At 71.5% G+C, this 89953-nt stretch carries 88 protein-coding genes, 1 pseudogene and 1 riboswitch; of the genes and pseudogenes, 44 read left to right on the top strand and 45 right to left on the bottom strand.

The features are described 5' to 3' along the window. On the bottom strand, positions 1-1763 hold a 1763-nt coding region (locus IEY79_RS33540), incomplete at its 3' end, for a type I polyketide synthase (protein ID WP_189111424.1). A gap of 565 nt (positions 1764-2328) precedes the next feature. Then, on the bottom strand, positions 2329-2595 hold the full coding sequence (locus tag IEY79_RS33535) for an acyl-CoA carboxylase epsilon subunit (protein ID WP_189111423.1): 267 nt from the start codon (positions 2593-2595) through the stop codon (positions 2329-2331). Positions 2596-2997: 402 nt separating this feature from the next. On the opposite strand from IEY79_RS33535, the gene IEY79_RS33530 reads away from it, so the two are divergent. Both IEY79_RS33530 and IEY79_RS33525 read left to right on the top strand, forming a co-directional pair. After that, a complete protein-coding gene (locus IEY79_RS33530) occupies positions 2998-3768 on the top strand; it encodes a thioesterase II family protein (RefSeq protein WP_189111422.1) in 771 nt (256 codons plus the stop codon). 142 nt (positions 3769-3910) lie between these two features. Then, positions 3911-4627 (top strand): lysophospholipid acyltransferase family protein, encoded by a 717-nt coding sequence (locus IEY79_RS33525; protein ID WP_189111421.1) that lies wholly within the window; start codon positions 3911-3913, stop codon positions 4625-4627. A gap of 118 nt (positions 4628-4745) precedes the next feature. On the opposite strand, the gene IEY79_RS33520 is transcribed toward IEY79_RS33525, so the two are convergent. The 8 genes from IEY79_RS33520 to IEY79_RS33485 all read right to left on the bottom strand — a co-directional run bounded on the left by IEY79_RS33520 (position 4746) and on the right by IEY79_RS33485 (position 11823). Next, positions 4746-6359, bottom strand: a complete 1614-nt coding sequence (locus IEY79_RS33520) for an alpha/beta hydrolase (protein WP_189111420.1) — start codon at positions 6357-6359, stop codon at positions 4746-4748. A gap of 145 nt (positions 6360-6504) precedes the next feature. Then, positions 6505-7296 carry an urease accessory protein UreD gene (locus IEY79_RS33515; protein ID WP_189111419.1) on the bottom strand — a complete coding sequence of 264 codons (792 nt, stop codon included), beginning with the start codon at positions 7294-7296 and terminating at the stop codon, positions 6505-6507. Further along, positions 7293-7988, bottom strand: a complete 696-nt coding sequence (gene ureG, locus IEY79_RS33510) for an urease accessory protein UreG (protein ID WP_373292677.1) — start codon at positions 7986-7988, stop codon at positions 7293-7295. Before ureG ends, IEY79_RS33515 begins: the two co-directional genes overlap by 4 nt. Positions 7989-8042: 54 nt before the next feature. Next, complete coding sequence (locus tag IEY79_RS33505) at positions 8043-8717, bottom strand: urease accessory protein UreF (RefSeq protein ID WP_189111418.1); 675 nt, start codon at positions 8715-8717, stop codon at positions 8043-8045. Then, positions 8717-10438: an urease subunit alpha gene (locus IEY79_RS33500; protein ID WP_189111417.1), complete on the bottom strand. Its 1722-nt coding sequence runs from the start codon at positions 10436-10438 to the stop codon at positions 8717-8719. The genes IEY79_RS33505 and IEY79_RS33500 overlap by 1 nt, the downstream gene beginning before the upstream one ends. Further along, positions 10431-10742 (bottom strand): urease subunit beta, encoded by a 312-nt coding sequence (locus tag IEY79_RS33495; RefSeq protein WP_189111416.1) that lies wholly within the window; start codon positions 10740-10742, stop codon positions 10431-10433. Before IEY79_RS33495 ends, IEY79_RS33500 begins: the two co-directional genes overlap by 8 nt. 16 nt (positions 10743-10758) lie before the next feature. After that, positions 10759-11061 (bottom strand): urease subunit gamma, encoded by a 303-nt coding sequence (locus tag IEY79_RS33490; RefSeq protein ID WP_189111415.1) that lies wholly within the window; start codon positions 11059-11061, stop codon positions 10759-10761. Positions 11062-11196: 135 nt separating this feature from the next. Further along, positions 11197-11823: a TetR/AcrR family transcriptional regulator gene (locus IEY79_RS33485; protein WP_189111414.1), complete on the bottom strand. Its 627-nt coding sequence runs from the start codon at positions 11821-11823 to the stop codon at positions 11197-11199. A gap of 123 nt (positions 11824-11946) precedes the next feature. Here IEY79_RS33485 and IEY79_RS33480 point away from each other — a divergent pair, with 123 nt between their 5' ends. After that, positions 11947-12942 carry an ABC transporter permease gene (locus tag IEY79_RS33480; protein WP_189111413.1) on the top strand — a complete coding sequence of 332 codons (996 nt, stop codon included), beginning with the start codon at positions 11947-11949 and terminating at the stop codon, positions 12940-12942. Between the two features lie 141 nt (positions 12943-13083). Here the strand turns inward: IEY79_RS33480 and IEY79_RS33475 are convergent, their stop codons facing one another. Next, positions 13084-13368 carry a type II toxin-antitoxin system Phd/YefM family antitoxin gene (locus IEY79_RS33475; RefSeq protein ID WP_189111412.1) on the bottom strand — a complete coding sequence of 95 codons (285 nt, stop codon included), beginning with the start codon at positions 13366-13368 and terminating at the stop codon, positions 13084-13086. Positions 13369-13452: 84 nt separating this feature from the next. Between IEY79_RS33475 and IEY79_RS33470 the strand changes: the two genes are divergently transcribed. From IEY79_RS33470 to IEY79_RS33460, 3 genes are all read left to right on the top strand, one after another. Next, positions 13453-14088 carry an ATP-dependent Clp protease proteolytic subunit gene (locus IEY79_RS33470; RefSeq protein ID WP_189111411.1) on the top strand — a complete coding sequence of 212 codons (636 nt, stop codon included), beginning with the start codon at positions 13453-13455 and terminating at the stop codon, positions 14086-14088. A gap of 7 nt (positions 14089-14095) precedes the next feature. Beyond that, positions 14096-14404, top strand: coding sequence for a hypothetical protein (locus tag IEY79_RS33465; protein ID WP_189111410.1), 309 nt, complete (start codon positions 14096-14098; stop codon positions 14402-14404). 369 nt (positions 14405-14773) lie between these two features. Next, a riboswitch (cyclic di-AMP (ydaO/yuaA leader) is annotated at positions 14774-14945 on the top strand. A 3-nt stretch (positions 14946-14948) separates the two neighbouring features. Further along, complete coding sequence (locus IEY79_RS33460) at positions 14949-15419, top strand: C40 family peptidase (RefSeq protein WP_189111409.1); 471 nt, start codon at positions 14949-14951, stop codon at positions 15417-15419. Positions 15420-15451: 32 nt separating this feature from the next. On the opposite strand, the gene IEY79_RS33455 is transcribed toward IEY79_RS33460, so the two are convergent. Continuing rightward, on the bottom strand, positions 15452-15883 hold the full coding sequence (locus IEY79_RS33455; protein WP_189111408.1) for an ATP-binding protein: 432 nt from the start codon (positions 15881-15883) through the stop codon (positions 15452-15454). Between the two features lie 242 nt (positions 15884-16125). Beyond that, a complete protein-coding gene (locus tag IEY79_RS33450; protein ID WP_229701350.1) occupies positions 16126-17331 on the bottom strand; it encodes an 8-amino-7-oxononanoate synthase in 1206 nt (401 codons plus the stop codon). A gap of 143 nt (positions 17332-17474) precedes the next feature. Between IEY79_RS33450 and bioB the strand changes: the two genes are divergently transcribed. The 4 genes from bioB to IEY79_RS33430 all read left to right on the top strand — a co-directional run bounded on the left by bioB (position 17475) and on the right by IEY79_RS33430 (position 21472). After that, complete coding sequence (gene bioB / locus IEY79_RS33445; RefSeq protein ID WP_189111407.1) at positions 17475-18635, top strand: biotin synthase BioB; 1161 nt, start codon at positions 17475-17477, stop codon at positions 18633-18635. Continuing rightward, the gene (locus tag IEY79_RS33440) at positions 18628-19944 is read left to right on the top strand and encodes an adenosylmethionine--8-amino-7-oxononanoate transaminase (protein WP_189111406.1); all 1317 of its coding nucleotides are present in this window, start codon (positions 18628-18630) and stop codon (positions 19942-19944) included. The genes bioB and IEY79_RS33440 overlap by 8 nt, the downstream gene beginning before the upstream one ends. Before the next feature lies 1 nt (position 19945). Further along, complete coding sequence (gene bioD, locus IEY79_RS33435) at positions 19946-20689, top strand: dethiobiotin synthase (protein ID WP_189111405.1); 744 nt, start codon at positions 19946-19948, stop codon at positions 20687-20689. 102 nt (positions 20690-20791) lie between these two features. Continuing rightward, positions 20792-21472: a class I SAM-dependent methyltransferase gene (locus IEY79_RS33430; RefSeq protein WP_189111429.1), complete on the top strand. Its 681-nt coding sequence runs from the start codon at positions 20792-20794 to the stop codon at positions 21470-21472. A gap of 52 nt (positions 21473-21524) precedes the next feature. Here the strand turns inward: IEY79_RS33430 and IEY79_RS33425 are convergent, their stop codons facing one another. Genes IEY79_RS33425 through IEY79_RS33415 form a run of 3 tightly spaced genes read right to left on the bottom strand, consistent with a single transcriptional unit; the run spans position 21525 to position 23122 of the window. Further along, positions 21525-21938: a fic family toxin-antitoxin system, toxin component gene (locus IEY79_RS33425; RefSeq protein ID WP_189111404.1), complete on the bottom strand. Its 414-nt coding sequence runs from the start codon at positions 21936-21938 to the stop codon at positions 21525-21527. Positions 21939-21987: 49 nt separating this feature from the next. Next, positions 21988-22821 carry a PP2C family protein-serine/threonine phosphatase gene (locus tag IEY79_RS33420; RefSeq protein ID WP_189111403.1) on the bottom strand — a complete coding sequence of 278 codons (834 nt, stop codon included), beginning with the start codon at positions 22819-22821 and terminating at the stop codon, positions 21988-21990. A 52-nt stretch (positions 22822-22873) separates the two neighbouring features. Continuing rightward, a complete protein-coding gene (locus IEY79_RS33415; RefSeq protein WP_189111402.1) occupies positions 22874-23122 on the bottom strand; it encodes a toxin-antitoxin system HicB family antitoxin in 249 nt (82 codons plus the stop codon). Positions 23123-23258: 136 nt separating this feature from the next. On the opposite strand from IEY79_RS33415, the gene IEY79_RS33410 reads away from it, so the two are divergent. The 7 genes from IEY79_RS33410 (at position 23259) to IEY79_RS33380 (ending at position 31085) form a co-directional block, all read left to right on the top strand. Beyond that, a complete protein-coding gene (locus tag IEY79_RS33410; protein ID WP_189111401.1) occupies positions 23259-24137 on the top strand; it encodes a TIGR03621 family F420-dependent LLM class oxidoreductase in 879 nt (292 codons plus the stop codon). Positions 24138-24392: 255 nt separating this feature from the next. Beyond that, positions 24393-25742, top strand: coding sequence for a hemolysin family protein (locus IEY79_RS33405; RefSeq protein ID WP_189111400.1), 1350 nt, complete (start codon positions 24393-24395; stop codon positions 25740-25742). Next, entirely contained in the window at positions 25739-26761 is a 1023-nt protein-coding gene (locus IEY79_RS33400; RefSeq protein WP_189111399.1) for a hemolysin family protein, read from the top strand. The genes IEY79_RS33405 and IEY79_RS33400 overlap by 4 nt, the downstream gene beginning before the upstream one ends. 45 nt (positions 26762-26806) lie before the next feature. Further along, positions 26807-27613 carry an SGNH/GDSL hydrolase family protein gene (locus tag IEY79_RS33395; RefSeq protein ID WP_189111398.1) on the top strand — a complete coding sequence of 269 codons (807 nt, stop codon included), beginning with the start codon at positions 26807-26809 and terminating at the stop codon, positions 27611-27613. A 90-nt stretch (positions 27614-27703) separates the two neighbouring features. Beyond that, positions 27704-29146: an adenylosuccinate lyase gene (gene purB / locus IEY79_RS33390; RefSeq protein ID WP_189111397.1), complete on the top strand. Its 1443-nt coding sequence runs from the start codon at positions 27704-27706 to the stop codon at positions 29144-29146. A 10-nt stretch (positions 29147-29156) separates the two neighbouring features. Next, the gene (gene mug / locus IEY79_RS33385; RefSeq protein ID WP_189111396.1) at positions 29157-29729 is read left to right on the top strand and encodes a G/U mismatch-specific DNA glycosylase; all 573 of its coding nucleotides are present in this window, start codon (positions 29157-29159) and stop codon (positions 29727-29729) included. Between the two features lie 198 nt (positions 29730-29927). Beyond that, positions 29928-31085, top strand: a complete 1158-nt coding sequence (locus IEY79_RS33380; protein WP_189111395.1) for an ROK family transcriptional regulator — start codon at positions 29928-29930, stop codon at positions 31083-31085. Positions 31086-31122: 37 nt separating this feature from the next. Here the strand turns inward: IEY79_RS33380 and IEY79_RS33375 are convergent, their stop codons facing one another. After that, complete coding sequence (locus tag IEY79_RS33375; protein WP_189111394.1) at positions 31123-31887, bottom strand: GntR family transcriptional regulator; 765 nt, start codon at positions 31885-31887, stop codon at positions 31123-31125. A 260-nt stretch (positions 31888-32147) separates the two neighbouring features. On the opposite strand from IEY79_RS33375, the gene pdxR reads away from it, so the two are divergent. The 3 genes from pdxR (at position 32148) to IEY79_RS33360 (ending at position 37128) form a co-directional block, all read left to right on the top strand. Then, positions 32148-33629 carry a MocR-like pyridoxine biosynthesis transcription factor PdxR gene (gene pdxR, locus IEY79_RS33370; RefSeq protein ID WP_189111393.1) on the top strand — a complete coding sequence of 494 codons (1482 nt, stop codon included), beginning with the start codon at positions 32148-32150 and terminating at the stop codon, positions 33627-33629. Between the two features lie 208 nt (positions 33630-33837). Continuing rightward, positions 33838-35442 (top strand): alkaline phosphatase D family protein, encoded by a 1605-nt coding sequence (locus tag IEY79_RS33365; protein WP_189111392.1) that lies wholly within the window; start codon positions 33838-33840, stop codon positions 35440-35442. Between the two features lie 264 nt (positions 35443-35706). Beyond that, positions 35707-37128, top strand: a complete 1422-nt coding sequence (locus IEY79_RS33360; protein WP_229701349.1) for a GNAT family N-acetyltransferase — start codon at positions 35707-35709, stop codon at positions 37126-37128. On the opposite strand, the gene IEY79_RS33355 is transcribed toward IEY79_RS33360, so the two are convergent. After that, positions 37049-38299 (bottom strand): trans-sulfuration enzyme family protein, encoded by a 1251-nt coding sequence (locus IEY79_RS33355; RefSeq protein WP_229701351.1) that lies wholly within the window; start codon positions 38297-38299, stop codon positions 37049-37051. The genes IEY79_RS33360 and IEY79_RS33355 overlap by 80 nt on opposite strands. A gap of 69 nt (positions 38300-38368) precedes the next feature. Between IEY79_RS33355 and IEY79_RS33350 the strand changes: the two genes are divergently transcribed. Both IEY79_RS33350 and IEY79_RS33345 read left to right on the top strand, forming a co-directional pair. After that, positions 38369-38869 carry an Lrp/AsnC family transcriptional regulator gene (locus IEY79_RS33350; RefSeq protein ID WP_189111391.1) on the top strand — a complete coding sequence of 167 codons (501 nt, stop codon included), beginning with the start codon at positions 38369-38371 and terminating at the stop codon, positions 38867-38869. Between the two features lie 43 nt (positions 38870-38912). Continuing rightward, positions 38913-40595, top strand: coding sequence for a DUF885 domain-containing protein (locus IEY79_RS33345; RefSeq protein WP_189111390.1), 1683 nt, complete (start codon positions 38913-38915; stop codon positions 40593-40595). A gap of 345 nt (positions 40596-40940) precedes the next feature. On the opposite strand, the gene IEY79_RS33340 is transcribed toward IEY79_RS33345, so the two are convergent. The 4 genes from IEY79_RS33340 to IEY79_RS33325 form a co-directional block, all read right to left on the bottom strand. Further along, positions 40941-41888: an SDR family oxidoreductase gene (locus tag IEY79_RS33340; protein ID WP_189111389.1), complete on the bottom strand. Its 948-nt coding sequence runs from the start codon at positions 41886-41888 to the stop codon at positions 40941-40943. Positions 41889-41970: 82 nt separating this feature from the next. Then, on the bottom strand, positions 41971-44994 hold the full coding sequence (locus IEY79_RS33335) for an AAA family ATPase (protein WP_189111388.1): 3024 nt from the start codon (positions 44992-44994) through the stop codon (positions 41971-41973). Continuing rightward, on the bottom strand, positions 44991-46157 hold the full coding sequence (locus IEY79_RS33330) for an exonuclease SbcCD subunit D (protein ID WP_189111387.1): 1167 nt from the start codon (positions 46155-46157) through the stop codon (positions 44991-44993). Before IEY79_RS33330 ends, IEY79_RS33335 begins: the two co-directional genes overlap by 4 nt. Positions 46158-46205: 48 nt before the next feature. After that, positions 46206-46832 (bottom strand): YigZ family protein, encoded by a 627-nt coding sequence (locus IEY79_RS33325; protein WP_189111386.1) that lies wholly within the window; start codon positions 46830-46832, stop codon positions 46206-46208. Positions 46833-46910: 78 nt separating this feature from the next. On the opposite strand from IEY79_RS33325, the gene IEY79_RS33320 reads away from it, so the two are divergent. After that, a complete protein-coding gene (locus IEY79_RS33320; RefSeq protein WP_189111385.1) occupies positions 46911-47318 on the top strand; it encodes a CoA-binding protein in 408 nt (135 codons plus the stop codon). Between the two features lie 60 nt (positions 47319-47378). Here IEY79_RS33320 and IEY79_RS33315 read toward each other — a convergent pair whose 3' ends face one another. Together IEY79_RS33315 and IEY79_RS33310 are read right to left on the bottom strand one after the other, a co-directional pair. Continuing rightward, a complete protein-coding gene (locus IEY79_RS33315) occupies positions 47379-47942 on the bottom strand; it encodes a YbaK/EbsC family protein (protein WP_189111384.1) in 564 nt (187 codons plus the stop codon). Positions 47943-48020: 78 nt separating this feature from the next. Further along, complete coding sequence (locus IEY79_RS33310; RefSeq protein ID WP_189111383.1) at positions 48021-48593, bottom strand: helix-turn-helix domain-containing protein; 573 nt, start codon at positions 48591-48593, stop codon at positions 48021-48023. Positions 48594-48688: 95 nt separating this feature from the next. Here IEY79_RS33310 and IEY79_RS33305 point away from each other — a divergent pair, with 95 nt between their 5' ends. Then, positions 48689-49555 (top strand): DMT family transporter, encoded by an 867-nt coding sequence (locus IEY79_RS33305; protein WP_189111382.1) that lies wholly within the window; start codon positions 48689-48691, stop codon positions 49553-49555. 21 nt (positions 49556-49576) lie between these two features. On the opposite strand, the gene IEY79_RS33300 is transcribed toward IEY79_RS33305, so the two are convergent. Further along, positions 49577-50320, bottom strand: a complete 744-nt coding sequence (locus IEY79_RS33300) for an acyltransferase (protein WP_189111381.1) — start codon at positions 50318-50320, stop codon at positions 49577-49579. Positions 50321-50657: 337 nt separating this feature from the next. Here IEY79_RS33300 and IEY79_RS33295 point away from each other — a divergent pair, with 337 nt between their 5' ends. The 5 genes from IEY79_RS33295 (at position 50658) to IEY79_RS33275 (ending at position 55296) form a co-directional block, all read left to right on the top strand. Beyond that, positions 50658-52448 carry a sensor histidine kinase gene (locus IEY79_RS33295; protein ID WP_189111380.1) on the top strand — a complete coding sequence of 597 codons (1791 nt, stop codon included), beginning with the start codon at positions 50658-50660 and terminating at the stop codon, positions 52446-52448. 170 nt (positions 52449-52618) lie between these two features. Next, positions 52619-53050, top strand: a complete 432-nt coding sequence (locus IEY79_RS33290) for a roadblock/LC7 domain-containing protein (protein WP_189111379.1) — start codon at positions 52619-52621, stop codon at positions 53048-53050. Beyond that, positions 53047-53406 carry a DUF742 domain-containing protein gene (locus IEY79_RS33285; RefSeq protein ID WP_189111378.1) on the top strand — a complete coding sequence of 120 codons (360 nt, stop codon included), beginning with the start codon at positions 53047-53049 and terminating at the stop codon, positions 53404-53406. Before IEY79_RS33290 ends, IEY79_RS33285 begins: the two co-directional genes overlap by 4 nt. Beyond that, complete coding sequence (locus IEY79_RS33280) at positions 53387-54001, top strand: GTP-binding protein (protein ID WP_189111377.1); 615 nt, start codon at positions 53387-53389, stop codon at positions 53999-54001. The genes IEY79_RS33285 and IEY79_RS33280 overlap by 20 nt, the downstream gene beginning before the upstream one ends. Then, complete coding sequence (locus tag IEY79_RS33275) at positions 53998-55296, top strand: cytochrome P450 (RefSeq protein ID WP_189111376.1); 1299 nt, start codon at positions 53998-54000, stop codon at positions 55294-55296. Before IEY79_RS33280 ends, IEY79_RS33275 begins: the two co-directional genes overlap by 4 nt. Before the next feature lie 81 nt (positions 55297-55377). Here the strand turns inward: IEY79_RS33275 and IEY79_RS33270 are convergent, their stop codons facing one another. Continuing rightward, entirely contained in the window at positions 55378-56604 is a 1227-nt protein-coding gene (locus IEY79_RS33270) for a cytochrome P450 (protein ID WP_189111375.1), read from the bottom strand. A gap of 204 nt (positions 56605-56808) precedes the next feature. Here IEY79_RS33270 and IEY79_RS33265 point away from each other — a divergent pair, with 204 nt between their 5' ends. Beyond that, positions 56809-57339 carry a gamma carbonic anhydrase family protein gene (locus IEY79_RS33265; protein WP_189111374.1) on the top strand — a complete coding sequence of 177 codons (531 nt, stop codon included), beginning with the start codon at positions 56809-56811 and terminating at the stop codon, positions 57337-57339. Positions 57340-57349: 10 nt separating this feature from the next. Here IEY79_RS33265 and IEY79_RS33260 read toward each other — a convergent pair whose 3' ends face one another. After that, entirely contained in the window at positions 57350-58042 is a 693-nt protein-coding gene (locus tag IEY79_RS33260; RefSeq protein ID WP_189111373.1) for a DedA family protein, read from the bottom strand. A gap of 122 nt (positions 58043-58164) precedes the next feature. Then, the gene (locus IEY79_RS33255) at positions 58165-58602 is read right to left on the bottom strand and encodes a DUF4442 domain-containing protein (protein ID WP_189111426.1); all 438 of its coding nucleotides are present in this window, start codon (positions 58600-58602) and stop codon (positions 58165-58167) included. 108 nt (positions 58603-58710) lie between these two features. Between IEY79_RS33255 and IEY79_RS33250 the strand changes: the two genes are divergently transcribed. Continuing rightward, complete coding sequence (locus IEY79_RS33250; RefSeq protein ID WP_189111372.1) at positions 58711-59766, top strand: DUF8017 domain-containing protein; 1056 nt, start codon at positions 58711-58713, stop codon at positions 59764-59766. Positions 59767-59851: 85 nt separating this feature from the next. Here the strand turns inward: IEY79_RS33250 and IEY79_RS33245 are convergent, their stop codons facing one another. The 3 genes from IEY79_RS33245 to IEY79_RS33235 form a co-directional block, all read right to left on the bottom strand. After that, positions 59852-60697, bottom strand: coding sequence for a spermidine synthase (locus IEY79_RS33245; protein ID WP_189111371.1), 846 nt, complete (start codon positions 60695-60697; stop codon positions 59852-59854). 95 nt (positions 60698-60792) lie between these two features. Continuing rightward, a complete protein-coding gene (tuf, locus tag IEY79_RS33240) occupies positions 60793-61971 on the bottom strand; it encodes an elongation factor Tu (protein WP_189111370.1) in 1179 nt (392 codons plus the stop codon). Positions 61972-62298: 327 nt separating this feature from the next. Continuing rightward, positions 62299-62997, bottom strand: a complete 699-nt coding sequence (locus IEY79_RS33235) for a DNA alkylation repair protein (protein ID WP_189111369.1) — start codon at positions 62995-62997, stop codon at positions 62299-62301. 140 nt (positions 62998-63137) lie between these two features. Here IEY79_RS33235 and IEY79_RS33230 point away from each other — a divergent pair, with 140 nt between their 5' ends. The 5 genes from IEY79_RS33230 (at position 63138) to IEY79_RS33210 (ending at position 68375) form a co-directional block, all read left to right on the top strand. Beyond that, positions 63138-63887 carry a TVP38/TMEM64 family protein gene (locus IEY79_RS33230; RefSeq protein ID WP_189111368.1) on the top strand — a complete coding sequence of 250 codons (750 nt, stop codon included), beginning with the start codon at positions 63138-63140 and terminating at the stop codon, positions 63885-63887. 201 nt (positions 63888-64088) lie between these two features. Next, positions 64089-64865 carry a (5-formylfuran-3-yl)methyl phosphate synthase gene (locus IEY79_RS33225; protein ID WP_189111367.1) on the top strand — a complete coding sequence of 259 codons (777 nt, stop codon included), beginning with the start codon at positions 64089-64091 and terminating at the stop codon, positions 64863-64865. Positions 64866-64873: 8 nt separating this feature from the next. Then, a complete protein-coding gene (locus tag IEY79_RS33220) occupies positions 64874-66277 on the top strand; it encodes an aldehyde dehydrogenase family protein (protein WP_189111366.1) in 1404 nt (467 codons plus the stop codon). Continuing rightward, complete coding sequence (locus IEY79_RS33215) at positions 66274-67383, top strand: NAD(P)-dependent alcohol dehydrogenase (protein WP_189111365.1); 1110 nt, start codon at positions 66274-66276, stop codon at positions 67381-67383. Before IEY79_RS33220 ends, IEY79_RS33215 begins: the two co-directional genes overlap by 4 nt. Before the next feature lie 83 nt (positions 67384-67466). Then, the gene (locus tag IEY79_RS33210; RefSeq protein WP_189111364.1) at positions 67467-68375 is read left to right on the top strand and encodes a class I SAM-dependent methyltransferase; all 909 of its coding nucleotides are present in this window, start codon (positions 67467-67469) and stop codon (positions 68373-68375) included. Between the two features lie 49 nt (positions 68376-68424). Here IEY79_RS33210 and IEY79_RS33205 read toward each other — a convergent pair whose 3' ends face one another. Genes IEY79_RS33205 through IEY79_RS33190 form a run of 4 tightly spaced genes read right to left on the bottom strand, consistent with a single transcriptional unit; the run spans position 68425 to position 74585 of the window. Next, entirely contained in the window at positions 68425-69489 is a 1065-nt protein-coding gene (locus IEY79_RS33205; RefSeq protein ID WP_189111363.1) for an enoyl-CoA hydratase/isomerase family protein, read from the bottom strand. Next, positions 69486-70502 carry a methylmalonyl Co-A mutase-associated GTPase MeaB gene (meaB, locus tag IEY79_RS33200; RefSeq protein ID WP_189111362.1) on the bottom strand — a complete coding sequence of 339 codons (1017 nt, stop codon included), beginning with the start codon at positions 70500-70502 and terminating at the stop codon, positions 69486-69488. Before meaB ends, IEY79_RS33205 begins: the two co-directional genes overlap by 4 nt. A gap of 4 nt (positions 70503-70506) precedes the next feature. Beyond that, positions 70507-72708, bottom strand: a complete 2202-nt coding sequence (gene scpA, locus IEY79_RS33195) for a methylmalonyl-CoA mutase (RefSeq protein WP_189111361.1) — start codon at positions 72706-72708, stop codon at positions 70507-70509. Beyond that, positions 72705-74585 (bottom strand): methylmalonyl-CoA mutase family protein, encoded by a 1881-nt coding sequence (locus IEY79_RS33190; RefSeq protein WP_189111360.1) that lies wholly within the window; start codon positions 74583-74585, stop codon positions 72705-72707. The genes scpA and IEY79_RS33190 overlap by 4 nt, the downstream gene beginning before the upstream one ends. A gap of 380 nt (positions 74586-74965) precedes the next feature. Between IEY79_RS33190 and IEY79_RS33185 the strand changes: the two genes are divergently transcribed. The 4 genes from IEY79_RS33185 (at position 74966) to lnt (ending at position 78687) form a co-directional block, all read left to right on the top strand. Continuing rightward, positions 74966-75838: an undecaprenyl-diphosphate phosphatase gene (locus IEY79_RS33185; protein WP_189111359.1), complete on the top strand. Its 873-nt coding sequence runs from the start codon at positions 74966-74968 to the stop codon at positions 75836-75838. A gap of 242 nt (positions 75839-76080) precedes the next feature. After that, on the top strand, positions 76081-76251 hold the full coding sequence (locus tag IEY79_RS33180) for a hypothetical protein (protein ID WP_189111358.1): 171 nt from the start codon (positions 76081-76083) through the stop codon (positions 76249-76251). A 176-nt stretch (positions 76252-76427) separates the two neighbouring features. Continuing rightward, positions 76428-76877 carry a nuclear transport factor 2 family protein gene (locus IEY79_RS33175; RefSeq protein WP_189111357.1) on the top strand — a complete coding sequence of 150 codons (450 nt, stop codon included), beginning with the start codon at positions 76428-76430 and terminating at the stop codon, positions 76875-76877. A 208-nt stretch (positions 76878-77085) separates the two neighbouring features. Next, entirely contained in the window at positions 77086-78687 is a 1602-nt protein-coding gene (gene lnt, locus IEY79_RS33170) for an apolipoprotein N-acyltransferase (RefSeq protein WP_189111356.1), read from the top strand. Here the strand turns inward: lnt and IEY79_RS33165 are convergent. Beyond that, positions 78611-79516, bottom strand: a complete 906-nt coding sequence (locus IEY79_RS33165; protein WP_189111355.1) for a Gfo/Idh/MocA family protein — start codon at positions 79514-79516, stop codon at positions 78611-78613. The genes lnt and IEY79_RS33165 overlap by 77 nt on opposite strands. Positions 79517-79773: 257 nt before the next feature. Between IEY79_RS33165 and IEY79_RS33160 the strand changes: the two genes are divergently transcribed. Beyond that, positions 79774-80190, top strand: a complete 417-nt coding sequence (locus tag IEY79_RS33160) for a hypothetical protein (protein ID WP_189111354.1) — start codon at positions 79774-79776, stop codon at positions 80188-80190. Positions 80191-80196: 6 nt separating this feature from the next. Here IEY79_RS33160 and IEY79_RS33155 read toward each other — a convergent pair whose 3' ends face one another. The 8 genes from IEY79_RS33155 to IEY79_RS33120 form a co-directional block, all read right to left on the bottom strand. Then, positions 80197-80652, bottom strand: coding sequence for a hypothetical protein (locus tag IEY79_RS33155; RefSeq protein WP_189111353.1), 456 nt, complete (start codon positions 80650-80652; stop codon positions 80197-80199). Positions 80653-80797: 145 nt separating this feature from the next. Continuing rightward, the gene (ung, locus tag IEY79_RS33150; RefSeq protein WP_189111352.1) at positions 80798-81481 is read right to left on the bottom strand and encodes a uracil-DNA glycosylase; all 684 of its coding nucleotides are present in this window, start codon (positions 81479-81481) and stop codon (positions 80798-80800) included. A 69-nt stretch (positions 81482-81550) separates the two neighbouring features. Beyond that, positions 81551-83131 (bottom strand): ABC transporter substrate-binding protein, encoded by a 1581-nt coding sequence (locus IEY79_RS33145; RefSeq protein WP_189111351.1) that lies wholly within the window; start codon positions 83129-83131, stop codon positions 81551-81553. Positions 83132-83238: 107 nt separating this feature from the next. After that, complete coding sequence (locus IEY79_RS33140; RefSeq protein WP_189111350.1) at positions 83239-84015, bottom strand: SDR family oxidoreductase; 777 nt, start codon at positions 84013-84015, stop codon at positions 83239-83241. Between the two features lie 17 nt (positions 84016-84032). Then, positions 84033-84794, bottom strand: coding sequence for a 3-oxoacyl-ACP reductase FabG (gene fabG / locus IEY79_RS33135; RefSeq protein WP_189111349.1), 762 nt, complete (start codon positions 84792-84794; stop codon positions 84033-84035). Between the two features lie 163 nt (positions 84795-84957). Beyond that, positions 84958-85341, bottom strand: a complete 384-nt coding sequence (locus tag IEY79_RS33130) for a DUF3037 domain-containing protein (protein WP_189111348.1) — start codon at positions 85339-85341, stop codon at positions 84958-84960. Next, complete coding sequence (locus IEY79_RS33125) at positions 85338-86189, bottom strand: HipA family kinase (RefSeq protein ID WP_189111347.1); 852 nt, start codon at positions 86187-86189, stop codon at positions 85338-85340. Before IEY79_RS33125 ends, IEY79_RS33130 begins: the two co-directional genes overlap by 4 nt. A gap of 76 nt (positions 86190-86265) precedes the next feature. Next, positions 86266-87141: a tyrosine-type recombinase/integrase gene (locus IEY79_RS33120; RefSeq protein WP_229701348.1), complete on the bottom strand. Its 876-nt coding sequence runs from the start codon at positions 87139-87141 to the stop codon at positions 86266-86268. A 319-nt stretch (positions 87142-87460) separates the two neighbouring features. Here IEY79_RS33120 and IEY79_RS33115 point away from each other — a divergent pair. The 3 genes and pseudogenes from IEY79_RS33115 to IEY79_RS33105 all read left to right on the top strand — a co-directional run. Then, positions 87461-87798 (top strand): annotated as a pseudogene (locus IEY79_RS33115) (Tn3 family transposase); the annotation flags it as partial. Between the two features lie 215 nt (positions 87799-88013). Next, the gene (locus IEY79_RS38500) at positions 88014-88295 is read left to right on the top strand and encodes a nitroreductase/quinone reductase family protein (protein ID WP_189111425.1); all 282 of its coding nucleotides are present in this window, start codon (positions 88014-88016) and stop codon (positions 88293-88295) included. Between the two features lie 74 nt (positions 88296-88369). Beyond that, positions 88370-88645: a DUF6233 domain-containing protein gene (locus IEY79_RS33105; protein WP_189111345.1), complete on the top strand. Its 276-nt coding sequence runs from the start codon at positions 88370-88372 to the stop codon at positions 88643-88645. Between the two features lie 348 nt (positions 88646-88993). Here IEY79_RS33105 and IEY79_RS33100 read toward each other — a convergent pair. Then, a partial coding sequence (locus IEY79_RS33100) for a molybdopterin cofactor-binding domain-containing protein (RefSeq protein WP_229701347.1) occupies positions 88994-89953 on the bottom strand: 960 nt, incomplete at its 5' end.

Raw genomic sequence — 89953 nt, 5'->3', positions numbered from 1 at the left:
GCGAAAATCGCCGGCTGAGTGAACTCCGTACGACTCAACGCCTCCTCATCACCCCACATCACCTCACGGACAACGGGATCAAGAACCCCACACACCTCATCGAACGCGGTCGCGAACACCGGGAACGACTCATACAACTCACGCCCCATCCCCAGACGCTGACTCCCCTGCCCCGTGAACAGAAACGCCACCTTGCCCTCGGTGACCGAGCCGATCACGGTCTCGGAGCCCACCAGCACCGCACGGTGCTCCAGGACCACACGCCCCGTCATGGCCGAGTACGCCAGGTCGAGGGGGTTCCCGTCCTCCATCAGCGGCTTGAACCGCTCGATCTGGGTCTCCAGCGCGGCCGGCGTCTTCGCCGACACGAGCACCGGCGCGACCGGCAACTCCCGCCGCTCGACCGGCTCTTCCTCGACCGGTACGGCTTCCTCGACGATCACGTGCGCGTTCGTTCCGCTGATCCCGAACGACGAGACACCCGCGCGGCGCGGACGGCCCTCGCTCGGCCAGTCCCGTGCCTCCGTCAGCAGCTGGACATCGCCGGTCTCCCAGTCGACCTGGGGCGTCGGCTCGTCCACATGCAGCGTCCGGGGGAGCTTGCCGTGACGCATCGCCTGAACCATCTTGATGATCCCCGCGACACCCGCCGCGGCCTGCGTGTGACCCATGTTCGACTTGATCGACCCCAGCCAGAGCGGCCGGCCCTCCGGGCGCCCCTGCCCGTACGTCTCCAGCAGCGCCTGGGCCTCGATCGGGTCACCCAGCGTCGTACCCGTGCCGTGCGCCTCGACCGCGTCCACATCCGCCGCCGACAGACCCGCGTTCGCCAACGCCTGCTTGATCACACGCCGTTGCGCGGGGCCGTTGGGGGCGGTCAGACCGTTGCTGGCACCGTCCTGGTTCAGCGCACTCCCCCGCACCACCGCGAGCACCGGATGCCCCAGACGACGCGCGTCCGACAACCGCTCCAGTACGAGAACCCCGACACCTTCCGAGCAGCCCATGCCATTGGCGGCGGCGCTGAACGACTTGCAGCGGCCGTCCGTGGCCAGGCCGCGCTGCTCACTGAAGTAGATGAACATCTCGGGGGTGGACATCACCGTGACACCGCCCGCGAGGGCGAGCGAGGTCTCACCGGAACGCAGCGACTGGATCGCCATGTGCAGGGCGACCAGCGACGACGAGCACGCCGTGTCCATGGTCACCGCGGGGCCGACGAGGCCCAGCGTGTAGGACACCCGGCCGGAGACGATGCTGCCTCCGTTACTGCCGCCGGAGTAGTCGTGGTACATCACCCCGGCATAGACGCCGGTCGCGCTGCCCTTGAGCGAGTCGGGAGCGATCCCGGCGCGCTCCAGCGCCTCCCACGACGTCTCAAGCAGCAGCCGCTGCTGCGGGTCGGTGCCGGTCGCCTCGCGCGGGCTGATGCCGAAGAACTCGGCATCGAAGTCGGGGGCGTCGTAAAGGAATCCGCCCATACGGGAGGCGGTCTTCCCGGGTTTGCCGAGTTCGGGGTCGTAGATGTTCTCCACGCCCCAGCCACGGTCCTCCGGGAATTCGGAGACCGCGTCGACACCGTCGTCCACGAGCCGCCACAGATCCTCGGGGGAGTTCACTCCACCCGGGTAGCGACAGGCCATCGAGACAATGGCGATCGGTTCCTGGTCACGCTGCTCAAGCTCGGCGACGCGTCTGCGGGCTGTGCGCAGGTCCGTGGTCGCGCGCTTGAGGTAGTCAAGAAGCTTCTCCTGGTTGCTCACCAAAGCCACCCCGGGTCGAAAGGGCGTCGACACTTACGACGCGCGCTTGCCGGGAACGTTACGCAGGGTGAAAAGACCCCCCAACCCCTGATCGCCCCTAACGTGCCCCGACCCCTTGGCCCGGCCCGACCATCGGCTTCCGCCCCCTGCCGTCCGGACCGGTGTAGGGCGCACACCGGCCGCGACGGGGTGCGCCTGGGTCACTCGGGCGGCAAGTCCCGGCCCCAAGGACCGGGCTCCGCCGCCTTGTTCCGGATACGCCCCCGGTCGACGTCCAGCCCTAGCTCGGAGACGTCATGAACGGGAGTTGCCGAGATTCCGTTTCTCTCCCGTACCCGGTGTCGGCAGGGTGCGGGAGAGCACGCCGGCGCGCAAGCGCGGGGCGGGATTCCGGCCCCCGCGAACGACTGCGCGCCGACTGCGCCGGGCCTCTCGGCCCGGCGTCGGCGCGTTGATCACGGCGGGAGTTGATCTGTCACACGGGGTACGGGGTCGGCCCCGCGCGGCGGTTGGGATCTCGGGCGGCACGCACCGCGCCCCCGGTGTCCCGTAGGGCCGGCGGGGCTCAGTGCCGCCATTCCCTCTCACGGCCGGCGGTCCAGGCGCCCGGGGGTGTGTAACGGATCTCGCCCCAGCCGGACTTACGCCTCTGCCGGGCGGCGGAGTCCGCGACGACCTGTTCCCGGGTTCCGGTCAGGGCGGAGAGCACCGCGAGCAGCGCGGCGAGTTCCATCTCCCCCGGTGCGCCTCTGACGACGCGCACGAGGTGTTCGGCGGACGTCAGGGCGACGGGTTCCTGTACTCGCGTGTCGGCCACGTGGTTGGGCTGCATGATTTCCCTCCGGTGCTCCGAGAACAGCTGCGTCCGTGCTTTCTCCCGTTCGCCGGAGACGGCATTTCCACGGCGATGCGGGTACCGTCGTACGCCTGGCGCGCGACGGCGGGCACCAGGGGCGAGCCAACTGTCGGCTACCGTCACACCTTCATTGAAGGGTCCTCCCGCACCGCCCTTCCAGCGGATCGACCCCCTAATTCCCCTGCCCCTCCCCCTAATCCGATGACCGCCGGGGACGCTCTTCGGCGGAACGAGCGGCCCTTGCGGGCAGCCGGAGCGACCCCCGGAGGGAGGGCGCGATAGGGGCCGGCAGGGGTCGTCAGGCGCCCGCACGCACATGAACGCTGAACGTAGCCTGAGGCAGAGACTTCAGTCGGACCGATCCGAGGAACTTGATTGATGGCCGCCATATCCAGCAACAACGCCTCGAACTGGATTCGAGAGTTTCATCCGTCCGACCGGACGTCGCCCCGGATGATCTGCTTCCCCCACGCGGGCGGTGCGGCGAGCTACTACTTCCCCGTCTCCCGGGCGCTCTCCGGGCAGGTCGAGGTTCTCGCAGTCCAGTACCCGGGGCGTCAGGACCGCTACGCGGAACCGGCCATCGGCAATGTGGAGAACCTCGCGGCGGCGATATTCCGTGAGCTTCCACCGGAGGATCTGGACCGGACGTGGCTCTTCGGCCACAGCATGGGTGCCGCTGTCGCCTTCGAGGTGGCCCGGCTGATGGAACGGGAGCTGGACCGGTCCCCTCTCGGGATCATCCTGTCCGGCCGGCGCGCGCCGTCCCGGTTCCGTGACGAGACCCTCCACCGCCAGGGTGACGCGGCGATCATCGCCAATGTCCAGGCGCTCAGCGGCACCGACGCGGCCGTCTTCGACGATCCCGACACGCACCGCCTGATCATGCCCGCCCTGCGCGCCGACTACCAGGCCATCGAGACCTACCGGCCGTCCGGCACCCCGCGGGTCTCCTGCCCGATCCATGTCTTCGTGGGCGACGCCGACCCGTTGAGCACGCTGGACGAGGCCGGCAGCTGGCGCGACCACACCACGGGCGGGTTCACCATGCGCGTCTTCCAGGGCGACCACTTCTATCTGACGGCGCGCCCCGCCGAGGTCATCGCCGCGATCTCCCAGCTGATCGTGCCCGCGCCGCCCCGCGCCTGATCGCACCGCCGCTGCCGCCGGGGGCGGCGGGACCGTGTCCGAACCGGATACGACCCCCGCCCACGGATCGACTGGACTCCCTCCGTGTGCTGTGATCAGGCGGACACCGACGCAGCCGGTCCGGCAGAGTGGGAGAAACGCCGTGTTCTACTACGTACTGAAGTACGTGCTGTTGGGCCCCCTGCTGCGCCTGCTCTTCCGGCCGCGGATCGAGGGGCTCGAACACATACCGGCGGACGGTGCCGCGATCCTCGCGGGCAACCATCTCTCCTTCTCCGACCATTTCCTGATGCCCGCGATCATCAAGCGTCGGATCACCTTCCTCGCGAAGGCCGAGTACTTCACCGGGCCCGGTATCAAGGGACGTCTCACCGCCTCGTTCTTCCGCGGCGTGGGCCAGATCCCGGTCGACCGGTCCGGCAAGGAAGCCGGCCAGGCGGCGATCCGGGAGGGGCTCGGGGTGCTCGCGAAGGGCGAGTTGCTGGGGATCTACCCGGAGGGCACGCGCTCGCACGACGGGCGGCTCTACAAGGGCAAGGTCGGCGTCGCGGTGATGGCCATCAGGGCGCAGGTCCCGGTGGTGCCGTGCGCGATGGTGGGTACGTTCGAGATCCAGCCGCCCGGTCAGAAGATCCCCAGCATCAAGCGGGTCACGATCCGCTTCGGTGAGCCGCTGGACTTCTCGCGCTACGCGGGCCTGGAGAACCAGAAGGCCGCGGTCCGTGCGGTCACCGACGAGATCATGTACGCGATCCTCGGGCTGTCCGGGCAGGAGTACGTGGACCGGTACGCCGCCGATGTGAAGGCCGAGGAGGCCCAGCGGTCGGCGGGGAGGAAGTTCCCGCGCCTGCGCCGCTGACGCCGCCGCGCCGGAGACGCCGCCGCGCCGGACGTGCGAGAGGGGGCGACGGCCGTCTTCGGCCGTCGCCCCCTCCCTCTCACCGGTGCTTCCCGTGCCCTGCGACCCGACTAGGCCGTCACGGCTTGGGCGTGGCGTGCGGTGCGCACGTCACGTCGCGGCTGTCGAGCTCGCCGCTGAGCAGATACGACTCGACCCGGTCGTTGATGCACGGGTTCGCGAGATTGGTGATGCCGTGCGAACCGGCGTCCCGCTCGGTGATCAGGCGTGAGCCCTTGAACCGCTTGAGCAGCTCGACCGCGCCCCCGTACGGGGTGGCGGCGTCGCGCGTGGACTGCGCGATCAGTACGGGCGGCAGCCCCCGGCCCGTCCGGACCTCGACCGGTGTCTGCTGCTCCACGCCCCAGGTGGCGCAGGGCAGGTTCATCCAGGCGTTGGCCCAGGTGAGGAACGGGTGGTCGCGGTGGAGCCGGGTGTTGTCCCGGTCCCAGGTGCGCCAGCTGGTGGGCCACTTGGCGTCGGCGCACTCGACGGCGGTGTAGACCGCGTTGCTGTTCTCCGCGGCCGCGTTGCCCACCGTGTCCGACAGATCGGGCGCGACGGCGTCGACGAGCGCCTGGGTGTCCCCGGCCAGGTACTTGCTCCAGGTGTCGGCGACCGGCACCCAGCTGGAGTCGTAGTACGGGGCGCTCTGGAAGAGGCCGATGAGTTCGGCCGGTCCCACGACGCCGCCGATCGGCTCCTTCTTGGCGGTGGCGCGAAGCTTGTCCCACTGCTTCTCGACCTTGGCGACGGTGTCGCCGATGTGGAACGTCGCGTCGTTCTCGGCGACCCACTTCTTCCAGTCGTCGAAGCGCGTCTCGAAGGCGACGTCCTGGTCCAGGTTGGCCTGGTACCAGATCTTCTCCTTCGACGGGTTGACCACGCTGTCCAGCACCATGCGCCGTACATGGGACGGGAAGAGCGTGCCGTAGACGGCGCCCAGGTAGGTGCCGTAGGAGACGCCGACGTAGTTGAGCTTCCTGTCGCCGAGCGCGGCCCGCAGGACGTCCAGGTCACGCGCGGTGTTGGGCGTCGTCATGTGCGGCAGCATCCAGCCGCTGCGCTCCTTGCAGCCGTCCGCGTACTCGGCCGCGAGCTTGCGCTGGGCGCGCTTGTCGGCCTCGCTGTCGGGAACGGGGTCGGCCTTGGGAACCTTGACGAATTCCTGCGGGTCGACGCAGGAGATGGGCGTCGAGCGCCCGACCCCGCGCGGGTCGAACCCGACGAAGTCGTACGCCTTCGCGGCATCCGCCCAGATGGCGTTCTTGGTCACGACGCGGCGCGGGAACGCCATGCCGGAACCGCCGGGGCCACCGGGGTTGTAGACGAGCGAGCCCTGACGCTCGCCCTTGGTGCCGGTGTTGCCGATCCGGTCGACGGCGATCTTGATCTGCTTGCCGTTCGGACGGGCGTAGTCGAGCGGGACGCTCACGTAGCCGCACTGGATCGGCTTCTCCAGGGACCAGTCGGCCGGGCAGTCCGCCCAGTCGATCCCCTTCTTGGCCGCGCGTGCCGCGGCCACCTCGGCGCCGGCCGCCTGGGCGTTCCGTGCCTTCTGTTCCTTGCTCTGCGCGGCTCTGCCACTGTCGGCGCGGCCGTCGGCGCTCGCCGACGTGGCGGCGAGCGTGGTCGCTATGAGCGTGCCCGCGAGCAGAGTGCCGGCCGAGCCGAGCACTGCTGTGCGTCTCAAGTGGTACCTCCCCCTGTAAGACGCGCCGCACGACGCGACGCTGTTCGTAGGGTTACCGAGGGGGATCCTTTCGTCTGTGTGCCAGTTGAGAACAGGCCAAACCGGCAATTCTTTGCCGAACCGATAGCCGGGCCGCTGGTTCCGCTCAGCGGTACAGCTCCGCCAGGGCGTCGTCCAGGACCCGGCGCAAGGCACGCGCGTCCGGGGCGAGCGCGGTCACCAGGGCTCCGGGACCGGCGAGCGGGGTGAGCACGGCGGTGTCACCGAGCAGCCGCGGGGCTACTGGCTTCTCCTCGAACTCCGGTCTCACCAGCAGGAGTTGGCCGACGGCCCGGTGGCCGCCGATGACCGCTCCGCCGTCCCATCCGCCGGATGCGCCGGGGCCGAGTGCCAGTTGCTGGTCCAGCAGCGGGCGGCCGGCACGGTGCACGGTGAGCCGGCTGGTGACGGTGCCGGGAGCCTCGCCGTGCCGGCCGAGGATGAGTTCCTCGCGCAGTACCAGCCGGGCGGTGGGGCTGAGTTCCACGCGGGTGTGTGTCCGCAGGTCGCTCCCGGTGACCGAGATGAGCTGTTCGGGCAGCCAGTGCAGTACGCCGCTCTCGCCGACCGTGAGGCGCATGTCGTAGCCCGCGTGGTCGGCGGGCCCGTCGCCGGTCCGGTGGCCGGGCAGCGCGATCATGGCGGCGGCCGCGTCGACGGTGAGCGCGGCCCCGTCCCGTACGACCGCTTCCAGGGCGAGCCGGTCGCCGCCGAGCGGCGCGCTCATCGCGCCGACGACGGTGACGCGGGCGGGCAGGCCGGTACCCGTGCCCGGGACGGCCGCCGCCGCGCGCGTACGGCGCAGGGCGAGTGGTCCGTCGCTCTCCAGCACCGGAAGTGCCGTTCCCCCGCGGCCGTCGGGCGCGGCGGTGATCCGGGCGGTGGCGTGGACGCTCATGCGGTCCAGGCGGCGAATCGGGCACGTACCCACTCGGCCACCGGCGCCACCCCGTCCGGGCCGGTGAGCGAGGTGAACAGGACGGGCAGTTCGCCGCGCTGCTCCTTGGCGTCGGACGCCATGCGCCCGAGGTCGGAGCCGACGTACGGAGCGAGGTCGGTCTTGTTGATCACCAGCAGGTCGGAGGTGGTGACGCCGGGGCCGCCCTTGCGCGGGATGTCGTCGCCGCCGGCGACGTCGATGACGAAGATCTGCGCGTCGACGAGCCCCTTGGAGAAGGTGGCGGTGAGATTGTCGCCGCCGGACTCGACCAGGATCAGATCGAGCGGGCCGACGGAGTCCTCCAGATCCTCGACGGCTTCGAGGTTGGCCGAGATGTCGTCGCGGATCGCCGTGTGCGGGCACGCACCGGTCTCGACGGCCTGGATCCGCTCGGCCGGCAGCACGGCGTTGCGCAGCAGGAACGCCGCGTCCTCCCGGGTGTAGATGTCGTTGGTGACGACGGCGATGGACAACTGGTCCCGCAGCGCCCGGCAGAGGGCCGCGACGGTCGCGGTCTTTCCGGAGCCGACGGGCCCGCCGAGACCGATACGCAGCGCACGCCGGGAGCCGTCGGGGCGCACCGCCCCCGCCCCGTGGCTGTGCGGGTCCAGATACGCGTCGGTGTACGGGTCGGAGTGGTCGAGGTGCACGGTGCGGCTCCTTCGTGGTCCTGCGGCGGGGGCGTGGTGGCCCGTGGTCAGGGGTTACGAGGCGAAGAGACGCACCGCCCAGGCCGCGTGCGCCTCGGCGGTGATGTCGAGCAGCGGCGCCGACGCGGCGGGCAGGGCGCCGGGCCCCTTCCGTACGGCGCGGTGCGCGGTGGCCACGGCGTGCCGCGCGGTCTTGTCGATGTCGGGTGCCAGGCGGGCGAGGACGCCGGTCGCGTCGAAGGGGTCGAGGCTCAGCAGCCGTACGGCGGCGGTGGCGGGGCCGCTGACCGTCTCGTACAGGACGCAGTGGGCGGCGTCCTCGGGTCCGAGACCGGCCGACCGGGCCGCGAGCCCGAGGACGATCGGCTGGTGGGCGCCGCGCGGTCGGGCCGCCGCCAGTGCGTCGAGCCCGGGGCCGGGCCAGGTGGCGCGCGCGGCGCGCATCATCTGGCGGCCGAGCTTGCGGGCGGTGGCGCGCAGGGCGGGCGACGGGGTGCGGGCGTCGGCGGCCTCGTCCAGGGCGAGGGGGTCGACGCCGAGCACGGCCGCCGCGGCGAACGCGGCGGAGGTGAGTCCGGTGGTGTGCAGCCGGCCTCGGCAGAAGGCCGCCAGGTCCCGGGCGTCGGTGAGCCGCCCCGCGCGGACGGCCGCCTCGGCGCCGCCCGAGTGGGCGTGCCCACCGGCCGGAAACCGTCCGTCGGCGAGGACGAGCAGCGCGGCGCGGCTCATCAGAAGAGGAAGTAGCGCTGGGCCATGGGCAGTTCGGCGGCGGGCGCGGGTTCGACCACATCGCCGTCGATCGTCACCGTGAAGGTGTCGGGGTCGACCTCGACCTGCGGCAGGGCGTCGTTCTGCCGCATGTCCGCCTTGCCGACGGAGCGGGTGCTCTCGATCGGTACGAACCGCTTGCCGAGGCCCAGCCGTTCGGGCAGCGCGTCCTCGATCGCCGCCTGTGCGACGAAGTTGACGGAGTTGGACGCCGGGGCCGTGCCGGTCGCGCCGAACATGGGCCGGGGCATGACGGGCTGCGGGGTGGGGATGGACGCGTTGGCGTCGCCCATCTGCGCGTACGCGATCTGGCCGCCCTTGATGACCAGTTGGGGCTTCACACCGAAGAACGCCGGGTCCCACAGGACGAGGTCGGCGAGCTTCCCGGTCTCGACGGAGCCGATCTCGTGGCCGAGTCCCTGTGCGACGGCCGGGTTGACGGTGTACTTGGCGACGTAGCGGCGGACCCGGTGGTTGTCGGCGCGGCCGTCGCCGGGCAGCGCGCCCCGGCGCTTCTTCATGACGTGGGCGGTCTGCCAGGTCCGCAGGATCACCTCGCCGATGCGGCCCATGGCCTGCGAGTCGGAGGAGATGATCGAGATCGCCCCGAGGTCGTGCAGGATGTCCTCGGCCGCGATGGTCGTCGGCCTGATCCGCGACTCGGCGAAGGCCAGGTCCTCGGGGACCGCCGGGTTGAGATGGTGGCAGACCATCAGCATGTCGAGGTGTTCGTCGATGGTGTTGACGGTGTGCGGGCGGGTCGGGTTGGTCGAGCTGGGCAGGACGTACGGCTCCGACACCACCGTGATGATGTCCGGCGCGTGGCCGCCGCCGGCGCCCTCGGAGTGGTACGCGTGCAGGGTCCGCCCGGCGACGGCCGCGAGGGTGTCGGCGACGAATCCGGCCTCGTTGAGCGTGTCGGTGTGGATGGCGAGCTGGACGCCCGTCTCCTCGCAGACACCGAGGCAGGCGTCGATGACGGCCGGGGTCGCGCCCCAGTCCTCGTGGATCTTGAACCCGAGCGCGCCGCCGCGCAGTTGGGAGTGCATGGCGTCGCGGGACATCGTGTTGCCCTTGCCGAGCAGTCCGATGTTGACGGGGTACGACTCCAGGGCGGCGAACATCCGGGCCAGATGCCAGGGGCCGGGTGTGACGGTGGTGGCCTTCGTCCCCTCGGCGGGTCCGGTGCCGCCGCCGACGAGGGTGGTGATGCCGGAGGAGAGCGCCTGGTCGACGAGGGTCGGCGAGATGAAGTGGACGTGGGCGTCGACGGCTCCGGCGGTGAGGATCTTGCCGTTGCCCGCGACGATCTCGGTCTCGGGTCCGATGACGAGGTCGGGGTGGACCCGGTCCATGGTGTCGGGGTTGCCGGCCTTGCCGATGCCGGTGATCCTGCCGTCCCGGATGCCGACGTCCGCCTTGACGACGCCCCAGTGGTCGATGATCACGGCGCCGGTGATCACGGTGTCCGGCGCGCCTTCGGCCCGTGTCGTACGGGACTGGCCCATCGACTCGCGGATCACCTTGCCGCCGCCGAACACGGCTTCGTCCCCGGCGAGTCCGGGGCCGCCGGAGCGGTCCTCCTCGATCTCGACCAGGAGGTCGGTGTCGGCGAGCCGGATCCGGTCGCCGGTGGTGGGGCCGAAGAGGTCGGCGTAGACGGCTCTGCTCAGCTCAGGCATCGAGGGGTCCTCCGGCCTCGCCGCGCAGGCCCGGTACGACACGGTGTCCGGCGAGCGGGACGAGTTCGACGTCGACGGGGATGCCGGGTTCGAACCGTACGGACGTACCCGCGGCCACGTTCAGGCGCAGGCCGCGCGCCGCCGCGCGGTCGAACCGCAGGCCGGGGTTGGCCTCGGCGAAGTGGTAGTGGGAGCCGATCTGGACGGGCCGGTCGGCGGCGTTGAGCACGGTGAGGCGGGTGACGGGGCGGCCCTCGTTGAGGGGGACGGCGCCGTCGGCGTACAGGATCTCGCCGGGAATCATGGGCCGCGCTCCCCCGTCAGACGATCGGGTCGTGGACGGTGACGAGCTTCGTGCCGTCCGGGAAGGTGGCCTCCACCTGGACGTCGTGGAGCATCTCGGGGATGCCCTCCATGACGTCGTCGCGGGTGAGCACCTTGCGTCCGGACGCCATGAGTTCGGCGACGGTACGGCCGTCCCTGGCTCCTTCGAGGAGATGCGAGGTGATCAGGGCGACCGCCTCCGGGTGGTTGAGACGCAGTCCGCGCGCCAGCCGCTTGGTGGCCACGTCCGCGGCCACATGGATGAGCAGCCGTTCCTGTTCGTGCGGGGTCAACTGCACGTTTCCACCTCACTGTCGCGGCCCGGTCCGGCGTGGAGCCTGTTGTTCGCCCACGCCGATTCAACACTCTGTCGAACGCGAACAGGGGCCGCACAGCCAGACGTCGCACGTTACGGCGGAAGTTTTTCCGGCAGGTTAACCGGGCTTCGGCGTACCCATGGACATCAACCCGCGCAGGCCGTCCTGAAGGATCTCCACCGGTGCCTCACCGAACAGTGCCTGCTGGGCGGCGAAGCCCTGCACCGCGGCGATCATCGTCCGCGCGACATGCTCCGCCGGGATGTCGTCGCGCATGAGTCCCGCCGCCTGGTACGCCTCGACGACCTTGACCCAGGCGACGCGCACCGTGTCGTAGCCGGTCCGCAGCAGCGCCGCGAGCGTCTCGTTGCGCAGGGTCTCCGTCCACACCTGGATGAGCAGGCGGGGCACCTCGACGTCGGCGGCGGGGCCCCGGACGTACTCCCCGCGCAGCACGCGTCCCATCACCTCGCCGACCAGGACGTCGGGCGGATCGGGCGGACTCTGGAGCGCGGCTTCCTCGAACGCCTGCCTGACGGTGTCGAGCACCTCGGTGACGATGGCCCCGATCAGCTCCTCCTTGCCGCTGAAGTAGCGGTAGACGGCGCCGGCGGAGAGGTCGGCCTCGCGCAGCACGTCCTGCATCGACGTGGCGTGGAAGCCGTTGCGCGCGAAACACCGCGCGGCGCCGTCGAGGATCTGACGCCTGCGGGCGTCCAGGTGCTGCTGCGATACGCGGGCCATGCGATCAACGTAAAACGAACATTCCCTCTTGACAAGCCTCCGGCTCTCCGGTGACAGTGACAGCACCGCAAAACGAACGATCCTTCTTTTAGAATCTTCCCGTGGACCGAAGCGAGGACACCCATGTCCGCCACTCCCACGCGCCGCATGATCGGCGTGATGCTCCTGATCCCGCTGATCGCCGCGCTGGCACTCGCGGCCTTCGCCTGGCCCGCCGCCCGCGTCGCACCGCACGAGGTGCCGGTCGGGGTCGCCGGACCGGCCTCGGCGACCGCGCCGCTCCAGCAGGGGTTCGAACGCCGGCCGGACGCCTTCGAGGTGCACCGGTACGACGACGAGGCCGCCGCACGCGCGGCGATCGCGGACCGGGACATCTACGGAGCGGTGGTCGCGACCCCCCGGGGGCCGCATCTGCTGACGGCGTCGGCGGCGAGCCCGGCGGTCGCCCAGTTGCTGCGGGACGCCATGACCGCCCAGGCCCCGGAGGGCACCGAGGCCCAGGTGACCGACGTCGTCGCCACCCCCGCCGGGGATCCGCGCGGCAGCGCGCTGGGCGCGAGCATGCTTCCGCTCGCCCTCGCGGGCGTCGCGACCGGCGCGCTGGTGAGCCTGCTCGCGCTGCGCGGGGTCCGCGCGGTGGGCGCGCTCTTCGGCGCCGCGGCCCTGGCGGGCCTCACCGCCACCGCCCTGGCGCACAGCTGGCTGGACGTGATCGCGGGCAACTGGTGGGCGGAGGCAGGGGTGTTCGCCCTCGCGGTACTGGCCGCCGGCTCGACGGTGGCGGGCCTCGCCGCGCTGCTCGGCCGGCCGGGCATCGGGCTCGGCGCGATGCTGATGGTGCTGGTCGGCAACCCGCTCTCGGGGGTGTCGAGCGCGCCCGAACTCCTGCCGGAGTCGGTCGGTCCGCTCGGCCAGTGGCTGCCGCCGGGCGCGAGTGGCTCCCTGCTCCGCTCGGTCGCCTTCTTCGATGGAAACGCGGCACTCGGCCCGGCCCTGGTACTCGGGCTCTGGGCCGCACTGGGCCTGGCGGCGGTGACGGCGGGAGCACGCCGCGCGGTCCCGGCGCCCGAGGGGCCGGAAACCCCGAGCCCGGCGATGCGGCCGGCCCGCGCGGCGTAACGGCCGGCGGACGACACCCACCGTCCGCGAGGCGCCGGGCCCGGCCGGTCCGGCCAACACGCCCCGCGCGCACCGCGGTTCACACCGGAGGCGCGGCCCACTCGGGCCGCGCCTCGCGTCGTCGCCGCCGGACCGCCCGTCTCAGGCGGGCGGCTCGTGCTTCGCCACGATGCCGAAGTCCGCGCGTTCGCCCGGAGCGGACGTCACCGAGCGGATCGCGCTCATCGAGGCGATCACGCGTTCCTCCGCCACGACGGCCTCATCCGCCTTCAGGTTCTCCAGTCGTTCCAGGTCAGCGGCCGACACGAGGGCGACGAGCGGCTTGCCGTGGCGTGTCACGACAACGCGCTCCTCGCCGTAGACGACCCGGTTGATCAGGTCGGCGAGTTCTGCCCGCGCTTGCGTCACCGGAATTTCGTAGGCCATGGTTCCCATCTTACGACCTGTACGTCCTGTACGTTTTTTACAGACGGACGAGAGCCGCGTCCGGCACGCGAGGAGAGGCACACCATGAACCGTCCTTCCGCCCGCTACGTCCTGCCGGAGTTCACCGAGCGGACCTCCGCCGGGACCCGCTCCCTCGACCCGTACTCCAAGCTCTTCGAGGGACGGATCATCTTCCTCGGCACGGCCCTGGACGACACCGCCGCGAACGACGTGATCGCCCAGCTGCTGCAACTCGAATTCGCCGCGCCCGACCAGGACATCGCGCTCTACATCAACTCCCCCGGCGGCCCGCTCAGCTCGATGTCCGCCATCTACGACACGATGCAGGTCGTGGGCTGCGACGTCGCGACCACCTGCCTCGGCCAGGCGGCGTCGACCGCCGCCGTCCTGCTCGCCTCCGGCGCGCCCGGCAAGCGGATGGCACTGCCCGGCGCGCGGGTCGTGCTCCAGCAGCCGGGGATCGAGGAGCCGGTGCGCGGCCAGCCGTCCGATCTCGCCATCCACGCCGAGGAGTTGCTGAGGCTGCGCGCCCTGATGGCCGCCACCCTGGTGCGCCACACCGGGCAGAGCGCCGAGCGGATCGACGCCGACATCGACCGGGACACGATCTTCGACGCGACGGGCGCCAAGGAGTACGGCCTGGTGGACGAGATCGCGCGGGACCGCAGGTCGTCCCTCGGCCACAACGCCCCCCGGTGAAGCGCCGATGCCGCCACCGGAACTGCCGCCGCTGCCCGCGCTGACCCGCGCCGAGGGCGAGTTCGTCGACAGCTACCTCCAGGTCGTCGATCTGGTCGGCCGGATCAACCCGTCCCGCGCCGACGACACGTACAGCGCGCTGCGCGCCGCGCAGGCCCTGGTGTCCAGGGCCGCCGAACTGCGCGACGCGCTGACGCTGATGCATGCGCGAGGCGAGACGGAGCTCCACACGCCGACCCTGGACCGTACGCTCCGGGTGCTCGACGGGGAGCGCAGGGCCGGGCGCGTCACCATGCCGCCGGGCCCGGTGACTTGACAGGGACCCGCGCCCCGAACCCCCTCCCCACGACGGAATTCGGTCGCCGCACTGCCCGTACGGACGCGTCCGTACGGGATTTGGCCGCTCGTTCGGCGTATCGACCCGCCCGTCGCGATCGGGCCGGCGACTTGCGACGCGCGATCGGCCGTCCGGCCGTAACGCGACGCTGCGCCGCAGGTACAGCGCGTGAGCGGTCATATGAGTCGGTCACCGAATCGACCGTACCAACCCAAATGGGTCATACGTGATGAGAGTCACATACCGTCGTTTCGACTCGGATTTCCGCTGATGCCGCGTCAAGATCCCTGGGACGACAAGCCCCCGCCACCTCGGCGGGGCGGTCCGGGTGGACGCCGAGTCCTGCCGCCGCTCCGGATGCCTGGTCGACACGAGTGGATCGGCAGGAGTGGAGGACCCGAGCAGTTCGGGGCGGTCCGACCATGGACCGCTCCTCGGGGTGAAGCCGCATCCGCGGCCGGACATCTTCGCCTGTCCGAACCCGACAGGTCATCCTTCACAGGCGGCTGACGAAGGGTTGCGCATGTCCGCGCAGACGCATGTCCCGTCGCTGCTCTCCCGGGCCGGTACCGCATCGGCCCTCCTCGCCGCCTTCGGCGGCACGATGCTGGCGCCCGGCGCCGTGTCGGAGGCCCAGGCCCAGCCCGCCGCCACGAGGGCGCTGGATGTGGCCGCGTCCAAGAAGGGCGCACCGTACAGATACGGAGCGGCGGGTCCGCACCGGTTCGACTGTTCGGGGCTGACCTCCTTCGCGTTCAAGAAGGTTGGCAAGACGCTGCCCCGCACGGCGCAGCAGCAGTACAACCGCACGCGCCACATCCCCGCCTCCAGCCGCAGACAGGGCGATCTGGTCTTCTTCCATTACGGAAGGAGCGTCTACCACGTCGGGATCTACGCCGGCGGCGGCAAGATCTGGCATTCGCCCAAGAGCGGTCAGGTGGTGCGGCTCCAGCGCATCTGGTCCAAGAAGGTCCTGTACGGCCGGGTCCGCTGACACGCCGCGTACCGGAGACGCACTCGGCCCGCTCAGCCAGGTGCGCGGACCGTCCACGGCAGGGTGATCCAGACCGTCTTGCCGCCGTCCGCGGTGGGTGTGACGGCCAGTCGGCCGCCGTGCTCGGCGGTCAGCGCCCGGATGATGACCATGCCCCGGCCGTTGTCCTGCTGGGCCGCGACCGGGAGCCGCTGCGGCCAGCGCGGGTGGCTGTCCGTGACTCCGACGCGCAGTTCCTCGTCGCGCCGCAGGGTGACGTCGACCGTGAACGTCGGCGATGTGCCCAAGGTGTGCTGCACCGCGTTGGTAGCGAGCTCCGAGATGATCAGGCGAACCGTTTCAGCGGTGCCGGCATCGACTGGCAACCCCCATTCGGTGAGCACACGCGCGACGTATCTGCGTGCCTCGGGCACCGAGGCCGGATCGCTCGGCAGGGTGACGGATGCTTCCTGATGGTCTGCCATGGCGACGCTGTCCCTTTCCCACCGGGACGCAGACCGACCTATGGCTGGTGCCCGCGAGTACGTCCCCGGATTGCGCTCCGCGCCACATTGCCATCAACGGCACCCGGTGCACGGGCGATCCGCCGGGATACGCCCCTGTCTGTCGCTCTAAGCGGTGAACCCTGCTACGCGAGACCGTATTTACGCGGGCTCAAGTTCTGGGCACCGGCGACCGACAGGCGACGGGTGCTCGGCCGGGGTGCTCAGGCGGGACGCGCCTTCGCCCCGGGGGGCGCCGTCGCGATGATCGTCGCCAGGGCGGTCGCGACCTGAGCGTCCGTCAGGTCGGCACGGGCCGTGAGCCTGATCCGGGAGACCCCGTCCGGCACGGACGGCGGCCGGAAGCAGCCCACCACCAGGCCGGCCGCCCGGCAGTCGGCGGCCCACCGCACGGCCGCGTCCGGAGACGGCGCCCGTACGGAGACGACGGCCGCGTCCGGTCGTACGGCGGTGAGCCCCGCGCCGGTCAGCCCGCGGTGCAGCGCGTTCGCCACGGCGCGTGCCCGGACCGCCAGCGACGGGTCCTCGCGCAGCAGCCGCAGGCTCGCGAGCGCGGCGCCGGCGGCGGCCGGGGCGAGGCCGGTGTCGAAAATGAACGAGCGCGCCGTGTTGACGAGTTGGCCGATCACCCGGGCCGGGCCGAGGACCGCGCCGCCCTGACTGCCCAGCGACTTGGAGAGCGTGACGGTGACGACCGTCCCCGGGTCGCCCGCCAGACCCGCCGCGTGGACGGCGCCACGGCCGCCGTCGCCGAGGACGCCGAGACCGTGCGCGTCGTCGACGAGGAGGGCGGCGCCCCGCGTACGGCACACCTCGGCCAGCCGCGCGAGCGGCGCCGCGTCACCGTCCACCGAGAAGACCGAGTCGCTGACGGCCAGGGCCCGGGAACCCCCGTACGTCTCCAGCGTCTTGTCCACCGCCTCCGGATCGGCGTGCGGTACGACCACGGTCTCGGCGCGAGAGAGACGGCAACCGTCCACGATCGAGGCGTGGTTGGCGGCGTCGGAGACGACGAGAGAGCCGCGCGCGGTCAGCGCGGTGAGGGCGGCGAGGTTCGCGGCGTACCCGGACGACAGGACGAGCGCGGCCTCGAAACCGCAGAAGCCGGCCAGCTCACGTTCCAGTTCGGCGTGCAGCGCGGTGCTACCGGTGACCAGCCGCGAGCCGGTGGCACCCGCGCCCCAGCGGCGCGCCGCGTCGGCCGCCGCGCCGGTCGTCACCGGGTGGTGGGTGAGCCCCAGGTAGTCGTTGCTCGCGAGGTCCAGGAGTGTGGAGTACGCGGGGCGGGGGCGTAGCGTACGGACCAGACCCGACCGCTCACGCCGGCGCGCCTCCTCGTCGATCCAGCCGAACGGGTCCGGCGGCGTCGACGGCGACGGCGGGCTCGGCACGGGTGGCTCGGCTGGCACGGCGGAGGTCCTTTTGTAGGCAGCCCACAGACCCTAACCGTGGATCGCTCCGCTCCGGGTGTGGTCATACACACACCTGAATGCACCTGTCTTGTGGGATTCATCCTTGGCCCGGAGGCCCGCCGTAGGTCAGGATCGGCGCCATGGACCTGCTGAACACACTGGTGGAGAAGGGCCTTCGGCGAGAGCTGCCGTCGCGCGAAGAAGCGCTCGCCGTGCTGGCGACCTCCGACGACGAACTGCTCGAAGTGGTGGCCGCGGCCGGGAAGGTGCGCCGCCAGTGGTTCGGGCGGCGGGTCAAGCTCAACTATCTCGTCAACCTCAAGTCCGGGCTCTGTCCCGAGGACTGCTCGTACTGCTCGCAGCGGCTCGGGTCCAAGGCCGAGATCCTCAAGTACACCTGGCTGAAGCCCGACGAGGCGTCCAGGGCCGCCGCCGCCGGAGTGGCCGGCGGCGCCAAGCGTGTCTGTCTGGTGGCGAGCGGCCGGGGGCCGACGGACCGGGACGTCGACCGTGTCTCGCAGACCATCGGCGCGATCAAGGAACAGCACGCCGATGTCGAGGTCTGCGCCTGTCTCGGGCTGCTCTCGGAGGGCCAGGCGGAGCGGCTCAAGGCGGCGGGCGCCGACGCGTACAACCACAACCTCAACACCTCCGAGTCGACGTACGGCGACATCACCACCACCCACACCTACGCGGACCGGGTGGAGACGGTGCGCCACGCGCAGGGCGCCGGCCTGTCGGCCTGTTCCGGGCTGATCGCGGGCATGGGCGAGAGCGACGCCGACCTGGTGGACGTGGTCTTCGGACTGCGTGAGCTGGACCCGGACTCGGTGCCGGTCAACTTCCTCATCCCCGTGGAGGGCACACCGCTGGCCAAGGAGTGGAACCTCACTCCGCAGCGGGCGCTGCGCATTCTGGCGATGGTGCGGTTCGTCTGCCCCGATGTGGAGGTCAGGCTCGCGGGCGGACGTGAGGTGCATCTGCGCACGATGCAGCCGCTCGCGCTGCACCTGGTCAACTCGATCTTCCTCGGGGACTACCTCACCACCGAGGGCCAGGAGGGCAAGGCGGACCTGGACATGATCGCGGACGCCGGTTTCGAGGTCGAGGGCACTGGCACGACGACGCTGCCCGAGCACCGCGCCGGCGGGTGCGCGAGCGCGTGCGGTTCTGCCGCGGACGACGCGACGGCGGACGTCGCGGCACCGGTCGGGAGCCCGGCCGGCGGCGGACCCGCCCGCACCGACCTGGTGACCGTGCGGCGGCGCGGTGCCGGTACCGATCTGGCGCCCAATGCCTGACACGTCCGCCCCGCCCGCGACGGCTCCGGGGGAACTCCTGGCGCTGGACCGGGCCCATGTCTGGCATCCGTACGGCCCGATGCCCGGCCGCACCGACCCGCTGATCGTGGAGTCGGCTTCGGGCGTACGGCTCCGGCTCGCCGAACCGGCCCACGGGCAGCGCGAGTTGGTCGACGGCATGTCGTCCTGGTGGTCGGCGATCCACGGCTACAACCACCCCGTCCTCAACGAGGCGGCGCACAGCCAGCTCGCCCGGATGAGCCACGTCATGTTCGGCGGGCTCACCCATGAGCCCGCCGTGCGGCTGGCGGCCCGGCTGGTGGAGATCACCCCCGAACCGCTCCGGCACGTCTTCCTCGCCGACTCGGGATCGGTGTCGGTCGAGGTCGCCGTCAAGATGTGCCTCCAGTACTGGCGTTCGCTGGGGCGCCCGGAGAAGCGGCGGATGCTGACCTGGCGCGGCGGCTACCACGGCGACACCTGGCAGCCCATGTCGGTGTGCGACCCCGACGGCGGTATGCACGGCCTCTGGTCGGGAGTGCTGCCGCGCCAGATCTTCGCCGACGCGCCGCCCCCGGACTTCGAGGAGTACGACGAGACGTACGCGGACCATCTGCGCGGTCTCGTGGCGCGCCACGCCGACGAACTGGCCGCCGTGATCGTGGAGCCGGTCGTGCAGGGCGCGGGCGGCATGCGCTTCCACTCCCCCGGCTATCTGCGGGTGCTGCGCGAGGCTTGTGACGAGTACGGCGTACTGCTCATCCTCGACGAGATCGCGACCGGCTTCGGCCGCACGGGCGCCCTGTTCGCGGCGGAGCACGCGGGCATCAGCCCCGATGTGATGTGCATGGGCAAGGCGCTGACCGGCGGTTATCTCACCATGGCGGCAACGCTGTGCACGTCGGAGGTGGCGAGAGGTATCTCGCGCGGCGACGTGCCGGTCCTCGCGCACGGGCCCACGTTCATGGGCAACCCGCTGGCCGCGGCCGTGGCGTCCGCCTCGATCGACCTGCTGCTCGGCCAGGACTGGCAGGGCGAGGTCAAGCGGATCGAAGCGGGGCTGCGCGACGGCCTCTCCGAGGTGACGTCACTGCCCGGGGTGAAGGACGTGCGAGTCCTCGGCGCCATCGGCGTCGTACAGCTGGACCACGAGGTGGACATGGCGGCGGCGACACGGGCGGCGGTACGCGAGGGTGTGTGGCTGCGGCCGTTCCGCGACCTCGTCTACACGATGCCGCCGTATGTGACGGACGACGACGACGTCGCGCGGATCTGCCGCGCGGTGGCGGCCGCGGCACGGGAGGCCTGAGATGTCCGTACTGATCGTCTCGGGGACCGGGACGGAGATCGGCAAGACCGTCGTCACGGCGGCCGTGGCCGCGGTGGCGCTGGCCCGGGGCCTTCGCGTCGCGGTGCTGAAGCCCGCGCAGACCGGTGTCGCCCCCGGTAAACCGGGTGACGTGGACGAGGTGATCCGCCTGGCGGGCGGCGTCACGACGGTCGAACTGGCCCGTTTCCCCGAGCCGTTGGCGCCCGCGACGGCGGCCCGGCGCGCCGGCGCGCGGCCCGTACGGCCCGAGGAGGTCGCCGAGAGTGCCGGGAAACTGGCGACCGAACATGATCTGGTGCTGGTCGAGGGCGCGGGCGGACTGCTCGTACGGTTCGACGACGAGGGCGGCACGCTCGCGGACGCCGCCCGGCTGCTCGCCGCCCCGGTGCTGGTGGTGGCTCCCGCCGGGCTCGGCACGCTGAACATGACCGCGCTGACGGCCGAGGCGCTGGACACGCGCGGGCTCACGGCGCTGGGAGTGGTGATCGGCAGCTGGCCCGCCGTGCCGGATCTGGCGGCGCGCTGCAATCTGGCCGATCTCCCGGGTGTCGCCGGCGCCCCCCTGCTCGGGGCGGTGCCGCACGGCGCGGGCGGGCTCGCCGTGCCGCGGTTCCGTGCGAGCGCGGGTGACTGGCTGGCTCCGGCGCTCGGCGGGGACTGGGACGCGGCGCGGTTCACGGCGGACGCCGCGCGGCCGGACATGCCGACGCGTCGTATCGCCTGACACGCGAGGATCCCGTAACGAGTCGCGTCCCGTGAGCCGCTGAGCGGGGCCGTACAGGGAAGAATCATGGTCACGCCCTGTACGCCGGAGGAGATCCGCCCCATGCACCTGCGCAACCGCAAGGCCCCCAAGGACTCCGTGCACCATCCGCTCTTCGCGCGCTTCTACGCGCGGATGAGCGTCGCCGCCGACTCCAGGGGCGGCGTCGCCGCCCACCGCGCCGAGCTGCTGCGCGGTCTGTCGGGGCGGGTCGTGGAGGTCGGCGCGGGCAACGGGCTGAACTTCGCGCACTACCCGGACGAGGTCTCCGAGGTCGTGGCGGTCGAACCGGAGCGCGGGCTGCGGCAGCTGGCGGTAAGGGCCGCGATGCGGGCCAAGGTCTCGGTGGACGTGAGGCAGGGCACGGCGGAGGCGCTGCCCGTCGAGGACGAGGGGTTCGACGCCGCCGTCGCCTCGCTGGTGCTGTGCACCGTACGTGACGTTCCGCGGGCGCTCGCCGAGATCCGCCGGGTCCTGCGCCCCGGCGGTGAGCTGCGGTTCTTCGAGCACGGGCCGGCCCCGGAGCGTGGACTGGCGGCGGTGCAGCGGGTCCTGGACCGGACGGTGTGGCCGAGGCTCTTCGGCGGATGCCACACGGCGCGGGACTCCCTGGCGGCGATCCGTGAGGCGGGCTTCGAGTCCGGCCCGTACCGCTCGCTGCGGGTGCCGGATCCCGGGCCGCGGACGCCGACCTCGGCGTGTGTACTCGGTGTGGCCTACCGGCCGAGGGCGGACCTGGTCTGACGGGGTACCGGCTCCGGCAGGTCCTGGAGGCTCCGGCCCAGGAACTCGGGCCTCAGAGACTCCAGCCGCGCAGTTCCTCGGCGATGCGCCGTATGTCCGCCGTGCCGTCCTTGACCAGCTTGGCCAGATCCCTGACCTGCTCCGGCGAGATGACGACCTTCAGACCGCTCGCGACGAGATAGCCGTACGCGACGGCCGAGGCGTACATGGCGTTGGACCGCTCCAGGGCCGGCACATGGAGCAGGCTCTGGAGGAGGGCCGCCGCGCGGGTGTACGGGTCGGAGTAGACGGGGGTGCCGAATATCTCCGCCTGGTGGCGGCTGACGGCGGCCACGAGGGCGCCCCAGTCGGTGACTTGGGGATCGCCGGGCATCTTGTGCTCGGCGACCATCAGCAGCCAGGAGAGATCGATCCGCAGCGTCGGGTCGGCGCGTGACGGCAGTTCGGGGGAATCGGCGTTTTCCATGGAGGGCAGCTGTCTCGGTAGAAGGCGGGCGTGGGGAGTCCGGCGGTGATCAGTATCCCCGAGCCGGCTGAACGGTGTGGATGAGCAGTGCGGTGATGTTGTCCTGCCCGCCCGCGTCCATGGCGTACCCGATCAGCGCCCGCGCATCCTCAAGGAGGCTGGGACCGGCCGGTGTTGAGCGCCGGTGGCGAGCGAGCACGGCCCTCGGCGCGTCGGCGTCCGGCAGATGGCGCGTCAGTCCGTCGGTGCACAGCAGCAGCAGGCCGGCGCCGCGCGGGCGGTAACTCCGGACCTGGGCGGCCGGTTCGCCCGCGTCGGCGCCCAACCACGCGGTGAGGGCGCCGTGTTGGCCCGAGTCGTCCTCGGTCAGCGCGACGCACGTTCCCTCGTCGGGCAGCCAGTACGCGCGGCTGTCGCCGATCCAGGCGCACCAGAGCCCCTCGGGGCCGACGATGCCCGCGACGTACGTACAGGCCGGGGCCGCGTCCACGGAGGTGGCGAGCGCGCCGACGGCCCGGCCCGCGCGGGCGGCGGCGTCCGTCAGGACGGTCTCGGGCAGAGTCCCGTCGCGCAGCCCCTTCGTCAGATGGGCGGCGCCGACGGAGGTGGCGACCTGTGCGGCCCGCTCCGCGCGGGGCGACATGGAGACCCCGTCGCACACGACGCCGATCGTCCAGTCGCCGGTCGCGGTCAGGGCCATCGCGTCCGCGTTGATGCCGCGCCGCTTGCCCCGGTCGCTGACTCCGGCGGCGCCGGTGCCCAGGGTGGTTTCGAGGTGGGAGCGGTAGGAGGGCTGGAGCTCGCCGCAGTCCCAGCAGAAGCCGTCGGGGGCGACGGTCCCGCCGCACGCGACGCAGTCCGGTGGCGCGGCCTGGTCGGTCACCGGACTCGTGCCCCGCCGGGACCTGGGCGTGGGATCGGACCTGGACGCGGTCTCAGCGCGTGCCCTCGGCGGTCCGGTCCCCGGGGGCCGCGTCCGTGCCGAACTCCTCGGTGAACACGGACTCGTACTGCTTCATGAAGTCGGCGGCGGACTCGACGAAGGTCTTCCCGACCTCGCCCACGTCCTGCCTGACGAGCTCCTCGATGTAGCGGTTCACACTCATGCCGCGCCGGCCCGCCTGCCGCCGGGCGGCGTCCGCGGTGGTCTCGTCCACGCGTACGTTCAGCTGAGTCTTCGCCACCCCAACAAGCTAGCGCGCCATCGCTAGCGTCGGCAAGTGTGCCGATTCGCCGGGGCCCCGGCCGATTACGCCATTAGGGTCACGCCCGTACGCACAGTCCCCCGTTCGCTGTCACACACCCTTACGAGGAGACCTCATGACCAGGCCCTTCCGTTTCGGAGTGAACATGGTGACGCCCGCGTCGGGCACCGAGTGGAGCAAGCGCTGCGAGCGGGCCGAGGAGCTCGGATACGACGTCATCCTGGTGCCCGACCATCTCGGCATGGTCGCCCCCTTCCCTTCCCTGGTGGCGGCGGCCGAGGCGACGGAGCGCCCCCGGCTCGGCACATTCGTCCTCAACACCGGTTTCTGGAACCCGGCGCTGCTGGCGCGCGAGATCACCACGACCGACGCTCTCACCGAGGGCCGGCTGGAGATCGGGCTCGGCGCGGGTTACGTACCGGAGGAGCACGAGCGGGCCGGACTCCCGTTCCTGCCGCCCGGCGAACGTGTCGGCCATCTCGCCCGTACGGTCGAGGCGTTGGAGGGCCTGCTGGGCGACGAGAGCCATGCGCCCCCGGCCACGCGGCGGCCCCGGCCGCCGCTCCTCATCGGCGGCAACGGTGACCGGGTGCTGCGGCTGGCCGCCGAGCACGCCGACATCGTCGCCTTCACCGGCGCCAGGGTCCAGAAGGGCGCGATGATCGCGCTCTCGGCCGAGGAGCTGGACGGACGCGTCGCCGCCTACCGCGGTTTCGCCGCCGGACGCGACACCCCCGCCGAGCTGAACGTGCTGCTCCAGTTCGTGGCCGTGACGACGGACCGGGCGGCGGCGGTGCGGCCCCTGCTGCCGTACTTCCCGGACACGACGGAGGACGAACTGCTGAAGGTTCCGTTGGTGACGGCCGGTACGGTGCGGGAGATAGCGGAGCAGCTGCGCGAACGGCGTGAGCGGTACGGCTTCTCGTATCTCACGGTCCTCGACCCCTACATGGAGGCCCTCGGCCCGGTGATCGAGGAGCTGCGGGGCACCTGAAGGCGGAGCGGGACGGCGGACGGGGCCCAGGTCGCGGCGCGTCCTGGCACGGGCCGTTCGCTCAGGACATGAAAGAGGCCACGCCCCAGGGCGTGTCCACCATTCGCCACCGACCGAGAGGTGTGAGCGTCCGCCCATGGGCGACCCTTCCCCGCACTCCGCCGACCCGCGCCGGGCCGGCCAGCGCCCCACAGACAGCCGCGGATATCGCGCCGCCCTCCGCCCCCTGGCCGACCATGGGACGGAGGTGACCCGATGACCGAAGTGCTCCTGCTTCTCGTGGCGGTGCTGCTCGCGCTTGCCTGTGGGGCCTTCGTCGCCGCCGAGTTCTCCCTGACGACGGTCGAGCGCAGCGAACTCGAACAGGCGGTCGAAGACGGCGAGCGTGGTGCCGCGAGCGCCCTGAAGGCCGTGCGCAGTCTCACCTTCCAGCTCTCCGGCGCCCAGCTGGGCATCACCGTGACCAATCTGGTCGTCGGCATGCTCGCCGAGCCGTCCGTGGCGAAGCTGATCCGCGGCCCGGTGAAGGCGATCGGCTTCTCGTCGTCCGTGGCGTCGTCGCTGGCCCTGGTCATCGGTACGGCCCTGTCGACGGTCGTCCTGATGGTCGTCGGCGAACTCGTCCCCAAGAACTGGGCCATCTCCTCACCGCTCGCCGTCGTCAAGGTGGTCGCCACGCCGCAACGGTTCTTCACCGCGGCCTTCCGCCCGTTCATCGGCCATCTCAACAACACCGCGAACCGGCTCGTGAGGCTGCTGGGCCTGGAGCCCACCGAGGAGCTGGCCTCCGCCCGCAGCCCCAAGGAGCTGGTCGCCCTGGCCCGGCACTCCGCCAAGGAGGGCGCGCTGGAGGCGGACACGGCCGAGCTCTTCGTACGGACCCTCAATCTCGCCGAGCTGACCGCGGAGAACGTGATGACGCCCCGCGTACAGGTCACCGCGCTCGACGTGCTCGCCACGGCCGAGGACGTCGCCAACGCCACCCGCGCCACCGGGCTCTCCCGCTTCCCGGTCTACCGCGACAGCCTCGACACCGTCGTGGGCGTCGCCCACATCAAGGACGTGCTGAGGATCCCCGCCGAGCGCCGCCTCCGTACGAGGGTGTCCGAGGTACTGCGTGAGCCCCTGCTCGTACCGGAGTCGCTGACCGTGGACCGGCTGCTGGACCGGCTCTACGGCAACCGCACGATGGCGGTCGTCATCGACGAGTACGGCGGCACCGCCGGTGTGGTGACCCTGGAGGACATCGTGGAGGAGGTCGTCGGCGAGGTGCGCGACGAGCACGACCCGCACGAGACGTCGGACCTGGTCCGCGCCGGGGAGGACGCCGACGGCCGTGACCTGTGGTCGGCCGACGGCGCCGCGCGCTTCGACCAGCTGTGGGACATCGGGCTACGGGTGCCCGAGGGGCCGTACGAGACGCTGGCCGGGCTCGTCGCGACCGAGCTCGGACGGATCCCCGTCGAGGGCGACCGTGTGGAGCTGGGCGGCTGGCGCATCGACGTGGTCGACGCCTCGGGACGGCGCGCCGCCCGCGTCCTGCTGCACGCGCCCCTCCCCCGGCCCGACGACGAAGAGGACCACGGCAGGGGGGCAGGACGGTGACCGCGATCCAGTTGCTCGTCGGCCTGCTGACGCTGGTCGTCAACGCCTTCTTCGTCGGGGCGGAGTTCGCCATGATCTCGGTGCGCCGCAGCCAGATCGAGCCGGCCGCCGAGGAGGGTGACCGGCGCGCGCGCAGCGTCCTGTGGGGTCTGCGGCACGTGTCGGCGATGCTCGCCGCCGCTCAGCTCGGCATCACCCTGTGCACGCTGGTGCTGGGCATCGTCGCCGAGCCGGCCATCGCGCATCTGCTGGAACCGGCGTTCAACGCCATGGGGCTGCCCGACGGGGTGGTGCACCCGATCTCGTTCGTCATCGCGCTCGTCCTGGCGACGTACCTGCACATGCTGCTCGGCGAAATGGTGCCCAAGAACATCGCCCTGGCCGAACCGGTGCGCACCGTGCTGGTGCTCGGCCCCGCACTGGTGTGGCTGTCCCGCGCACTGCGTCCGGTGATCTTCACGGTCAACGCGTTCGCCAACGGACTGCTGAGACTCCTGCGTGTGGAGACCAAGGACGAGGTCTCCGCGACCTTCTCCGACGACGAACTGGCCCGGATGGTCACGGACGCCGGCGACGCGGGTCTCCTCGACGACCGCGCCGCCGAGCGCCTGCACGACGCGCTGGAGCTGGGACGCAGGCCGGTGCGGGACGTCGTCATGCCGCTGGAGCGGGTGGTGACGGCGGGGGTGGGGACCACCCCGGCGGAGCTGGAGGAGCTGGCGGCCGAGACCAGGTTCTCGCGGTTTCCGGTGGTGGACGGGTCCCGGCGGATCCTCGGCTATCTGCATGTGAAGGACGCCCTGGACGCCATGCCGCGCGACGAACCGTTCCCGGTCTCCGGTATGCGGGCGATCGCCCAGGTGCACGCGGACACCCCGATGGACGACGTCCTGACGGCGATGCGCCGCAGCCGTACGCATCTGGCCGCCGTGCAGGACGAGGAGGGCCGGCTGCAGGGTCTGGTGACGATGGAGGACGTGCTGCGCGAGCTGGTCGGACAGCATACGCGGGGAAGCTGACACCCGTCCGGGAGCGCCCGGGGCGCGCGATACGATCGCTGCGCCATGGAGAAGAACGCCACATACACCAGCTTCGTCGCTCTCGGGGACTCGTTCACCGAGGGCATGTCCGACCTCCAGCCGGACGGCTCGTACCGGGGCTGGGCCGATCTGCTGGCCGCCCGGCTCGCCGCCCGTACGCCCGGCTTCCGGTACGCGAATCTCGCCGTACGCGGCAAGCTCATCGGCCAGATCCTCGACGAGCAGGTGGACACCGCCGTCGCGATGCGCGCGGACGTGGTGACGCTGGTCGGCGGGCTGAACGACACCCTGCGGCCCACGTACGACGCGGGGCGGGTCCTCGGGCAGCTGGAGGAGTCGGTGGAGCGGCTGGCACCGGCCTGCGGACAGCTGGTGCTGATGCGCAGCCCCGCCCGCCGGGGTCCGGTGATGGAACGCTTCCGGCCCCGCTGGGAGAAGCTCTTCTCCTTCGTCGACGAGCTGGGCGCACGCCACGGCGCACTGGTGGTCGACCTGTACGGGGCGCCGGTGCTCGGCGAACAGCGCATGTGGGACGTGGACCGGCTGCATCTGACCGCCGACGGCCACCGCAGGGTCGCCGAGGCGGTGTGGCAGGCGCTGGGCGGGGAGCCCGCGGACGACTGGCGCGCGGAGCTGGCGCCCGATCTGCCCCAGGGCTGGCTGATGCGGCGCACGGGGGACGCGCGGTTCGCGCGGCAGTATCTGGGGCCGTGGATCGGCCGGCGCCTGACGGGCCGCTCGACCGGGGACGGCAGGCCGCCGAAGCGGCCGGAGCTGCTGCCCTACGAGCCGCTGCCGGGTGACGCGGGCGTACGGCCCGAGCAGGCGTAGCGCCTCGTACGCGCCGGGCGTCTGCCGTAGCGGCGTACGAACAAGGGCGCGGCTCGGACCTGCGGGAACGGCCAAGTAGACTCCACCCACGTGACTGCTGCGTCTGTGAAGCCCCGTATCCCCAATGTCCTCGCCGGCCGCTACGCCTCGGCCGAGCTGGCCGTGCTCTGGTCGCCCGAGCAGAAGGTGAGGCTGGAGCGGCAGCTGTGGCTCGCCGTGCTGCGTGCCCAGCGGGATCTCGGCGTCGAGGTGCCCGAGTCCGCCGTCGCCGACTACGAGCGGGTGCTCGACCAGGTCGATCTGGCGTCGATCGCCGAGCGCGAGAAGGTCACCCGCCACGACGTGAAGGCGCGGATCGAGGAGTTCAACGCGCTCGCCGGGCACGAGCAGGTCCACAAGGGCATGACGTCGCGGGATCTGACGGAGAACGTCGAGCAGTTGCAGGTCCGGCTCTCGCTGGAGCTGATGCGGGGCCGTACGGTGGCCGTGCTCGCGCGTCTCGGGAAGCTCGCCGGGGAGTACGCGGAGCTGGTGATGGCGGGCCGCTCGCACAATGTCGCCGCGCAGGCGACCACCCTCGGCAAGCGCTTCGCGACGGCCGCCGACGAACTGCTGGTCGCGTACGGCCGTCTTGAGGACCTGCTCGCCCGCTATCCGCTGCGCGGTATCAAGGGCCCGGTCGGCACGGCCCAGGACATGCTCGACCTGCTCGGCGGTGACACGGCGAAGCTCGCGGACCTGGAGGGCCGGATCGCCGGGCATCTGGGCTTCGGCCACGCCTTCACCTCGGTCGGTCAGGTGTATCCGCGTTCGCTGGACTACGACGTGGTGACCGCGCTGGTGCAGCTGGCCGCCGGCCCCTCGTCGGTGGCGAAGACGATCCGGCTGATGGCCGGGCACGAGCTGGTCACCGAGGGCTTCAAGCCGGGCCAGGTCGGCTCGTCGGCGATGCCCCACAAGATGAACACCCGCTCCTGCGAGCGCGTCAACGGGCTGATGGTGATCCTGCGCGGCTACGCGTCGATGACGGGCGAGCTGGCGGGCGACCAGTGGAACGAGGGCGACGTGTCGTGCTCCGTCGTACGCCGGGTGGCGCTGCCGGACGCGTTCTTCGCGTTCGACGGGCTGCTGGAGACGTTCCTGACGGTCCTCGACGAGTTCGGCGCGTTCCCGGCCGTCGTCGCCCGTGAGCTGGACCGCTATCTGCCGTTCCTCGCGACGACGAAGGTGCTGATGGCCGCCGTACGGGCGGGGGTGGGCCGGGAGGCCGCGCACGAGGTCATCAAGGAGCACGCCGTCGCCTCGGCGCTGGCGATGCGCGAGCGGGGCGCGGAGCGCAACGAGCTGCTGGACAAGCTCGCCGCCGACGAGCGGATGCCCCTGGACCGGGGGCAGTTGGACGCGCTGATGGCGGACAAGCTGTCGTTCACCGGTGCGGCCGGTGACCAGGTCACGGCGGTGGTCGCGCGGATCGAGGAGATCGTGAAGCGGCACCCGGAGGCCGCCGGATACACGCCCGGATCGATCCTCTGAGGCCGGCGGAGTGAAGCCGGAGGAACTGGCCGCCGCCCGCGACCGCGTCATCCCCGATGTGGCCGCGGCCGGTCTGGGCGTGCTCTTCTGCGGGATCAACCCCGGCCTGATGTCGGCGGCGACGGGCCACCACTTCGCCCGGCCGGGCAACCGCTTCTGGCCGGTGCTGCGCCTGTCGGGTTTCACCCCGCGGCAGTTGGCGCCGTCCGAGCAGGACGAGTTGCTCGACTACGGGCTCGGCATCACCAACGTCGTGGCACGGGCGACGGCGCGGGCGGACGAGCTGACCGACGAGGAGTTCCGTGCGGGCGGCCGGCTCCTGGTGGCGAGGGCGGAGCGGCTGCGGCCGCGCTGGCTGGCGGTCGTCGGTATCACCGCGTACCGCACCGCCTTCGGGGAGAAGCGGGCGGTGATCGGCCCCCAGACGCGGACGATAGGCACGACCCGGATCTGGGCGCTGCCCAACCCGAGCGGTCTCAACGCGCACTGGACGGCGGAGACGATGGCCGAGGAGTTCGGCAGACTGCGCGTCGCGGCCCAACTGCCGGACCGGAGGGACGAGGCCGGCCCGTCCGACGCCTGAGGACGACCCGTTCAGCGGATGCGGGAAGCCGTCCGGTGCCCGTCGCGATCGGCCGTTGCGCTCCCGCTTCCCGGCTGTCTCCCGGCCGCGAAAGCCGCGTTACGGCACGCTCCGGATGCCTTTCCGTCGTCCGTTAGCCGCCTCGGCGACCACCGAGTACCATCCGGCAGACACGCGCACGAGCTGGGAGGACATACCGTGGGGCGGCTGACCGGCGGGGACCCTTCCTTGTTGCGGCGGATCAACTCCGCCGTGGTGCTGCACGCCCTGCGGGGGGCCGACTGCCCCACTTTCACGGATCTGACCCGGATCACCGGTCTGTCGCGGCCGACGGTGGAAGGTGTCGTCGAAGGGCTGATGGAGCTCGGGCTGGTCGTGGAGTCGGCGCCGGGCGAGGGTGAGGCCCGCAGACAGGGCCGGCCGGCGCGCAGGTTCCGGTTCCGGGCCGAGGCGGGGCATCTGCTGGGCATAGAGATCGGGCCGCACCGGGTCGCCGCGCTGCTGTCGGGTCTCGACGGCCGGATCATCGGCGCCAGTTCGCGCGAGGCGACGGAGACCGCGTCGGCGGACGAGCGGCTGGACCGGGTGCGGGTCGTCGTCGCCGATGTGCTGCGCCGCGCGGGAGTGGCGCGCAGTTCGCTGCGGGCCGTCGGCGTGGGCTCCCCCGGCATCGTGGAGGCCGACGGGACGGTGCGGCTCGGTACGGCGCTGCCCGAGTGGACGGGCCTGGCGCTCGGCGAGCGGCTGCGGCGCTCGTTCCGATGTCCGGTGCTGGTGGAGAACGACGCCAACGCGGCGGCCGTGGCCGAGCACTGGAAGGGCGCGGCCACCGACTCGGACGACATCGTGTTCGTCCTCGCGGGTCTCAGTCCGGGGGCCGGCTCACTGATCGGCGGCCGGCTGCACCGCGGTTTCGGCGGCGCGGCCGGTGAGATCGGGGCGCTGCATCTGCTGGGCCGCGAGGTGACGCCGGAGACGCTGCTGTCGACGACCGACGAGCCGCTGCATCCGCTCGACGAGCGGGCGGTGGCCCGCGTCTTCGCGCTGGCGAAGCAGGGGGACACCGGGGCGCGGCAGGCGATGGAGCGGTTCATCCAGCGGCTGGTGCACGACGTGGCCGCGCTGGTGCTGGCGCTCGACCCCGAGCTGGTGGTGATCGGCGGCTGGGCGGCCGGTCTCGACGGCGTACTCGACCCGCTGCGCGACGAGTTGTCCCGGTACTGTCTGCGCCCGCCGAAGGTGACGCTGTCGTTGCTCGGCGAGGCCGCGGTGGCGACGGGCGCGCTGCGCCTCGCCCTGGACCATGTCGAGGAGCAGCTGTTCGCCGTCGACGGGACGGTGACGGCCCGCCGCTGAGACAGGCGACGGGCCGAAGGTGTGAAGAGCGGCCGGTTCAGGAGGCCTTGCGCTCGTCGGTGTGGTGGCTTATCTCCACGTCGCCGGTGTCCCCGAAGGTGAGCCGGCAGGTGTCGGCGCGGTAGGTCGCCACCGAGACGGCGGCGGTACGGCCCCCGGCGAGATAGCGGGTGGTGACGACGAGGACGGGCGCGCCGGGCAGCCGGTCGAGCTCCTTGGCGTCGTCCACCCGGGCCGAGCCCAGTTCCACCGCGCGGTCCTGGCCCTCCATGCCGAGCCGCTGGAGCTCACGCAGCACGCTGCGCGCGCGGGCGGGGCCCGAGGGAATGTCTATGGCGGGCAGTTCGGGCACCGACGCCGACGGCACGTAAAGAAGCTCGGCCGCCACGGTCTGCCCGTGCGTCACGCGTGTCCTGCGGACCGTGTGGACCTCGTCGGCCGCGTCCGTCCCGAGCATCTTGGCAACGGCCGCGGGCGGTGCGGCGGAGACCGAGTCGACGGGCTGCCACGCGTCCGGGTCCGCGCCCGGCCACTCCTGCTGGGTGGTCGACACGTCGACACCCATACGCGGCGGCGCGACGGTCGTGCCCACGCCGCGGCGGCGCTGCAACCGGCCTTCGAGTTCGAGCTGTTCGAGTGCCTGGCGGAGCGTGGCGCGCGCGACTCCGAAGCGCGCGGCGAGGTCACGTTCGTTGGGAAGGACCTCCCCGACCGCGAAATCGGTGTCCAGCGCCTCGCCCAGCACGGTCTTGAGGTGCCAGTACTTCGGTTCCGGCACCGTTTCGAGCTGCGTGGTCCCCACCGTGATCCTCCGCAATCGCCGTGTCCCGGCGGCTTTTCCATGCACTTGTTTATTAAAGGTTCCTGCACTAACTCTCCGAGAGTAGGACGGCCGACCGCCTTGGTCAAGACCAATCCTGCGGGCATCCCCGACAGAATCGCACTGTGCCACAGATCGTTCACGCAGAGTTCGCAGCTTTGGCGTGAAACGACAGCATCAGCAGGTGAGAGCGCCGGGGACGGGAACCCGGGGTGTCGGGACAGCCCTTAGGGTCCACTTCCATGACGGTGTCGGGGACCAGTACAGGTGAGAGCGCGGCGGACAGCGGTGCGGCCGGCGAGAACGAGGGTGATGCGGGCGGCCCGCGTTCCTGGGCAGGCGCGTGGGACGCGCTGCTCGCCTCCGCGCCCGCCCGGCGTCGTGGGCGCGTGCTTCAGTCGGCCCTGCGCGAGGCGGTGCGGTCGGGGCGGCTCGCCGCGGGCACGCGGCTGCCGTCGAGCCGTGAACTCGCCGCGGATCTCGGTGTTTCGCGGGGCCTGGTCACGGACGCGTACGAACAGCTCACCGCCGAGGGCTACTTGCGCAGCGGGCGGGGTTCCGGGACCTGGGTGGGCGACGCCGTACGCGCGGCGGCCCGGAAGACCCGCGACCGGGCGCCCCGCACGCCCGGCGCGCGAGCCGACTTCGTACCCGGCACACCGGACCTCGCGCTCTTCCCGCGCGCCGCGTGGGGCGCCACGCACCGGGCCGTGCTGGCGAGACTGCCGCACCGGGCACTCGGCTACCCGGATCCGCGCGGCCTGCCGGAGCTGCGTACGGCGCTGGCGGCGCTCCTGACCCGGCGGCGCGGCGTGGTGGCCGATCCGGAGCGGCTGCTGGTCTGTTCGGGGGTGGCGCAGGCGATGACGCTGCTCGGCTTCGCCCTGCACGGACACGGGGTCCGGTCGGTGGGGCTGGAGGATCCCGGCAGCCCCGAGAACAGCGCGGTGCTCGGCGCGGCCGGTCTGCGTCCGGTCCTGCTTCCGCTGGACTCGCAGGGCCTGGTGCCGGGCGCGGCGGCGCGGTCGGGCGTACGGGTGGTGGTGGCGACCCCCGCCCATCAGTACCCCTCCGGTATCGCGTACTCGGCGGCGCGCAGGACCGAACTCCTCGACTGGGCACGGTCGGTGGACGGCTTCGTCCTGGAGGACGACTACGACGGGGACTTCCGCTACGACCGGGCGCCCGTCGGCGCGCTGCAGGGTCTGGACCCGGAGCGCGTCGCGTACATGGGCTCGGTCAGCAAGTCGATGGCTCCCGGGCTGCGGATCGGCTGGCTGCTGGCGCCGGAGGAGCTGACCGAGCAACTGGTCGAGCGCAAGCGCACCATGGACCTGGGCAATCCCGTGCTGGAGCAGGCACTGCTCGCGGACTTCGTTCAACAGGGCGGCTACGACCGCCACTTGCGCCGTTGCCGAGCCGCGTACCAGCGGCGCAGGGACACGCTGACAGCGGCGCTGGACGAGCACTTCCCCGGCACCGAGGTCAGCGGCATCGCGGCGGGCCTGCACATCATCGCGCTGCTGCCGGAGAGTTACGGCCCCGAGGTGCGCTTCCTCGCGCGGGCCGCGGCGGCCGGAGTCGCGCTGCGCCCGCTGGCGTACCACGGGACCGCTCGGCCGGACGACGGCCGGGTCCGGCTGGTCATGGGGTACGCGCACCAGTCGCCGTCCGACATCACGCGCGGGGTGGGGCTGCTGGCGCGGGCGGTCGGGCGGGGCTGATCGGGGCTGTCCGCACCGCACCCGCGGGCGGGTTGTTCACCCGGGGTTCGTGTACCGGCCGCCGCCGGGCGCTACGTATGGCACGTCACGCCAGGCGCACCACCCCCACACCTGGCCCTCTCCGCGCACCGCCGCCGGCGTTCGCACGGAAGCCGGCACGCGAACCCGTACCGAAGCCCGCACCGATCCCGCCGCAGGAGGCACATCGATGACGAACAGCCCCCGGAATCCCGCCACGGACCGCCGCACCGTACTGCGCGGCTCCCTCGGCGCCTCCGCCGCACTGGCCCTGCCGACGACCGCCGCCGTCGTGGCCGGGACCGTCGCCGGCGCCGCACCCGCCCAGGCGCTCTCCGGCCGGCCGAGCGCCGACTGGGGGGTCCAGGTGGGCGATGTCACCTCGTCCTCCGGTCTGGTGTGGATCCGTTCCGACCGTCCCGCGCGGATGGTGGTGGAGACCTCGGCGACCGGTTCCTTCCGCGACAGCCGCACGTGGCACGGCCCGATCCTCGGCGCCGGCAGCGACTTCACGGGGACGACTGCGCTGCGCGGACTGCCCGCCGGTGAGCAGGTGCACTACCGGGTGACGCTCGCCGATCCGGACAATCCACGGCGTACGGGCGAGCCGGTGCACGGCACGTTCCGTACGGCTCCGGCGCGGCGCCGGCAGGGGGTGCGCTTCCTGTGGTCGGGCGACATCGCCGGCCAGGGCTGGGGCATCAACCCGGACATCGGCGGCTACCGCGCGTACGACGACATGCGCAGGCTCGACCCGGACTTCTTCCTGTGCAGCGGCGACACCGTCTACGCGGACGGTCCGCTGGAGCCGTCGGTGACGCTGCCGGACGGGCGGATCTGGCGCAACATCGTCACGGAGGAGAAGTCGAAGGTCGCCGAGACGCTGAACGAGTACCGGGGGCAGTTCCGTTACAACCTGCTCGACCAGAACGTCCGCCGGTTCAACGCCCAGGTGCCGACGATCGTGCAGTGGGACGACCACGAGGTGCGCAACAACTGGTACCCCGGCCAGATCCTGGACGACGTCCGATACCAGGAGAAGGACGTCGACGTGCTGGCGGCGCGCTCGTTCCAGGCGTTCGGCGAGTACTTCCCCGTGACCACGCTCCGGGCGCGCGGTGAGGACCGGCGGGTGCACCGGGTGGTGCGGTACGGGCCGCTGCTCGACGTGTTCGTCCTGGACATGCGCTCGTTCCGGAACGCCAACTCCCCCGGCCGGCAGGCCGACGACACCACGGGCATCCTGGGCGCCGAGCAACTCGAATGGCTGAAGCGCGAGTTGTCGCGTTCGCGCGCGGTGTGGAAGGTGATCGCCGCCGACATGCCGATCGGTCTCGTCGTACCGGACGGCACGGCGAACATCGAGGCCGTCGCGCAGGGTGACCCGGGCGCGCCGCTGGGGCGGGAGCTCCAGATCGCCGATCTGCTGCGGTTCATAAAGCACCGGCGGATCACCGGCACGGTGTGGCTGACCGCGGACGTGCACTACACGTCGGCGCAGCACTACGAGCCGGAGAAGGCGGCCTTCAAGGACTTCGCGCCGTTCTGGGAGTTCGTGTCGGGCCCGCTGGCGGCAGGCGGTTTCCAGGCGAACGCGCTGGACTCGACGTTCGGGCCGAACCGCGTCTTCGTCCAGGCCCCGGACCGGGCGAACGTCTCGCCTATGGAGTCGTCGCAGTACTTCGGCGAGGTCGACATCGACGGCGGCAGCGGCGAGTTGACGGTGCGCCTGCGGGCGCAGGGGAACAAGGTGCTGTTCACCAAGGTGCTGAAGCCGGGCCGCGTCGGCCAGTAGTTCCCGCCTGGAGAAGCACGGGTACCGCGAGGTGCCCGTGCGTCCGGGAGGGGGTAGCCTCGCCGGTGTGACGGGTGAACAGCCCCCGTCCCCCGACCGTCGCCGGTCGCGCTCTCCCCCGGGCTTCCTCAGCTGCTTCGCGGGGAATGGTCAGCTCGCGTCAAAAATCAGCCAAAAGTAGTTGATAGGGGAACAGAAGCATCTTTTACCCATCAGTCACAGTACGTTCGTGATCGCGCAACACCACTGGGTCACAGTGAGGTCATGACCGATGTGACTTCATCGAAGAGTGCCCGCCGCCCCCACCACTGGCGCCGGGATCTCGTCGAACTGGCCGCCCTGTTCACGGCGGTCGCGGTCGCCGACGCTGTCGCGAACATGATCGTGCACGGACCGGACGGCCCCATCCTGCTTGTCGCCTCGGCGATCGCCCTGGCCATCACGGCCGCGTTCCACACCTGGTGGTCACGCCACCACGGCGGACACCCGGTCGACGCGCGGCCCGCCGACACGCCGTCGGGCAGGTGGGGCGACCCGCGGGCCGGCGCCGAGCCCGGTGCCGGCGCCGAGGCCGGCAGTGCCACCACGCTGTGGCGGATGCGTGCCACGGTGCGCGACGCCCCCGGTTCGCTGGCCGCGCTCTGCACGGTCCTCGCCCGCCGCCGGGTGGACATCCTCACCCTCCAGACCCACCCCCTGGCGACCGGCACCGTGGACGAGTTCCTGCTGCGCGCGCCTGCCTCGCTGCCCGCGCGCCGGCTCACCGACGAGATCTCCCGCGCGGGCGGCAGCGACATCTGGATCGAGCGCGCCGACGCGCACGAGCTCGTCGACGCGCCCACCCGGGTGCTCGGCCTCGCCACCCGTACGGCCCTGGACGCCGCCGAACTGCCCCTCGCCCTGCGCCAGTTGCTCGGCCGCTGCACGATCCACTCGCTTCCCGCAACCACCCTCACCGGCCGCCCGACCGGCGAGAACGCCCCTGTCGAGGGCGTCCTGGAGGGCACCACGATGCGGATGCGCGACCCGAACGGCGGCGTGATCAGCGTCGAGCGCCACCACCTTCCGTTCACCCCGGCCGAGTTCGCCAGGGCCCGCGCCCTGGTCGAGCTCGACGCGCGCCTCGGCCCGCGTGTCCCGCGCGGCCGGGACGTCCTGACGCTGCCCGAGGGCAACGCGATCACCGTGCGCCGCGCGGACCAGAGCGACGTCGACGCGGCGTCGGCGATGCACGAGCGCTGCTCGGACCACACCCTGGGCCTGCGCTACCACGGGCCGGTCGACGACACCGACCGCTATCTCGACCATCTGCTGAGCCCGCGCCACGGGCGGACGCTCAAGGTCCAGACCGCGTCCGGACGGCTCGTCGCGCTCGGCCATCTGCTCTGGGACGGGGACGAGACCGAGGTCGCGCTGATCGTCGAGGACGCCTGGCAGCGCCGCGGTATCGGCTCCGAACTGCTCGGCCGGCTCATCGCGCTCGCCGTCGAGGCGGGTTCCACCAGCGTGTACGCCGTCACGCAGGCGTCCAACACCGGCATGGTCGCCGCCATGCGCGGACTCGGTCTGCCCCTCGACTACCAGATAGAGGGTGGCACGCTCGTCGTCACCGCCCGGTTGAAGGGGACGGACGAGGCACCGTACGGGACTCAGGAGATCGCTCTGCCCGACCAGGCCGGGCGCTGAGCGCCTCGGTCAGATCCCGCCAGAGGTCCTCGACGTCCTCCAGGCCGACCGACATCCGCAGCAGCCGGTCGCTCACCCCGGCCGACCGCCGGTCTCCCTCCGCCACGACACGGTGGCTGATGGAGGCCGGATGCTGGATGAGCGAGTCCACGCTGCCCAGGCTCACCGCCGGGGTGATCAGCCGGACACCGGCGATCACCTCGTGCGGGTCCCCGTACACCTCGAAGGAGACCATCGCACCGCCGATGGCCGGGTAGTGCACCCGGGCGATGCGCGGGTCGGTCGCCAGTCTGCGGGCCAGGTCCGCCGCCGTGGCCGAGGCGGCCCGTACCCGTACCGGCAGCGTGGACAGACCGCGCAGCAGCAGATAACCGGCCATCGGGTGCAGCACACCACCGGTCGCGAACCGCACCTGACGCAGCCCCCGCGCGAACTCCTCGTCGCACGCGACCACACCGCCGAGGACATCGCCATGGCCGCCGAGATACTTCGTCGCGCTGTGCAGGACGAGCCGCGCCCCGTGCTCCACGGGCCGCTGCAGGACGGGCGTCGCGAACGTGTTGTCGACCAGCAGCGGAATCGAGCCGCAGGAGTGTGCGACGGCGGCGATGTCGACCTCCGCGAGCGTCGGGTTCGCGGGGGTCTCCACCAACACCAGCCCGGTGTCCGGGCGGATCGCGTCGGCGATGCCCGCCGGATCGGTCCAGGTGACCTCCGTACCGAGGAGCCCGGCGTTCAGGAGGTGGTCGCTGCATCCGTACAGAGGCCGCACCGCGACGACATGGCGCAGCCCCATGGCGGACCGTACGAGCAGGACGGCCGTCAGCGCCGCCATGCCGCTGGCGAAGGCCACGGCGCTCTCGGCGCCCTCCAGCCGTGCGAGCGCCGTCTCGAACCGGGCCGTCGTCGGGTTGTCGAGGCGCGCGTAGACGGGCGGTCCCTCGGGCCGTGCGCCGGTGGCGGCGAACTCATCTATCCGCGCGGCCTCGGCACGGGTGTCGTAGGAGGGGTAGGTCGTCGACAGATCGATCGGCGCCGCGTGCACACCGAGCCGCGCGAGGTCCTCGCGCCCCGCGTGCACGGCCTCGGTCGCGAGGGCTCGGGGAAGGGTCCGGGGGAACGTACCGGCGAAGGGGGCGGCTACGGCCTCGGCCGTGCCGTCGGCATCCATGGGATTCATGGCCCCCACTCTGAACATCCACCGGGAAGCGCGGGGGATCCTCCGTGCTACGTTCGCCGGATGAGCGAGTCAGTCGTCCTTGACCCGGTCGATCTGCACATTCTTCGCCTGCTGCAGAACGACGCACGGACCACCTACCGGGAGATCGCCGCCGAGGTCGGGGTGGCCGCGTCGACCTGTCTGGACCGGGTGGCGAGGCTGCGGCGGTCCGGGGTGATCCTGGGGCATCAGCTGCGCCTCGATCCGGCCAAAATCGGCCGTGGGCTCCAGGCCCTGCTGTCCGTGCAGGTCCGGCCGCACCGCCGTGAGCTGATCAGACCGTTCGTGGAGCGAATACGCGGCCTGCCCGAGTCCCGCGCGCTGTTCCATCTGACGGGGCCCGACGATTATCTGGTCCATGTGGCGGTGGCGGACACCGCGGACCTCCAGCGGCTCGTGGTGGACGAATTCACCTCACGGCCCGAAGTGGCCCGTGTCGAGACGCGATTGGTCTTCCAGCAGTGGGACTGCGGTCCCCTTATGCCCCCTTCATCAGCCAATCAGCCGACGACGCGGCCCTGAAGCGGGGTGACGGCGCGGTCCTCGCTCGGAGAGGATGTGGCCCATGCCAGACACTTCCAGCAGCGCGCTGCCCCGCCAGGTCGCCGACGCCTATGTCGACGCACTCATCGAACTCGATCCGATCACCGGTACCTTCCTGGGCGTCGCGGCCAGTTCCAGCCGCCTTCCCGACTACTCACCGGCCGGAGCGCGGGCGCTCGCCGACCTCGCCCGCGAGACTCTCGCCGAACTCGACATCGCGACGAAGCTGCCGGGAGCCGACAGCGACCAGGAACGCCGCTGCGCGAGGCTTCTCCGCGAACGGCTGACCGCCGAACTCGCCGTCCACGACGCCCAGGAGCATCTGCGCGCCGTCAGCAACATCCACTCCCCCGCCCACTCCGTCCGCGAGATCTTCACCGTGACGCCCACCGAGACGGACGAGGACTGGGCGGCTGTGGCCCAGCGCCTGCGCGCCGTACCGGCCGCGCTGAACGGGTTCCGCGAGTCGCTGGCCCTCGGCCTGGAGCGGAAGCTGCTGGGCGGGCCCCGGCCGACCGCGACCTTCGTCACCCAGCTCACGGAGTGGGCGGGCGACGGCCGCGGCTGGTTCGAGGAGTTCGCCTCGGCCGGGCCCGAATCGCTGCGTACGGAGCTGGACGCGGCGGCGGTCGCCGCCACCGGCGCCGTCGTCGAACTGCGCGACTGGATGCGCGACGTGTACGCGCCGGCCGTCGAGTCCGCGCCCGACACCGTGGGCCGTGAGCGCTACGCCCGCTGGTCGCGGTATTTCAACGGCACCGACCTCGATCTGGACGAGGCATACGCCTACGGCTGGTCCGAGTACCACCGGCTCTACGCCGAGATGACCGCCGAGGCCGCCAAGATCCTGCCCGGCGCGTCCCCCTGGGAGGCGCTGGCCCATCTCGACGAACACGGAGAGCACATCGAGGGGGTGGACGAGGTACGCGAGTGGCTCCAGTCCCTGATGGACGAGGCCATCGAGGCGCTGGACGGCACGCACTTCGAACTCGCCGACCGGGTAAGGAAGGTGGAGTCCCGCATCGCCCCGCCCGGGGGCGCGGCGGCGCCGTACTACACCGGCCCCTCGGAGGACTTCTCCCGTCCCGGCACCACCTGGCTGCCGACGATGGGTGAGACGCGGTTCCCGGTGTACGACCTGGTCTCGACCTGGTACCACGAGGGCGTCCCCGGCCATCACCTGCAGATCGCGCAGTGGACCCATGTGGCCGACCAGCTCTCCCGCTACCAGGCGTCCGTGGGCGGTGTCAGCGCGAACGCCGAGGGCTGGGCGCTCTACGCGGAGCGGCTGATGGACGAGCTGGGCTTCCTGCCGGACGCGGAGCGCAGGCTCGGCTATCTCGACGCGCAGATGATGCGGGCCTGCCGGGTCATCGTGGACATCGGCATGCATCTGGGGCTGGAGATCCCCGAGGACTCGCCGTTCCATCCGGGTGAGCGCTGGACGCCCGCTCTGGCGCAGGAGTTCTTCGGTATGCACAGCGGCAGGCCGGCGGAGTTCGTGGAGAGCGAGCTGACCCGCTATCTGTCGATGCCCGCCCAGGCGATCGGCTACAAGCTGGGTGAGCGGGCGTGGCTGCTGGGCCGCGCGAACGCGCGCGAGCGGCACGGCGACGCGTTCGACGCGAAGGCGTGGCACATGGCGGCGCTGTCGCAGGGTTCGCTGGGACTGGACGATCTGGTGGACGAGCTGTCCAAGCTCTGAGCCGCGGCGCCCGGCGTCACGGCGCCGGGTGCCCGCTCGTACGACTCCAGACCTGCGGGCGCCCCGGTGGCCTCTCACGACCACGTGCGGCCGAGTCCGAAGGACTTCACGGGACGACGGAGCTGTTCACCGCGCTCGCCCCGGCCACCGGGGCCAGGGGCCCCGGGGTCCCAGGTCGTGTCTTCAAAGTCCCGCCTGGCCCGCGACGCCTGGCACGGCACCTCGCCGCGTTGTCGGAGCCGTCCAAGTACGCCCAGTACGAGGACGATCCTCCGCCTCGCGATGCACCGCACCAGCCGCCGCGGGCCCCGCCCTGCGGGCGGACGGCTACTTCGAAGACACGACCTAGACCGTCCCTCCGTCCGGGAGCGGGCGTGGCAGGTCCGCCGGGCGTCCCCGGGGCCAGGGGCCGCCCGGTACGGGGGTGAAGTTCTCGCCGCTCAGCAGGAAGCCGCCCTCCGAGTTGATGACCTGGCCGGTGATCCACGCGGCCTCGTCCGTGGCGAGCCAGGCGATCAGCCGCGCCGGGTCGTCGGGCATCCCCCACCGCCCGGCCGGGAACATCCCGGCGATCCGGTCGTACGCCTCGCCGGTGAGGTAATCGGTGTCCACGGGGCCCGGGTTGACCGTGTTGACCGTGATCCCGGCGTGGCCGAGCGAGGCGGCCAGGGTATGGGTCGCCGAGGCGAGGGCGCCCTTGGACAGGCTGTAGGCGATCTCCCCGGGCATGCCGCCCCGCAGGTTCTGGCCGGAGGTCATCATCACGACGCGGCTGCCGTGCCTGATCCGCACCGGATGGGCGACGCGGGCCTTGGCGTACTCCTGGACCAGTTGGATCACGGAGCGGGTGTTGGTCGCCCAGTGCGCGTCGAGCATGTCCGCGTCGATCTCCCAGAGGGTGCCGTCGCCGCCGCTGCGGGCGTGGTTGGCCACCAGGATGTCGACCACTCCGCCGAGCGCCTCGCGGGCCGCCGCGAAGACCTCGGCCGGACCCTCGGGGTCGGACAGGTCACCGGGCCCGTGCGCCACGGTGGCGCCCGGAAAGCCGAGGGCTTCGCGGACCCCGGCGGCGACTCCGTCGGGCCCGTCGGGGTCCGCTCCCCAGGGCTGCGTCTCGTCGTGCGGCACATGGTGGTGGAGGTAGACGCTCGCGCCGTACGCGGCGAGCCGCCGGGCCACGGCGTACCCGATGCCGGAGCGCCGGCTGGCGCCGGTGACGAGGGCGGTACGGCCCCGCAGGGGCATGTGCTCACGGCGCAGGGATTCGGCGCCGGGCTGGGGAAGTTGAGGCATGGTCACCCATCATGGTCGGCCGCCGGGGAGCTGTCATACGGATTCCGGCGGGCCCGGCGACGCGGCGCCCCGGTCGGACCCCTCAGCCGTCGGTGCCACCCGTACGGAGACTGACCGTCGAGCCCCGCCGTGACTTCGTCACCTCCAGTTGGGTGGGGATCCGGCGGCGCAGGTCGGCGACATGGCTGACTATCCCGACACTGCGGTCGCGTTCGCGCAGCGAGTCCAGCACGTCCAGGACCTCGTCCAGCGTCTGGTCGTCCAGGCTGCCGAAGCCCTCGTCGATGAAGAGGGTGTCCAGGCGCGCGCCGCCCGCCTCGTCGGTGACGACGTCGGCGAGGCCGAGGGCGAGCGCGAGGGAGACGAAGAACGTCTCGCCTCCCGAGAGGGTCGCCGTGTCCCGCGCACTGCCCGTCCAGGAGTCGACCACATGGAGTCCGAGTCCGGACCGCTTCCCGCCACCGCCTCTCGCGTCCGAGTGGACCAGGGTGTAGCGGCCCGAGGACATGCGCAGCAGCCGCGCGGTGGCCGCCGCGGCGACCTGTTCGAGCCGGGCGGCCAGGACGTACGACTCCAGGCGCATCTTGCGGTCGTTGTCGGTGGACGTGCCGGCGGTGAGCGCGGCGAGGCGGGCCACCCGCTCGTACTCCGTACGGAGGGGGCCGAGGCGCCGTACCTCCTCCTCGGCCTGCCGGGACAGGCCGGTCAGCTGGGCGCTCCGGGCCCGGGCCCCGTCGAGCGCCGAGGACGCGGCGCGCAGCGCCGACTCGGCCGTCTCGTACGACACGAGCGCCGCGTCCAGCCTGGCGGGCGGTCGCTCGGCGGCGTCGCGCGCGTCGGACTCGGCGAGCCGGTCGGCGACGGTGGCCGCCTCGGCCTGCCAGTCGTCCATCCGGTGGGTCAGTCCGCGTTGTTCCACCTCGGGGAGCATGGCCGCCGCCGCCTCGCGCGGGGTGTCGAACCCGGCCCGGAAGGCGGCGTCCGCGAGCCGGTCGTCGCCGTCCTTGAGCCGCTGTGCCGTGGTGTCGAAGTCCCTCACGGCGTCGGCCGCCTCGGCGAGCCGCCGTGCCCTGTCCGCCAGCCGATCGGCGTTCGCGGCCACGCTGCCGGCGTCGCCCCGGGCGCGGACGAGTTCCGATTCGAGGGCGGTCTGTTCGCGATCGAGCGCCTCACGCCGTGAGGTACGGGCCGCGACGCGGTTCTCGGCCGACTGCTGTGCGGTGAGCCGGTCCTCGCGCTCCCGCTCGGCGCGGTCGAGCGCCTCGCGGGCCGCGTGCGTGCCGGCCGCGAGGCGGTGCGCCTCGGCGTGCTCGCGGGACAGGCGCTCGGTGAGCGCGGCCAGTTCGGCGACGGTGGATCCCCCGGCCGTCGACCGGGCGGCCGCGTACTCCTCTCGTACGGAGGCGTGTTCGCGCTCGGCCGCCGCCACCGCCTCCTCGGCGCTCCGCGAGGCGGCGGACGCGGCGTCCTCCGCCGCCTGGTCGACCTGGCCCGCTCCGGGGCGCGCGGGGGCCGGGTGGTCGGCGGAGCCGCAGACCGCGCAGGGCTCTCCGGGCACGAGACCGGCGGCGAGTTCGGCGGCGATGCCGCGCAGCCGGCGCTCCCGCAGGTCGAGCCAGGTCTCCTTGGCCTCGTTGGCGCGCTCGCGGGCGCTGTTGAGGAGGCCCCGCGACGTGGCGGCCCGTGCTTCGAGCGCGTCGCGCGAGCGGGCGGCGGCGAGTTGCCCGCGCGCCGGTTCGATTTGTCCCGCGAGCTGTTCGGCGCGGGTGGCTGCCTCCTGGGCCGTCTCGATCCGTTCCTGGTGTCCCCGGCGGGTGGCGTCCCAGTCGGCGAGCCAACCCGCGGCGTCCGCCAGCAGCTCTTCGTCGGCGCGTGCCTGGCGGTCCAGCTCGGCGCGCTCACGGCCGATCTCGGCGCTGCGCCGCTCGGCGCCCCGGGCGGCGTCGACCCGGCCCAGCTCCTCGATCATCTTCCGCTCCAGGGCGGAGAGATGGTCGGCGCCGGTGTCGGTGAGCTCGGCGGGCAGGCGGGCGCGTGCCCGGTCGAGTGCGGTGGCGGCCGTGCGGTGCGCGCGCTCCGCGTCCTCGCGCAGGGTGAGGGCGGGGGCCACCCGGTCGGCCTTGCGTGCCCGTTCCAGCCGGGCCCGCGCCGCCTCGTACTGAGGACGGCGGGCTTCGAGGGCCTCGGCCCGTCGCTGTCCGTCGGCGAACCGCTGTTGCAGCCTGGCCAGTTCACGTGTCGAGTCGAGCAGCCGGCGCGCCGCCGCCTGCCCGCTCTCGGCGCCCGCGAGGGCCGACTCGGCGATGTCCGCGTGCTCGTACGCCGTGGAGCGGGCGACGGCCGCCCATGCCAGCACGGCGGGGGCGAGGCCCGGGTCGCCGGGATGCTGTGCGGGCAGGGGCTGTTCGCCGCCCGCGCCGGCCGCCTGGGCGATGCGCTGCGCGACGCCGAGCAGCCGCTCGTCCCCGGCCCGTACCTGCTGTTCGGCGCCCCTGCGCAACTCGGCGAGCCGGTCCTCCACGGCGGCGAACCGGCGGGTGTCGAAGAGACGGCCGAGCAACTTGCCGCGCGCCTCGGCGTCGGCGCGCAGGAAGCGCGCGAAGTCGCCCTGCGGCAGGAGGACGACCTGGCAGAACTGCTCCCGGCTCATGCCGAGCAGCTGGCCGATCTCCTCGCCGATCTCCTGGTGGGAGCGGCTCAGCGCGCGCCAGCCGGTGCCCGGGGTGTCGTACTCCCGCAGCAGGCTCTGCGCCTTCTCGGTGGTGACGCCGGTGCCGCGCTTCTTGGGGCGTGTCTGCGCCGGGCGGCGGGTGATCTCCAACCGCCGCTCGCCGAGGGTCAGTTCGAGCTGGACCTCGGTGTAGGTGCCCGCCGGCGCGTGGTCACTGCGCAGCGAGGCGTCCTTGGCGGCGCCGCCCTTGAGCTGGCGCGCGCCCGGCACGGCGTCGTACAGCGCGTAGCAGACGGCGTCGAGAACGGAGGTCTTTCCGGCGCCCGTCGCACCGTGCAGGAGGAAGATCCCCGCGGCGCGGAGGGTGTCGAAGTCGACCTCCTGGGTGTCGGCGAAGGGGCCGAAGGCGGTGATGGTCAGCCGGTGGAGTCTCATCCGGTCACCTCGCGCACGGCGTTCTCGACCCGTACGTGGTCGAAGGCGCCGCGCAGCACGGTCCGCTCCCGGTCGTCGGGCCCGGCCCCGCCCCGTACGTGCGCGACGAAGTCCTCGGCGATCTCCTGGTCGCTGCGGCCTTCGAGGCGCTGCGCGTAGGACGTGACGGTGTCCTCGTCGCCCCGGTCGGGGTCGAAGACGAGGCTGAGGGTGTGCGGGAAGCGCTCGGCGAGGCGTGCCATGGGTTCGGCGGGACGCACGGGGTCGGTGAGTGTCGCCTCGATCCAGGCCTGTTCGTGGCGGGTGAGCGCCGGGTCGTCCAGGAGGTCGGCGAGGGCCCCCCGGAGGCGGGCCAGCGGGCGTGGCACGGGGCAGTCGATCCGTTCGGCCTCGATCTCGCCGCCGGGGCCGAGGTCCACGAGCCACATGGTCTTGCGGTGGTCGGTCTCGGAGAAGGAGTACGCGAGGGGTGAACCGGAGTAGCGGACGCGTTCGGTGAGTGCCTGCGAGCCGTGCAGATGGCCGAGGGCGACGTAGTCCACACCGTCGAACGTGCCGGTGGGCACGGCGGACACGCCGCCGACGGTGATGTCTCGCTCGCTGTCGCTGGCGGCGCCGCCGGCCACGAAGGCGTGCGCGAGGACCACGGAGCGGGTGCCGTGCGGGCGTTGGGCGAGGTCGGCCCGTACGCGGTCGAGCGCCGCTGCGAGCACCGCCTCGTGTCCGGCCTTCGCGGCTTTGAACTCCTCGCGGACCAGGGACGGTTCGAGGTACGGCAGTCCGTAGAAGGCCACGTCGCCATGGACGTCGGGGAGCACGACGGGGGTGGCGCACCGCGCCGGGTCGGTGCGCAGATGGATGCCCGCGTGGTCGATGAGACCGGCGCCGACGCCGAGGCGGCGGGCCGAGTCATGGTTCCCGGAGATCATCACCGTGGGCACGCGCGCCTCGGCGAGCCGGTGCAGGGCCCGGTCGAAGAGCTCAACGGCGGAGAGCGGCGGCACCGCCCGGTCGTACACGTCGCCCGCCACCAGGACCGCGTCCACCTCCCGCGTCAGCGCGGTCGCCACGAGATGGTCGAGGAAGGCCGCCTGTGCGTCGAGAAGGCTGACCCGGTGGAAGGACCGTCCCAGGTGCCAGTCCGACGTGTGCAGGAATCTCATGATCCTTGAGAGTAACGGTGGGGTCGGACATCACGGGTGGCTTCCGGCTCACACGTCGCCGTACGCTTCACCGCCCAGTGCCAGCAAGGCGGTTCCGGCGGTGGTGTCGGCGAGCCAGGCCCGGAAGGCGTCGACGTCGGCGTCCGGCAGTCCGATCCCGATGGTCACTATCTCCGCGTACCGCACGTCGCGTACGGCGCGGCCGGTGGCCCGGAGTTCGTTCTCCAGCTTTCCGGCCCGGTGGTGGTCGACGATGATCGTGGCCAGCCGGTAGCGCTGCCGGGTGACGGTGCCGACCGCGTCGAGGGCTTCGCCGACCGCGCCGCCGTACGCACGGATCAGCCCTCCCGCGCCGAGCTTCACGCCTCCGTAGTAGCGGGTGACGACGGCGACGACATACCGCACGTCCCGGCGCATCAGCATCTGCAGCATGGGCGCACCGGCCGTACCACCGGGCTCCCCGTCGTCGCTCGCCTTCTGTACGGAGGCTTCGGCGCCGATCACGTAGGCGAAGCAGTTGTGTGTGGCGGTGGGGTGTTCCCGGCGTACGGCGGCGACGAAGGCCTGCGCCTCCTCTTCGGTGGTGGCGGGGGCGAGCGCGCAGATGAAGCGCGACCGGTTGACCTCGGTCTCGTGGATACCCCGTCGGGCGACGGTGCGGTACTGCTCATGCATCGCGCCACCCTAGGCTCTCCGGCCCCGGTCCGGGTACGGCGGGGGAATTGCGGGGCCGTACTCCCGGTTGTCAGTTGCATGTATGCAGACGATGAGACGATCCGCAGGATCCTGACCTCCACGGGTGACACCTGGGCGGTGGTGGGCCTCTCCAACAACCGGTCCCGGGCGGCGTACGGCGTGGCGTCGGTGCTCCAGCGCTTCGGCAAGCGGGTCGTCCCCGTCCACCCCAAGGCGGACACGGTCCACGGGGAGAAGGGGTACGCGTCGCTGGCGGAGATCCCGTTCCCGGTGGACGTGGTGGACGTTTTCGTCAACAGCGAGCTGGCGGGCGTTGTCGCGGACGAGGCGGTCGCGATCGGCGCGAAGGCGGTCTGGTTCCAGCTCGGAGTGATCGACGACCAGGCGTACGAGCGTACACAGGCGGCCGGACTCGACATGGTGATGGACCGCTGCCCGGCGATCGAGATCCCACTGCTGGGCTGAGCGTTTCGGAAGAGCTTCGATTGGAGTCGCGACTGCCGGGCCGCCCGGCAGTCGCGACTTTCAGTTCGCGATGACGCCGAGACCGTCGATGATCACGGCCCCCGGCAGGGTGGCGAACGCCTTGCCCGGGACGATCAGCTTGCCCCGGCGGCGGCCGCTGCCGATCAGGACCCATTCGGTGTCCACCACCGCGGCGTCCACGAGGACGGTCCAGCCGGTGGGAAGGCCGATCGGGGTGATGCCGCCGTACTCCATGCCCGTCTCGCCGGTCGCGGTGTCCATCGGGGCGAACGAGGCCTTGCGCGCGCCCAGTTGTTTGCGTACGACTCCGTTGACGTCGACGCGGGTCCTGGAGAGCACGAGACAGGCGGCCAGCGTGGATTCGCCGCCGCGCTTGCCCGCGACGACGACGCAGTTGGCCGAGCTGTCGAGCAGATCGGCGCCGTGGTGCTCCACGAAGGCGGCGGTGTCCGCGATCTCCGGGTCGGTGTCCACGTAGAGCAGTTGGTCGGCGGGCACATCGCCCTGCCAGGCCCGTACGGCGGCGGCGACGGGCTCCGTGAGCAGGTCGAGGCAGTCGGGGGCGGGTCGGGCGTTGTCGAAGTCTCCGATGGGGGCGCGCATGGGCGTCAAGCTAACAGGCGGCCCGACGGCCCGGAACGGCCGGTGGGGCGGGCTACCGGCGGCGGGCGGCGGAAGCGCTCAGCGCGCCGGCGGGATGGAGACGGCCATGGTCATCTCGACCGTCGTCCCGCCGTCGTTGCGGTAGGTGTGCGGCACGTTCGCCTCGAAAACCGCGGACGATCCCTCGGCGACGGGATGTGACACGCCGTCCACCACGAGGGTCAGCTCACCCGCGGTGACGTGCAGGAGTTCGGTCGTGCCCTCCGGGTGCGCGTCGGAGTCGCTGTGTTCGCCCGGCATCAGCTTCCAGGACCACAGTTCGAGCGGGCCCCGGGACTCGGTCCCGACCAGCAGGACGGTGGCGCTGCCCGCCTCGGTGGACCACATACGGACGGTCTGGTCGGCGGGTACGACCCTGACCTGCGGGCCCTGCTCGTAGTCGAGGAGTGTGGTGATGCTGATGCCGAGCGCGTCGGCGAGTTTCACCGTCGTACCGACGCTGGGGTTGGTGCGGGCCTGCTCGATCTGGATGATCATGCCCCGGCTGACGCCCGACCGGGCCGCCAGGGCGTCGAGGGTGAAGGCTCTCTCGCCGCGCCACCGTTTGAGATTGCGGGCGAGCGACTGGGTCAGCTGATCGAGGTCCGACACATTCCGTCCAATATATTCAATGACAGAGTTCAATGGACTGCACTACGGTGTGGTGTACCAACCGTTCACCACACTGTACTGGCGAGGTTCGCGTCATGACCGCACTGTTCGCGCTGGCCACATGCCTGCTCTGGGGTCTGGCCGACTTCGGCGGTGGGGTACTCGCCCGGCGCGTACCCGCCCTGACCGTGGTCGTGGTCTCGCAGGCGATAGCGGTCGTCGTCCTCGGTGCGATCGTCCTCGCGACCGGCGCCTGGTCCGAGGCCGGACCGCTGCTCTGGTACGCGGTCGGGGCCGGAGTCGTCGGGCCCGTCGCCATGCTCGCCTTCTACAAAGCCCTCGCGCTCGGCCCGATGGGCGTGGTGTCGCCGCTCGCCTCGATCGGCGTGGTCGTACCGGTGGGCGTGGGCCTCGTCGTCGGTGAGCGGCCCGGACTGCTCCAGGTCGCCGGGATCGCCGTGGCCGTCGTGGGCATCGTGCTGGCCGGCGGGCCCGAACTGCGCGGAGCGGCCGTCCGGCGCCAGGCGATCGCGCTGACGCTGGTCGCCGCGTTCGGCTTCGGCGCGGTCATGGCGCTGATCTCCGAGGCGTCGACGACGATCACCGGCCTGTTCCTGGCGCTCTTCGTGCAGCGCGTGACCAACGTCGCTGTCGGCGGGGCCGCGCTGTACGTGTCGGTACGGCGGGGTGCGCCCGCGCTGCCCGAGGGCGGCGGGAGCCGGGTGATCCGAACGGCCCTGCCCGCGCTGGCGTTCGTCGGCCTCGCGGACGTGGCCGCCAACGGGACGTACTCGATCGCGGCGCAGAACGGCCCCGTGACCGTGGCGGCCGTCCTCGCCTCCCTGTATCCGGTGATCACGGCCCTGGCCGCACGCGGTGTCCTGAAGGAGAGACTGCGCGCGGTCCAGGCGGCGGGCGCCGGGCTCGCGCTGATCGGCACGGTCCTGCTGGCGGCGGGCTGACCCCCGTCCGCGGCAGTCCGGTCAGGACCGGTCCGGATCCAGCTCGGAGAGCGCCACCAGCTGCTCCGGAGTGACACCCTCCGGGATCGGTACGGGCGCGGGCGTACGCAACGGCGGCTGCCAGCCCCGCTCCTCGTCCCAGCGCCGTACGACCCGCGCGGGGGCCCCCGCCACCACACAGTGGTCGGGCACCTCACCGCGTACGACCGCCCCCGCCGCGACCACCACGTTGCGCCCCAGCCGTGCCCCGGGGAGGATCACCGCGCCGGTGCCCAGCCAGCAGCCCGGCCCCACGGAGACCGGTTCCGTACGGGGCCACTGCTTGCCGACGGGCTCCCGCGGATCGTCGTAACTGTGGTTGGTCGAGGTGATGTAGACGTACGGCCCGCAGTAGGTGTCCGAGCCTATGGTCACGGCCGTGTCGGCGATGACATGGCTGCCGCGGCCGAGGACGACGCCGTCACCGAACCGCAGGATCGGCTCCGCGCCCAGGTCGAGGCCGGGCATCATCCCGGCGGTCAGGGTGACGCGTTCACCTATGACGCAGTGGTCACCCAGCTCGATCCACGCCTCACCGAAGACGGTGCCCTGCGGGAAGGCGAGCCGGGTCCCGGTACCGATCCGGCGGAAGCGCAGCTTTCCCGGATGCTCCGCGCTGACCGCGCCCGCCTCCTGGACCCACCGCCAGCCGCCCTGGACGGCGCGCGAGACAAGGCGGCGGCGCCAGGCGCTCAGCGAGGAGAACGTGTTTCGGCTCTTGGGCACCCGCCCACGGTATCGGGCGGTCGGCGCTCCCTGTTGTGACGTTCACCCCACGGCCAGACTCAACGGCCGCCCCACGCCACCACCGGCCCCGCGCGTCTACCACGACCTCACCGTCCGCGTGGGCGACTTCCCGGCTGACTCCCTCATTGGTGGTCACTCGCCCCCGGCGCCCCTGCCGCGACGCACCGTCTGAGTAGCGTGAACGTCACACACGGCAACGCCACACCCGACCCGGCCTCACCGTTCCGGTCGGTGACCGGCGCCTCCCACCACGGCCGCCGCGCGCCGGTCGGCCGGTCTGTTTCCCCCCCGCACTCGAACACCGAGGGACCGCGGAATGTCAGTGCCTGTCGCACCGAGCCCCCACCGCGTACGAAAAACGCGCCCCCTGTCGCTCGCCGGACCCCCCGCCCTGCTGCTCCTGGCCGGAGCGGCCGCCGGCGCCGCCACCACCGCCCCGGCGGGCGCGCGCGGTTGGGCGGTGACGACGCTCGCCGTCGCCTGGGTGGTCATCGCCTCCGTCGTCGTCGGCGCCGTGCTGACACTGCGGCGTCACCGACGCGGATCGGCGACGGCCGGCGGCGAGATCCAGGCGCTCCACGCGCAACTGGCGAGGAACGGCGCGGAGTCGGCCCATCTGGTGAACGTCACGCTCCCCACCGTGGTCAAACGGCTCCGCGACGGCGCGAGCACCGAGGAGGCGCTGGCCGCCACTCCCCCGCCGGCCGACGCCCAACTGCGTAGCCTACTGGGGACGTTCGCGACAGAGGTGGCGCTCGGCGAGCGACGCGTCGCCGCCGCGGTCGCCGACCACGAGACCGCGGTGGCCAGGCTGGGCCAGGTGGCCGACGATCTGGACCTGCTGTCCACGGTGACCCTGCCCACCGCGCTCGGCGGGCTCCGCGAGGGCCGGGGCGCCGACACCGTACTGTCCGATCTGAAGCGTCCGTCCGATCCGCGCCTCCGGGTCCTGACCGAATCGATCGTCCGGGACTTCGCCGTCAGCGAGCGGCGCGGCGCAGCCGCACAGGCGGCCGGCGCCAAGGCCCTGAGCCGGGTGCAGGCCAAGGCCGTGAGCATGCTCGCCGACCTCCGCGAGATGCAGGAACGTCACGGCGAGGAGGTCTTCGGCGATCTTCTGCGGCTCGACCACAACACCTCCCAACTCGGTCTGATGACCGACCGGCTGGCGCTGCTGATGGGCGGCCGGGCGAGCCGCGCCTGGAACAAACCGATCCGCATGGAGAGCATCCTGCGCGGCGCCGTCGGCCGGATCGCCGCCTATCAGCGCGTACGGCTGCACTGCTCAAGCACCGCGGCCGTCGCGGGATTCGCCGCCGAGGGCGTGATGCACCTGCTCGCCGAACTCATGGACAACGCCGCCAACTTCTCCCCGCCCATCGACGAGGTGCACGTCTACGTCGAGGAACGCTCCGCGGGCATCGTCGTGACCATCGAGGACAGCGGCCTGAAGATGGCCGACGCGGCCATGCGCCGCGCCGAGGAGTCGGTGTCGGGACGGGCCAACGACCTGGCCACGCTCCAGGGCACCCGGCTCGGGCTGGCCGTCGTCGGGCGGCTCGCCGAGAAGTACCACCTGAGCGTCAACTTCCGTCCCTCCTCACGCGGTGGCACCGGAGTGGTCGTCCTCTTCCCGCCGCAGCTCCTCGCCCAGCCGAGGAGCGCGGTGCACCAACTGTCCGGGCGGCACGCGGCGCCCGCACCGGCGCCTACGGTCCCCGAGCCCGCCGTCAGGCGCCCGCCGGCCCAACTGCGTTCCGTGCCACTGCCGTCAGCCGCCGGGCCCGTCGACGGCCCCCGCGTGGCGACGCCCGGCGGGCTGCCCGTACGGCCGCCGGGACGCACCATGGCCGCGGCCGACCGCGACCGGCCTCCCGCGGACGGCACGGGCGAGCGGGGCCGTACGCGCGACGGCGCGGCGCCGCGGGCCGTACCGCCCGGCCGCGACGCCGGAGCGCGGTTCGACGCCTTCCACCGCTCCCGGCTTCCCGCGGACGGCGCTCCAGGCAGGACGGAACCCCGGACGCGGCCCGGACCGGAGTCGGGGCGGGAGCCGCAGCCGCAGCCGCAGCCGCAGCCGCAGCCGCAGCCGGGCGACACCTCATGAGGTGCTCGTCGTTCCCCGTACGGCGCCGGAAGCAGCCCCGCAGACAGACCGGGGATCAGCGGCACGGCCGGCGCCCACCCCGTCAGCGAACGTGAGCAACGCGAGTACGTGAGATTGGAGGCACGGGCCGACGATCCGCTTCCCCCGGCGGATCCCGCCCCACGCAACCCATGCACCCCCTTCCGACGACTGACAACAGCCTGACCTGGCTCCTGGAGAGCCTGCTGGAGCGCACTCCCGGCACCCGGCACGCCCTGGTGCTGTCGCGCGACGGTCTCAAGCTCTGCTGGAGCCGCCATCTGACGCTCGACCAGGCCGACCAACTGGCCGCGATCTGCTCGGGCATCCAGGCCCTCGCGCAGGGCGCCTCCGTCGAGTTCGGCAACGGCACAGGCGGCGTACGCCACTCGATGACGGAGTTCCACGGCGGCCTGCTCTTCATCGTGGAGGCGGGCGACGGCGCGCATCTCGCGGTGGTGGCCGCCGACGGCGCCGATCCGGGCGTGGTCGGCCATCGGATGACGGAGTTCGTCGACCAGATCGGCGAGCATCTGCGCGCCGAGCCCCGGACCCCGGTGGCCTCCGAGGCCGCCCCGTCATGACCCGCGGGCCCGTGGACATCGGCGATCCCGACCGGCTGTACACCGTCACCGGTGGCCGCAGCCGCGCCGACCACGACGTATTCGACCTGGTCACACTGATCGTCAGCGAGTGCGCGCCGACCCGGGGAACGCAGTGGGAACACCACGCGATCCTCGAACTCTGCCGTCGCCCCACGGCGGTCGTGGAGATCTCGGCGGAGCTGGGACTGCCGGTGACCGTCGTACGGATCCTGCTCGGCGACCTCCGGGCGACGGGCCGGATCACCGCCCGCCATCCGCGCGCGGGGCGGTCCGTCTCCGCCCTGCCCGACCCGGCCCTCTTGAAGGAGGTGCTCCATGGACTCCGCAACCTCTGAGCTGCCCGCCCGAACCCCGCTGGCCGACGCGGCGGAGACCGGACTCAAGATCGTGATCGTGGGCGGCTTCGGGGTCGGCAAGACGACCCTCGTCCGGTCGGTGAGCGAGATCCGTCCGCTCAACACCGAGGAGGTGATGACGCAGGCGGGTGTCGGTGTCGACGAGACCGCCGGTCTCACCACGAAGGCCACGACGACGGTCGCCTTCGACTTCGGCCGGATCAGCCTCACCGACCGGGTGGTGCTCTATCTGTTCGGCGCGCCCGGACAGGAGCGGTTCTGGTTCCTGTGGGACAGCCTCTTCTCCGGCACGCTGGGCGCGGTCGTCCTGGTCGACACCCGGCGGATGAGCGAGTCCTGGTACGCGATCGACCGGCTGGAGCATCACAGGACGCCGTTCGTGGTCGCGGTCAACCGGTTCGACGACGACGTCTCCTCGTTCTCGCTCGACGAGATCCGGCAGGCGCTGTCCCTGCCCGACCACGTGCCGCTGATCAACTGCGACGCGCGGGTCCGCTCGTCCGGCAAGAACGTCCTGATCGCTCTCGTGGACCACCTTTACGAACTGGCGATTGCACGGGAGTCGACACCATGACCGATCCGCACGCCCCCTACCCCGAGACCCTCGACGCCCCGGGCGCGCTTCCCGAGGCGCAGCCGCCGCCCGGCTGCCCCGCCGCGCACCCCGAATCGGTGCCGCTGAGCGGTCTTGAGTTCCAGCGGACACCGTCCCAGCTCTACCGCGGCCTGCGCCGCGAGCACGGCCCGGTGGCGCCCGTCCTGCTGGACGGCGGGATCCCGGCCTGGCTGGTCCTCGGGTACTCCGAGGTCACCTATGTCACCGGCCACGACGAGCTGTTCGCGCGGGACTCCCGCCGCTGGAACCAGTGGGCGGCGATCCCCCCGGACTGGCCGCTGCTGCCGTACGTCGGCCACCAGCCGTCCGTGCTGTTCGCCGAGGGCGCCGAGCACCGGCGGCGGGCCGGCGTCATCACCCGGTCGCTGGAGGCGGTCGACCAGTTCGAACTGGCGCATGACTGCCATCAGATCGCCGAGGAGCTGATCGACGTGTTCGCGGGCGTCGGGGAAGCCGAGTTGATGGCCTCCTACGCCCACGCGCTGCCGATGCGGGCCGCCGTCCAGATGTGCGGGATGCCGGCCGGTGGCGCCAACACCGAGGAGCTCGTACGCGATCTGCGGGTGTCGCTGGACGCGGCGGAGGGAGACGACCCGGTGTCCGCGTACACGCGGGTGCAGGAGCGCATCCAGCAGTTGGTGAAGGACAAGCGGGCCCGGCCCGGCTCGGACGTCACCTCGCGGATGCTGGGGCACCCGGCCGGGCTGGCGGACGAGGAGATCGTGCAGGATCTGATCTCCGTCATCGCCGCGGCGCAGCAGCCGACGGCCAACTGGATCTGCAACACGCTGCGTCTGCTGCTGACCGACGACCGGTTCGCGCTCAACGTGTCGGGCGGGCGGCTGAGTGTCGGGCAGGCGCTCAACGAGGTGCTGTGGCTGGACACTCCGACGCAGAACTTCATCGGCCGGTGGGCGGTCCGCGACACCCAGCTGGGCGGGCGGCACATCAGGGCGGGCGACTGTCTGGTCCTCGGGCTCGCGGCGGCCAACACCGATCCGCAGATCTGGCCGGAGGGTCGTATCGGCGCGGAGAACTCGGCGCATCTGTCCTTCAGCAACGGCGAGCACCGGTGCCCGTATCCGGCGCCGCTGCTGGCCGACGTGATCGCCCGTACGGCGGTCGAGACGCTGCTGGAGCGGCTGCCGGACGTCGTACTGGCCGTGGAACCGGACGAGTTGACGTGGCGGCCGTCGATCTGGATGCGCGGTCTGACGGCGCTGCCGGTGGAGTTCACCCCCGTGGTGCGGTGAGTCCCTGTCGCTGTCCTCGGTCGTCGTACGGGGTCGGAGGAGCCCGTACGACGACCGGCAGAGCGTCGAATCGCGGCGCGGTCAGCTCCCGACCGGTGTGAACTCCACCGGCAGCGACCGCGGACCGCGCGTGAACACGCCCTGCTCGACCGGGTCGAACCCCTTGGCCGGCCTCAGATCGGGCATCGCGTCGAGCAGTTGCCCCACCCCCACCCGTACCTCCGCCCTGGCCAGCAGCGCGCCCACGCAGAAGTGCCGTCCGAGCGCGAAGGCCAGATGGTCCGCGGCGGCGGAGAACGCGGTGGTCGTCGTCAGGTCGTCCCGGAAGAGGTTGAAGGTGTCGGGCTCGGCGAAGCGGTCACCGTCCCTGTTGGCGGCGCCTATGAGGCAGGTGACGGTGGCCCCCGCGGGTACGGTGCCGCCGCTGAGCGTGACCTCCTGGGCCGTCTGCCGCATGATCATGTGCACCGGCGGGGTGAACCGCAGCGTCTCCGCGAACGCCCGGTCCATCAGGCTCCGGTCCTCCCTCACGGCGGCGAGCTGTTCCGGGTGGGCCAGCAGATTCGCGAAGATCGAGGCGATGGCCTTGTCGGTGGTCTCGCCGCCGGCCGCGAGCAACAGACTGCAGAACGCCTTGATGTCCTCGTCGCTCATCCGCACCCCGTCGACCTCGGCGGCGCAGAGGGTCGAGAGCAGATCGTCGCCCGGGTTCTCCCGGCGGTCGCGGATGATCGGGATCATGTACTCGGCGAACTCGATCCGGGTCCGTTCGCCCGCCGCGGTCACCTCGGGATCACCGGAGAGATTGCCGAGGAAGGCTATGACGGCGGTGTACCAGCCGTGGAAGCGGGCGTGGTCCGCCTGGTCGAGGCCCAGCATCTCGGCGATGACGTTGACGGGGAAGCGGGTGGCGAAGGCGTCCACCAGGTCGACGCCCCCGGTGTGCCGGAAGGTGTCGATGAGCCGGCGGCTGTTGCTCTCGATGACCGGCAGGAACCTCTCCTCCAGGTCGCTGCCCCGGAACGCGGGTGCGACCAGGGCGCGGCGTACGGCGTGTTCGCGGCCGCTCAGCTGGAGGATCGTCTTCCCGTGCACGGGTTCGAGCTGCCAGTGGTAGTTCTCGGTGGTGAACGCCGACGCCTTGTCCTTGAAGGCCCGTTCCACGTCCTCGTACCGCGAGATGAGGTAGCTCTTCGTGGCCTCGTGCCAGATCAGCGGCGCGCTCTCACGCATCAGCCGGTAGGCGGGATACGGATTCTCGGCGAACTCGGCCGACAGGATGTCGGGTACCTGCTGTGCGGTGGCCATGGAGCTCCCTCGCTCGAAGGGACAGCGACGTTCGACTCCCGCAAGGCTATTGACCGGCCGTCGGACGAGCCAGACGTGAGCCGGCCCGCCTGGTGCCGGAGAGCGCGGGATCGTCGCTTACGGTTCCGGTACGCGCACGGCGCCACCGGTCGTACGGAACAGTGCGACGCGGGGCCGACACCGAACGGCACCGGAGGAGACGGCATGACGGAGCGGCCACTGATCGCGGGTGTGGGCGGCACGGAGCCCGCGATCGATCCGACGGCGTTCGTGGCGCCGACGGCGGTGGTACTGGGCGAGGTCACCATGGCGGCCGGCTCCAGCGTCTGGTACCACACGGTGCTGCGGGCCGACGGCGGCCCGATCGTCGTCGGGGCCGACAGCAACATCCAGGACAACTGCACGGTGCACGTCGACGTCGGCTCCCCCGTCACGATCGGCGAGCGTGTCTCGGTGGGTCACAACGCGGTACTGCACGGCTGCACCGTCGAGGACGACGTGCTGGTCGGCATGGGCGCCGCCGTGCTGAACGGGGCGCACATCGGCGCCGGTTCGCTCGTCGCGGCCCAGGCGCTCGTACCGAAGGGCATGCGCGTACCACCGGGTTCGCTGGTGGCCGGGGTGCCCGCCAAGGTGAAGCGGGAGCTGACCGAGGAGGAGCGCGAGGGGATCAAGCTCAACGCGGCGGCCTATCTGGAGCTGGCCGAGCGCCATCGGGCGGTGTACGAAGGCTGACGGCCGGCGGTCAGTCGGTGGCGGGTACGGGCTCCTGGTCGAGCGGGCCCGGCCCGTCCTTGACCGACGTCGGCGCCGCCGACCGCTCCCGCGCCTGTGCCGACGCCTTCTTGGCCCGGTTCTTGATGACGAGCATCGAGGTGATGCCGATCAGCACGGCGAGTACGAGGCCCAGCCAGGAGAAGCGCTTCAGCCATGCCTCGGCGACGACACCCACGGAGTAGACGACAGCGGTCGTGCCGCCCGCCCAGAGGATTCCGCCCAGGACGTTGGCGACGAGGAACTTCCAGTACGGCATTCGCAGCACACCGGCGAGCGGCCCGGCGAAGATCCGCAGCAGCGCGATGAACCGGCCGAAGAAGACGGCCCACATGCCCCACTTCTGGAACGACCGCTCGGCCATCGCGATCTGCGGCTCGCCGAAGTGACTCGGGAACTTCCTGCCGAGCCGGGCGAGCAGTGGCCGGCCGCCCTTGCGGCCGATGGCGTAGCCGATCGAGTCACCGATGATCGCGCCCGCGGTGGCGCACGCGCCGAGGATGTACGGGTTGATGTCACCGTGCTGCGAGGCCAGCAGCGCCGAGCTGACGAGGACGATCTCACCCGGCAGCGGAATGCCGAGGCTTTCGAGGCCGATCACGACGCCGACCAGGATGTAGACGCTGATCGCGGGTACGGTCTCCAGCCACTCCTGGACGTGCAAGACCGGTTCCTTCCGTGTCGGATGTGCCGCTGCCCGGCGAGCGCCTTCCAGGCGCTCGCCGGGCAGCCTACCTGTGCGCGGCGCCCGCCGATGACCGGCCCCGGTCGCCGGAGCCGGCCCGGTCAGGTGTTGAGACGCAGCGTCCAGACGATGGTCATCTCACCGGTGACGGCGCCGTCCTCGCGGTTGAAGACGACGGTGACGGGGATCTCGGGGCGCCCGCCCCCGTCGAGTTCGGCGACGACCTCCGCCACCGGCCGGTCCACGGTGGCCGTCGCCGTGACGACGCCCATGGCGAGCTTCTTGTAGCCGATCTCCGCCTTGACGACGAGAGGTACGGCGCGGGTGAGCTGGTCGCCGAAGGCGGCGAGCAGCACGGCGCCGCTGACGGTGTCGCCGAGGGTGAACATCGCGCCGGCGTGGGGGCCTCCCACATGGTTGTGGAAGGAGGGCTGGTCCGGCAGCCGTACGACGGCACGCTCGGCGGTGGTTTCGAGGAACTCCATGTTGAGGGTCTTCGCCATGGGCACGGTGGCGGCGAGCATCTCGCCGACGGTCATCCGATCAGAACTCATGCGGCTCGATATTACCCACGGGTAGCCTCAGTTGCCATCCTGCGACAGGGCGGCCGTAGCAAGGCGGGGACGACCCCTCTATCGTTACTCGCCATGTGGCCAGGACAGCAGCCGCCCGGGGGCGAGCCAAACCCGCAGGATCCGAATTCGAACCCGTACCAGCAGCCGGGGTACCAGCAGCCGAATCCCTACCAGCAGCCGGGATACCAGCAGCCTGGTTACCAGCAGCAGCCCGGCTACCCGCAGCAGCCGGGAGCCCAGCAGCCCAACCCGTACCAGCAGCCGACCGTGCCCCAGTACGCGGTGCCGGGGCAGCCGGGCGGGCCGGGCGGTCCCGATCCCTCGCAGGACAAGAAGCGCACGAAGACGGTCGCGATCATCGCCGCGTCGGCGGTCGTCGTGGCGGCCGCCGCCACGGGCTTCTTCGTGATGCAGGGTGACGACGAGAGCTCGAACGTCGCCGAGGACCCCAAGGCGTCGGAGTCGAAGGAGCCGAAGACGAAGCCGTCGGCGCCGGACAACCCGCGCGACGGGTCGACCGCCGGCAAGCCCACGATCGCGGGCTGGAAGGTCGTGACCAACCCCAACCACGGGACGCAGTTCGACGTCCCCGCCGACTGGGTGGTCGAGAAGCCCGACACGTTCTCGGGCTTCGAGGACGTCGAGAAGGGTGACGGCTCGCCCGCCATCACCTTCTCCGCTCCCGCCTTCCTGAAGACCAACTGGTGCGAGCAGGACAGCGACCAGGACGGCGAGATGGAGGACGTCAGTCTCGGCGGCACCGGCACCAAGGGGGGCAAGGGCGCCAAGGACACGGCGACCGGCGCCAGCAACGAGTCCGGCAGCTGGGTCTGGGCCGCGTACGCCCAGGAAGCCACCGAGGAGCAGCAGCAGGCGGCGATCAAGGTCGAGAAGTCCAAGGCCTACACGACGAAGTCCGGCCTCAAGGGGCACTACTCGACGGCCGCGAGCACGGGCCTGCCCAAGAAGGAGAAGTGCGACACCGACGGCAAGTCGATCGCGTTCACCTTCACCAACGCCAAGGGTGACTTCACCACTTGGGTCCTGTACGGGGCCAAGGGTGTGGAGGACGAGATCCCGGACGAGACGCTGATGAAGATCATGAGCACCGTCCGGTTGGCCAAGTAGGCCCGTTCTCCCCTGCCCGAAGTCGCCTCCGGCACCGGAGTCCTGTCCGGCACCCGGCACCGTGCCCCGCGCACAGGCGCGGGGCTCAGCCGATGCTGAACGCGCCCTCGGGCGGCTCGGGCGACGCCACCGCTTCGGCGTCCCGTACGACCGGCGCGGCTCCGGTGAACCGCCGCAGCGAAGCGCCGTGTTCGACGCGCGCGGGGAAGACGTCGGACGCGGTACGCCGGGCCAGGGCCGCCGTGTCGATCGGCGCGTGCGAGGCGAGGAGTACGGCGTTGCCGAACCGGCGTCCGCGCAGCACCGACGGTTCGGCGATCAGCGCCAGCTCCTCGAACACCGAGGCGAAGGTGGCCAGTTGAGACGTCAGAAAGGTGAACGGCGCGCCGTCGGCGAGGTTGGCCGCGTAGAGACCGCCGGCTCGTAGCGCCCGCTCGGCGAGGCGCGCGTACTCCACGGACGTGAGATGGGCGGGCACCCGGGAGCCGCCGAAGACGTCGGCGATGAGCAGATCCACCGAGCCGGCCGGTGTCGCGTCGAGCCAGGCGCGGGCGTCGGCGTCGTGGACGGTGATCCCGGAGCCGTCCGGGAGCGGCAACTCCTCGGCGACCAGGGTGAGCAGGGCCCCGTCGGCGTCGACCACGTCCTGCGCCGAGCCGGGCCGGGTGGCGTGCACGTAGCGGGCCAGGGTGAGGGCCCCGCCGCCGAGGTGGAGCACGGTGAGCGGGGCGCCGTCGTCGGCCGCGCAGTCGATCACATGCCCGAGGCGCCGGGTGTACTCGAATTCGAGATGGGTCGGCTCGTCCAGGTCGACGTACGACTGGGGTGCGCCGTCGACCGTCAGCAGCCACGCCCGTTCGCGGTCCACGTCGGGCAGCAGTCGGGCGGTGCCGTGGTCGACGGTCCGGATGACGGGGATGGCTTCGCTCACCGTCCCATTGTGCGTGCCGTGCCGCGCGGAGCGGACCGCGCCCGTCCCCTCCGGGTGGAGGGGACGGGCGCGGCCGACAGGTCCCGCGGGTCCGGTCAGATCAGCTCGGTGACCGTGCCCGCTCCGACCGTGCGTCCGCCCTCGCGGATCGCGAAGCCGAGCCCGGACTCCAGCGGCACGTCCCTGCCCAGCTCCACGGTCAGGGCGACCGTGTCACCGGGCCGCGCGACGGCGAGCTCACCGAGGTCGATGTCGCCGACCACGTCCGCCGTACGGATGTAGGACTGCGGCCGGTAGCCCGTCGTGACCGGCGTCGTACGCCCTCCCTCACGCGTCGACAGGACGTACACCTGCGCGGTGAAGCGCCGGCTCGGTACGAGGCTGTCCGGCGCGGCCACCACATGGCCCCGGCGGATCGCGTCGCGCGGCATGCCGCGCAGCAGCAGCGCGACGTTGTCGCCGGCCTCGGCGGACTCCATCGGCTTCCCGAAGGTCTCCAGCGAGGTGACCGTACTGAGCTGGGGCCCGGACTCGGCGCCGAGCACCTCGATCCGGTCCCCCACGCGCACCGTGCCGCGCTCGACGGCACCGGTGACGACCGTGCCGCGCCCGGTGATGGTCAGGACGTTCTCGACCGGGAGCAGGAACGGCGCGTCGGTGTACCTGACCGGGATCGGCACGTAGGTGTCGACCGCGTCCAGCAGGGCCACCACCGCCTCGGTCCAGCGCGGGTCGCCCTCCAGCGCCCGGAGTCCGGAGACCCGGACGACGGGGACGCTCTCCCCGCCGTACCCGTGCGCGCTGAGCAGTTCGCGTACTTCGAGCTCGACCAGGTCGGTCAGCTCGTCGTCGCCCGCGTCGGCCTTGTTGAGGGCGACGACGATGTGGTCGACGCCGACCTGGCGGGCGAGCAGTACGTGCTCGGCGGTCTGCGGCATGATCCCGTCGAGCGCGGACACGACGAGGATCGCGCCGTCGAGCTGGGCGGCGCCGGTGACCATGTTTTTGATGTAGTCGGCGTGGCCGGGCATGTCGACGTGCGCGTAGTGCCGGGTGTCCGTCTCGTACTCCACGTGCGAGATGTTGATCGTGATGCCGCGCGCCGCCTCCTCGGGGGCCCGGTCGATCCGGTCGAACGGCACGAACGTGCCGGTCCCGCGCTCGCTGAGGACCTTGGTGATGGCAGCGGTCAGAGTGGTCTTGCCGTGGTCGACATGGCCCATGGTGCCGATGTTGAGGTGTGGTTTGGTGCGCACGTATGCCGTCTTGGGCATGGCTGACGTGTTCCTTCCAGGAACTCGAAGCGTGGTGTGGACCCCGGTGCCTTGCCGACCCTCCCCCTGTGGGGTCCGCCGGACGATCCGGGAAGGGTCAGCTTCGGGCGCCGTCGAGGGGCGCCGCCGCGGCGGCCTCTGCCGCCGCCGCTTCGGCGTGCGCTGCGAGGAATGCGGCAGCCTTCGGCGCGTCCGCGACCGCGGACGACGCTGCGTGGAAGGCGTACCGGAACATGTCGTTGATGATGTCCGACCGGCGGCGGGGCCGTCGACCGGTTTTCTCCGGGGCCGCCGCCCGATGCCACTCAGCAGTTCTTCAGCCGTTCTTCAGAGGTTCTTCAGGGCTTCGCGTACGGAGAGCGGGGAGAGCCGGTCGCGGGCACTGGCCACGAAGCCCTGGACGGCGCCGGGATCCGTCTTCGCGTACTCACGCAGGCACCACCCGATCGCCTTGCGGATGAAGAAGTCGGGGTGTCCGGACTGCCGGAGGCAGTAGCCGAACAGCCGCTCGGTGTCGGTCGCTCGCTTGTAGGTGAGCTGGTGCAGCAGCGCGGTGCGCGCGATCCAGAGGTTCTCGTCCTCGATCCAGGCGTCCATCTCTGTGACGAGAGCGCGGTCGGCTGCCACCAGCCCGCCCGCGAGATGGGCGGCGAGGAGGTCGACTGTGTCCCACCAGGGCACCGTGGAGACCAGATGCCGTACGACCGGGAGGAAGCCGGACGAGAGGCGCCCGACGTGTCGGCGGAGGTAGTCGACCGCGAAGTACTGATACTCCCGCTCGGGCAACTCCCAGCAGCGCAGCGCGATCGCCACGCAGTCGGTCTCCTCGGGACGCGGCAGTGAGTCGAGCACCTGCCGTGACAGCGCGCGGCGTTCGGGCGTCGGGATGCCGAGGAAGGGGGCGACGCCCTTGAGATACGCGGCGGACCGCTCGGCCTGTGCCGGATCGGCGGCTGCCGCGTACCCGACGGTGAGCCGTTCGAGGACGGTGTCGGCAAGCGCGCTGGGCGGCGGAACGAGTGTCATGACGTGCAGGTTATGCGCCGCCACCGACAACGGGCGGGGATCCTGTCACGTCCCCGAAGGGGACCGGGCCGGGTCCCGAGTGGCGCTTGTCTCCCGGCTCTTGACGGCGATCACCACTCCTCGTCGGTTAGTCTCCCCGCATGCTCGACCCTGTTGACAGGTCGTTCGCCGGCCTCACGGTCCGCTGTACGAGGGTGCTGCTCTCACCCTGGTCCAGACTCTCTCTTCTGGTTCTCGTGCTCGCGTGCGCGGGGGCCGCTGTGCTGGTCTACGAGCCGCAGAGACTCGTCTCGGCCGGCTGGCCGGAGCTGAGCGGCGGCGCCGCCGTGGTGCTGTTCTCCCTCGCGTACGGGCTGTGCACGGCCGCCTTCGTACCGCGTCCGCTGCTGAATCTCGCGGCGGGCGCCCTGTTCGGTTCGCAGTTGGGGCTCCCGGCGGCACTGGCGGGCACGGTACTGGGCGGGGGGATCGCCTTCGGGCTCGGCCGTTTCCTCGGTCAGGAGGCGCTGCGGCCGATGCTGCGGGGCCGCTGGCTGACCGCCGCGGACGGGCAGTTGAGCGAGCACGGCTTCCGCTCGATGATGGTGATCCGGCTGTTCCCCGGGGTGCCGTTCCAGGCCGCCAACTACTGCGCGGCGATATCGCGTATGCGCTGGCGGTCGTATCTGCTGGCGACGGCCCTCGGGACGATTCCGAACACGGCCGCGTACGTGGTCGCGGGAAGCGAGGCGGGATCGCCGACGTCGCCTGCGTTCCTGGTGTCCATGGGCTTCATCGTGCTGACGGGAGCCGCGGCGGCGGTGGTCGCCTGGCGCAAACGCCACCGTCTGCGCCCCGCCCCGGCGGCCCAGCCTCCCACGGAGGAACGCGTACCCGAGCCGGTCGCCTAGGGCCGTCCGGCGCGGATCCCGGAACGCCTGTGGTGCCCCCGGTCGCGGCCAGTTCCTGCGCACGCCGGGGGCGTGGGCGGGTGCGGACAATGACCCGTCCGGTACTCCGCGCGCCCTGCCGCGAATCATGGGCCCCGGAAATGATGAGCGAACCGCACGTGATCCAGACGACTCCGCATACCTGCCCTCCGGCAGGTGGACATGCGGTGGAAGGAATCCACGGTGTTGCTTCTCATCTCTCCCGACGGTGTCGAAGAGGCCATCGACTGCGCGAAGGCGGCGGAACACCTCGACATCGTCGATGTCAAAAGACCGGCCGAGGGCTCGCTCGGCGCGAACTTCCCCTGGGTCATCAGGGAGATCCGCGACGCGGTCCCGGCGGACAAGCCGGTCTCCGCCACCGTGGGGGACGTCCCGTACAAGCCCGGCACGGTGGCCCAGGCGGCGCTCGGCGCGGTCGTCTCCGGCGCCACGTACATCAAGGTGGGCCTCTACGGATGCACGACGCCCGAACAGGCCACCGACGTCATGAGCGGGGTCGTCCGGGCCGTGAAGGAGTACCGGCCGGACGCGTTCGTCGTCGCCTCCGGGTACGCGGACGCGCACCGGATCGGCTGCGTCAACCCGCTCTCGCTGCCCGACATCGCCCGCCGGTCCGGCTCGGACGCGGCCATGCTCGACACCGCCGTCAAGGACGGGACCCGGCTGTTCGACCACGTACCGCCCGACGTCTGCGCGGAGTTCGTCAGGCTGGCCCACGAGGCCGATCTGCTGGCCGCCCTCGCGGGCAGCGTCAAGACGGCCGACCTCGAAGCCCTGACGCGCATCGGCACGGACATCGTGGGCGTACGCGGGGCGGTCTGCGAGGGAGGTGACCGCACGACCGGAAGGATCCAGCCGCATCTCGTGGCCGCGTTCCGTGCGGAGATGGACCGGCATGCCGGGGAACAAGCGGCCGCCGTCGCCGCCGCGAGCTGACCGCCGCCATGCCGACAGACCAGTCCGGTCACGCGACGGCGGCAGCCGGTGAGCGGTTCGCCGTCCTCGATCCGGCCACGGGCGAGGCCTTCGACGAGGCTCCCGCCCAGCGGCCGGACGAGTTGGACGCCGTCGTCTGGCGGGCTCATGAGGCCTGGCGCGGCTGGCGGTCCGACGCCGTCGCCCGCTCCAAGGCACTGCTCACGGCCGCCGACGCCGTGGAGGCGGCAGGGGCCGACCTCGCTCCGCTGCTCACCCGCGAACAGGGCAAACCGCTGGCCGAGTCGTACGCGGAGGTCGCCCGCACGGCGGCGCGCCTGCGCTACTTCGCCGAGTTGGTCCCAGGGACCCGGAGGATCACGGACGGACGGCCGGTACACAGCGAGGTCCGCTGGCGACCACTCGGGCCCACCGCCGCGATCGTTCCGTGGAACTTCCCCCTCCAGCTCGCGTCGGCGAAGTTCGCGCCCGCGCTCGCGGCGGGTAACACGGTGGTGCTCAAGCCCTCCCCGTTGACACCCCTCGCCACCCGGCTGCTGGGGTCCGTCGTCGCCGGCGCCCTCCCGGAGGACGTACTGACGGTCGTCACCGGTCAGGAACCTCTCGGCGCCCGCCTCGCGTCCCACCCGGGGATCCGTCATGTGACCTTCACCGGTTCGGTCCCCACCGGGCGGGCCGTCGCGGAAGGCGCGGCGGCCTCGCTCGCCCGGATCACCCTGGAGCTGGGCGGCAACGACGCCGCGGTCCTGCTGGACGATGTCGATGTGGAGCGGATCGCGGAGCGGCTGTTCTGGGCGGCGTTCCGCAACTGCGGGCAGGTCTGCATGGCGGTCAAACGGGTCTACGCCCCGGCCCGGCTCTACTCGCGCGTGGTCGAGGCCCTCGCGCAGCATGCCCGCTCCGTGGTCGTCGGAGCCGGGCTCGACCCGGGCTCACGGCTGGGGCCGGTCAACAACGCGGCCCAACTGGCAAGAGTGGAAAGGTGCGTGGACCAGGCCGTGTCGGCGGGCGCCCGGACCGTGGCCGGTGGCCACCGGCTGGACCGGCCGGGCTACTTCTTCGCCCCGACGATCCTGGCCGATGTGCCGCCCGCCTGTCCCGTGGTGACGGAGGAGCAGTTCGGCCCGGTCCTGCCGGTGCTGCCGTACGGGAACCTGGACGAAGCCGTGGAAGCCGCCAACGGCACGGGCTTCGGGCTGGGCGGCTCCGTATGGGGGACCGACCTCGACCGCGCCGAGGCGGTGGCCGGCCGGCTGGAGTGCGGGACGGCGTGGATCAACCACCATGCCGAACTCTCCCTCGCCCAGCCCTTCGCGGGCATCAAGGACAGCGGTGTCGGCGTCGCGGGCGGGCCGTGGGGGTTCTACGGAAACCTCAGGCCGTTCGTCGTGCACCGTCCGGGGGCGGCGTGAGAAGGAGGTTCGGCGCGGCGGTCCTGCGCTCGTACGAGAACCGTTTCGCCCTTGAGGAGGTGATCCTGAACTCGGGACCGGCCGACGGCGAGATCCTGGTCAGGATCGCGGGCTGCGGGATGTGCCGGACCGATCTCGCGGTCCGTCGCTCGGCGGGCCGCTCACCGCTGCCGGCCGTGCTCGGCCACGAGGGGGCCGGGGTCGTGGTGGAGACGGGCGGCCGGGCCACCGGTCCGAGCGTCGGCGACCATGTCGTGCTGAGCTTCGACTCCTGCGGGCAGTGCGGGAGTTGTACGGGCGCGGCCCCCGCCTACTGCGACTCCTTCGCCGCGCTCAACCTCTTCGGAGGGCGCGCGGAGAACGCGGCACGGTTCACCGACGCGGCCGGGGGCGCACTGGCCCCCCGGTGGTTCGGCCAGTCCTCGTTCGCCGATTACGCGATGGTCCCGGCCCGCAACGCGGTGCGGGTCGATCCCTCGCTGCCCGTCGAACTGCTCGGACCGCTCGGCTGCGGCTTCCTCACCGGTGCGGGGGCGGTCATCAACTCCTTCGGCGCCGGCCCCGGCGACACGATCGCGGTCCTCGGCGCGGGAGCGGTGGGCCTGGCCGCGGTGATGGCGGCCACCGCCGCCGGGGCGGTGACCGTGGCCGTCGACCGGCAGCCCGAACGGCTGGCCCTCGCCGAGCGGCTGGGCGCGATCCCCCTGAACGCCGCGTCGGCGGCTCTGCCCGACCGCATCCGGCGACTGACCGGGGGCGGCGCGCGGTACGCGCTCGACACCACCGGTTCCGCGCGGCTGATCAACGACGCGCTCAGAGCCCTGCGCCCGACCGGCCATCTCGGCCTGGTGGCACGGCTCAACACCGCGCTGCCGCTCGAACCGGGAACGCTGGACCGGGGCCGGAGAATCTCCCACATCTGTGAGGGGGACGCGGTGCCGGGGCTGCTGATCCCGCGGCTGACCGGGCTGTGGCGGGCCGGGCTGTTCCCCTTCGACCAACTGATCCGTACGTACCCGCTCGCCGACATCAACGAGGCCGAACGCGATTGCGAAGCGGGCCGGGTGGTCAAACCGGTCCTCATTCCGCAGGGCACGGGGCGATGAACGCACGGCTGCCCACCTGATCGCCGGCCCCTCGTCCGTACCGCTCGCTTCTGGTGGTCCCTGCTCGTATCCAAGGAGGACGCATGACCGGCACAGTGCCCGAAAGCATCAGTACGGAGGGCGTGAACGGGGGTGTCGGGCTGACCGCCCTGCTGGTCGCGGCGGCGCGGGCGATCGAGACCCATCGCCCCGACAGCCTGGCGCAGGACGTCTACGCGGAGCACTTCGTGCGCGCCGCACCGGCGTCGGCGCGCTGGCCCGTCCATATCCGGCAGGTGCCGGACGGGGACGCGAACCCCCTGTGGGGACGCTTCGCGCGCTACTTCGGCCTGCGGACACGGGTCCTGGACGATTTCCTGCTTCGGTCGGTGCACACGGGAGGTGCCCGCCAAGTCGTTCTGCTCGGGGCCGGGTTGGACGCACGGGCCTTCCGGCTCGACTGGCCTCCGGACTGTGTGATCTACGAGATCGACAGGGAAGGCGTGCTGGCGTTCAAGCACCAGGTGCTCGGCGAGCTGGCGGCCACCCCGAGGGCGGGGCGCGTGCCGATCGCGATGGATCTGCGCGCCGACTGGGTCGGCGCACTGACCGCCGCCGGCTTCGACCCGGCAGCGCCGAGCGTCTGGCTGGCCGAGGGACTGCTGTTCTACCTGCCCGTGACCGCCGAGACCTGTCTCATCGACACGGTGGACCGGCTGAGCGCGGAAGGAAGCGCCCTGGCGTACGAGGTCAAGCTGGAGAAGGACTTGCTGGCGTACCGCGACAGCCCGCTCTACACGGCCACGAGACACCAGATCGGTATCGACCTGCTGAACCTGTTCGACGGGGAGCCCCGGCCCGATTCCGCGGCGGATCTGGCGGGCAAGGGCTGGTCCACGGCGGTCCACACCCCGTTCCACTTCACCCGACGCCACGGACGCGGCCCGCTGCCCGAGCCGAACGACGCGCTGGAGGGCAACCGCTGGGTGTTCGCGGACAAGCCCCGGCGCTGACGGCGCGCCCCATCCTCGCGGGGGCCGTGAACGCGAGGGGCCCCGGGACCTACTCCCGCCCCGCCGGCCCCAGGTCCCCGCCCGGCGGCGCCGCCGAGAAGCGCGCCACGTCCTTCTCGGTGACCAGTTCCAAGTCTCCCGGCTGCCACCGAGGCATCCGGTCCTTGTCGATCACCTGGGCGCGGATGCCCTCCACCAGGTCCGGCGTCCGCAGCGCCGCGCAGGACGCGCGGTACTCCGCCTCCAGCACCTCCTCCAGCGTCGCCGACTCCCGCGCCGTCCGCAGGGCCGCCAGCGTCGCCTTCAGGGCCGTCGGCGACTTCGTGAGGATCGTCTCCGCCGCCTGCTTCGCCGCGTGGTGCCCGCAGGCGAAGAGGCGGTCCACGATCTCCTCCACCGAGTCGGCCGCGTAACACGTGTCGATCCACTCACGGTCGGCGGCCAACTCTCCCTCGGGCGGCGCCGTCGCATGGCGCCGTACGGCCACCGGCGCGTCCGTGGCGGCGAGTTCGGCGGCCAGCACGGGGAGCCGGCCGGAGGGGACGCAGTGGTCCGCGAGCCCGCAGAGGATCGCGTCGGCCGCGCCCACCGCCGCGCCGGTGAGGGCGAGATGCGTACCGAGTTCGCCGGGCGCCCGGGAGAGCAGATACGTACCGCCGACGTCCGGTACGAGTCCGATGCCGGTCTCAGGCATGGCGACCTGGGAGCGTTCGGTGACGATCCGGACGTTCCCGTGCGCGGAGACGCCGACGCCGCCGCCCATCACGATGCCGTCCATGAAGGCGACGTACGGCCCCGGGAGGCGGGCGATCCGCGCGTTGAGACGGTACTCGTCGCGCCAGAAGGCGGGGGACGCCGTGCCGCCCGTACGCGCGTCCTCGTAGATCGCCCGGATGTCGCCGCCGGCGCACAGGCCGCGTTCGCCGGCGCCGTCGATGAGCACCGTCCTGACGGACGGGTCCCCCTCCCACTCGGTGAGCGCGGCGTCGAGACGCGACACCATGGCGTGGGTGAGGGCGTTGAGCGCGCGCGGCCGGTTGAGCGTGAGCCGGCCGACGCGCCCTTCGCGCCGTACGAGAACGGTCTCGTCCTCCTCGGGAAGGCCGTCCGTCATCGCGCCCCTCCCCCCGCGTCCGCCGGCAGCTCCAGTGCTTCCACGATCCGCTCGGCGGCCAGCGTCGCGGTCAACGTGCCTTCCCGCACCGCCTGTTCGAGACCGGGAGCGAGGCGGCGTACGCCCGGATGGCTCCGCAGCCGGTCCAGCAGATGGTCACGGACCATCGACCAGGTCCAGTCGACCTGCTGGTCGCTCCGCTTGCCCTGGAGGCGTCCGCTGGTGTCGAGGACCTTCCTGTGCTGTTCCAGGCGCTCCCAGACGGTGTCGAGCCCCGTCCCCTCACGGGCGCTGCAACTCAGCACCGGCGGCGTCCAGGCCGCGTCGACCGGGTGCATCAGGCGCAGCGCGCCCGCGAGTTCGCGTGCGGCGGACTTGGCGTCCCGCTCGTGCGGCCCGTCGGCCTTGTTGACGGCGATGAGGTCGGCCAGTTCCAGGACGCCCTTCTTGATGCCCTGGAGCTGATCGCCGGTGCGGGCGAGGCTCAGCAGCAGGAAGGAGTCGACCATGTTCGCGACGGCGGTCTCCGACTGGCCGACACCGACGGTCTCGACGAGCACCACGTCGTACCCCGCCGCCTCCATCACGATGATCGTCTCGCGGGTCGCCTTCGCGACACCGCCGAGCGTGCCCGCGGTGGGCGAGGGACGGACGAAGGCCGCCGGGTCGACGGCGAGGCGCTCCATGCGTGTCTTGTCGCCGAGGATGGAGCCGCCCGTCCTGGTGGACGACGGGTCGACGGCGAGGACGGCGACCCGGTGCCCGAGGCCGGTGAGCATGGTGCCGAGGGCGTCGATGAAGGTGGACTTGCCGACGCCGGGCACACCGCTGATGCCGATCCTTCGTGCCGTGCCCGAGTGGGGCAGCAGCGCGGTCAGGAGCCGCTGGGCGAGTTCCCGGTGGTCGGCCCTGGTCGACTCCACCAGGGTGATGGCGCGCGCGACGGCCGAACGGGAGCCGTCGAGCACGCCCTTGGTGTAGGCGTCGATGTCGATGGTGTTCCGAGGAGCCACCGGCTCACCGCTCGTGGCCGAGAGCGGCGGACAGGGTCGTGAGCAGATCCTGGGCGGCGTCGGGGATGACCGTGCCGGGCGGGAAGACGGCCGCGGCGCCCGCGCGGTGCAGCTCGTCGATGTCTCCGGGCGGGATCACACCGCCCACGACGATCATGATGTCCTCGCGGCCCTCCTTGGCGAGTTCCTCGCGCAGGGCGGGCACCAGCGTGAGGTGTCCGGCGGCCAGCGACGACACCCCGACGATGTGCACGTCGGCCTCGACGGCCTGCCGCGCGACCTCGCCGGGCGTCTGGAACAGCGGGCCGACGTCCACGTCGAAGCCCAGGTCGGCGAAGGCGGTGGCGATGACCTTCTGGCCGCGGTCGTGGCCGTCCTGGCCCATCTTGGCGACCAGGATGCGCGGGCGGCGCCCCTCGGCCTCCTCGAACTCCTCGACGGCGACCCGGGTCCGCTCGACCGCCGGTGACGTGCCGGCCTCGTTCCTGTACACACCGGAGATGGTACGGATCTGCCCGGAGTGGCGCCCGTACGCCTTCTCCAGGGCGTCGGAGATCTCGCCGACGGTGGCCTTGGCGCGCGCCGCCTTCACCGCGAGGGCCAGCAGGTTGCCGTCGAGGCCCGGGGTCGAGCCCGCCTCGGCCGCGCCGGTGAGGGCGCGCAGCGCGTCCTGGCAGACGGCCTCGTCGCGCTCGTCGCGGAGCCTGCGCAGTTTGGCGATCTGCTGGGTCCGTACGGAGGAGTTGTCGACCTTGAGGACATCGATCCGCTCGTCGGTCTCGACCAGGTACTTGTTGACTCCGATGACCGGCTGGCGTCCCGAGTCGATCCTGGCCTGCGTGCGGGCCGCCGCCTCCTCGACGCGCAGCTTGGGGATGCCGGCCGCGATGGCCTGCGCCATACCGCCGGCCTCCTCGACCTCCTCGATGTGCTGCCAGGCCCGGCGCGCGAGGTCGTACGTCAGCTTCTCGACGTACGCGCTGCCGCCCCACGGGTCGATGACGCGGCAGGTGCCCGACTCCTGCTGGAGCAGCAGCTGGGTGTTGCGGGCGATGCGCGCGGAGAAGTCGGTCGGCAGGGCCAGCGCCTCGTCGAGCGCGTTGGTGTGCAGCGACTGGGTGTGGCCCTGGGTGGCCGCCATCGCCTCGACACAGGTGCGGGGGACGTTGTTGAAGACGTCCTGCGCGGTGAGCGACCAGCCGGAGGTCTGCGAATGGGTGCGCAGCGACAGGGACTTGGCGTTCTTCGGGTCGAACTTCTTGACGAGCCTGGCCCAGAGCAGCCGGGCCGCGCGCAGTTTCGCGATCTCCATGAAGAAGTTCATGCCGATGGCCCAGAAGAAGGAGAGCCGGGGCGCGAACGCGTCGACGTCGAGGCCCACGTCGAGTCCGGCGCGCAGATACTCGACGCCGTCGGCGAGGGTGTAGGCGAGTTCCAGGTCGGCCGTCGCGCCGGCTTCCTGGATGTGGTAGCCGGAGATGGAGATGGAGTTGTATCGCGGCATGTTCCGCGAGGTGTACGCGAAGATGTCGGAGATGATCCGCATCGAGGGCGCGGGCGGATAGATGTAGGTGTTGCGGACCATGAACTCTTTGAGGATGTCGTTCTGAATGGTCCCGGCCAGCTTCTCCGGCGGTACGCCCTGCTCCTCGGCCGCGACGATGTAGAGCGCGAGCACGGGCAGGACGGCGCCGTTCATCGTCATCGACACGGTCATCCTGTCGAGCGGGATGCCGTCGAAGAGCTGGCGCATGTCGTAGATGGAGTCGATGGCGACGCCCGCCATGCCGACGTCACCGGTCACGCGGGGGTGGTCGCTGTCGTAACCGCGGTGCGTGGGCAGGTCGAAGGCGACGGAGAGGCCCTTCTGCCCGGCGGCGAGGTTGCGCCGGTAGAAGGCGTTGGACTCCTCGGCGGTGGAGAATCCGGCGTACTGACGGATCGTCCACGGCTGGTTGACGTACATCGTCGGGTAGGGGCCGCGGAGATACGGCGCGATGCCGGGGTACGTCCCGAGGAAGTCGAGGCCCGCGAGGTCCCCCGGCGTGTAGAGCGGTTTGACGTCGATGCCCTCGGGGGTGTGCCAGACGAGGTCGGCGTCGCTCCTGCCGGTGCTCTCCTTGACCGCGGAGCGCCAGCGGTCCTCGTTCGCGCCCGTGGCCCCGGCGGGCCCCAGATCGATGCCGGTGAAGTCGGGGACGGTCATCGCGCCACTCCAAGGTGGTCGAGGGCGGCGGAGAGTACGGCGACGGCGTCGTCGCCGGCGGCGACGAACTCGTCGACTCCGGCCCGGGTGAAGGTCTCTCGCTGTTCGCCGGGGCGGCCCGCGAGATACACACGGGTGGCGCCGGCCGATTTCAGTGCCGCGGCGACCTCTTCGGCCTGCTCGGCGTAGAGCGGGTCGCTGGAGCAGAGGCAGGCGATGGCCGCGCCGGAGGCGGTGAGGGCGTCGGCCGCGGTGGTGGCGTCGATGGTGACCGGGTCGTGGACCGGTTCGATGCCGCCGGACTGGAAGAGGTTCGACGCGAAGGTCACGCGCGCCGTGTGCGCGGCCGCGGGGCCGAGCGCGGCCAGCAGGACGCGCGGGCGGGCACCCGTCGACGCGAGGTGCGCGTCGGAGCGGGACCGCAGGGCCTCGAAGGCGTCGTCCCGGTGGACGGTGGGCAGTCCGCCGGCCGGGGCCGGAGGCGGGGTGTCGCGTACGACGGGTACCTCGGCGAGCTGGGGGAACTCGCTGACTCCGGTGACCGGTTCGCGCCGGCGGGCGAGCTTCTCGGAGCGGGCCTCCCAGGTCGCGGCGAGGCGTGTCGCGACCAGGCCGTCGCGCAGCGCGGCGCGCTGGCCGCCGGCCCGCTCGATCTCCTGGAACCAGGCCCAGGCGGCGTGCGCGAGGTCGTCGGTGAGCCGCTCGACGTACCAGGAGCCGCCCGCCGGGTCGATGACCCGTCCGAGGTGGGACTCCTCGATGAGGATGGTCGAGGTGTTGCGGGCGATGCGCCGGGCGAAGCTGTCGGGAAGTCCGAGGGTGTGGTCGAAGGGCAGTACGGTCACGGCGTCCGCGCCGCCGACTCCTGCCGCCAGCGAGGCGACCGTGGTGCGCAGCATGTTCACCCACGGGTCGCGGCGGGTCATCATCACCGAGGAGGTGACGGCGTGCTGGCGCTGTGCGGCGCCGGCCGGTCCCGCTCCGCCGACCTCGGCGACCCGGGCCCACAGCCGGCGCGCGGCGCGCAGCTTGGCGATGGTCAGGAACTGGTCGGCGGTGGCCGCGTACCTGAACTCCAGCTGGGCGCAGGCCGCTTCGAAGGGGAGTCCGGCGGCGTCGAGGTCGCGCAGCGCGGCGACGCCGGCGGCGAGCGAGCAGCCGAGCTCCTGGGCGGCCGAGCCGCCGGCCTCGTGGTAGGGCAGGGCGTCGACGACGAGGGCGCGCAGTCCGGGGTACTCCCGGTGGCACAGCTGGGCGAGTTCCGCGGCGGCGGCCTGAAGGCCTGGGGTCTCGTCGCCGGTGCGGGCGAGGCGGCCGAGCGGGTCGGCGCCGAGGGTGCCGCGCGCGGCGTCCCGCGCGACGTCGCGTTCGTCGAAGAGACGCAGCAACTCGGCTGCGGCGGCCGGGAATTCGTCGCCCGCGTCGAGCGCGACGGGGGCGAGGTCGAGATAGACGCCGTCGAGGGCGTCGCCCAGCGCGGAGACGGGTACGCCCGTCTCTCCCACGGCCAGCCACAGCGAGGTGGTGCCGTTGGCCAGGTCTTCCAGTACGGCCTCGTTGGTGCGCGCCGCGTCGGTCCGCGCGTGGCGCTGACGCACGTCCCAGCCGCTCGGCGTCGGGCCGCTGGGGGTGCCGCCCCGGGTGAACGGCGCGAAGCCCGGCAGGCCGCCGTCCCCGGGGTCGTCGGCGGCGGTGTAGAGGGGACGGGTGGTCAGCCCGTCCTCGATGGTTGTCGAGAGTGCGTCCTCGGCGTCGGTCCCCGAGACGTTCCGACCGGTTTTCCGGAGTACCCCCTCCACCAGACCCTGCCATTGCTCATGGGTCGGCTCGGGGAACTCAGCTGCCAGCGATAGCCCGCTGTCGGGCAGGAGCGTCATGGCCGAGATGTTAGGGCAGGGCGTCTCCAAGCCATCAGGTTGGACTCGTGTGACCTTGCCCTCCCCGTTGCACGCCCCCTGACTGCCCCCCCTATGCGCCCCCTAGCGACCCCCTCAACGACCCCTCCTCGACCCTCCTTTTCACGCCGGCTGTCGCCCTCGGTGCAGCCCTCGTCGCCGTGCGTCCCCCGCCCGCGCAGGGGGTTGGCGCCGTCCCATAATCATCAACGGCTACGCTGCCCCAGACCGGCGCGTGATGGGCCCCTCCATGCACTCGCGCAGACGAGCGATTACGCGCGCCAACTTTTAGTCCGCAACCCGCCACTGCCCCGTGTTCACACCGGCCGGTGCACGATCTTTTCTTGGATGGCGTAGCACCCATGTCTTGGTTCGAATCACTCATCCTCGGACTCGTCCAGGGGCTGACCGAGTTCCTGCCCATCTCCTCCAGCGCGCATCTGCGGCTGACCGCCGCTTTCGCCGGCTGGCACGATCCGGGTGCGGCGTTCACCGCGATCACACAGATCGGTACGGAAGCGGCGGTCCTCATCTACTTCCGCAAGGACATCGCCCGGATCATCTCGGCGTGGTTCCGCTCGCTGACGAACAAGGCGATGCGCTCCGACCACGACGCGCAGATGGGTTGGTTGGTGATCGTGGGGTCGATCCCCATCGGAGTGCTCGGGGTGACGTTCAAGGACCAGATCGAGGGACCCTTCCGTGATCTGCGGCTGATCGCGACGACGTTGATCGTGATGGGTGTCATCCTCGGCATCGCGGACCGGCTGGCGGCGCGCGACGAGACGGGCGGCAAGCACCGCGCCGTCAAGGAGCGCAAGACGCTGAAGGAACTGAACGTCAGGGACGGTCTGATCTTCGGATTCTGCCAGGCCCTGGCGCTGGTTCCGGGTGTCTCCCGGTCGGGTGCGACGATCAGCGGCGGACTGCTGATGGGCTACACCCGTGAGGCGGCGGCGCGTTACTCGTTCCTGCTCGCCATCCCGGCCGTACTGGCCTCGGGCGCCTTCGAGTTGAAGGACGCCGGCGAGGGGCATGTCTCATGGGGGCCGACGATCTTCGCCACGATCATCGCCTTTGTCGTTGGATATGCCGTTATCGCCTGGTTCATGAAGTTCATCACCACGAAGAGCTTCATGCCGTTCGTGATCTACCGGGTCCTGCTCGGCATCGTGCTGTTCGCCCTCGTCGGTACGGACACGCTGAGCCCGCACGCGGGCGAGTCCGCCGGCTGACCGGGCGGCACAGGCTCCTTCTCCTTCTTCCCGTTCCAGTCCGCTTCCGGGCGGTCGTCCGCCCTCCGTGTGCTCAAGGACACGTCCGGCCGTCGCCCGTCCCCGGACGGCCGGGCGACGGCCGGAACCCTTGGCGCGACTGGGCTCGAAGCTGACGCACCGTGGGGTTGCCCTGTCGGCGTGTGAGCTATCCCGCTCCCGGAACGGCACGGGAACCGAGCGAGGGCCCGTACGGTTGCCGTATGTCCACAACTTCCTCCTCCGCTTCCGCGGCGTCCGGCGCCGTCGCGGCCAACGAGCGCATCCGCGCCCTGGTCGACGCGGCCGACGGCACGTGGCCGGCCGAGGAGTACGAAGTCCTGCTGCTGGAATGGGCGGCGGCCCTGCACGACGCGGTCGACGAGGCCGCGTAAGGGATACGCCCCGGGCGTGTTCCGGCAGTCGGGATTCGGGCCCGGCCCCGCGGTGACACCGCGGGGCCGGGCCTTTCCCATGAACCACCGGCGGATACGGCCGATCTGTACGACCGGATGATCGGCGCGGCCCCTGACCCCTTGGCCTGGGGCCCCCACTGCCGGAGACTGATCCGATGACGCAGCGTGTGGATCTCGCGACCTTGATGGACCGCCTTGCCGTCGACGAGGTGATCAGTGGCTACGCGACGGCCATGGACGATGCCGACTGGCCAGGCTTTCTCGCGCTCTTCACCCCCGACGGACGCGCCGACCACCGCGGCGCCGGTGGGATCGAGGGATCGGCCGCCGAGGTGGCCGACTGGCTCGCCGGCGTCCTGGGCGGTTTCCCCGTACGCCAGCACCTGATCGGCAATCGCCGGCTGAGCTTCGAGAACTTCGACGGATATCCCGGCGAAGACCGTGCCGAGGTACGGGCCGACTGCCTGAGCACGCTGTTCCCGGAGTCCGGCGAGGCGACCCTCGCCATCAGCCGTTACACCTTCGGGCTCACCCGTGCGGAGGACGGCTGGCGGCTCCACACCGTCATGGCCGGGGAGAAGGCGCGGCGCGCCCCCGGGCGCTGACCGCCGCCGGCATCTGCCACGCCCGGCCCGACGAGGGGCGGACACACCGGGGGCGCTCTGTCCTCCCACGCCTTCTCTCCCCCACACTGATCCGGAAAGTACTGCCCACCGGCACGTTCGGTGACGTCGATCAGCCGTAGCGCTGATCGGCGCCGCTGACCCGTACCGCTGATCTGCACCGCTCACGGGCGGGACGAGGGGGCGCGGCATGTGGGTTCCGGTCGAGCGGCGGGAGGCGTGGGTCCGTCGTTCCCATTCGCCGGTGTGGCGAGGATTCGCGGCCCTGCTGGCAGGCGCGCTGCCCGCGTTCGCCTTCCCCGAGTCGAACATCGCGTGGTTCGCGTACATCGCTCTCGTGCCCTGGATGGTGATGCTGCGTACGGCCCCGACGGGCCGGCGGGCGTTCCTGGACGGCTGGATCGGCGGGCTGGGCTTCATGCTCGCCGTCCATCAGTGGCTGATCCCGAGCCTGCATGTGTTCATCCTGGTGCTCGGCGGTTTTCTGGGGCTGCTGTGGGGGCCGTGGGGCTGGCTGGTCCGTTTTATGCTCCGCGGGCGTCCGTCGGTCCGGCGCACGGTCGCCGCGCTGGCGGTGCTGCCGTCGGGCTGGCTGATCATCGAGACGGTGCGGTCCTTGGACGGCCTGGGCGGTCCCTGGGGGCTGCTGGGTGCGAGTCAGTGGGACGTGGCGCCCGCGCTACGGCTCGCCTCGGTGGGCGGCGTGTGGCTGGTGAGTCTTCTGGTGGTCGCCGTGAACACGGCGCTGACCGTGCTGCTGACCGTCCCCCCGGTCCGTACGACCGCCGTCGCGGGCCTGACGGCGTGCGTCGTCGCCGTCGGCGTCGCATGGGTCTGGGCGCCGCTCCCGGAGAACGCGGGGCACGCCCGTGTCGCCATCGTCCAGCCCGGTGTCATCGGCGGCATCGAGCGGCGTTTCGTACGCAGCGAGGAACTGACGCGCTCGCTGGCCGGACAGGATCTCGATCTCGTGGTGTGGGGCGAGAGCAGCGTCGGCCGCGATCTCACCACCCGGCCCGATCTGGCGAACCGTGTCGTCGAGCTGTCACGCCAGGTCGGCTCCCCGGTCCTGGTCAACATGGACGCTCCCGGCTCGGACGAGGCGGGGCGCACGGGGATCTTCAAGAGCGCGGTACTGGTGGGTCCCGACGGTCTGACGGGCGACCGCTACGACAAGATGCGGCTGGTGCCGTTCGGCGAGTACATCCCGATGCGCGACGCGCTCGGGTGGGCGACGTCCGTGGGCAAGGCGGCGTCCCAGGACCGCAGACGCGGCACACACCAGGCGGTGATGGTGCTGCCGGGGCCCTGGCAGGAGAGGCTGCGGATCGGTCCGCTGATCTGCTTCGAGTCGGCGTTCCCCGACATGAGCCGGCAGCTGGTCAGGGACGGCGCGCAACTGCTCGTCGCGCAGTCGTCGACCTCGACCTTCCAGCAGAGCTGGGCGCCCGAGCAGCACGCGACACTGGCCGCGCTGCGAGCGGCCGAGACGGGCCGCCCGACGGTGCACGCCACACTCACCGGTGTCAGCGCGGTGTACGGCCCGGAGGGCAAGCAGGTCGGTACCCCGCTCAGCACCGATCGCAGCACGAGCGCCGTCTACGTGGTGCCGCTGGCGCGCGGCACCACCGCGTTCGTCAACCTCGGCCCCTGGCCGCTGTACGGCGCGCTGGCCGTCCTCGCGGCCCTCTGCGCGTTCGAGGGGGCCCGGTCGCTCAGACGGCCTGCGCGCGAGCGGCCAGCACCACACGCTCACACAGCTCGTGCGTCGAAAGAGCGTCCCGGGCGCTGAGCGTCTTCCCCGCGCGTACGGCGTCGAGGAACGCCAGCACGCACTGCTCGATGCCGCGCTGCCGGGCCACCGGCACCCAGTCGCCGCGCCTGCGGACACTGGGCTGGCCCTTGTGGTCGACGATCTCGGCGATGTGGTGGACGGCCCGCTTGGTGTCCTGTCCGGAGACTTCGAGGATCTCCTCGGTGGAGCCGTTCATCCGGTTCATCATGCCGATGGCGGTGAAACCGTCGCCGGAGAGCTGGAGCACGACATGGTGTGTCAGGCCCTCGCGGACCCGGGCGCGGACGTCGACGTGCTCGACGGGGCCGGGGAGCAGGAAGCGCAGGGTGTCCACGACATGGATGAAGTCGTCCAGGACGAAGAGGCGGGCGTCCTCGGGCAGGCCGATGCGGTTCTTCTGCATGAGGATCAGATCGCGCGGATGCTCCAGGCACTGCGCGTAGGCGGGCGCGAAGCGCCGGTTGAAGCCCACGGCGAGACTCGTCCCGCGCTCCTCGGCGAGGGCGACCAGGCGCTGCGATTCGCCGAGTTCGTACGCGAGGGGCTTGTCGACGAAGGTCGGTACACCGGCCTCCAGCAGCCGGGTGGCGATCTCGGCGTGCGCGGCGGTCGGCGCGTGGACGAACGCGGCGTCCAGTCCCTGGGCGAGCAGCGAGTCGAGGTCGGCGTGGCGCCGCTCGCCGGGGATGTGGTGACTCTCGCCGACCCGCGTGAGGGTGGCCGGGGTGCGGGTCTGCAGATGAAGCTCGATCCCGGGCAGCGTGGTGAGCACCGGCAGATACGCCTTCTGGGCGATGTCGCCGAGCCCTATGCAGCCGACCTTCACGTGGGTCTCCCTGTCGCCTTGCCGCGGTCCTGTTGTCTCACGCGCCGGTGCGCGGGGGTCCGCCGGGCAGACCCTGGTCCGCAGCATACGGGCGATGCCGGGGCGGCCGGTCGGCGACGCCCGCGTAGCGCTCAGGGGGAGGCGGGAAGACGCCGGGGGGTGCGGCGGGGCAACACGGGGGCGGGCCGCGTCACCCGTGCGGGTCACACCGCGCTGTTTCGTCTCCGACACGCCGCACGACCAGCAGAGTTGGCCCCGTGACGCGGCGAACGAGAACGACAGCGGTACTCCTCCTCGGTGTGGCGGTCAGCGGGGTCTCGGCCTGCGTGGCCGTGGAGCCCGAGGCGGGGGTCGGAGCCGGACGGGAGGCCCCGCCTCAGCGCACCGTGGCCCCGCGGATCGTGCAGCAGCCGGCGCGCGAGGCGCTGGAGGCCGCGACCCCGCTCGCGCGCACCCCGCCTCCCGAGCGGCCCGCCGCCCCGGAGGCCGTACCCCCTCCCGGGCGGCGGGCGGCCGCACAGCGGTCCGAGCCCACCTCCGCACCGCCCGCCACGGCGCCCCCGGCGGCGCCGCCTGGCACGGGCGTGGAGCTGTGCGCGCTCGGTGAGCGGTACGGAGGCTGGAAGCCCGGCAGCGCGGAGAGCCGTCTCTGCCAGGAGACGTACGGCGGCTGACTCCGCTCAGTCGTCGAGCAACTGCCGCTCCAGCCGGCCGATCGCGGTCCGGACCCCGTTCCCGTACCCGTCGTCCCCGAGCGCGTTCACGGCGGCGCGGGCCCGGGAGAGGTGCAGTCGGGCCGCGTCGGGGCGCTGGAGTTTCACATAGTCGGCGGCCAGGTTGAGATGGAGCGAGGGGTAGAAGGCCCGCACCGCCGGGGAGGCGCGGGACAAGGCCGGTCCCTCCGCCGCGGTCAGGGCGCGCAGGTCCCAGGCCAGTTCGTCGCCGGGGTCGTCCTGCGTGTCGGCCATGTAGTGCGCGAGCGTGCAGCGGTGGAGCGGGTCGCCGGACTCGCCGATCTCGGTCCACAGCTCGCCGAACCGGTTGCGCGCCTCCTCGCGGTCACCGCCGTGGAGCAGCATGACCGCCTGACCGATCCTGGTCAGGACGGCGTCCTCGGACACCTCACGCCGCTCCATCGCCTGCCGCCTCCCGAGCCCGTCCGGTCGATCCCGTCCGGCCCGACGCTAACCGCCCCGACCGGCATTCCCGCTCAGGCTCACCCGCCCGGCGCGGACCGCCGGGCAGGGCCGGCGACGGCGGCGCCGGGCGTGACGGGGCAGGTCAGCCCAGGTCCGGGACGCGCCAGTCGATCGCCTTGTGCCCCTGCGCGGCGATCGCCTCGTTGATCTGGGTGAACGGGCGCGAGCCGAAGAACTTCTTCGCCGACAGCGGCGAGGGATGCGCGCCCTTGACCACCACATGCCGCGACTCGTCGATCAGCGGCAGCTTCTTCTGCGCGTACGCGCCCCAGAGCACGAAGACAGCGGGATCGGGCCGGGCGTCCACCGCGCGGATCACCGCGTCCGTGAATTGCTCCCAGCCCTTGCCCTTGTGCGAGTTGGCCTCGCCGGCCCGCACCGTCAGAACGGCGTTGAGCAGCAGCACGCCCTGCTCGGCCCACGGCATCAGATAGCCGTTGTCCGGCACCGGGTGGCCCAGCTCCTCCTTCATCTCCTTGTAGATGTTCCGCAAGGAGGGAGGCGTGCGCACCCCGGGCCGCACCGAGAAGCACAGACCGTGGCCCTGGCCCTCACCGTGGTACGGATCCTGGCCGAGGACCAGCACCTTCACCTGGTCGTACGGCGTGGCGTCGAGCGCGGCGAACACCTCGTCGCGCGGGGGGTAGACCGGCCCCTTCGCCCGCTCCTCCTCGACGAACTCGGTGAGCTCCTTGAAGTAGGGCTTCTGCAGCTCTTCGCCGAGGACGCCGCGCCAGGACTCGGGCAGCATGTCGGTGTCGGTCACGTCAACAACCTCCGGTAAACGATCAGTTGGGCCACTCCTGAACCTACCGGTGAGCACTGACAATCGCCGCTACCAGCTGGCCTTCCGGCTGAACTCCCAGAGCTGCATGACGGTCTGCGGGTCGAGCGCGCGCTCGCCACCGCTGATCTCCTGCGACGCCGCGACGTAGAGCTTGCCCTGCCACAGCGGGAGCAGCCGCACGTCGTCGACGAAGATCTCCTGGGCGCGCTCGAACTGCTCGATCACCGCGCCCCGGTCGCTCTCGCGCCGCGACTGCGGCAGCAGCTCCGTGGTGATCTCGGGGCTCTCGTAGGGGGTGCTGAGCGCGTTGTTCTTGCCGACGAACGGGGCCACGAAGTTGTCCGGGTCGGGGAAGTCGGGGAACCAGCCTCGGCCGAAGACCGGGTACTCGCCCTTCTGGAAGCCCGCCTGGAAGTCCTTCCAGGGCTTGCTCTTCAGCGTGATCTTGAAGAGGCCGGACGCCTCCAGCTGGCGCTTGAGCTCGGCAAACTCGGCGACCGTGCCGGAGCCGTAACGGTCGGTCGTGAACCAGAGGGTCAGCGGCACCGGCGTCTGGACGCCCGCGTCCTCCAGGATGGACTGCGCCTTCTTGACGTCCGGGTCGCCGTATTCGTCGAAGAAGCTCGTGGCGTGCCCGGAGATGCCCTTGGGGACCATCGAGTACAGCGGCTCGGCCGTGCCCTGGTAGACCTTGGCCACCAGCGCGTCGCGGTCGACCACCTGGGCCACCGCCTGGCGTACGGGCAGCTTCGCCGCCGACTCGTCCTTGGGGTTGAACACCAGGTAGCGGATGTCGGCGCCGACGGTCTCGATCAGCTGAAGGTGATCGTTCTCTTCCTTCTTCTGTTCGAGCTCGACGACTTCCTCCGAGGTCAGCCCTCGGTAGATGACGTCGATCTCCTTCTTCTTCAGGGCGCCGAACATCTTGTCGGAGTCCTGGAAGTACTGGATCTTGACGCCCGAGTTCTTACGGTCGGCGAAGCCCTTGTAGCTGGTGTTCTCGGCCAGTTCGGCGTTGCTGCCCGCGGTGTACGACTGGAGCGTGTACGGGCCGGATCCGGTGAGCTTGCCGTCTTCCCGGAGCTTGTCGGCCGGGTACTCCTCCGGGTCGACGATGGACATCGCGGGGGCGGCGAGGACGAACGGGAACGTGGCGTCGGGCTTGTTCAGGTTGAACGTGACGGTCAGGTCGCCGTCCGTGGTGACGCCGTCGAGGGACGCGAGCAGTCCGTTGGGACCACCGTTCACGTTGATCTTCACAATGCGGTCGAACGAGTGCTTGACGGCGTCGGCGTCGAGCTTGTGACCGTTGGAGAACGTCAGCCCCTCGCGGAGTTCGCAGCGGTAGACCTTGTTCGTCGAGTCCGTGAATTTGCAGTTGTCCGCCGCGTCGGGCTGCGGAGTCGTACTGCCGGTGGGAAACGCCACGAGCGTCTGGAAAACGTTCCTGTACAACTCCCACGAGTTGTCCCATGCGGCGGCCGGGTCGAGCGTGCTCGGCTCACTGGTGGTACCGATCGTGATCTTCTCGTCCTCGCCGGCGCTGTCCGCCGAGAACAGGCCACATCCGGCCAGCAGGGATATGGACGCGAGGGCTGCAGCCGCCTGCAGACTGGTCCGGTTGAACACGTGCACGCTCCTTGTTCAGCCACGAGTCGGGCGACCATACCGCAGTGCCCCATCGGTTCAATATGCAGGTCCGATGGGGCACTTGGAGCATTCAATGACAAAATATGTCAGTGCACGCTTGCGTTGAGAAAAATTCCGCCGTCGACGACCAGGGTCTGCCCGGTGATCCAGTCCGACTGGTCGGACGTGAGGAACGCCGCGGCGCCGCCGACGTCCTCCGGCACACCGAGGCGTCCCAGCGGATAGGCGGCCACGGCCTCCGCCTCCCGGCCCTCGTAGATCGCCTGCGCGAACCTGGTCTTGATCACGGCCGGCGCGATGGCGTTGACCCGCACACCGGGCGCGAACTCGTGAGCCAGCTGAAGGGTCAGATTGACCATCGCCGCCTTGCTCATCCCGTACGCGCCGATGAACGGCGACGCGGACACCCCCGCGACCGAGGCTATGTTCACGATCGCACCGCCGTGATCCTTCTGCCAGGCGCGCCAGGTCAGCTGGGCGAAGCCGAGGGCCGAGACGACGTTGGTCTCGAACACCTTGCGCGCCACGTTGAGATCGAGATCGGCGATCGGGCCGAACACCGGGTTCGTGCCGGCGTTGTTCACCAGGAAGTCGACGCGGCCGAACGCCTCCATCACGCGGTCGACCGCGGCGGCCTGGTGGACCTCGTCGTGGGCCTTGCCGGGAAAGCCGATGACCCGGTCGGGTCCCAGGCGCTCCACCGCCTCCTTGAGCGCTTCCTCGTTCCGTCCGGTGATGCACACCCGGTCACCGCGGGCGACGAGCGCCTCGGCGATGCCGTAACCGATACCGCGACTGGCGCCGGTGACCAGTGCGACCTTGCCGCTGTCGGGCCGTGCCTCTTCCTTCGGCTGTTGCGTCATGTCCGCCACCTTCCGGTTCAGTTGAGGGGTCCGCCGGCGACGTACAGCACCTGGCCCGAGACGAATCCCGCGTTCTCGCCCGTGAAGAAGGCGATCGCGTTCGCGATGTCGTCGGGGACGCCGACCCGCTGGACGGGGATCTGGGTGGCCGCCGCCGCCTGGAACTCCTCGAAGCCCATGCCGACACGGGCGGCGGTCTGGGCGGTCATCTCGGTGACGATGAACCCGGGGGCCACCGCGTTGGCCGTGACGCCGAACTTGCCGAGCTCCTTGGCCAGGGTCTTGGTGAAGCCCTGGAGACCGGCCTTGACCGCGGAGTAGTTCGCCTGGCCGCGGTTCCCGAGCGCCGAACTGGACGACAGATTGACGATACGGCCGAACTTGGCCTCCACCATGTGCTGCTGGCAGGCGCGGGCCATCAGGAAGGCGCCCTTGAGGTGCACGTTCATGACGGTGTCCCAGTCGGACTCGCTCATCTTGAAGAGGAGGTTGTCCCGGAGCACGCCCGCGTTGTTGACGAGGATCGTGGGCGCGCCCAGCTCGGCGGCGACGCGCGCGACGGCGGCCTCGACCTGCGCGGAGTCGGAGACGTCAGCGCCGACGGCGAGGGCCTTGCCGCCCGCGGCGGTGATGGTGCCGACGGTCTCCTCGCAGGCCGCCTCGTCCAGGTCGAGTACGGCGACGGCCCGGCCCTCGGCCGCGAGACGCACCGCGGTCGCGGCGCCGATCCCCCGCGCCGCGCCGGTCACGACGGCGACACGCTGCTCGGTGGTGGACATGCTGCTTCTCCTCGTCCTTGGATCGCGGTGTCGGCACGAGTGCACTGAGCGACCGCTTAGTATTCAGCTGCCGTGACGCTAGAAGCCCTGGCACCCGGTGTCAACGGCACACGGGGGCGGTGAACGTATGTCACACCGCGTGAGCCCACCGGCCCGCCGGGTCCTACCGCACCAGCAGATCCAGCAGCCGCTCGACCTCCGCCCCCGGGTCGAGCGTCAGCCCCGCGTGTACGGGACCGGGCTGGACGACCGTCGAACGGGGCGCGATCAGCCAGCGGAACCGCCGCCCGGCGTCCTCGCGCGCGGCCTGCCCGGCGGGGTCCCCGCCCACGCAGACGTTCTCGACAGCACGCAACGCGGCCCGTACGCCCGCCACATCGGCGTCCGGCGCCAGCGCCCTGAGCCGCGACTCGTCCAGGTGCGTGCGGGCGGCCACGAACGACTTGGCACGGCAGTACACGAGCACGCCCGCGTTGATGAACTCCCCGCGCTCGACCCTCGGTACGACGCGCAGCGGCGCGTACTCGAACACATCGCGTCCGTTCATCGGCCCTCTCCTCCACTCTTCTTCGTGGGATGCGGCCGGGGCGTGAGGCGTTCGGCCAGCCAGCCGGGGGCCTGCGACGGGCGCGCCTTCGCGGGTGCGCCGAGGGTCAGACGTTCATGGATGGTCGCCGCGCGCGGCAGCAGCGCCTCGACGTAGGCGCGCCGTACCGCGTCGGTGGTGTCGAACCCGGGCTCGTCCACGAGCCATTCGTCCGGCACGTCGGCCGCGACCTCGGTCAGCAGCTCCTCGGTGACCAGCGGCGCGAGTTCGGCGGCGGCCGACGCGATGTCGGGGCCGAACCGGGCGAGGACATGGTCGGACGCGTCGTACGGCTTCGCGGCCGAGGTCTTCGCACCGGGCCAGTTGTGGTGCCAGATCATGGTGGCGCCATGGTCGATGAGCCACAGATCCCCGTGCCAGACAAGCGTGTTGGGGTTCCGCCAGGACCGGTCGACGTTGTTGATGAGCGCGTCGAACCAGACGATCCGGCCGGCCTCGGCCGGACCCACCTCGTACGCGAGCGGATCGAAGCCCAGCGACCCGGGCAGGAAGTCCATCCCGAGGTTCAGCCCACCGCTCGCCTTCAACAGGGCCTGCACCTCTTCGTCGGGCTCCCCGAGACCGATCACGGGATCGAGCTGCATGGCCACCAACTCCGGCACCCGCAACCCGAGCCGCCGCCCCAACTGCCCGCAGATGACCTCGGCGACGAGTGTCTTGCGCCCCTGCCCCGCGCCGGTGAACTTCATGACGTACGTCCCCAGATCGTCGGCCTCGACGATCCCGGGAAGCGAGCCGCCTTCACGCAAGGGCGTGACGTAGCGGGTCGCGATGACTTCGCTCAGCATTTTCCCAGGCCGCCCATCTTTTCAACCTTGGAATCCATGGCTCTCTTTGGAGGGGTGTAGCAGCGGGAATCACCCGTCAACGGGGCTGGGGAGAATTTGGGGAGTTTCGATCAACATGCCGATCTCCCCGCTCCCCAAGCAATCCTTCGATGGCCGTCCGCCCCCTACTTCCGGCCTCCGGCATGAAGTGAGCATAGTAACCGAGGGTGATCGCGGGCGAGGAGTGTCCAAGCCACCGCGCCAAGGTCACGACAGACTCCCCGGCCTCCAGCATGATCGAAGCATAGGTGTGCCGGAGCACGTGGAAGCCATCCTGCGGGGCCGCCGCCCACTGCCAGGGTTTCGCCCCATCAGCCCGCGGCGGGATGATGCCGGCCGCAGCCAGCGCGGGCTTCCAGGTGTAGGTGTTCCAAGTATTCACCGCAATAGCGTTGGAAAATCGCGTAGTGAGCAGCAGGGAGAACTTCCTGGCCTGGCCCTCCGGCTTCCCCCACGGAAGCTCCACCTCCACCGGTGCGAACGCTTCCACGTGGCGCTTCAGCTCCTCAGCTACCGAGAAGGGCATGTCAACGGTACGGGTCTTCTTCCCCTTCGGCAGGGCGAAGTACAACCTTCCCCCGATCACTTGGACTTGGCGGCGGACATGCAGGACGCCTCGCGCGTAGTCGATGTCCTCGGGGCTCAGCCCGAACACCTCGCCCTGACGGAGCCCGCATCCCCGGCCGACTACAACGGCTATCCGGTTTCGATGGCTGATGACATCGCGGACTCTCAGAGCCGTCTCCAACGGCCAGGCGCCGCGTCGCTCCTGCGGCGCCTTCGGCCATCGCACCGACTTCGCGTGCATGGGGTTTCTGGCGAGCCGCTTGTCGTCGACAGCCGCCTCCAGAATGGAGGAGAACTCGGACAGAATGCCGCGCTGATAGTCGACCGAGGAGACGGTCGACTCCAACGTGGCTATGTACGCGCGCAGATCCGCCGCCGGAGAATTCCAGTCTTTTGGGGTTCTTTCTTTTCTGCCGTGGGCGGACGCGACCCGCGGTTTACCGGCGCGAAGTGAACTCCTCGGTCCCTGCATCGCGAACCCGGCTCGCGGGCGCATGCAGGTTAGTGACGGCGAAGGACCGGGTTCGCACGGACGCCTTCGGGGCCTCCTTCTGCCCAGTGCAGACGAGGAGTTGGGCTCGGTGTGCAACGTCGTTGTCTTCGTGGACCACAAGGACGGCTCACGGTGGCCGTTGCTTCCGGGTCTCGGACGGTCTGATCGTCCGGGATTCACTCCGGTCATCAACCCGAACCACGAGGCGCTCACCCGGGCCCGGCTCGTCCACGTCGACCAGTACTACCTGTGCGCGGAGACCATCGCCGCAGCGAATGCCGCCCTGATTCAGGCCCAGGCGAAGGTGCCCATCGTCCAGCACTGGGGCCAGGGCCTGCTCGCCTCCGTCGACGGCCTGCGCTTCGTCGTCCCCGTCCGCACCATCAACGCCGCCCCAGCCCCAAGTACTTCGCGAAGAAGAAGGGCATCACCTGGCTGAACGCCATCAACAACCAGGTCATCGGTATCGGGCAGATGGTGGTGCCCGGTACCCCGCGCGACTCCCTGTTCGCACGGCGTCGACCGGCGAGGACACAGCCGCCACCGTACGGCGGCTGGTCGCGCTGGTGACGCTGCTGCTCACCTGCTGCAGATTCATGCGGTCAACCCCGTGGTGATGCTCGCGCACAACTTGGATCACCCGCCGCCGGGTGACGCACTGCTGGAGACGACCGGGCTGCGTACGAGGCTTCCGGTGTGCGACGGGCTAACCGACGAGGTATTGGCTGGTTGCCCAGCGCGGCTACGAGACCGACTGGGTCCGGAACATCCAGGCGGAGCCGCGGGTCCGAGTCAAAGTCCGCACCGGCGCCGGCCTCGGCTGGCGGGCCGGGACGGCGCACATCCTCGACGACGACCCGCATGAGCGGCGCAGGCTGATCGGCCTCGGCAGCCGGGCGCGGCGGATATGCATGGCTGCGGCGGCAGTCGGGGACACGGACGCACTGGCCGTACGCGTCGACCTCGACGGCGCCGCTGACGATACGGCGCATACCGGGGACGGATGATTCCACGAAGGCCTGACATTCAGACACGACGGGACGACTCGGGGGGGGTGGTTACGAGTATGTACTCCAGGGGCATGCGCTTCGCCCGGAACAGATCCTGCGCCCGCTCCACGTCCCTCGGTCCCACCGACAGCCCGCAGGGATGGATCGGCGAGCGCCTCCGGGCAGCCCCGGGCGACCCGGACGGAATAGTGCGAGGAGTGCGTTTCCATCTCCTCGGCTGCTGGGCCATCCAGGGCCGGACGGGCGGCCTCACCACGGCGCAGGCGCGCCAAATGGTGCAGACCGATCCCAACGCCCACGCCTACGGTGTGTGCGGGGCGCACAAGGCCCTGGCCGACGGCGAGTAGCCGCCTGCCCGAGGAGACCGCCGAGTTCCTCGCACGCCACACCCCGGAGCTGGCATGAAGCCCCCTTGCCCGACGCCGGAACCGTCCGTGCCGCGATGGACGCCGTCCTCACAGAAGCAGCGGCCTCCGGGCGCCGGGCCACAATCGGCGCCGTCTAACGCCGCCTCGGTGTCACCCACGCCACGTTCTACCGCCACTACCAAGATCTGATCACCACCTACTTCCAGCCCTGTCTCCCCACAGCACCGAAGGCATCTCCGACGGCCCAGAACGAACAAGCCAGGGACAACCTGCGGAACGCCGATCTGCGCGCCACTCTCCACCCCTACGAGGAGCACATTCCCCGGCTCACCCTTGAGAACCACGCCCTGCGCCAGGGCGGCACGGTCTCCGCCATGCCCTTCCGCTGACCGATCGCATCCTGCGGTGCGTAGGGTCGTGGCCGCTCGCGATGAACAGCTCCCTGTGACCGGGAGTTCGCAGGCGGCCCGGCTGAAGACTGACGCCGGCCGTGTCCCCAATGTCACAGGGCAATACACCTGGAATGCACTGCGCCGGGCCAGACGCGTCACAGCTCCTGGGGAAGGAGCTTATCCAGGGTGATGGGCAGGTCTCGGACCCGTACGCCCGTAGCGTGGTACACCGCGTTGGCGATGGCGGCGGCCGCGCCGACGACGCAGACCTCTCCGAGTCCCTTGGTGCCGAGCGGGTTGGTATAGGGTCCACGGAGTCGATCCAGTGGGCTTCGACGGAGCCGATGTCGGCGTTCGCGGCGAAGTGGTAGCTGGCCAGGTCGTGGTTGACGATCTGGCCGATCCGGTTGTCGACCACGCCAGATTCGTGCAGGGCCATCGAGATGAGTTCGATCGCCATCTCGTCCATCGCGGACTCCAGGGCGAACATGCCCTGCGTCTCGCCGGGGCCTCGCATGATGGTCGGCACGGAGAAGTCGAGCGGCAGGAGCCGGTGCGTGGTGCGCCGGTGCGGCGCGGCCCACATCGTGCGCGAGCACACGGCGATCTGCTCGGCGTATTTCTTGCTACGGGCGGTCTGCTGCACGGAGTCGTGGGCGATCGCGGTGAGCCGTCCGTCCCGGTCGGCGCCCAGTTGCAAGCGGTGCCGGCTGGGGGCCCGGTATCCGGTCATGAAGAACATCTGCTGACGGGCGAGCGCGAGCTTGACCGGGCGGCCGACGACCTTCGCGGCCATCGCGGGCAGGACGGCATAGAACTGGGGGAAGGTCTTCGAGCCGAAAGCGCCGCCGACGTGCGGGGAGATGACCCTGACGTTCTCCGGCGGTAGTCCGAG

Source organism: Streptomyces camponoticapitis (genome assembly GCF_014646115.1).
Taxonomy (GTDB): domain Bacteria; phylum Actinomycetota; class Actinomycetes; order Streptomycetales; family Streptomycetaceae; genus Streptomyces; species Streptomyces camponoticapitis.
The sequence above is the reverse complement of the archived record's forward strand: the minus strand, read 5'-3'. Positions and strand labels throughout refer to the sequence as shown.

Bases quoted from the DNA above. Each gene is read 5' to 3' on its own strand.
- IEY79_RS33535 (WP_189111423.1), bottom strand. From the start codon at position 2,595: ATGCAGCCCAACCACGTGGCCGACACGCGAGTACAGGAACCCGTCGCC.
- IEY79_RS33530 (WP_189111422.1), top strand. From the start codon at position 2,998: ATGGCCGCCATATCCAGCAACAACGCCTCGAACTGGATTCGAGAGTTT.
- IEY79_RS33515 (WP_189111419.1), bottom strand. From the start codon at position 7,296: ATGAGCGTCCACGCCACCGCCCGGATCACCGCCGCGCCCGACGGCCGC.
- IEY79_RS33505 (WP_189111418.1), bottom strand. From the start codon at position 8,717: ATGAGCCGCGCCGCGCTGCTCGTCCTCGCCGACGGACGGTTTCCGGCC.
- IEY79_RS33500 (WP_189111417.1), bottom strand. From the start codon at position 10,438: ATGCCTGAGCTGAGCAGAGCCGTCTACGCCGACCTCTTCGGCCCCACC.
- IEY79_RS33495 (WP_189111416.1), bottom strand. From the start codon at position 10,742: ATGATTCCCGGCGAGATCCTGTACGCCGACGGCGCCGTCCCCCTCAAC.
- IEY79_RS33485 (WP_189111414.1), bottom strand. From the start codon at position 11,823: ATGGCCCGCGTATCGCAGCAGCACCTGGACGCCCGCAGGCGTCAGATC.
- IEY79_RS33480 (WP_189111413.1), top strand. From the start codon at position 11,947: ATGTCCGCCACTCCCACGCGCCGCATGATCGGCGTGATGCTCCTGATC.
- IEY79_RS33475 (WP_189111412.1), bottom strand. From the start codon at position 13,368: ATGGCCTACGAAATTCCGGTGACGCAAGCGCGGGCAGAACTCGCCGAC.
- IEY79_RS33470 (WP_189111411.1), top strand. From the start codon at position 13,453: ATGAACCGTCCTTCCGCCCGCTACGTCCTGCCGGAGTTCACCGAGCGG.
- IEY79_RS33465 (WP_189111410.1), top strand. From the start codon at position 14,096: ATGCCGCCACCGGAACTGCCGCCGCTGCCCGCGCTGACCCGCGCCGAG.
- IEY79_RS33460 (WP_189111409.1), top strand. From the start codon at position 14,949: ATGTCCGCGCAGACGCATGTCCCGTCGCTGCTCTCCCGGGCCGGTACC.
- IEY79_RS33455 (WP_189111408.1), bottom strand. From the start codon at position 15,883: ATGGCAGACCATCAGGAAGCATCCGTCACCCTGCCGAGCGATCCGGCC.
- bioB (WP_189111407.1), top strand. From the start codon at position 17,475: ATGGACCTGCTGAACACACTGGTGGAGAAGGGCCTTCGGCGAGAGCTG.
- IEY79_RS33440 (WP_189111406.1), top strand. From the start codon at position 18,628: ATGCCTGACACGTCCGCCCCGCCCGCGACGGCTCCGGGGGAACTCCTG.
- bioD (WP_189111405.1), top strand. From the start codon at position 19,946: ATGTCCGTACTGATCGTCTCGGGGACCGGGACGGAGATCGGCAAGACC.
- IEY79_RS33430 (WP_189111429.1), top strand. From the start codon at position 20,792: ATGCACCTGCGCAACCGCAAGGCCCCCAAGGACTCCGTGCACCATCCG.
- IEY79_RS33425 (WP_189111404.1), bottom strand. From the start codon at position 21,938: ATGGAAAACGCCGATTCCCCCGAACTGCCGTCACGCGCCGACCCGACG.
- IEY79_RS33410 (WP_189111401.1), top strand. From the start codon at position 23,259: ATGACCAGGCCCTTCCGTTTCGGAGTGAACATGGTGACGCCCGCGTCG.
- IEY79_RS33405 (WP_189111400.1), top strand. From the start codon at position 24,393: ATGACCGAAGTGCTCCTGCTTCTCGTGGCGGTGCTGCTCGCGCTTGCC.
- IEY79_RS33395 (WP_189111398.1), top strand. From the start codon at position 26,807: ATGGAGAAGAACGCCACATACACCAGCTTCGTCGCTCTCGGGGACTCG.
- pdxR (WP_189111393.1), top strand. From the start codon at position 32,148: ATGACGGTGTCGGGGACCAGTACAGGTGAGAGCGCGGCGGACAGCGGT.
- IEY79_RS33365 (WP_189111392.1), top strand. From the start codon at position 33,838: ATGACGAACAGCCCCCGGAATCCCGCCACGGACCGCCGCACCGTACTG.
- IEY79_RS33360 (WP_229701349.1), top strand. From the start codon at position 35,707: ATGACCGATGTGACTTCATCGAAGAGTGCCCGCCGCCCCCACCACTGG.
- IEY79_RS33355 (WP_229701351.1), bottom strand. From the start codon at position 38,299: ATGGATGCCGACGGCACGGCCGAGGCCGTAGCCGCCCCCTTCGCCGGT.
- IEY79_RS33350 (WP_189111391.1), top strand. From the start codon at position 38,369: ATGAGCGAGTCAGTCGTCCTTGACCCGGTCGATCTGCACATTCTTCGC.
- IEY79_RS33345 (WP_189111390.1), top strand. From the start codon at position 38,913: ATGCCAGACACTTCCAGCAGCGCGCTGCCCCGCCAGGTCGCCGACGCC.
- IEY79_RS33340 (WP_189111389.1), bottom strand. From the start codon at position 41,888: ATGCCTCAACTTCCCCAGCCCGGCGCCGAATCCCTGCGCCGTGAGCAC.
- IEY79_RS33335 (WP_189111388.1), bottom strand. From the start codon at position 44,994: ATGAGACTCCACCGGCTGACCATCACCGCCTTCGGCCCCTTCGCCGAC.
- IEY79_RS33330 (WP_189111387.1), bottom strand. From the start codon at position 46,157: ATGAGATTCCTGCACACGTCGGACTGGCACCTGGGACGGTCCTTCCAC.
- IEY79_RS33325 (WP_189111386.1), bottom strand. From the start codon at position 46,832: ATGCATGAGCAGTACCGCACCGTCGCCCGACGGGGTATCCACGAGACC.
- IEY79_RS33320 (WP_189111385.1), top strand. From the start codon at position 46,911: ATGTATGCAGACGATGAGACGATCCGCAGGATCCTGACCTCCACGGGT.
- IEY79_RS33315 (WP_189111384.1), bottom strand. From the start codon at position 47,942: ATGCGCGCCCCCATCGGAGACTTCGACAACGCCCGACCCGCCCCCGAC.
- IEY79_RS33305 (WP_189111382.1), top strand. From the start codon at position 48,689: ATGACCGCACTGTTCGCGCTGGCCACATGCCTGCTCTGGGGTCTGGCC.
- IEY79_RS33295 (WP_189111380.1), top strand. From the start codon at position 50,658: ATGTCAGTGCCTGTCGCACCGAGCCCCCACCGCGTACGAAAAACGCGC.
- IEY79_RS33290 (WP_189111379.1), top strand. From the start codon at position 52,619: ATGCACCCCCTTCCGACGACTGACAACAGCCTGACCTGGCTCCTGGAG.
- IEY79_RS33285 (WP_189111378.1), top strand. From the start codon at position 53,047: ATGACCCGCGGGCCCGTGGACATCGGCGATCCCGACCGGCTGTACACC.
- IEY79_RS33280 (WP_189111377.1), top strand. From the start codon at position 53,387: ATGGACTCCGCAACCTCTGAGCTGCCCGCCCGAACCCCGCTGGCCGAC.
- IEY79_RS33275 (WP_189111376.1), top strand. From the start codon at position 53,998: ATGACCGATCCGCACGCCCCCTACCCCGAGACCCTCGACGCCCCGGGC.
- IEY79_RS33270 (WP_189111375.1), bottom strand. From the start codon at position 56,604: ATGGCCACCGCACAGCAGGTACCCGACATCCTGTCGGCCGAGTTCGCC.
- IEY79_RS33265 (WP_189111374.1), top strand. From the start codon at position 56,809: ATGACGGAGCGGCCACTGATCGCGGGTGTGGGCGGCACGGAGCCCGCG.
- IEY79_RS33255 (WP_189111426.1), bottom strand. From the start codon at position 58,602: ATGACCGTCGGCGAGATGCTCGCCGCCACCGTGCCCATGGCGAAGACC.
- IEY79_RS33250 (WP_189111372.1), top strand. From the start codon at position 58,711: ATGTGGCCAGGACAGCAGCCGCCCGGGGGCGAGCCAAACCCGCAGGAT.
- tuf (WP_189111370.1), bottom strand. From the start codon at position 61,971: ATGCCCAAGACGGCATACGTGCGCACCAAACCACACCTCAACATCGGC.
- IEY79_RS33235 (WP_189111369.1), bottom strand. From the start codon at position 62,997: ATGACACTCGTTCCGCCGCCCAGCGCGCTTGCCGACACCGTCCTCGAA.
- IEY79_RS33230 (WP_189111368.1), top strand. From the start codon at position 63,138: ATGCTCGACCCTGTTGACAGGTCGTTCGCCGGCCTCACGGTCCGCTGT.
- IEY79_RS33225 (WP_189111367.1), top strand. From the start codon at position 64,089: ATGCGGTGGAAGGAATCCACGGTGTTGCTTCTCATCTCTCCCGACGGT.
- IEY79_RS33220 (WP_189111366.1), top strand. From the start codon at position 64,874: ATGCCGACAGACCAGTCCGGTCACGCGACGGCGGCAGCCGGTGAGCGG.
- IEY79_RS33210 (WP_189111364.1), top strand. From the start codon at position 67,467: ATGACCGGCACAGTGCCCGAAAGCATCAGTACGGAGGGCGTGAACGGG.
- IEY79_RS33205 (WP_189111363.1), bottom strand. From the start codon at position 69,489: ATGACGGACGGCCTTCCCGAGGAGGACGAGACCGTTCTCGTACGGCGC.
- scpA (WP_189111361.1), bottom strand. From the start codon at position 72,708: ATGACCGTCCCCGACTTCACCGGCATCGATCTGGGGCCCGCCGGGGCC.
- IEY79_RS33190 (WP_189111360.1), bottom strand. From the start codon at position 74,585: ATGACGCTCCTGCCCGACAGCGGGCTATCGCTGGCAGCTGAGTTCCCC.
- IEY79_RS33185 (WP_189111359.1), top strand. From the start codon at position 74,966: ATGTCTTGGTTCGAATCACTCATCCTCGGACTCGTCCAGGGGCTGACC.
- IEY79_RS33180 (WP_189111358.1), top strand. From the start codon at position 76,081: ATGTCCACAACTTCCTCCTCCGCTTCCGCGGCGTCCGGCGCCGTCGCG.
- IEY79_RS33175 (WP_189111357.1), top strand. From the start codon at position 76,428: ATGACGCAGCGTGTGGATCTCGCGACCTTGATGGACCGCCTTGCCGTC.
- lnt (WP_189111356.1), top strand. From the start codon at position 77,086: ATGTGGGTTCCGGTCGAGCGGCGGGAGGCGTGGGTCCGTCGTTCCCAT.
- IEY79_RS33155 (WP_189111353.1), bottom strand. From the start codon at position 80,652: ATGGAGCGGCGTGAGGTGTCCGAGGACGCCGTCCTGACCAGGATCGGT.
- IEY79_RS33140 (WP_189111350.1), bottom strand. From the start codon at position 84,015: ATGACGCAACAGCCGAAGGAAGAGGCACGGCCCGACAGCGGCAAGGTC.
- fabG (WP_189111349.1), bottom strand. From the start codon at position 84,794: ATGTCCACCACCGAGCAGCGTGTCGCCGTCGTGACCGGCGCGGCGCGG.
- IEY79_RS33130 (WP_189111348.1), bottom strand. From the start codon at position 85,341: ATGAACGGACGCGATGTGTTCGAGTACGCGCCGCTGCGCGTCGTACCG.
- IEY79_RS33125 (WP_189111347.1), bottom strand. From the start codon at position 86,189: ATGCTGAGCGAAGTCATCGCGACCCGCTACGTCACGCCCTTGCGTGAA.
- IEY79_RS33105 (WP_189111345.1), top strand. From the start codon at position 88,370: ATGCGCTTCGCCCGGAACAGATCCTGCGCCCGCTCCACGTCCCTCGGT.